The organism is Burkholderia sp. IMCC1007, assembly GCF_027257875.1.
Lineage (GTDB): Bacteria > Pseudomonadota > Gammaproteobacteria > Burkholderiales > Burkholderiaceae > Burkholderia.
Genome location: NZ_JAPVQY010000004.1, coordinates 172019 through 287361 on the forward strand (window position 1 = coordinate 172019; position 115343 = coordinate 287361).

The following is a 115343-nucleotide window of genomic DNA, read 5'->3' on the forward strand; positions in this document are numbered from 1 at the left end:
TCATCCGGTCGTTCGCGGACCTCTACCCGAACATCGAGGTCGTCATCGAGCAAGGCGGGTACGACGACGTCGCCGAATGGATCGTCAAGAGCCAGGTCGACCTCGGTTTCATCACGCTGCCGGCGGCGCCCGGGCTCGACGTGACGCCGCTCTACGCGGATCCGCTCGTCTGCATCGCACCGGCCGGCTTCGTGCCGAAGAGCCGGGCCTACATGACGGTCGCCGAGCTGGCCGAGCATCCGGTCGTGCTGCAGGGAGAAGGCTACGGCAAGGAAACGCAGCAATTGCTGGCGAGCCACAAGGTCTCGGTCAAGTCCCGCGCGCGCGCCATCGACGACGCGGCCATCATCGCGATCGTCGAAAGCGGGCTGGGAATCAGCGTGGTGCCCGAGCTCGCGCTGCTCAACTACCGGAGCGCCGTGCAGGCGTTTCCGTTCTACCCGGCGCAAAGCCGGGCGATCGCCGTCGCGTCGCTCGGCCGGGACGGCCTCGCCCCGGCCGCCAAGGCGATGCACGAACACATCGTCGAGGCCGTCGCGTCGTGGTCGAAGCACGACGACAGCGCTCGGCACTGAGCCGGTCGGCCCGCCGGCGCGCTCAGTTCGTCTTGATCGACTGAAACCAGCGGCCGGGCGTTTCGCCGGTGATCTGCTTGAACACGCGCGACAGATGGCTCTGGCTCGCGAACCCGCAGGCGTCCGCAATCTGCGCCAGCGGCAGCCGGTCCGCCCTGAGCAGTTCCATCGCGCGCTCCGTGCGACGCGCCATCAGCCATCGATGCGGCGTTTCGCCGACCTCCTCCCGGAACGCGCGGGAAAAGTGCCGGGCGCTGAGCCCCGCGGCAGCCGACAGCGCGGCGAGATCGATCTCCTCGTGCAGATGCGCTTCGACGAAGTCGACGATGCGCTTGAGCCGCCACGACGGGAGTGCGACGTGCTTCATCGGGCGCTCGACGGCGCCGGCCAGTTGCAGCAGATGCGTGACGAGCGTCGTCAACGCGCCGTCCGCGAGCAGGCGGTCCGTGACGTGAGCAGCCGCCGTTCCGTCCCACAGCCGCATCATCAGGTGCGGCAGGAACGCATCTTCCCAGGTCGCTTCCGCCAGCGCGGTTCCGGAAGCCGGCGCGCTCGTCGTCGTCGCGTTCCCGAAGGTGCGCGGCGCGACCGGTTTCCCGGCACGCGTGTTCGCGATCGCCCCGGCCTGATCGCGCCGCTTCGACGTTCAACCCGGCTCATCAGCCTTCGTGAAGGGAACCATCATGTCAACTGACTCGTTTGGCTACAAGCAAGAGCTGCAGCGCAGTCTGACGCTTGCGGATCTGGTGATCTACGGGATCGTGTTCATGATCCCGATCGCGCCGTTCGCCATCTACGGTTACGTGTCGGACGCGTCGGGCGGCATGGTGCCGCTCGCGTACATCATCGGGATGGTCGCGATGTTCTTCACCGCGCTCAGCTACAAGGTGCTGTCCGAGGACTTTCCGATCGCCGGCTCCGCGTATGCATACGCGCAACGCGGCATCGGCGACATGGCCGGATTCATCGCCGGCTGGATGCTCATCCTCGACTATCTGCTGATCCCTGCGCTCACCTACGTCGTCGCCGCAGCCGCGCTGTCGCAGCTGTTTCCCGTCATTCCTCGCTGGGTGTGGATCGCGATGTTTCTCGGCATCGGGACCGTGACGAACTACGTGGGCGTCCAGGCCACCGCGGCCGTCAACAGGTTCTTCATGTACACGCAGATGCTGGTGCTGATCGTGTTCTCGGCAGTCGGCCTCTACGCGCTCTATCACGGCGCGGGAGCCGGCCATCTCACGTACACGTCGGTCCGCTTGCTCAGGTTGTAGTCGGCGCCGACACTGACCATGTGATATTTCGCCGACGAGTCGCCGCCAGCATCGCGGTGGCATCGACGATGCTGCCTGCGCCGCTCGTGGCGAGCGTCTTGCCCTTCGCATATTGATACGCTTCGAGCAGATACCGTCCGGTGCGCTTCGACAACACGTAGTACTGCGACAGGTTGAACTGCTGATATTGCGCACTATCGGCGATGCCGTTCGCTTCGGTCGAACGCGTGTACGCATAGCCCGCACCGAAATCCCACACCGCCGCCGGCCTCCAGTGCAGCACCGCACGAGCGGATACACACGCCGCACGTCATGGCCGCACGGTAACGAAAACGCACGGCCGCCGTGCCGACGCGTGCGTCGAGGAAGCCGAGCCGTCGTTCCGAGGTGGGACGGCAGGCGGGACTTCCCTCCGCGCAACGCGACTATCACGGCGCGAGCGCCCCGCGCGAAGACACCGGCTCGAACGTGGCTTCGATGAACCGGATCACATCATCGAGCGACGACGTGCACGCGGCGCCCGGCGCGAGCTCCCGGAACGCGCCGTCCGGCCCGAAGCAAACGAGCGGCTTGCGCCAGCGCTGCGCCAGCGCGATCTCTTCGGCCGTCCCGTGGCCGCCGGGCAACGCGACGATCAGGTCGCTGCTCAGCACGTTCACGTAGTTGCGGTTGATCGTGTGCGGATCGGCACCCGGTTCGCGGCGCGGCAGCGGCGTGAGGATCGGGATCTCGACGAACGGATGCGGATAGCCGGCGAGCGGCACGAAGCCGGCGTGCAGATCGGCTTGCGTCGGCAGGATGCCGATCGAGCGCCCGATGCGCGTCGGCACGCCGGCGAACGCGCGCGCGACGGCGAGCATCACGCCCTGCCCGCCGCCCGTCAGCAGATTGAAGCCGGCCTGCGCGAGCCATGCGCCGAGCGGCTCCGAGTAGGCGAGCCACGGTTCCTTGCCCGAGCCCATCACGCCGATCGTCAGGTTGTCGCGTTGCATCGTGAATTCCGGTGGAGATGGTTGGTGAGTATTCGGCGGCGCCGGCGCGCTGCATCGCGCCCGGCTGCCGATGCCGCTATTCGAGTTCGACGCCCTTGAGCTCGGGAATCAGGAACAGCGTCGCGACCATGTCGAGCACGTAGAGGCCGGCGAGCAGCGCGATCGCCGTCTGGAACGAGTAGTGCGCGGCCAGCGCGCCGACCGCGACCGGCCCGAACCCGCCGATCGCGCGGCCGATGTTCCACAGCACGTTCTGCGCGGTCGCGCGCGCGGCTGTCGGATAACCTTCGGACATCAACGTTCCGTATCCGCCGACCATCCCGTTGACGAACATCCCCATCAGCGCGCCGGCCCACAGCATCGTCGTCGGGTCGGACAGGCGCGCATACGCGATGACCGTCACGACCGCGCCGAGCTGGTACAGCAGGAACGTCGGCTTGCGCCCGATGCGATCGGCGAACTGCCCGAACACCCACACGCCAATCATCATCCCGATCACGGTCACCGCCGTCCACAGCCCCGACTTCGTCAGCGAGAAGCCCATCTGCTTCGACAGGAAGGTCGGCAGCCAGATCATGATCCCGTAGTAGCCGAAGTTCTGGACCGCACAGAGAATCACGATGCCAACGCTCGTGCGCGTGGTGCGGCCGTCGGCGACCAGCATCCGGAACGTGTTGACGCGCGGCTGCGTCGCGCGCTGCACGAACACCTCGGGCTCGTGCAGCCGGTTGCGCAGCACCCATGCCAGCAGCGCGGGCAGCACGCCGACCACGAACATCCCGCGCCAGCCGATATGGAGCAGCAGAAACGGCGTCAACAGCGCGGCGAGCAGCACGCCGGCCTGCCAGCCGAGCGCGACGTAGCACGACACGCGCGCCCGCTTGGTCGCCGGCCACGCTTCCGCGGCGAGCGCCATGCCGATCCCGAACTCGCCGCCGAGGCCGATGCCGGCGATGGTCCGGTAGACGAGCAGATCGCGGAAGCCCTGCGCGAACGCGCACAGGCCGGTGAAGATCGCGAACAGCAGGATCGTCCAGGTCAGCACGCGCACGCGTCCGTACCGATCGCTCAGGGTGCCGAACAGAATGCCGCCGGCAACCGCGCCGATCAGCGTCCACGTAACCAGCGCGCCGCCCTGCCCGGGCGTCAGCTGCAGCGCCGCGGTGATCGCGGGCAGCATGAAGCCGAGAATCAGCAGGTCGAAGCCGTCCATCGCATAGCCGATCGCCGAGCCGGCCAGCGCCTTCCACGCGTACGACCCGACCTGTTCCCCGCGCGGCGCCGCCGGATCGCCGAGCGCCGAAGATTTCATGTTTGCTGCCATGGTGTTGTGCCGGAAATGTCCGGGCGACATTCTAAAGCCAGATACGGCGCATGACGGGCCGGTAAACGGGCGCGCGCGGAAAAGCACCGCGTCCCGCTTTCCGAAGCGGGACGCGGGACGCGAAAAGTAATCGGTTTGAAAAATGAAACGGGCGATGCCGCGCGGGGGCGGGACATCGAAAGGACGGGGCGGCGACGCGTGGCCGGCATTGCGCCGGCGCGTATCAAGCGGCGCCGTGCTGGATCAGCCCTGGTCGTCCCCGGGCCACCAGGTCTTGGCCTCGCGGTCGACGAGCAGCGTGTCGAGATCCTTGCCTTCGAGCCATTTCGGCCTCGGGCCGCGGCCCGACCACGAGCGCCCCGTCGTCGGGTCGTAGTACTTGGCCGGCGACTTGCGCTTTCGCTGAACGATGTAGCCGAGGGCACTCAGCACTTCCTGCTGCGAGATGCCCAATAGCTGGACCTGTTCCTTGAATGCCGCGAGCGCGGCCTGCTTCTCCTTCTGCTTCGCTTCCGACAGCTTGATGTTCAGGTCCCGAAGTTGTGCTTCGAGTTCCTGCAGGGCCTGGGTCATGTACTCATCCTCTTTGGGCATGTTTTTATTCAAAAAACGTCCGATGGCTGAACCTATCACGAAGTTCCGCCAATCAGTGTTGCAATATGTGAATCGTTTGCCTGAAATCCGCAAGGCTTTCGAAGATTGCCGAAGGCAAATGCGAGCATCGAAAGCCGCACCGATTCGGCACGCAACACCCGGTGCACCGCGCGCGAACGTGCGGCGAACCGTGGCGGCGACCTCCTCACCGCCGGGCGCCGCACCCTGCGCAGGCGCGGCATGGCGCGAATGATAGCAGCGCGCAAGCGCCGTGTTCGAAGACTTTTTCGATCGGCCCGCGCCCGTGCGGATGAACGGCAAGCGCCGACGCGCGCACGACGATTTACGTGCCCGGGCAGTGCGTGTCCCATATTATCCGATCGAACAGTGCCTGCAGCTTCGCGCCGCGCGCGGGGTTCAGCGCGGCGGCGTGCGCGACCCGCCCGGCCAGGTGGGCGCGGAAGTCCGCGTGGGCCGCACGATTCTGCGATGCGGGCCCGTGACGCATGCAATTGGTCAGGATAGCTTTCAGAAGATCGAACTCGTCGCGCGCGAGGTTCGGGTGACGGTTGACGACGACGCCGGCCAGCTGCTGCCGCATGCCACGCCGCATCACGCGCGTCTTGCGCAGCTGCAGCGAGAAGCCTTCGTCGAGCGCGATCGCGGCGACCCGCAGCGCCAGCCGTTCGGCGTCGCGCGCGAGCACGCCGCCGCCCGAGAACGCGAGATCGTCCGCATAGCGCGTATAGGTCGCGCCGAGCGAACGCGCGAGCGCCGCGAGCCGCATGTCGAGGCGAAACGCGCACAGGTTCGCCAGCGCCGGCGACGTGGGCGCGCCCTGCGGCAGATGCCGGTAACGGTAGCGCTGGCGCGCGGTCCAGTCGAGCCGGTCGCGCAGGTCGGGCGCGAGCAGCCGCGCCGACGGCACGCGGTTGGTGCACAGCGCGGTCAGCGTCCGCGCGACTTCGATCGGATAGCCGAGCGTGTCGAACAGCGCATGCACCCGCGCCGCCCGCACCGATACGAAGAAATCCGCGAGATCGAAACGCACGACGACGTCGCGATCCGCATGCGGGGCGGCGAACGACACGATCCCGCGCGCCTTGCGAAAACCGTGCGCCGCGTCGTGCGGCGGAATGCGATCGAGCAGCCCGTGCAGGATGCGCCGCTGCGCTTCGCGCAGCCGGCCCTTCGGTATTTCGATCAGCCGGCAGCCGCCGCTGCGCTTGTCGTAGCCCGTGTACGTGTAGTGATGCAGCGGCGTATCGGCGCTACGCGCGTCGACGCGCCAGCGGTCGGACAGCCAGTCGAGCTCGGCCGCGCTCACGCCGAGCCACGCCGCAAGATCGCCGCACGTCGGCCACGGCGGCACGTCGCATTCGGCAAGCCGACTCGGCAACTGCCGCTGCACCGGCGGGCGCCGCACCACGCGCATCACGACCGGCCGATGCGGGCCGTACCACGCGTTCAGGAACGCCGGCGCATCGGCCAGCATGTCGGCAAGCCGGTCGATATCGACGTCGGCCCATTGCGCGCCGAAGCGGGCCAGCGCGTCGCCCGCCACGTCGTGTGCCCAGGGCGGCGCGTCGCCGAGCACGGCCATGATCCGGTCGACGACGCCGCCGCGTTCCGGAGAACCGGCCAGCATCGCTTCGGCAAGCGTGCGCGCAGTGTCGAACAGGGACGTGTGCATGAGGAAGAAAGGGCGGAACGATGAGTCAACGTGACAGGTGCTGCGAGAGCTGTCTTGCGCAACGCGCAATCTGCGCTCTTGCGACGCTTCGGCGTGTCGGTCTCATCCACGGGGTAGCCCCGTAGTCCTGGAACATCGGCTGCCTGTTCCCGGGGTGTGCTTGACCCACCGCCCCGCGACGCGACTTTACTGGCCGCGCACGCGGGGTGTCAATGCGACGGACCGCGCGCCGCTCATGCGCGCCGGGAAAACAGCGCGCTGAACGCGATCGGCGTCACGCCGACGCCGGCCATGTTGTTCAGCATCGTCGCCCAGGTCGCGTCGTCGACGCGGACCGGAAACGATCGCACGCGATTCGCGAGCAGCCAGTAGGTGCGCGTCATGCCGTCGCTCATCGCGACTTCGTAGCCGCTGCCCTCGAGCCAGTAGCCGACCGGCGGCAACGTGACCGGCGTGAGGCGGCCGCCCCGGAACGCGGCGGCGGCCGTCGAGAACTTGCGATCGAGCGGCATGATCCGGCGCGGCACGCAATCCTGCGAATCGAGTCGGGGGAAGGCCGGGCTCGTGCCGAGCCATAGCGCATAGAACCGGTCGGCATCGATATGCACGACGTAGCGTTCCGTTTCGCCGGGCGTCGCGGCCAGATAGCAATCGGCCTGGCCGGGAACGGGCACGCGCCAGGTCGCACGCGTGGCGCTCAGGTCGATCAGCTCGCAGGCCTGCGGGCGCGGTTGAATGGGCGATGGTCGGCTGGCGTCGCGCAGGTCGCGCGCGCGATCGAGTCCGATACGAAGACGTGTCAGCATGGGCCCTCTCTTTCTCTCTTGATTTGTTCGAATGCGCCAGGACATCGTCGAACCAGCCGCGCCGGCCCGCGGCCCTGACGCTCCCCGTCAAGCGGAAACCAGCGCAGTGTATCGCCTTTCCGTGCACGCACGATGACCGGCGCGCCGTGCAGCGGCACCCCGCCGCGCCGGCTTTACGGCAGCGGCGGCGCGTCGCGCAGCACGGCTTGCAGCGCGGTGTCGAACGGCTTCGCCGGGTCGATTCCGAGCGCGCGCACGCGCGATGCATCCAGATGGCAGTCGTACGGGCGCGGCGTCGCGTCGGTCGGCTTGTCGATCGGCGTGAGCGCTGCATGGATGCCCAACGCGGCCGCGATCCGCCGCGCGATGTCGTACTTGGTCATCGGTTCTTCGGCGGACCAGTGGCGGATGCCCGTGACCGACGCGCCCGCGAGATGCCGCAGCGTCAGGTCGCGGATCACCTGCGCGACGTCGGGCGTGTAGGTCGGGTAGCGGATCGCCCACGCGTCCATGCCGACCGCGGTTGCGCCCGGCCGCGCGGACGCGACGATCGCCGGCACGAGGCTCGTGACGGCCGACTCGCTCCAGTCGACGATCGGGCCGTACAGCAACGGCAGGCGCAGCACGCAGGACAGCGGCGATGCGGCGAGCAATGCCGCTTCGCCTTCCAGCTTCGTGCGGCCGTAGATGTTCAACGGGTTCGGCGTCGCGTCTTCGCGGTAAGGCGCGGCCTTGCCGTCGAATACGTAGTCGGTGGAAATGCCGAGCGTCCATGCGCCGTATCGTGCGGCGAGCGCGCCGATGCGGGCCGGGGCGTCGACGTTGATTGCGCGGGCGCCCGCCGGGTCGCGCTCGCAGACGTCGGGGCGGCGTTCGGCCGCGCAGATGATCACGGCGGCCGGCCGGCGCGTGTCGAACAGATGTTCGAGCGCCGGCTGGTCGAGTGCGTCGAGCGTGACGATGTTGTCCGGCGGCAATGCGATGCGGGCAGCGCCTGCGCGTTGCGGGTTCCGGATCGTCGCGATCAGGTCGAGCGACGGTTCGCGCGACAGCGACGCGGCGACCGCGCGGCCAAGCAGGCCGGCGGCGCCGATGAGAACGATGGTCGGATGCGGCACGGTGGTCGGCGATGAACGGGAAACATTGGGATCCCGATCTATACGGGAACCGGCGGCCGCTGTCGAGTGCCGCCCGGACGTCGCCGATGCGCTCGCCATGAAAAAACCCGGTGCGCGATGGCGCGCACCGGGTCCGTGATGCCGCACGAACTGCCGTGCTATCTCACTTGCGGTCGAGCGAATACCGGCCCGGCCCGCTCACCGCGAGCAACAGCAGCCCGCCGATGATGCTGATGTTCTTGTAGAAGTTGATCATCGCCACGTACTGGTCCATCCCCTGCAATTGCCAGTAGCGATGCCCGATCAGCGCGGTCGCGAGCGTATAGACCGCGAACAACAGCGCGAGCGGACGCGTGTAGAAGCCGATCGCGATCAGCGCACCGCCGACCAGCTCGACCGCCACCGCGATCACCGCCGCCAGCTCCGGCGACGGCGAACCCGTCGACGCCATGTACGCGACCGTACCCGAGAAGCCGTTCAGCTTTTGCCAGCCGAACAGCACGAACAGCACCATCAGCAACACGCGGGCTGCCAGCAGCAGCTCGTCCTTCTTCGACTCCAGCGAAACGTAACGCATAGCACTCACCTTGAATTGACGGTTTGACGCATCCGCTGCCGACGTCCGCCGGGACGGCGAACCTACGGGTCGGCAACGAAACACTCCTCGCGCAGTCGGACCACGGGCCGATGGCCCGTCGCCGAAGAATCCGCCCGTGGCGCGCCGCGGTGGCGCGCTTGCGATCGGTTCTGGCGAAGCACGGGTGCAGTCTACTGTCCCGCCAGAAATCATCAATCCGTCAAAACAAGATTCGCTGTCACAAAACTGTGGACAATTGTCACGTAACAAACGGGTCATGATGAGCCGGCGCGCGTGCCGGCCCGTCATCCCGGCGCATCACATCATGTCTATCCGAAGCGTCTTGTCGAGATGGTCGTGCCATGCGCGAGTGGTCTTTTTCCGCGCCGGCGCGTTGGTGTAATAGCGCATCCGCACGTTGTCGTGCGCATCGCACACGAGCAGCCCGATCCACCGATCGGTGCCGCGACGCAGCCGGCTATCCGCGCGCGTCCAGCCGTTCCGCGAGAAACCCGATGAAGGTGCGCAGCGTGACGAACCCTTCCCGATGCTGCGGAAACACAGCGTTCAGCGTGATCGGCGACGGCGCATACGCGTCGAGCACCGGCACCAGCGCGCCGCTGTCGATCGCCGCGCCGACGATGAAATGCGGCAGCAGCGCGATGCCGAGCCCGGCGATCGCCGCGTCGCGGACGACTTCGCCGTTGTTCGCGATGAGCGGGCCCTGCACGTCGAACGTACGCGGCGCGCCATCGACCCGGAACTCCCAGCCGACGCGCCGTTCGCGCCCGTACATCAGGCACGTATGGCCCGCGAGCTCGGCGGGCGTCGCGGGCGTGCCCTGCCGCTTCAGGTATGCGGGACTCGCGCACGCGATCATCTTCCACGCGCCGAGCGCACGCGCGATCAGCGTCGAATCCTCGAGCGCGCCGATCCGCAGCACGAGATCGAAGCCTTCGCCGATCACGTCGACACGCCTGTCGGTCAGGTCGAGGTTCAGCCGCACGGCCGGATGCGCGGACAGGAATTCGGCGATCAGCGGCGACAGGTGCGTGATCCCGAACGACAGCGGCGCGCTGATCTTCAGCGAGCCATGCAGCTCGGTGCTGCGCACCGACATCGCCTGCTCGGCATCGGCGACCTCGGCGAGGATCCGCTGCGCGCGCGCATAGAACTCCTGCCCCGACTCCGTGACCGCGAGATTGCGCGTGTTGCGATGCAGTAAACGCACGCCGAGTGCGGCTTCGAGCGCCATCGTGCGCCGGCTCACGAACTGCTTGGACAGCATCAGCTGATCGGCCGCGGCCGTGAAGCTGCCCGCGTCGACCGTCGCGACGAAGATCCTCAGGTCGTTGAGTTCCATATTGTCCACCCCAAAGAGACAGTCATTATCTCTTCAGCCATTTATTTGTCAAATAGATTGACCTAAGATTCATCTCAACGAACGGCCGGGCCCACTTCCGAGGTCTGGCGGACATACAGGACAACATCATGATCGAGACTCGTGCAGCAAACCAACGTGGCCGTGCCGAGCATGGCTGGCTCAGCTCCCGTCACACGTTTTCTTTCGCCAACTACTATGATCCGAAGCAAGTCGGCTTCTCCGACCTGCTGGTGATCAACGACGACCGCGTCGCGCCGGGTGGCGGCTTCGGCACGCACCCGCACCGCGACATGGAAATCCTGTCGTACGTGCTCGAAGGTGCACTGGAGCACAAGGATTCGATGGGCACCGGGTCGGTGATCGTGCCGGGCGACGTCCAGCTGATGAGCGCGGGGACCGGCGTGCGTCACAGCGAGTTCAACCACTCGCAGAGCACGCCCGTCCACTTCCTGCAGATCTGGGTCGGGCCGGCCGAGAAGGGTGCCGAGCCGCGCTATCAGCAGACGAATATCGCGGCAGCCGACAAGCGCGGCAAGCTCGCGCCGATCGTGTCGCCCGACGGTAACGGCGGTTCGCTGACGATCCGGCAGGACACGCGAATCTACGCGGGCCTGTTCGACGGCGACGAGCGCGCCACGCTCGAGCTGGCACCGGACCGCTTCGCCTACGTGCATGTCGCACGCGGCAGCGTGACGGTCAACGGCGTGGCGTTCGGCGAAGGCGACGGCGCGCGCATCCGCGGCGAGCAGGCGCTGACGTTCGCCGACGGCAAGGATGCCGAAGTGCTGGTATTCGACCTGCGTCCGGTCGAAGTGACGGCCGACTGGGCATAACGCCCGTTCGGAAAACCAGGCCCCGCTGAATGCGGGGCCTTATTAATCGGAGATTCGCAACATGGCCAAGGTACTCGTCCTTTACTACTCGTCCTACGGGCACGTCGAAACGATGGCGCAGCACGTCGCGGAAGGCGCGAAGTCGGTGCCCGGCGTCGAGGTCACGCTCAAGCGCGTGCCGGAAACCATTCCCGTCGACCAGGCGAAGGCGATCGGCGTCAAGGTCGACCAGGCCGCGCCCGTCGCGACCGTCGACGAACTCCCGAACTACGACGCAATCATCTTCGGCACCCCGACCCGCTTCGGCAACATGGCCGGCCAGATGCGCACCTTCCTCGACCAGACCGGCGGCCTGTGGATGAAAGGCGCGCTCGTCGGCAAGATCGGCAGCGTGTTCGCGTCGACCGGCACGCAGCACGGCGGCCAGGAAACGACCATCACGTCGTTCCACACGACCCTGCTGCACCAGGGGATGGTGATCGTGGGCGTGCCCTACGCATGCAGCGGGCTCGTCAACATGAACGAAATCACGGGCGGCACGCCGTACGGCGCGACCACGCTCGCAGGCGCGGACGGCAGCCGTCAGCCGAGCGCGAACGAACTCGATATCGCGCGTTACCAGGGCAAGCACGTCGCGGAACTCGCGACCAAGCTCGCGTCGTAACACGGGTGCCGCGCGTCCCGGGAAGCCCGGGACCGCGGCGCGTGCCGCCTGCGCGGGACGCGGACGAACGAACGGCGCCGGTCGAAACCCGCGCCGTTTTTTTTTGCGCGAGCGTGAGCCGTTACTGCCCCGATGCCGGTGCGGCGGGCGCGGGCGCCGCCTTCGTCGCGGGCGCCTTCTCCACCGCGTTCTGCGGATAGTTGCTCTGATCGTTGGTCAGCCGATAGCCGCTGCCCGTGCCGATCGCCTTCAGGTCCGTCGCGTGGCGCGCGCGGGCCGCCTTGCGGGCCGCTTTCTTCTGCGCCTTGTCGAGCTGCTTCTGCGTCGGTGCGGACGCCGGATCCTGCGCGTATGCCGCCGGCGCGGCGGTCAACAGCAGACCGAACGACGCCGTTACTGCCACTGCCACCGAAACCACGCGAGACTTCGTCATGGCCGGATCTCCTTGTCGATTGTTGATTGTGGGTCGAACGCCGGCACGCATGCGACCGACGTCGGCGTGCGAACACAGCGCCGATGCAACGTTAGCCGATCGTTGCACAAATGTCCGTGCCCGTTCCTGAATTCTCCTGATAACGGCAGCGATACGTACGCGGCACGCGACCGGCCGGCCGGCGCGCGTCGCGCGGCCATCAGGGAAATCGATAGCATCGCGCGGTCGGTACCCCACGCGCGGGTTGGGGCTTGCGGCTCGCGTTTCGCGGCACCATTCAGATCCAGCGCGACAGTATCGGCAGCAGGATCGGCACGACGAACGCCGTCAGCACGCCGTTCAGCCCCATCCCGAGCCCGGCGAACGCGCCGGCCTCCTCGCTGACCTGGAACGCGCGCGCGGTGCCGATCCCGTGCGACGCGACGCCGAGCGCGAAGCCGCGCACGGCCGGCTCGTCGATGCGCAGCGCGTTGAGGATCCCGCGCGCGCACACCGCGCCGAAGATCCCGGTCGAGATCACCAGCACCGCGGTCAGCGACGGAATCCCGCCGATCTGCTGCGCGACGGCCATCGCGATCGGCGTGGTCGCGGATTTCGGCGCGAGCGACGCGATCGTCTGGTGCGACGCACCGAGCAGCGCGGCGATGCCGACCGCCGATCCGATCGCGGTCAGCGAGCCCGCGAGCAGGCCGACGAGCAGCGGCACCGCCGCGCGGCGCAGCTTCGCCCACTGGCGGTAGAGCGGCAACGCGAGCGCGACGGTCGCCGGCCCGAGCAGGAAATGCACGAACTGCGCGCCTTCGAAGTACGTCGGATAGGGCGTATGCGTGAGCGTCAGCAACACGACGATCAGCGCGACCGCGATCAGCACCGGATTCGCGAGCGGATTGAAGCGCGCGCGGGCATAGACGGCCTGCGCGACGAGGTATGCGATCAGCGTGATCGTCAGGCCGAGCAGCGGGGTCGCGGCGAGATAGACCCAGATCGCGCCGAGTTTCGGGAAGGCCGTCATTGCGTGCCCTCCGCAGCGGCATCCGCGCGCCGCTGGCGCCGCAGCAACGCGCGTGTGACGAGCGCCGTCACCGCGATCGCGAGCGTCGTGCTCACCGCCAGCGCGGCGACGACCGCGAGCGCATCGCCGCGCACGCGATCGGCCGACACCATGATGCCGACGCCGGCCGGCACGAACAGCAGCGACAGATGGCGCAGCAGTTCGAGCGCGGTCGGCTCGATCGCGTCGGCCACCTGCGGGCGCAGCATCACGAAACCGAACAGCAGCAGCATGCCGATGACGGGGCCCGGCACCGGCAGGCCGAACAGATAGGACACGCCTTCCCCGAGACACTGGAAGGTCAGCAAGACCGCGAACGCCTGCAACATGAACCGCTTCTCCCGAACGTGGCCGCGCCGACATGCGGCCGCGCGGCCGGCAGGCCGGCGGCAAGACGCCGGCGTGGACGATACGACGATACGCGCGATCGTACCAACAATGGCTGCGGGATGGGCTGTGGGCGCGGTGCGTCGCCCGGCCACCGGCCGCCCGCAGCCACTATCATCATGCACTTTCGGGTGCCGGCGCCACGGCCCCGCCCCACAGCCGGCCGCGAGCCAGGAGTCTGGGAATGCCAGCCGGGCGGCTGGCCGGTCGTCGACCGGCCCGATACGGAGTTCACGTATATCATCTCGGGCCGCGCGAACCTGACCGACGCTGCGAGCGGCGAGGTGATCGAAATCGGCGCCGGCGACCTGGTGATCCTGCCGCCCGGCTGGACCGGGCGGTGGGACGTCATCGAGCCGGTACGGAAGGTGTACGCGATTGATTGAATTGGCCGGAAGCAGGAACGGCGGGCATGCGCCCCGCGGGCGCGCCGGCGCGCCGAGCCGCCGCTACGGCTCATCCCGCATCAGAACCGTTTCTGAATCCCGACGCGCGCATACACCTGGTGATTCGTCGTCGACGGCGACAGGTTGTAGATCGACGCCACCGCATCGTGGCCGGTCGAATCGGTCCCGCCAGCCTTCTGGTAAACGCCGATCACGTAGAGCTGCGTGGTCTTGGACAGCGAATACGATGCACCGAGTGCCGCCTCGTTGTAGCTTGCACCGGTCCGGCCGCTCACGCCTGACGTTTTGGTGTACTGATAAGCGGCGCCGAGCAAAATTGCCGGCGTGGCCTGCCACGAGAAATTGAGCTCGCCCGTATTGAAGGTCGCCGTCCCGCCGATGCCGCCTGCCGGCACCGGTCCTGCCGATCGATCACCGAGCCCGCGGAACTGCGTATTCGAGTAGTTCGCGCCGAGTGTCGCGCGTCCCAGCTGGTATTGCGCGCCCACCGCGATCGCCTGAAGCGAATGCGCGGACGCGAATCCGGTCGTCACCGGCGACCCGCCGAAGTTCGCGCCTGGCACGCCGTTCGATACCGCTGCTGGCGCTCCCGAATCGCCCCAGAACGACGCGTTGGGCTGCCGCACGTTCAAATACCCCACACCCGCCGACAAAGGTCCGCGCCGGTAACCCGCGCCCACCGACACAACCTGGTTGCGCGAGAAGTCCCCCGGCATGCCGCTGATCCCGTATAGCCCGCCGACCGTGAAGCCGTGGAACTCCGGGCTCACGTACTTGATGGAACTGTTGACGCGATTGGTGTGCGCCATCTGGTCGACGTCGCCGGGATGCCCGAACGCCGGGCCGCCCCACGTGTTCGCCACGGCGAACGGATTGACGAACTCGACGATCGCATCGTACTGCCGGCCGAGCGTCACGGTGCCGTACGACCGGCTCGACAGGCCGACATACGCCTGCCGCCCGAACAGGAGTCCGCCCTGCCCCAGCTTGCCGTTGGCGATGTCGAAGCCGTTTTCCAGCCGGAATATCGCCGCCAGGCCGCCGCCCAGATCCTCCTTGCCGAGCAATCCGAACCGGTCGCCGTTGAGCATGCCGGACGTCATGTTGTAGAGCGACTTGCCGCCCGCGTTGCTTTGATAATTCACGCCGACGTCGAGCAACCCGTACAGCGTCACACTGCTTTGCGCAAGCGCCGTGCCAGCCATGCTCGTCCCGGCAGCCATCACGATCCATTTCCCTGCCTTCATCTCGTCTCCTCTGATAGTTCGTTCATGAAATCCGTACTACTGAATATTGTTGAAAGCTTTGGCGTGTCGAAAGCGAAGCACGTCGACCGGGTGTTCGTCAGCCGCGCACGTTACGGCGTTTGCGACACCGGCTCCGGTCGGTAGCCGGCTCCCGCTCGACCGGCGCGGCCAGCGTCGCGAACCGCAGCGAAAAGTCGATCGCCTTGACGTGCTTCGTGAGCGCGCCCACCGAAATGCGCTGAACCCCGGTCTGGGCAATCGCGCGCAGCGTATCCGGCGTGACGCCGCCGGATACTTCGAGCTCCGCGCGTCCGCCGGCGATGCGCACGGCGTCGCACATCTGTTCCAGCGAGAAATTGTCCAGCAGGATCGACACGGCGCCGGCTGCCAGTGCTTCGACCAGTTCGCCCTGCGTCTCGACCTCGACCTGCATCGGCACACCGGCACCGAGCGCGTGCGCGGCCCGGATCGTCGCTGTAATGCCGCCGCCGGCAGCCACGTGGTTTTCCTTGATCAGGATGCCGTCGTAAAGCCCGCGACGATGGTTCCTGCCGCCGCCGATGCGCACCGCGTACTTTTGTGCAAGGCGGAGCCCCGGCAGCGTCTTTCTCGTATCGAGAACCTGCGCGGCCGTGCCCTCGACGACGCACATCATCGCGTGCGTCGCGGTCGCCACGCCGGAAAGAAGCTGCAGGAAATTGAGCGCCGTCCGCTCAGCGGTCAGCACGCCGCGTGCCGGGCCTGCGATCCGGCAGACGGTCTGCCCTTCGCGCATCCGCTCGCCTTCGTCGACGCACCATTCGACCGCGATACGCGGGTCCACCTGCAGCAGCGTTTCATCGAACCATGGCCGGCCGCACAGTACGGCCGGTTCACGTACGGTGAGCAGCGCCTCGCACATCGTATCGGGATCGATCAGCTCCGACGTCCAGTCGACTTCACCGACATCTTCCGAGAGCGCATCTCGGACATTGCACACCATTGCCGCGCGGGTCGTTGCATCCATTCAGGGTTCCGTATCATCAGCCGGGAAAACGGCACGCAGATCGCTTGCAACTGCGCGCCGACACGGAACCCATATTATTAGAGATTTAATAAAACGACCACCCTGGGATTGACCTGAGTGCGGCGGTGCATGACCGCTGCTGCGTCACTCTTCCCCGCGCGTTGCGATGAGATTGCCTACTTCGCGCGTGGACGGAATGCGGCGCGCCGGATCGTCCGATTCGGCTTCATCGCGCGCCATGTTTTCGATGATCGTCAGCAGCACCTTGCGCGCCACGTTGATCTCCGTCGACTTCAACCCGTTGACGCTGATCTCGTTGACCTCTTCCGCCAGCGGCACGAGCTTGCCCTTGAGCGCCTTGCCCCGCGATGTGAGGAACACATGCGTGTTCTTGCGATTGTCGGGTGCATAGCGGCGCTCGACGTAGCCGAGCTTTTCCATCGCCGACACCGCGCTGAACGTGGTGGGCGTCGTCGTGCCGGTCTCGTCGCTGAGTTCCTTCTGCGTCAATCCGTCGGTTTCCCACAGCACGCGCAGATACGCCCAGTGACCGAATGAGACTTCATGCTGCGCCAGGCGCATCTGCAGCCCGCGAATCATCGCGCGGGCCGCGTCCTTCACCAGGTGGGCAAGACGATCGTCCGGCACCGCGTCGCGCCAGTGCCGAAGGATCGGGTTCGCGCCGGGATCCCCGCCCGTGCCCGAAGAACGTGTTGCTGCCATACCATCCTCGCCGTCGTTGTAACCGAAGTGCTGACAATCATATCGCTTTACCCGGCGGGCGAGCCACCGGCGTAGGCGCCGGGGCGAATGGTTTGGCCGCGCGCCGGCGTCAGATCTTGAAGCTTTCGAGGCTCGCCGGATGGAACAACTCGGCCGGCTGCAACCGGCGGCTCGACAGCCCTTCCGCATGGTGCTGCGCGAGGAACCGGTCGATCACGTGTTCGTTCTGCGCGAAGCCGTACGACCAGAAGTCCTCACCCATCAAGCGGCGCGCGTTGCGCAACTGGTCCTCGATGAACGGCAGCGTCACCTTGGTGGCCGAGGTGTCGCTCAACCGGGCGAGCGCGATCCGTTTCGACTGCTCGAACGCCTTCACGATCGCGCCCGGCAGCCACGGATGCTGGTCCGCCAGCGTCTTGCGAATACCGAGCGTATGCATGATCGGGAAGAGCTTCCTGCGCGCATACCAGTCGGCTGCGCTCCGTTGCGGATCGTCGAACAGATATTTGACCTGCGGATGGCCGCGCTCGAAGCACGATGGCGCGCGTGGCCCGATCACGCCGTCGATCTCGCCGTCCGCCAGCAGATTCGAGATCGTCCGTCCTTCCGGCGCGTTATCGAGCACGACGCCTTCGGGCAGCTTCAGCGCGATCTTTTCCACGCGCGTCGGGTCCTCGTAGCCGCCGCGCACCCAGCGGATATCCGACGCCTTCACGCCGTACTCTTCCTCGAGGAACAGCCGAGCCCACACGTTGGCCGTGAGTTGGTATTCCGGCACGCCGATGCGCTTGCCCTTCAGGTCTTCCGGCCCGTCGATGCCGCGATCCGCGCGCACGTAGATCGAGCTGTGCCGGAACGCGCGTGACGGAAACACCGGCACTGCAATGTACGACGACGTGCCCGCCGCGGTCTTCACCGAATAGCTGCTGAGCGACAACTCGCAGATGTCGTAGTCCGCGTGCCGGAATGCCCGAAAAAAGATCTCCTCCGGGTCCTGCAGCATGAATACGGGATCGACGCCGTCGATCTGCACGTCGCCGTCGATCAGCGGACGCATCCGGTCATAGTTGCCCACCGCGATGGAAAGTTGAAGCTTGCTCATTGCTGTTCCTGTCTGACTGTCGAAAAAAGGTGGGGCGTGTGCGGTCATGCGCCGGGCCGCGCTGCGCGTGGCGCGCGCGGAACACCGAAGAACACGACGATGCCGCCGATGAACACGAATGCGGCCACGAGCAGGATGCCCGCGGAAAAACTGCCGGTGACGCTCTTGACCCAGCCGAGGACGTTCGGTGCAAAGAACGCACCGACCTGCCCGAGGCTGCTGATCACACCGATGCCGCCCGCGGCCGCCTCGCCTTTCAGGTAGGTCGGCGGAATGGTCCAGATGATCGCGGCGGCCGCGAAATAGCTGATCGACACGAGGCTCAGGCAGATGATCGCGATCGGCCAGTCGTGTGTGATGAGCGTGAGCAGCACGGCCCCTGCCGCGCCTGCCGTCGTCGACAGCACGAAGTGCCAGCGCCGCTCGAGACGCAAGTCGGAACTGCGCGCGATCCACAGCATCGCCACGGCGCCGACGATATAAGGCAGCGCCGACAGCATGCCGATCTGCAGCAGGTTCGACACGCCCGTCTGCTTGATGATCGTGGGTGTCCAGTAGTTGAGGATGGTGCCGCACACGGGCACCGTGGCCCAGCCGGCCGCGATCACGTACACGCGCGGGTCGCGCAGCGCGACGAGCAGGCGGCTCGGCGCATCGTGCGGCTTTTGCCGGTTGTCGTCTTCCAGTGCACCGACGACGATCCGCTTCTGCTCGTCGGTCAGCCACGCCGCATCCTGCGGCCGGTCGGTCAGGTAGAACCACGCGACGATACCGGTGATCACGGCCGGCAGCCCTTCGAGAAAGAACAGCCACTGCCAGTTGCGAAAGCCCCAGACATCGACGAAGTTCTCCAGGATGAATCCCGACAGCGGGCCGCCGATGATCCCCGCGACCGCGATCGCAAGCAGAAACCGCGACGTGATGCGCGCCCGTCGTTTCGCCGGGTACCAGTACGACAAATAGAGAATGATCCCCGGCCAGAAGCCCGCCTCCGCCGCGCCCAGCAATGTGCGCGCCAGGTAGAACTGCCACGGCGCGGTCATGAACGCCATCGCGGTCGAGATCACGCCCCATAGCAGCATGATCCGCGTGACGGTGCGGCGCGCGCCGATTCTCCTGAGCAATAGCGTGCTCGGCACTTCCAGCAGGATGTAGCCGATGAAGAACAGGCTCACGCCGAGCCCGTACGCGGCATCGCTCAGGCCGAGGTCATGCTTCAGCTGCAGCTGCGCGAAGCTGACGTTCACGCGGTCCAGGTAGTTCAGCACCCAGCAAAGGAACAGGAAGGTCATCAACCGGAGGGTGACCTTGCGATAAGTCGCTTCCACGACTGCCGAATCGGCGACCGGCGGTCGGGTCGCGTCCTCGTAGCTCAACGTTGAATCTGCCATTTCTGCATGTCTCCAGGTGTCACTCATGGGGTCGGCGAACGCGAGCGCACTGGCTCGCCGAGCATCGGACGCCATGCATTGCGCTGCGTCCGCATCAATATAATTAGACCTCTAACTATAAGACTACGAAGCGTCGGGGCCGATGGCAAGAGCGGGTTTATACCGACGGTCGATACGTGCCGATTCGCTCGCCGCCCTCTTGCTTTATTAGATATCTAGTAATACTATGCGCTCATGGCGGGTACCGAACGAAACCGAATCGGACAGAAGGAGACGGACATGACCACCGACGACGACGGCTTTCTGCGTCTGAAGATTGCGGAAAAGGACAACATTGCGCGCGACATCTGGCGCTTCGAGCTGGTGGATCCGCAGGGCGCGCCGTTGCCGCCGTTCGAAGCCGGTGCGAACCTGACCGTCGTCGCGCCCAACGGCGCGCGACGCAGCTATTCGCTGTGCAACGATTCACAGGAACGCAACCGCTACGTGATCGCGGTGAAGCGCGACGGCAACGGTCGCGGCGGCTCGATGAGCGTCGTCGACGAAACGTGCGCGGGCGACACGATCGCCGTGTCGCTGCCGCGAAACGAATTTCCGCTCGACGAACGCGCCAGGGCATTCACGCTCGTCGCGGGCGGCATCGGCATTACGCCGATGCTGTCGATGGCGCGGCAACTGAGGGCGGAAGGCCTCAGGCCGTTTCGGCTGATCTACCTTGCACGCGACCCGGAGGGCGCCGCGTTTCTCGACGAACTCCGCGGCGACGACTGGCGCTCCGTGGTGACGATTCACCATGACTACGGCGACCCGTCGCGCGCATTCGACTTCTGGAAGCTGTTCGAGCGACCGAAGCCGGAACATGTGTACTGCTGCGGCCCGCAGCCTTTGATGGATGCGGTGCGCGACATGACCGGCCACTGGCCTTCCGGCACCGTCCACTTCGAAAGCTTCGGCGCGAGCGGCGCGGCTGCACGGGACAACACGCCGTTCACCGTCCGCCTGAAGCGCAGCGGCGCTTGTTTCGACATCCCGAACGATCGCTCGATCCTCGACGTGCTGCGTGCCGCCGATGTCCGCGTGCCGAGTTCGTGCGAAAGCGGCACCTGCGGATCGTGCCGGACCGGGCTCTGCTCCGGCGAGGCCGATCACCGGGACCTCGTGCTGCGCGACGACGAGAAAGGCACGCAGATCATGGTCTGCGTGTCGCGTGCGCGGTCCGCCGAGCTGGTGCTGGATCTCTAGACACCGTATCCCGACGGGGCCGGCCACGCTGGCCGGAACCCGGAGCCGCTTTGGAAACACCCATTGACAGAGGCGATGTATCGCCAGGAGACATCACATGTTGACCCACGAAGAAAACGAGCTGCTGTGCCGCGTCGAAGGCGATGCCCCGATGGGGCAACTGATGCGTCGGCACTGGACGCCGGTGTGCCTGATCGAGGAAATCAGCGAGCCCGACGGTGCGCCCGTGAAGGCGCGCGTATTCGGCGAGGACCTGGTCGTGTTTCGCGACACCGAAGGCAACGTCGGCGTGATGGACGAGTATTGCCCGCACCGTCGCGCGTCGCTGGTATATGGCAGGAACGAGGACTACGGGCTGCGCTGCCTGTACCACGGCTGGAAGTTCGACGTGAAGGGCAACGTGATCGAGATGGTGTCGGAGCCGGCATCCAGCTGCATGACCGACAAGGTCAAGCACAAGGCCTATCCGACGCATGAATGGGGCGGCATGGTGTGGGCGTACATGGGTCCGCAGGATGCGGTGCCCGAGTTCGTCGCACCTGCGTGGGCACCGACCGCCGACACCCGCGTGAGCATCGCGAAGGCGCTGCTGCCGTGCAACTGGGCGCAGATCCTCGAGGGCGCGATCGACTCCGCGCACAGCTCGAGCCTGCATTCGTCGGACTTCGTACCCGCACGCGTCGGTGGCGCGGAAGCCACGTCGAAGAACTGGCTGCGCCCGTCCACCGACAAGGCACCGCGCCTGCAGGTCGAGCGCACCGGCTACGGCTTCCGCTATGCCGCGCTGCGCCGGCCGATCGTCAACGCGACGACGCACGACTACGTTCGCTCGACGGTATTCGTCGCGCCGGCCACCGTGCTGATTCCGCCGAACAACCTGTACAACGTCGCGAACATCAACGTGCCGATGGACGACACGAACACCGCGTTCTATTTCATCGCGTGGGGCGATGCCGAGACCACGCCGGAAACCGAGACGTGGCGCAAGTTCCTGCGCCAGCAGGTCGGTGTCGATCTCGACGAGCGCTACCGTCCGCTGCGCAATCACGAGAACCGCTTCTGGCAGGACCGCGCGGCGATGGCAGCCGGCAATTTCACGGGAATCGCGGGTTTCCCGAACCAGGACATCGCGATGTGGGTGACGATGGGGCCGATCGCGAACCGCTCCGACGAGCGGCTCGGCGCGAGCGATCTCGCGATCGTCGAATTCCGGCGGCGCATGCTGGATGCGATCGCCGACTTCCAGCAAGGCAGCGATGCGATCGGCACCGGCGCGAACGTCATTCCACCGGAGATCTGCTCGTACCAGGCGATCGTGTCGAAGGACATCGACTGGCGCACGCATGCGGTCCGCCATGTCAGCACGAAGCATCCGCAGCCGGCCGACCAGCCGACGGTCGCCGCGACCGACTATCAGGTGTCGCAATAACCGGAGGGACAGGGCCATGACGCAACGCCGCTTGCGCATTGGAGTAGCAGGACTCGGACGGGCATTCTCGCTGATGCTGCCGACGTTCCTGCGGGATCCGCGGGTTCAGCTCGTCGCCGCGTGCGACCCGCGTGCCGACGCGCGCGACCGGTTCGCGGCCGACTTCGGCGCGCGCACGTATGCGGACGTGCCGGAACTGGCGGACGATCCGGACGTGGAGGTCATCTATGTCGCGAGTCCGCACCAGTTCCACGCGTTGCATACGGAAATGGCCGCGGCGAGAGGCAAGCACGTGCTCGTGGAAAAACCGATGGCGCTCGACGCGGCCGACTGCGACCGGATGATCGTCGCATGCCGCGCGGCCAACGTGCACCTGATCGTCGGCCATTGCCACAGCTTCGACACGCCGTACCTGCGCACGCGCGAGCTGATCGGCCTCGGCGATTTCGGTGCGGTGAAGATGATCCAGGCGTTCAACTACACCGATTACCTTTACCGTCCGCGCCGGCCCGAAGAACTGCTGACGGCCGAAGGCGGCGGCGCCGTCTTCAGCCAGGCGGCCCACCAGGTCGACATCGTGCGCCTGCTCGCCGGATCGCGCGCGGTCAGGCTGCGCGCGAGCGTCGGCCGGTGGGATCCGTCGCGGCCGACCGAAGGCGCGTATTCGGCGCTGATCTGGTTCGAGAACGGCGCGTATGCGTCACTGTCGTACAACGGCTATGGCCACTTCAACAGCGACGAGTGGACCGGCTGGATCGGCGAGATGGGGGATCGCACGCGGCCCGACGCCCATGGCGCCGCGCGCCGCCGCCTCGCGACGCTTGCGTCGTCGCAGGACGAAGCGAAGCTGAAGGCGGCCGGCACCTACGGCGGATCGGCATACAAGCCGCCATCGATCGACGACGATGAACCGCCGCGCCACCATCAGCATTTCGGCCCGGTGATCGTGTCGTGCGAACGCGCGGACTTGCGGCCGCTGCCCGATTCGATCGTCGTCTACGGCGACCAGCGGCGCGACACGCTGCCACTGCTCGCGCCCGCCGTGCCGCGCGCGGAAGTCATCGACGAGCTGTACGGCGCCGTCGTCGCCGGGCGTGCACCGCTTCACGACGGCGTATGGGCGAAGGGCACGCTGGAAATCTGTATCGCGATCCTGCGCTCGAGCGAGCGCGGTGAGGACGTGGTGCTCGGCTAGACGGAAGAAGCACACCATCGCCGCGAGCCGAGCGGCGATGGCCCCGCCTGCGCCGAGCCATCCTCTGCAGCATCGACGCCGCGCACGGAACGCGAAGCGCCATTCGAACGTCGCCCCCGCACTGCCGCTGCGGGCTCGCCCTCCCTTCACCCATCCCACGCGTCGCCGCCAGCCCGGCCGGTTCTCCGGCTGCACCGGACGTCCCTGCACGCGCGCACGGTTCAGCGCCCGTTTCGGCGTGTCTCCGGCCTCCTCCCGCGCCCGCAACCTGCCGGGTTGCGCCGCCAGCCCCTTCGGCGACCGGCAAGCAGCCAGATCGAATCGATGCGACACTCGCAGCCGAGCCGCGCGAAATCGACACGCCGAGCCGCCAATATCGCGCCGTTCACCAAACGTGCATGACCGGCCGGGCCAGCCACCTGCGCCGCACAAGGAGAGGTTGCAATGTTTTCGTGGTTTGAACGGCGCCTGCCGACATTCCCGCTCGAGGATCCCGCCACGCCGCCGAAGGGATTCTTCTCGTTCGTCTGGGCGTGCACGAAAGGCGCGCGCGGCTGGATCCTGCTGATCGCGCTGACGTCGGCCGCGCTCGCCGCGTACGAAGCCGCGCTGTTCGCGATGATGGGGCGCGTGGTCGACTGGCTGTCGTCGTCGACGCCGGCCGACTTCGGTGGCCGTCACTTCGGCACGCTCGCCGGCTTCGCGGCCATCCTCGCGGGCAGTGCATTGCTGATCGCGCTGCATACGATGGTCAAGCACCAGGTGCTCGCGATCAACTTCCCGATGCGGCTGCGCTGGCTGTTTCACCGGCTGATGCTCGACCAGAGCCTGTCGTTCTATGCGAACGAGTTCGCAGGCCGCGTGACGACCAAGATCATGCAGACCGCGCTCGCGGTGCGCGACGCGCTGTTCATGTCGGTCGACGTCGTGATCGGCGTCGCCGCGTACCTGATCGGCATCCTCGCGCTCGCGGCCAGTTTCGACTGGCGGCTGATGATTCCGCTCATGCTGTGGGCACTCGGCTATGGCGGCGCGTGCGCGTTCTTCGTGCCGCGGCTGGGCCGCGTCGGCAGCCAGCAGGCAGATGCGCGCGCGCTGATGACGGGCCGCATCACCGATGCGTATTCGAACATCACCACCGTCAAGCTGTTCTCGCACACGCGCCGCGAAGCCGATCATGCGCGCCGCGCGATGGAAGCGTTCAAGGTGACCGGCGACGCGCAGATGCGGCTCGTCAGCGCGTTCGAGGTCGTCAATCACCTGCTGTCGACGTTGCTGCTGGTCGGCTCGACCGGCCTTGCGCTGTATCTGTGGATGCACGGCGAGGCGAGCGCGGGCGTCGTCGCGGCCGTGGTCGCGATGGCGCTGCGCCTGTCGAGCTATTCGCACTGGATCATGTGGGAGATGACCGAACTGTTCGAGAACGTCGGCACGATCCAGGACGGCATCAACACGCTGACGAAGGTGCGCAGCGTGGTCGACGCGCCGGACGCGAGGCCGCTCGCCGTGCAGCGCGGCGGCATCGTGTTCGACAACGTGCGCTTCGCGCACGACGACAACGACACGCCGGTGTTCGACGGGCTGAACCTGACGATCCGGCCGGGCGAGCGGATCGGCCTGATCGGCCGCTCGGGCGCCGGCAAGTCGACGCTCGTGAACCTGCTGCTGCGCTTCTACGACGTCGACGGCGGCACGATCCGCATCGACGGGCAGGACATCGCGCACGTGACGCAGGACAGCCTGCGCGCGGCGATCGGGATGGTCACGCAGGATACGTCGCTGCTGCACCGGACGATGCGCGAGAACATTCTGTACGGCCGCCCCGATGCGACGGAGCGCGAGATGCACGACGCGGCCGTGCGCGCGGAAGCGTCCGAGTTCATCGAACGGCTGCGCGACCGGCACGGGCGCAGCGGCTACGACGTCGAAGTCGGCGAGCGCGGCGTGAAGCTGTCGGGCGGCCAGCGGCAACGCGTCGCGATCGCGCGCGTGATGCTCAAGGACGCGCCGATCCTCGTGCTCGATGAAGCGACGAGCGCGCTCGACTCCGAAGTCGAAGTCGCGATCCAGCGCAGTCTCGACAGCCTGATGAGCGGCAAGACGGTGATCGCGATCGCGCACCGGCTATCGACGATCGCCGCGCTCGACCGGCTGATCGTGCTCGACGAAGGGCGCATCGTCGAGGAAGGTACGCATCTCGAGCTGCTGCAGGCCGGCGGTATTTATGCAGCGCTGTGGGCGCATCAGAGCGGCGGGTTTCTCGGCGAGACGGCGGATGCCGTGCAGTAGCCGGGCGGCATCGGCCGCTGGCGTATCGCGCGAAACCGGATCGGCGGAACGCCTGTGACCGCTCGACCGGATATCACCCTGCACTGAACGCACCCGATTCGGCGCTCGCGGGAGACGAGCAACGTTTCGTCAATCGGATTCGCCGGCACGGGCAGTTCCGCACGGAAGTGCTCGCGGCATGGCACCGACGCATACCGGCAGACTATCGGCTGCATATGGTTGCGCACACACCCATCTGCGCGCCGCTCATAACGATTCGACGATTTATTGGTTCCGTCGACGATGCGCGTCCCTTATCGTTCTCCGACTCGTCAGACCACCGACCAACGGGGAATCCAACAATGAAACGAATCCGTTCATTCGCACTGCTCGCGCTGCCGGCCGCACTCTACGCCGCCGGCGCGCACGCGCAAAGCAGCGTCACGCTGTACGGCATCGCCGATGCGGGCATCGCGTACGTGCACAACGTACAGAACGCGAACGGCACCAACGCGTCGAACCTCGTGAAGTTCAGCAGCGGCAACCTGTCGGGCAGCCGCTGGGGCCTGCGCGGCATCGAGGATCTCGGCGGCGGCCTGTCCGCGCTGTTCCAGATCGAGAACGGCTTCAACATCGGCACCGGCGCGCTCGGTCAGGGCGGCCGCGAATTCGGCCGCAAGGCCATCGTCGGCCTCGGCAGCAGCACGTACGGCACCGTGACGCTCGGCCGCCAGTACGATCCGGTCGTCGATCTCGTGCAGGGCCTTACCGAGGACAACTATTTCGGCGGCGTATTCGCGACGCCGGGCGACCTCGACAACTACGACAACAGCCTGCGCGTGAGCAACTCGGTGAAGTACACGAGCCCGCTGATCTCCGGCTTCCAGTTCGCCGCGCTGTACGGCTTCGGCGGCGTCGCGGGCGCGACCGGCAACGGCCGCACGTACAGCTTCGGCCTGAGCTACGCGAACGGCCCGCTGTCGCTCGGCGCCGGCTACTTCTTCGCGAACGGCGGCACGACGGCGGCAGGCGGCGTGCGCACGTGGTCGAGCAGCTCGGACACGCTGTTCAACACCGTGATCAACCAGGGCTTCTCGAGCGCGAAGTCGATCCAGATCGTGCGCGTGGCCGGCCAGTACGTGGCCGGGCCGGCAACCTTCGGCCTCGCGTATTCGAACACGCAGTACGGCGCGGACACGCTGTCGGCCTTCACGCAGAACGCGAAGTTCAACAACGGCTCGGCGTTCTTCAACTGGCAGTTCACGCCGGCACTGCGTGCGGGCGTCGGCTACAACTACACGTCGCTGACGGGCCCGAGCTCCGCGCACTACAACCAGGTGAACCTCGGCGCCGACTACGCGCTGTCGAAGCGCACCGACGTGTACGCGCTGTTCGGCTACCAGAAGGCGAGCGGCAACACGCTGAACGCGAGCGGCGCGATCGTGAAGGCCGCGGCTTCGGTCGGCTCGTACGGCGTGAACTCGGGCGCCGATACGCAGGAACTCGCGATCGTCGGCATTCGCCACAAGTTCTGATCGCGTCGTCGCACGACGCAGGCCGACCGGCGCGCACCTCGGTGCGCGCCGGTGCCGTTTAGACTGTCTGCGTTCGCGTTCCACACCATCGCGACCACGCATCTGTACCGCCGGCTGCGCGTGCATCGAGCGTCGGCGACACTGGCGTTGCGGTCGCCATGAACCGCTGCATCGCGTCCGTGACTTACGAGGCGCACGTGACGTGCTATCTGTCTGCCGACCGATTGCTTCGCGTACCCAGGCTCGCGCCGTAATGAACGGCCGCGGCCGTGATCCCGAATACCAGATGGGCGATCAGCGTGATCCCGCCGCGCACCTGAGCGAACCACGGGAAAATCGCGGTGAATCCGTACAGATTGACACCGTACAGCACGAGTCCGAACACACCGCCCGCGACGAGCGCGGACCCGAGCGACAGGCCGCGGATCGCTTTCGCGAGCACGGCCGCATAAGCGAGCGACAGCGAGGCATGCACCAGCGTCGCAACACTCATGATGACCGGATCGAAGCCGCTGGACGAACCGAGGGCACGGCGGCCCATCACGATGGCGGCCGTCAGGCGCGCGTCGCGCAGCAGGTCATGAATGGCGTCGTCGCCGACGATCCGCCACAGCAGCAATTCGATGACGGTCGAGCCGACCGCCGCGCCGAACGCTGCCCACAGAATCGGAATCGGGCCGGTTGGCTTCAATTGCCCACCCCCGCGACGATAGCCCGCCGCGCGGGCTTACAACGGCCGGTCGCAATCCGTCCAGTATGCGAACGGATCGCGATGCTTCGGGTAGTGCTCGTCGAGCCACTTCAGCAACGTCGCGCGCGCATTGTCGAGATCGGCCTTCGACGACGACGTCCGCAGTTCGTGCACTTCGACGGACTTTTCCCGATCCATCACGTAGCAGTTCCAGTCGGGGCCATCCAGGTCCGGATCGTCGGTCGCCTTCGACGACTTGCTCCAGCCGAACCCTTTGCGCGCATCGATGTAGTAGCGCGGGTGCACCTTCAGATACGACAGTTCGCCGCCTTGCAGGCTGCTTTCCGCGCGCACGATATCGCGCCTGTCGACGATCTGCGTGACTTCCGGCAGGCGGCGCGAACGCCACCCCGCAGGCAGCGTCGCCATCGCCTGAACGCTGTCGTACGTGCCCCAGTCGAGGCCCCACGCTTCGGCCATGCGCTTCATGAACGCATCCGCACTCGGATAGCCGCGCAATTGGATTCGCGTGGACAGCTTGACTTCGTACCGGCCGTCGGCACCCGTCGCATCGTCAGCCGCTTCGAACGGATTGCCCGGGCGCGACGCGCGCTGCGCGTCTGCGGGCGCCATGCCCGAAAACAGCTGATCGAGCGCCGCACGCGCTTTCGACGACTTGTCTGGTCTATTCATTACTCATTTCCTGTGCATCCACACGGCTGCAAAAAATCTCGATTCTGGTTGATCTGTTGGATCCGCGAATTGGCTCGCGGATTTCCGCGAGCGCATTGTCGACGATCCGGCGGTCACGGTCGAGCGGCAACGCATCGGCGAACTCGCCGTACTACTCGGTAGCAGGCGTCATGCCGCCTGTCCCGCACTCCGCAGCGCGGCCCGCATCCGTTCCACCACCGCGAGCACTTCCGGCCGATTCTCGCCCTTCGCATGCACGAAGTGATACCGGGGCAACGAATCGACGTCGCGGCGACTGACCCGCGCCAGCGCGCTGCGCCCAAGATACCCGAGATACGCATCCGCGGGCGGCGGGCGCGCCGGCGCCACGCCGAGCCCTGCTTCGGCCGCCGCGAGCACGAGGTTGTAATCCTCGAAGCGGGGACCCTGCGCACGCGGCCTGAACGCGATGCCGAGCGCGTCGAACCACGTGCGCCATCCGGTCACGTCGGAGTCGTGCAGCAACGGCATCCCGAGCAGCGCGGCATCGCCGACCCGACGGCGCAGCGTGGCCAGTTGCGCGGCGAGCCTCGGATGCGCGACAGGGTACAGCGTCTCCGGCACGAACGGGCGCGTGTCGAGCTGACGCCAGTTGCCGCGCCCGTACCGGATCCACCGATCCCGCTTCGCAGCCGGCGATGTCCGCGTTTGCGCAAGCCGATATGCAGATCGATCTGCAACGCCGGCGGTCGCAACGATGTTGTCGATGGCGCTGACGGGCGAGCAACCCGGTGTGGCGACGGTTTGCGGCGGCCTGCTGGCGATTGCGGGCGTGATCTTCGTGGCCTTGCGCGGCCGGACGTAGGCGCGGGACTTCGCTGAATTGCCCGGGTAGCGATACCGGCGCGAACGATGCGCAGCGGAAGGCCGGTCACCCCCTCGCATCTGCGAAACGGAAATATACACGCTATACCGCGCGCACCCATTCACGGATGCGACGGAACTCGACCGTTAGTTGCATGAGCCGCACAACGATCACGCGGACAGTCGGGACTGTGCAGACAAATCGACCGAACAGTTCGCGATTGATTGCACCGTAGTGTGCATGGTCAGCGACATCGCCCCGATCGAATAATCGAAGCCATCACTGAGGAACTCGGCAGCGCGCGTGCGCAACGGACGACGAAACGGCCGCGCCATCGCATCACTATTTGCGCAGGGCTACGCAATTCGGCGACGCGCGCGGAAACAGGTTCGGATATATTCATACGAATTGCATGTCGTCTGACGAAGTGGCCCGCTCGCCCGGAGCAACGCTCGACATCGGCGTTCTCGTCGCATGCGACGCCCGGCGACATGCAAGCCGAACCCGTCATGGGTCATGGAGACTCGTCCGGCACACCGGCCACCTCACAAGGGTTTCCGGCTGGCCGGACGTCAATAGAAATAGCAATCAACGGAGATGGCAGATGGAACGAAGCACTGTCGGCATGCGCTGCAAACCCCTGATTACCGTCGCACTGGCTGCCGCCGCGTTCGCAGCCGCGTCGGGCGCGATGGCCGACCAGGTCGTGAAGATCGGCAGCGTCGAACCGACGACGGGCGGCATTTCGCACCTCGGCAAGGACAACGAGAACGGTGCGCGCCTCGCGGTCGAGGAGATCAACGCGAAGGGTCTCACGATCGGCGGCCAGAAGATCACGCTGCAACTGGACGCACAGGATGACGCGGCCGACCCGCGCCAGGCCACGCAGGTCGCGCAAAAGCTGGTCGACAACAAGGTCGTCGCGGTCATCGGCCATCTGAACTCGGGCACGTCGATCCCGGCCTCGAAGATCTACAGCGATGCGGGCATCGTGCAGATCTCGCCGTCGGCCACGAACCCGACCTACACGCAGCAAGGCTTCAAGACCACCTACCGGGTGGTCGCGACCGATGCGCAGCAGGGCCCGGCGCTCGCGAGCTACGCGCAGTCGAAGGGCGTGAAGAGCGTGGCGGTGATCGACGATTCGACCGCGTACGGCCAGGGCCTCGCGAACGAGTTCGAGAAGAAGGCGAAGGCGCTCGGCCTGAAGGTGCTGTCGCACGACGCGACCAACGACAAGGCCGTCGACTTCCGCGCGATTCTCACGAAGATCAAGGGCGAGAACCCCGACGCGATCATGTACGGCGGCATGGACGCCACCGGCGGCCCGCTCGCGAAGCAGGCGAAACAGCTGGGCCTGCGCGCGCGGATCCTGTCCGGCGACGGCGTATGCACCGACTCGCTGGCCGCCCTGGCCGGCCCGGCGGCCGACAACGTGCTGTGCTCGCAGGCCGGCGCGGCGCTCGAGAAGATGCCGGGCGGCGCGGCATTCCTCGCGAAGTACCAGAAGCGCTTCAACCAGGGCATCAAGTTCGATGCGCCGTTCGCGTACGACGCGGTCTACATCGCGGTCGACGCGATGAAGCGCGCGAATTCGACCGACCCGGCGAAGATCCTCGCCGCGATGCCGTCGACGAAGTACGACGGCGTGATCGGCACGACGACGTTCGACGCGAAGGGCGACCTGACGCACGGGATCATCTCGATCTACGGCTACAAGGCCGGCAAGAAGACCTTCCTCGACCAGGTGAAGATGTAACCCGCCGCGACGCCGGCACGACGGGAACGCCGCCCGTCGGCGCCGGCGCCGCGCGGGCCGATTCGAGTTTTGCGGAGACGATGCAACATGTGTGCAATGGCGTATGCGGAATTTCAACAGGAGCTGAAGAAGGCGCAGTTGACGGCGCGCGAGTTCGCCCGCCTGATCCGGATGAACGAAAGTTCCATCACCAACTATTCGAGCAAGGGCACCGTCCCTTCGCACCTCGCGGTCATCGCGACACTCATCGGCGCGCTCGCCGCGCACGAGATCGATTTCCGGCACGTAATCGGCAACACGGACATCGAGCCGAAACGGCCACGCGGCGTCGGCGCGTTTCCGGCGGTGGCCAAGCCGCGCGCCGCAAAACGCCGCAACAGTCAGTCATGACCGCCGCGGCCCGGCCGCGCCACCATCGCGCACGGCGCATCGCGCCGCTCCGCCCGCTTCGTCCAATCGATCCGCATTGCAGCTAACGGCGAGCCCGGCCTGAAACAAAACCGCGCCCGCCGTCGATGGCCGTCACGCGATTGCCACGGATCGCGCCGGCATCCGGTATGCGTCGAGCAGCCGCTCCCGCTTCTTCTCCGCCGCCGCAACGTTGCGCGCCTTCACGTGGCCGAAGCCGCGAATATCGTCGGGAAGGCTCGCGAGTTGCAGCGCGACCGGCAGGCGTTCCGCGTCGAGCGTCGCGCAAAACTCGTCGACGAGCGCGATGTAGTCGGCAATCAGCCGACGCTCGTCGCGCCGCTCGTCGGTGTGCCCGAATACGTCGAACGGCGTGCCGCGCAGCCCCTTCAGTTTCGCCAGCACCCGGAAGGCCGGCAGTATCCACGGGCCGAAGCGCTTCTTCTGCAGGTGCCCGTGCTCGTCGCGCTTCGCCAGCAACGGCGGCGCGAGATAGAAGTTCAGCGCGTAGTCCCGCCCCGGCACGCCGTCGAACTGCTGACGCAATTTCTCCAGATAGGCGGGATCGGCATACAGGCGCGCGACTTCGTATTCGTCCTTGTATGCCATCAGCTTCGCCAGGTTCGCCGCCACGGCGCGCGTCAGCGACAGGTGCGCAGTACCGGCGACCCTCGACTCCGCGGCCCGGATGCGGTCGACCACGTCACGATAGCGCCGCGCGTACGCATCGTTCTGGTACGCGGTGAGCAACGCCTCGCGCGCGCCGATCAGCGTATCGAGCGATTCGGGCGTCTGCTCGACGGTGCGCCGCGGCGCGGCAGCAGGCGCGATGATCGGCTGGACCGCAGCCGCGCCGTGATGCGCGATATAGCGCCCCAGCGTGAACGCGTGCTGATTCTTGTCGACCGACACGCCATTGAGTTCGATCGCACGTAGCAGGCTCGTGAGTTCCAGCGGCAGCCAGCCCTTCTGCCACGCAAAGCCGAGCAGCAGCGGATTGCTGTAGATCGAGTCGCCCAGCAGCGCAAGCGCGAGCTGGTTCGCGTCGATGAATGCACATCCGTCGCCGATGCTCTCGCGCAGTTCGGCCTCGGTCTGCGTGCCCGGAAAGACCCATTTCGGATTCTTGACGAATTCCGCGGTCGGGGTCGCGCCGCTGTTGATCGCGGCGACCGTCACGCCATGCCGGGTGCGCGACAGCACGTCGTTCGATGCCGACACGATCGCATCGCAGCCGATCACGAGCCGCGCTTCGCCCGTCGCGATGCGCGTCGCGTGCAGCGCGTCGGGCGTCGCCGCGATCTGCACGTGGCTGAGCACTGCGCCGCCCTTTTGCGCGAGACCGGCCATGTCGAGCACCGTCACGCCCTTGCGCTCGAGATGCGCGGCCATGCCGATCAGCCCGCCGATCGTCACGACGCCCGTGCCACCCACGCCCGTCACGAGAATCCCGTACGCGCCCGCCAGTGCCGGCAGCGACGGCATCGGCAACGCATCGAAGTCGAACGCGCCGGCGCTGCGGCCGCGCGCGGCCACAGGCTTGCGCAGCTGCGCGCCCTCGGCCATCACGAAGCTCGGGCAGAAGCCGTTCACGCAGGAGAAATCCTTGTTGCACGACGACTGGTTGATCTTGCGCTTCGTGCCGAGCGGCGTATCGAGCGGCTCGACGGACAGGCAGTTCGACTGCACCGAGCAGTCGCCGCATCCTTCGCACACCGCGTCGTTGATGAACGCGCGGCGCGCCGGATCGGGATACGCGCCGCGCTTGCGACGCCGCCGCTTTTCGGTCGCGCAGGTCTGGTCGTAGATCAGCACCGTCGTGCCCGCGACGTCGCGCAGCATTCGCTGAACCGAATCCAGCCGATCGCGATGATGCACGTCGACGCCCGCGGGCAGCGCGACGCCGGCATCGTACTTCTCAGGCTCGTCCGTCACGATCACGATGCGCTTCGCGCCTTCCGCACTCACCTGATGCGCGATCTGCGGCACGGTCAGCACGCCGTCGACCGGTTGGCCGCCCGTCATCGCGACCGCGTCGTTGTAGAGAATCTTGTACGTGATGTTCGCGTTCGACGCGATCGCCGCGCGAATCGCGAGCAGGCCCGAATGGAAGTAGGTGCCGTCGCCGAGATTCACGAACACATGCTTGTCGCCGGAGAAGTGCATCTGGCCGAGCCATGCGACGCCCTCGCCGCCCATCTGGCTGAACGTTTCCGTCTTGCGGTCCATCCACATCGACATGTAATGGCAGCCGATCCCGGCCAGCGCGCGCGAGCCTTCCGGCACACGCGTCGAGGTATTGTGCGGGCAGCCCGAGCAGAACCACGGCTTGCGCTCGACGGACACGCGCGGCTTCGCCGCGTCGCGCTCCTTCGCGTCGATGATCGCGACACGCGCGAGCATGCGCGCGCGCACGTCGTCGGGCAGGTCGGCACGCGCGACGCGCCGCGCGATCGCCTTCGCGATGAGGGCCGGCGACAGCTCGTAGTGCGCGGGCAGCAGCCAGTCGCCGCGCGGCACCGACCATTCGCCGCCTTCGTTGTCGCGCTCGTCGAACTTGCCGTAGATCTTCGGACGCACGTCCTCGCGCCAGTTGTACAACTCTTCCTTCAGCGCGTATTCGAGAATCTGGCGCTTTTCCTCGACGACGAGGATTTCCTCGAGGCCCGTCGCGAACGCGCGCGCGTCCTGCGCATCGAGCGGCCACACGCACCCGACCTTCAACACGCGCAGGCCGATCTTCGCGCAGGTCTCGTCGTCGAGGCCGAGGTCGCTCAGCGCCTGGCGCACGTCGAGATAGGCCTTGCCCGCCGTGATGATGCCGATGCGCGGCGTCGGCGAATCGATCACGATCCGGTTCAGCCGGTTCGCGCGCACATAGGCGAGCGCCGCGTACCACTTCTCGTCGAGCAGCCGCGCCTCCTGCGCGAGCGGCGCATCCGGCCAGCGGATATTGAGGCCGCCTTCCGGCATCGCATAATCGGTCGGCGTGACGATTTCCACGCGGTCCGGGTCGAGGTCGATCGAGGCCGTCGATTCGATCACGTCGGTCACGCACTTCATCGCGACCCACAGGCCCGAGTAGCGGCTCATCGCCCAGCCGTGCAGCCCGTAATCCAGGTATTCCTGCACGTTGGCCGGATAGAGCACCGGGATGCCCGCCGCGATGAACGCGTGCTCCGACTGGTGCGCGACCGACGACGACTTCGCCGCGTGATCATCGCCCGCGAGCACGAGCACGCCGCCGTGCGCATCGCTGCCGGCGGAGTTCGCGTGCTTGAAGACGTCGCCGGTACGATCCACGCCGGGGCCCTTGCCGTACCACATGCCGAACACGCCGTCGCGCGTCGCACCCGGCCACAGGTTGATCTGCTGCGTGCCCCACACTGCCGTCGCGGCGAGATCCTCGTTCACGCCGGATTGGAACACGATGTCGTTCGCCTGCAGGTGGCGCTTCGCCTTCCATAGCGACTGGTCGAGCGCGCCGAGCGGCGAGCCGCGATAGCCGGAGATGAAGCCCGCCGTGTTCAACCCGGCCTTCCGGTCGCGCGCCTTCTGCAGCATCGGCAGACGCACCAGTGCCTGCGTGCCGCTGATGTAGACGCGGCCCTTTTCGAGCGTGTATTTGTCGTCGAGCGACACGGCATCGGTATGCGGGGCGGCCGTTTCGGCCGGCGGTAGCGACGCAACAGCGGGTTCTGGCGCGTTCATGGCGGGACTGTCTCCGGGGTGATCGTGATTTTTCAGTCGAGTATAGGAAGCCGATTTGCTATCGTAAAATCACAAATAGACAATCCTGGTATCCGAAAATCAGATGGCATTCGATCTCACGCTCCGGCAGCTGCGCTACTTCGCGGCGGCCGCCCAGACCGGCCAGTTTTCGATGGCGGCGGCGAACGAACACGTGTCCCAATCGGCGATCACCAACGCGGTGCTGGCGCTCGAACACGGGCTCGGCACACGGCTCTTCGAGCGCTTGCCGCAGGGCGTCGCGCTCACGCCCGACGGCCAGGATTTCTACAACCATGCGCGCCGCGTGCTCGACGCCGCGCGCGATGCGGTGCACAAGCCGCCGTTCCGCTCGCACGACTTGCGCGGCACCGTGCGCATCGCCGCGTCGTACACGGTGCTCGGCTATTTCCTGCCGGAGTTGCTCGCACGCTTTCGCGCGACCTATCCGTTCATCGAGTTCGACCTGCGCGACATGGAGCGGGCCGACAGCGAACGGGCGGTGCTCGACGGCGACGTCGACATCGGCGTGGTGCTGCTGTCGAACGTCGACAAGCTGAGCCGGTTCGGCAGCCAGGTGCTGATCCGCTCGCGGCGCCAGCTGTGGGTCGCGCCGACGCATCCGCTCGCGCAGGTCGACGCGCCGTCGCTGAAGGACATCGCCGCGCATCCGTACATCCTGATCACGGTGGACGAGGGCGAGCAGTCGACGCTGCGCTACTGGAAGAAGAAAGGAATCGCGCCGAATATCGCGTTTCGCACCAGCTCGATGGAGGCGCTGCGCGGGCTGGTCGCACACGGCTTCGGCGTGACCGTGCTGTCCGACATGGTGTTCCGGCCGTGGTCGCTCGAGGGCAAGCGGATCGAAGCGCGGCCGATTCTGGACGCCGTGCCCCAAATGGACGCCGGCATGATCTGGGCGAAAGGCGCGCAGTTGAGCGGGCCGGCCGCCGCGCTGCAGCAGTTCCTGATCCACGCGTGCGGCACGTGAACCGTCGGGCGCGCAGCGGCCCGCGACTTCGGCCGCTGCGTGCGACAGCCGCCGGTCAGTGCGAAATGCGCTCGAGCGACTGGCCGAGCGTTTTCGGGCCCATCAGCCCGATCGCGAGCATGACGAGCGCCATTGCGCCGGCGATGAACACGAACACGCCGGTGATGCCGAATTCCTTCAGCGTGAACGCGATCGCGAACGCGCTGAACACCGCCGACAGCCGGCTCCACGAATAGACGAAGCCGACCGCGCGCGCGCGAATGGCCGTCGGATACAGCTCCTGCTGATACGCGTGGTACGTGAACGAAATGATGTTGCCGGCCAGTGTCAGCAGCACGCCCAGCGATACGATCGCAACCGCCGCCGACGCCTGGCTGAACAGCAGCCCGCTAACGATATTGAGCGCGGCCATGCATACGATCACGTGCTTGCGCTCGAAGCGGTCCGCGATCCAGTAGCCGAGCAGCGGCCCGAGCGGCGCGGCAAGGCCGATGATCGTCGTGTACAGCAGGCTCGACGTCACGGTGATCCCCTGCTTGACGAGCAGCGTCGGCACCCAGTTCGCGAAACCGTAGAAGCCGACCGTCTGGAAGATGTGGAAGACGACCAGCATCACCGTGCGCTTGCGGTACGGCGTCCTGAGCATGTCGGCGAACCCCGCGTTGCGCTGGACGGGGTCGGCCGGGCCCGGCTCGGGCAACGGCCCGCCGTACTGGCGCGCAACCTGCGCCTCCAGCCGCGCGAGCACTTCATCGGCCTCCTGAATACGGCCCTTGCCGGCGAGCCAGCGCGGGCTTTCCGGCAAATTGCGCCGGAAGTACCAGACGAACAGCGCGCTGATTCCGCCGAGCAGGACGACCCATCGCCAGCCGTCGACGCCGAACGGTGCGGCTGGCACCAGCAGATACGACAGAAACGCGACGACCGGCACGGCCGAGAAGCCGATCGTCTGACAGACCGCGAACGCGCGGCCGCGCAGATGCTTCGGCGCGAGTTCCGACATGTAGGTGCCGATCGTGACCAGCTCGACGCCGATGCCCAGGCCCGACACGAAGCGCCAGAAGTTCAGGCCGCTCGCGGTGTCCTGGAACGCCATCACCGTATTGGCCGCGACGTACCACAACAACGACCACGTGAAGATCGACCGGCGGCCGAAGCGGTCGGCGAGAAAGCCGCATGCGGCCGTGCCGACGAACAGCCCGCAGAACAGCGCGGCGATGAAGCTCGCGACGCCCGACGTGCCGAACAGCCCCGCCGTGGTCGGCGTGAGAATGCGGCTCTTGACGAGACCGGGTGCGATGTAGCCGGTAAAGAGCAGGTCGTACAGCTCGAAGAAGAAACCGAGGCTCAGCAGTGCGATCAGTTTCCAGACCGCGGGTGTCGCGGGAAGCCGGTCGAGTCGTGCCGAAATCGCGCCCACGCCGGCCGCCGATGCCGTGGATGCAGCCGCCGCGGCGGCTGCGGCTTCGGCGGCGCGCAGGGTCGATGCGCGCTCCACAATAGCCATGTCTGTCTCCTGTCTCGTCGTTGGAATAGATAGCGCCGCGCGTGCGGCGCCGAACCGCTTATGGGTACTGCGCCTGCAATTCGGCAAAGGACGCGATGCGGCCGGCCAGCGCGCTCGCGACGACGGTCGGCGGGCTCGCGAGCCACACCTGGCCGGGGCCGGACCGGCCGGGGAAGTTGCGGTTGATCGCGCTGATCGTCACTTGCGCAGCATCCGTCGACGAACCGGGCCCGCAGTTCGCGCATGCGCCGCATGACGGTTGCAGCAGCACCGCGCCCACGCGCTCGAAGGTGTCGAGATAACCGCGCCGCGCGCAGTAGTCGCGGACGTCCGACGTGCCGAACTGCAGATAGAGGCTCACGTCGGCCGGTACGCGCAGCCCGCGCGCCGCCGCCCACGCCAGCACTTCGTGGTAATGGTCGAAGTCTTCGCGCTTGCCCGCCGTGCACGAACCGCCATACGCGATATCGACACGCGGCCGTTCCGCGAGGTCGCGCAGCGCGATGCCGTTGCCCGGGTCGCCGGGCGCCGCCAGCATCGGCGTGATGCGTGTGCAGTCGATCTCGATCACGTCCGCGTACGGCGCCCCGGCGTCGCTGCGCATCCACGGCTCGATCACGAAGTCGATGCCGCGCCGCGCCTTCAGGAATCGCACGGTTTCCGCGTCGGGCGCGACGATGCCCGTGAAGCCGCCCAGCTCGGCCGTCATGTTCGTGAGCGTCGTGCGCTCGTCCGTCGTCAGTTGCGCCATGGCGGAGCCCGCGAACTCGAACACCTTGCCGACACCCGAGCCGGCGCGAATCTTCGGATCGGCGAGCAGGTGCAGCACCAGATCCTTGGCCGTCACGCCGCGCGGAATCGAACCGTTGTATTCGATCCGCAGCGACGGTGGCACGGTCATCCGCACCGCGCCCGTCACGAACGCGTTCGCCATGTCCGTGGTGCCGACGCCGAATGCGATGCAACCGAGCGCGCCGCTGTGCGGCGTGTGCGAATCGGTGCCGACCACGACCTGGCCCGGCAGCGCATAACGCTCCGCCATCATCGCGTGCGAAATGCCTTCCGATCCTTCATCGACGCGCGCGCCGCCACCACTGCCGGATTCCGCGAGATAGCCGTGATTCGTCAATCCGTAGTCCTTCGCGAATTGCCGGTGTGCGGCCGACAGCTCGCGCACGTCCGGAAGCAACCCGTTGCGCACGTGCAGCTCGCTGCGATGTGCATACGACAGGTGATCCTCGAACGCGACTATCGTCTCCGGTTGATGCAGCGACAGCGGCTTGCCGAACGCCGCATGCAGCATGTGCGCGGCCATCCCCGTGTAGTACTCGTGGATGAAGCGCCAGTCGGCGCGAACGAACACGCCCGCGCCGGGCACGAACGCGGTTCCGGTTCCGGCCGTGCGCAGCGCGTGGCGCTCGAGAATTTTCTGCGCGAGCGTGCGCGGCGCGGCATGCGTCGAATCGGCCGAATCGGCCGCCTCGCCCGCCGGCTCGATCTCGCGCATCTGTTGCGCACCGTAGCGCAGCAGGCCGCCGCTGCGCAGGATCGACGCGGCCAGGTCGTCGCGCGTCGCGACGAGTTCCTCGATGTCGATGGATTCGCCGCGCCGGATGCGTTCGATCAGGCCGAAATCCGTCGACGTGAAGAGGCCGAGGTTGTCCGCGTTCTGCCGGTAAATCCGCTCGAAGCTCTTCGCGATCACGAGCCGGATGCCCGCGCGGTATTCCGCGAGCGGACTATGCTCGCGCGACGACCCCTTGCCGTAGCGATTCCCCGCGACCGTCACGCGAAAGCCGCCGGCCAGCACGGCGCCCGGTCCGATCGGATTGCGGCCGCCGGTGCGAAAGCCGAGATACGGGAAGCGGCCAAGGCGCTCGTCGAAGCGCGTCAGCACGCTCATCGGCGTGATTTCATCGGTCGATATATCGTCCCGCAGCGGCCCCGCCTCCGCCTGCGTCAGGTCGGCGCCGCCGAGTTGCCGTTCGACGCGCTCCGGATCATCGCAAAGAAACAGGAGCCGGCCCGCCACATCCACTGTTGCCATCTGATTTCTCCTTGGATTGAAATCTAGACGGCTGCTATAGCGGAAACGAAGTGCTCGATCGGCAAGCGGGGCATCGCAAATCGCGATGTCCGCGTAAACCCTGCGGCCTCAGATGCCCGCGAGCGCGTCGATCAGCGCCTGGACGGCCCTCAGGCGCGACGATTTCCTCAGCGCATGGACATGCAGCGCGCGCTCGCGCGCCCACCGCTCGTCGAGCGGCCTGCGCACGAACCCGTTCGAGCCGGCGAACGCCGACGCCGCGCTGGTCGGAACGATGCCGATGCCGAGCCCCGCCTCGACCATCCGGCATTGCGCGTCGAAGCTGTTGACCGTCACCGACAGCGTCAGCGGCATGCGTGCGGCGTCGGCCCGTTCCTTGAGCGTCCGGTCGAGCGAGCCGCCGGCCTGCAATGCCACGAGCGGAAAGCGCAGCACGTCGCCGAACGCCAGTGCCGAAAGCGCGGCGAGTTCGTGATCGAGCGGCAGCACGACCATCAGCGGATCGTCGGCGAAGTGCCACGACTCCAGCCCGCCCGGCAGCTTGCCGCACGCCGAGATGCCAACGTCTGCGCGGTCGTCCACGCATGCGCGGACCACCTCGTCGCTGATCTCTTCCGTCAGCGCGATCTGCACGAGCGGGTAACGTGCCTGAAACGCCTTCAGCCGCTCCGGCAGGAAGCCGACGATCGCCGATGCGTTCGCATGCAGGCGCACGACGCCGGCGACCTCGCCGCTCAACGACTGAACCTCGCGCGCCAGCGACTGCAACTGGTCGTGAACCGATACGGCGCGCGAAAATGCGTGACGGCCGGCTTCGGTCAATTCGACACCGGACGGCGAGCGGATCAGCAACGGGACGCCCATCGCCGCTTCGAGATCGGCGATGCGCCGGCTGAGCGCCGACGGCGCGATATGGTTGCGGCTGGCGGCGCGAGAGATCGAGCCTTCCTGAACGACGGAAATGAACAGCTCCAGGCTGTACGGATCGATACGCATGCGGGCGGATCCTTGGGCGGCTTTCGTGATGTGACGTGTCGTGGAATGCGTGCGGACCGGTGCAGCGGTTCATCTCCAGCCATATTAGCAGCGGCGATCCGTCACGCATCGCACCGACGCCGCCACGGCCAGCGCACGTCGCGAAGCCGGTTCCGGATCCGCCGCGCGCGTCGACATCGCCGTCACGCGAGCTGATACGTCGTCTTCACCCGCGTAAAGAACTGCCGCGCATACGTCCCCTGCTCGCGCGGCCCCAGACTCGATCCGCGGTTGCCGCCGAACGGAACGTGATAGTCCACACCCGCCGTCGGCAGGTTCACCATCACCATGCCGGCCGACGAGCGGCGCTTGAAGTCCTCCGCATGCTTCAACGACGTCGTGACGATGCCTGCGGACAAGCCGAACGGCGTGTCTTCGGCCGCCGCCAGCGCCGCTTCGTAATCGGGCACCTTCAGCACGGCCAGTACCGGCCCGAAGATCTCCTCTCGGTAGATGCGCATGTGCGGCTGCACGTCGGTAAACAGCGCCGGCGAAAAATGATAGGCGTCCTTGTCGTTGTCCAGATGCTTGCCGCCGCACACCAGCGTCGCGCCTTCCTGCACGCCCGACTCGACGTACGACAGGTTCTGCCTGAGCTGGCTCGGGTCGACCACCGGGCCGATATCGGTGTCGGCACTCAGCGCATCGCCCACGCGCAACGCACGCGTACGCGCCGCGAGTTTCTCGACGAACGCATCATGGATGCCGGCCGTGACGATCACGCGCGAGCTGGCCGTGCAACGCTGGCCGGTCGAATAGAACGAGCCGTTCAGCGCGACCTCGACGGCAACATCGAGATCGGCGTCGTCCAGCACGACGAGCGGATTCTTGCCGCCCATCTCCAGTTGCACGCGCACCAGCCGCTCGGCCGCGATCCGCGCGACCTGCCGGCCCGTCGATTCGGATCCGGTGAACGTGATCGCATCAACCTGCGGCGAACGCAGGATCGCGTCGCCGACGGTGCGGCCCGGCCCGATCAGCAGGTTGAACACGCCGGCCGGCAAGCCGGAGCGGGAGATGATCTCCGCGAGCGCCCACGCGGATGACGGCACCAGTTCGGCCGGCTTGAACACGACCGCGTTGCCGAACGCGAGCGCCGGCGCAACCTTCCATGCGGGAATCGCGAGCGGGAAGTTCCACGGACTGATGATGCCGACCACGCCGACCGGCTGCGTGAACACGTCGACGCCGACACCCTCGCGCACCGAATCGTATTTCTCGCCGTTCGCGCGCAGCGCTTCCTGCGCGTAGAACTTGAACGAGTGGCCGGCGCGGTCCACTTCGCCCAGCGCTTCGCGCACGATCTTGCCTTCCTCGCGCGCCAGCAGCTCGGCCAGTTCCTGACGGCGTTCGAGAATCTCGCTGCCGATGCGATCGAGTATCGTCGCGCGCAGTTGCGGGTTGCTGCGGCGCCACGTGCGGCTCGCGTTCGCGGCCGCCTGGATCGCGCGCTCGGCGAGCGCGGCATCGGCACGCGCGAAGCGCTCGACGATCTCGGCCGGCGCCGACGGATTGCGGTTCTCGAGCAGATCGGCCCGGCTGTCCGGCTCGACGAAGCGGCCGTCGACGAAGCTGGTCTTGATGATGGAAGTCATGCGGTTACCTTCTGGATGGCAAATTGCGGCACGTCGCCGTTCGCGAATTCGACGATGTTGTTCAGCGCCTTGTCGATCAAGCCCTGCATCGCGTCGGCGCTGCTCCATGCAACGTGCGGATTGAGGATGAAGTTGTCGTGATCGATCAGCTGGAAGATCGGGTCGTCGACGTCGACCGGCTCGTTCACCAGCACGTCCAGCGCCGCGCCGCCGATCGTTTCGTCGAGCATGGCGTCGATCAGCGCCGCTTCGTTGACGATGCCGCCGCGCGCCGTGTTGATCAGGATCGCGTCGCGCTTCATCTGCGCGAGTTCCTTCGCACCGAGCATGTTGCACGTTTCGTCGGTGAGCGGCACGTTGATGGACAGCACGTCGCTGCTCGCAAGCAATTGTGCGAGCGGCACGAAGCCCGCACCGCGAAACTCGCCGCCCTTGTCGTAGAGCAGCACGTTCATGTCGAGGCCGCGCGCGAGCTCCGCGAGCCGGCGCGCGATCACGCCGTTGCCGATGATGCCGAGCGTCTTGCCGGCCACATCGCGAATCCGGAAATCGAAATAGATGTTGCGCGCCGGCACCTCGCCGCGATGGACCTTGCGCATCAGCCGGTGATAGCTGCTCGGCCGGCGCAGCAGTTCGAACATCATCGCGATCACGTGCTCGGCCACCGTGTTGGCCGCATAGCCTGGCACGTTCGTCACCACGATGCCGTGTTCGTGACAGTAGTCGAGATCGACGATATCGGTGCCGGTCAGCGCCAGCGAAATCATTTTGAGCTTCGGCAACTGGCGCAGATGTTGCGCCCGCAGCGGCACGCTGCAGGTCAGCGCAACGGTGGCGTCGTGCAGCCGCGCGACGAGGTCCTGCGACAACGTATAGCTGTAGCTGGTCCACGTATGCTCGAACGGCAGTTGGGGAACTTTCACCGAAGGCGCGATGCCTTCATGGTCGAGAAAAACGACGTGATGCGACATGATCATCCCTTGCTAACGACTTTCTTGGGCGCATAGCCGGCAGGCGCCAGCGACGTGAGGAAATTGGTGAGTGCGCCGGCATCGCGGTCGAGATCCTCGAGCGACTCCTTGCGCACCAGCGCGTTGCGCACCATGCGCGCGCCGATGAAACGGAACGGCTCGGGCGGCAGCAACTTCATGTGCTGGTTGACGAGGCCGCAATTGGCCCACTCGTCGTTGGCCTCCTCGACCAGCGACTTGATGATGCGGCTGGCAAACACCGTGGGGCCCACGCCCGCACCGGAGAAACCGATGCCGAACACGATGTCGCGATGGCCGCCGAGATAGCCGAAATTGGGCAGGCCCTTCATCGCGCGATCGAGCGGCCCCGTCCAACTGTTGACGATCGGCACGTCGGCCAGCTTCGGATAGAACGAGCGCATCTCGGCGGTCACGCCGTCGACCGCCGGGCACGGTTTGTCGTACAGCGCGCCGATCTTCGACGCGAAGGCGAACTGGCCCAGCGGCTTGCCGAACACGATGCGGCCGTCCGGCGTGTTGCGCCAGTAATTGAGCACGGTGCGCGAATCGCTCACGCACACGCCGGTCCTGAAGCCCGTCGCATCGAGCCGCGACTTCATCGGCGCGGTCGCGATCATGTCGCTCGACATGACCACGAACATCCGCTTGAGCTCGGGGAATTGCGCGCCCCATGCATTCATCGCGATGACCACCTTGCGCGCCGTGATCTTGCCGCGCGGGGTATACACCACCGGCGGCTTGCTGCGCTCGAGGCGCGTCATCGGCGTCTTCTCGTAGATGCGCACGCCGAGCTCGATCGCCACGCGGCGCAGGCCGCGCGCCAGCAGCGCCGGCTGCACGGTCGCCGCATTGGGATCGAAAATGCCCGACAGGATTCGCGGCGAGCCGGACTTGTCGCGCACCTCGTCCGGCGACAGCGCGCGGAACGGGTTCACACCGTACTTCTCCAGGCTCTCGGTCAGCACCAGCCACGAGTTGTGCTGACGCGGATTGCTCGCGGTCCACAGCCAGCCGTGCTTGCGGAACTGCGCATCGACGTCGTGCTCGCGGCAGAATTCGCCGATTTCATCGATGGCCGATTCCGCGGCCTCGCAGATGCGCCGCGCCTCGGCTTCGCCGCAGATGCTCATCAGCGACAGATATTTGGCCCACCAGTTGTTGACGAAGCCGCCATTGCGCCCGCTCGCGCCGGAACCGCAGCGGTCCTTTTCGATCACGACGATATCCAGGCCCGGTTTCGCCTTCTTCATCCGGATCGCCGACCACAGCGCCAGGTAACCGCCGCCGATGATGCACACGTCGGCCTGCGTCGATTCCTCGAGTGCGGGCGCCAATGCACATTCGCGATCCAGCGCCTGCGCATACCAGAAACCTCGGTACATAGTTTTTGCCCCGTTAGAGATCAATACATGGGGCAGATTTTCCGGTTGCCGAACCGGCGGGGCTATCACGGGAAGGACAATTCCTAGAATGCCGGGTATGTGGCCACCTAGGGCTTTCCCTAGCTCCGGCAGCGTATTTTTCGCTTCGAACGCGTGCGGCGACGGCCATACCCTCAGGCCCCTGTTTGCTGTCCTTCCCGTTATATTTTTCGGTGTTTTTGCCACATACAGGACATCGGCAAACTCGTACACTGCGGGCATACGGCGTGCCGGATTCTCATCTTTCTCGAGGATGAGCGATGAATACAGATAACGAAGACTACGGAGACGCAAGCCAGGATGCCGAAGAAGTGCTGCCCGGGCGGCCCGATTTGCGCGTCGGCTTCATCCTGCTGAATCAGTTCACGCTGGTCCCGGTGGCCGGGCTGGTCGATTCGTTGCGGTTCGCGGCGGATAAGTCGTTTCGCAGCCGCCAGATCTACTGCCAGTGGGACTGGATGACCTGCAACGACGAGCCGATCTCCGCGAGCTGCGGGATGCCGATCCTGCCGACCAAGCGGCTCGAGCTGCTCGAATCGTACGACTACATCGTGGTCGCCGGCGGCCTGCTCGCCGAAACGCGCAATCCGCCGGAATGGCTGCTGGATGCGCTGCGCAACGTCCATGCGGCCGGCATCCCGATCATCGCGCTGTGCTCCGCGTCGTTCGTGCTCGGCAAGGCAGGGCTGCTCGACGGCCGCCGCTGCGCGGTTCACTTCACGATCCGCGACGAGTTCAGTGAACGCTTTCCGCTCGCCACCGCATTGATCGACAAAAGCTACGTGGACGACGAAGGCATCATCACGTGCCCTGGCGGCACGGCGATCGATCTCGCCGCGAACATGATCCGGCGCCACTGCGGCGAGATTCGTGCGCAGAAAGGGCTCAAGTACCTGCTGGCGGACACCGCGCTCGAAACCGCGCCAGAACATGAACGCGACAGCGAACCGCACGTGTACCAGAACGAGATCGTGCGCAAGGCGATTGCATTCATGCGTGCCCATCTCGGCGCGTCGGCCACGCTGAAGGAAGTCGCGGAGCACGCAGGTACCAGCGCGCGGCAACTGCATCGCGCGTTTCTGAACAACACGAACGATGCGCCCGCGAACTACTGGAGAAAGCTCCGGCTCGAGCACGCCCGCAAGCAGCTGGCGGACACGAGCCTGAACGTCACGACGATCGCGATCGAGTGCGGGTTCTCGGATGCGTCGCACTTCATCCTGTGGTTCCGCAAGCAATACGGAGAGACGCCTTCCGTCTATCGCAAACGCCGACATGAGGTGGAACGGCTGCTGACCGCGCATTGACGCGTGGCGCGCGCAGGACTTCGATGTGCTGGCGCGCTGCTTCTTCCGCGCTTCCGTTGCGGGCCGGACGACGCTTCGGCAAAAACTGGAGCGGCTTGTGCAGGACGGGCGGCCGGATCCCCCCCGGCCACCGTCGCCACCCCATCGAACCGCATCGTCGGGGCATCAAGCCCTGACGTCGCTGCCGCTGCCGATCGCCGCGGCGAGTATTCGCTTCGTCGCAATCCTTGCGCTCGGCCCTTCTGGGGGCCAGCGCAAGCCCGTTATTAGCGTGAACAGGCCCTAAGCGTTATAGCGTTCCCGTCGCCTGAATCTCGATCAGATAGTCTTCATGTGCAAGCGGCGCACCGACGCAGGCGCGCGCCGGCTGATCGGCGTTGCCGACCCATGCGTCGTACACGCGATTCATCGCGTCGAAATCCTTCATGTCGGCCAGCCAGATCTGGATGCGCGTGACATGCTGCTTGCCGGCGCCTGCCTCACGCAACAGCCCTTCGAGTTGCTCCAGCACCGAACGCGTCTGCGCTTCGATGTCGGTCGCCGCGCCGGCCGCCGCGACGATACCCGACGTTTCGATCCGGTCGCCGGATACGACGATGCCGCTGGCACGCGGGCGAACGGCAAATCGTTTGATCTCGCTCATGTCCGGCTCCGCGTCAGAACAGCACGTACGTCTTGCGCAGCGTCTCGCGAATATCCCATACGCCTTCGCAGTTCGCGGGGAACAACACGGCGTCGCCCGCATGCAGCTCGACCGGCTCGCCGCCATCCGGCGTGAAGACGCACCAGCCGCTGACGATGTGGCTGAATTCGCGGCTTTTCAGATGACGGCGGAACTGGCCGGGCAAACTTTCCCACACGCCGATGCTCGCGCCGACGTCGGCGGCTTCCTGATGTTGGGCCGTGCCTTGCGCCGCGATGATGTCGCCGATCGGCAATTTGGGCGGCGCGGTTTCGCCGATCGTGGCCGCTTCTGCCTGTCGAACAACGGTTAGAACCCGGGTCATCACATCTTCCTCTTTTTCAGTTTTGACTAAACACTTTGCATCCCGAATTATATGGTGCGGTAAACCGTGGCCGTATCCGACTCGAAATGCCGCAGCTCTTCCTGCCGCCGAGCTTCTGACCAGCCGAGCACCGTCGCGGCGACGCGCGACAGTTCATCGACGCGGTCGCGCCCGAGCGCCGGGTTCAACCCGTCGGGCAAGCGGCGACGAATCAGGTCGGCCAGCCGCACGACGTGCTCCTGCTCGAGGATCTGCTCGACGGTTTGCGCATTCGCCTGCCGCCCCGGGCCGACCAGCATCCCCTTGGGCGGCGCGCGCCGTTTGCCCAGATGCCGCTCGACCGACTTCGCGGCCATGCGCCCGGCGTGACGGTGCATCATGATGTAGGAGCCCGTCATCGTGACGAGCCCCGGCAGGTTCGGATCCTCGATCGCGCGCACGGGCAGGCTGACCGTTTCGCCGTCCGTCGTCGACATCGGGCGCACGCCGCACCAGCAGTGCCGCACGTGCGCGCGCGTGAGCTTCAGTTCGGGGAACAGCAGGTTCGCCTCGCTGAGGATGTAGTCGACTTCGGCATCCAGCACGCGCACGGTGTCCGGATCCTCGGTGACGACGGTTTCGGTCGGGCCGATGAAGTGATAGTCGCCCCACGGGAAGACATAGAACGTCTCGCCCTTGCTCGAAAACGCTTCGAGCCCCTGGCCGCGCCACGCGTCCGGCAGGCGCACCATCACGTTCACGCCCTTGCGTCCGAGTACCCGCTTCACGTCGCCGCGGCCGCCGCCGGGCACGCGATCGACCCACGGCCCGGCCGCGTTCACGACCGCGCGGGTGCTGATGCGTACCTGCCCGGTCGCGTCGGGCGCCTGGTCATCCAGCGTGATGCTCCACGTCGCGCCGCGCCGCTCGAGCGCGCTCACTCTGGCATACGTGCGCAGCGTCGCGCCGCGCTGCTCGGCATCGAGCGCCGTATCGACGCAAATGCGCTCGGGCCACGCATACATGTATTCCTCGAACACGCCGACACCGGCCAGCGGGCCGCCCAGCGCCGCGACCATCGCGCTCTCGCGGGCCGCCTGCTCCGGCGAAAGCCGGCGAAACGCCAGCGGCACGTTGCGGCTCGCGACGGCCTCCATCAGCCGGAAGCCGAACCCGACCAGCCAGTGCGGATAGCGGTCGCCCGCGCGAAACGGGTAATGGAAGCGGTGGCGGGTCAGGCGCTGCGGCATGTCGGCGACCAGTTCGGCGCGACAGTGCATGATGTTGCGCGCATACAGAAACCGCTTCAGCACCGCGGCCGGCCGGAACGGGATTTGCCACAGCGGAAACTGCGGCGCCAGATAGCCGACGCCGGAATACAGCATCCGGCTCGAGCGCGACGACGTGCCCGTCGCGATATCGCCGCGGTCGACCAGCAGCGTCTTGAAGCCGCGCCCGGCCAATTCACGCGCGCTGGCGCAGCCCACCGCGCCGGCGCCGATCACCACCACGTCCCAGGTCTCGTCGGCAAGCTTGTTCAGTTGCGGTCGCATCGTTCGTCCATCGTCATATCGGTTGGGGAGTGACTGGCGTGCGACGGGCAACGCGCGCCATCCGCCGCGCGTGCCCGTTCGCCGCAATGCCGTTCAGTGATCGAGCGAAGCCGCCTGATGCAGGTCCAGCTTCTGCGTCTCGGGCGCCATCGCCCACGCGCACCACGCGCCGACGAACGAAACGCCGGCCGCCACGAGCATCGTGTTGCCGATGCCGATCGACGTCAGCGCGACCGGAACCAGATAGGTGCCCACCGCCGTGCCGATCCGCGACAGCGACGTGCCCAGGCCAACGGCCGTCGCGCGGATCTCGGTCGGGAACAGTTCGTTCGGGTAGACGAATTCCAGGATCTGCGCACCGCTGTTGAAGATCGCATACGCGCCGAACAGGATCACCACGATCATCGGGGACGCCGTCGGATTGAAGCCCAGCAGCGCCAGCGCGAGCCCGGACCACAGAAAGCTCTGGATCAGCATCTGCCGCCGCCCCATCACGTTGATCAGCTTCATCCCCGCCAGACAGCCGACGACGAACAGCATCGTGATCGCGACCGAACCCAGCGCGGCCCATTTCTCGGTCAGGCCGAGTGCCCCGAGCACGGTCGGCGCGAACGAGTAGATCGCGAACAGCGGTAGCACCGCGCAGGTCCAGAAAATCGTCACGAACCACATGCGCTTGCCGTAGCCTGAGTGGAACAGCGACCACACCGATACTTCACGCGTCTTCGGCGCCTCGGGTAGGTTTTTCGACGAGAACTGCGGGCCGTACACGTGCTTGATGACCTTGTCGGCTTCTGCGCGGCGCCCCTTGCTGAGCAGCCAGCGCGGCGACTCCGGCGTGCCGGCGCGCGCCACCATGAACAGTGTGCCCGGTACGAGTGCGCTGGCCAGCACGTATCGCCAGGCATCAGCGCCGCCGAACTCGAGGATCAGCGTGCCGGCAATATACGCGCAGGCCGCACCGGCGAACCACATCACCAGCATGCTCGCGAGCAGCGGGCCGCGATATTTGCGTGGCAGGAACTCCGCGAGAAACGCGGTCGCGATCGGATAGTCCGCACCCACCGCGACGCCGATCAGCAGGCGCCAGATGAACAGCGCCCACACCGACTCGACCCAGAACTGCGCGGCCGAAAAACCGATGATCGCGACCAGGTCGATCAGGTAGAGCACCTTGCGGCCGAAGCGATCGGTAAACCACCCGCCGAGGAAGCCGCCGAGAAAAATGCCGATCAGCGCCGATGCGGCGACCATCCCCTCCCAGAACGTATTCAGATGCAGTGCACCCGAGATCTGCATCATCACGACACCGATGATGCTCATCACATAACCGTCCAGAAACGGCCCGCCGGCCGAGTAGACCGTAAGCTTCTTGTGGAACCCGTTGAGGGGTGCATCCTCAAGGTTGTGAATCAGTGACATTTGTTCTCCTGAATTTTGTAGTAGGAATTTTCCGACATGGGTGATCGGCCCGGCTAACATGACGGCATGGCCGTCACAGTGCCGGATCGGTGGTGGTCGTGATCGAATCTCGTCCCGATCCGCTCAGCAGCGCATCGAATACGACTTCGCACGCGGCGTTCCATGCCGCATTGGCCTGATGCAGTGCCAGCATCTCGAGCCCCTGCTCGGTGAACGTGCCGGGGGTCGCGATCGAGCGGCCCAGGTCGCGAATCGGCTGCGCATCGCGATGCCGCGCGTAGGCCACGCAATCCTCGACGCTGCTGAGCACCAGCGCGCGCGCACGCTCGGACGGCATGCCCTTGTCTTCCAGCCAGTGCTGCAGGTCGTGCAACAGAAAGTAGAACCAGCCATTCATGCATGCGCTGACCGTCGCCAGTTCGAACTCGGTCTCGCTGGCGAGCACGATCAGATTACCGAGCACGTGCAGCAGCGCCTGCGCATCGGGATCGGCGGGATACAGGGCGACCGTCGAGCGATTGATCTCGGCCGCATAGGACAGCATCGCCCGCACGCAGCGGTCGATACCGAACAGGCGCTGCAGCTCCGCGACCGATACGCCGCTCACGACGGAGATCAGCTTCTGGCCCGGCCTGACCGTGACCTCCTGTGCGAGTGCCGTCAGTTGTGCCGGACGCACGCCGATCAGCACGATGTCGGCTGCATCCACAACGGCCTGGTTGTTGGCCATGACGCGGCATGCGCGTTCGCGGCCGAGCGCTTGCGCCTTCTCGCGCCCTCGCGGCGACAGCAGCACTTCCATCTCGCCGGCCTCGCGCAGCAGGCCTCGCACCAGCTTTTCGGTGAGGTCGCCCACGCCGAGAATACCCAGTTTGATCATGACGTCCTCTCTCATGACGAAAGCTCAGCTTTCCTTGCCCGCGCGACACTGTCCCCACATCAGGTTCAGACGAACACCGGCGGACAGCAGCGGTTCGGACGGGTTCGCATTCGGCCCGGGCGACGACAACAGGAACTCGATCAGTTCGTTGCGCTCCCCGGCGAGCCAGTCGGCCAGCAACGTGCCGGTAATCGTGCCGCGCGTGATGCCCAGGCCGCCGCAGCACAGCGCGCCGTAGACGTTCGGCGCGAGCTGGCCGAAATGCGCCATGTGATTGCGCGACAGGCACATCGCGCCGCCCCACGTGTATTCGAACGGCACGTTCGGCAGCATCGGGAAACGCCGCTCGAACGACGCGCGATGGCGCTGCGCGACGCGTTGCAGGAACGCTTCGCTGCTGCGGCCGTTCGGGTTGAAGCTGAAGCTGTTGCGCACCAGCAGACGGTTGTCCGGCGTGCGCCGCAACGTGCTGCCGAACGGATCGGCCGGGATGATGCCCCACACGGGCAACCCGCCCAGCCTCGCCTGCTCGTCGTCGGTCAGCACGCGCGTCATGCTGGCATACGTGAATACCGGCAGCAGTCGCCGCTTCAGGAAGCCGAAGCTCGATCCGAATGCATTGTTGGTCAGCAGCAGCTTGTCCGCGACGATTTCGCCGTGCCGATGCGCAAGCGTGATCCGGTCGCCGTAATCGACGGCCGTGATCGGCGTGTATTCGTGCAGCCTGACGTTTTCCGGCAGGCTGTCGGCGAGCCCTTTCACGAGCGCCGCCGGCTGCAGGAGGATCGTGCCAGGCGTGAACAGCCCCTTCTTGTAGAAGCGCGTGCCGATGCGCTTCGGCAGTTCGTCTTCCGGTACGACCTCGCAGTGTTCGCCGAGGTTTTCGAGCCCTTTCCGGTACGCGTCGAGCACCGCGATGCCGCGCGGTTCGACGGCAGCCTGGTACTTGCCGACCGCGCGCATGTCGCAATCGATCCCATGCTCGGCTACCAATTGCTTGATGATCTGCTGCGCGGCCTGATTGAGCTTCAGGTTCATGCGCGCCGTCGCGAGGTCGCCGATGTAATCGGGTGCGCCGATGTCGTGCGGCAGGTCGATCGCGAACCCGGAATTTCTGCCAGACGCCCCATATCCGACTTCCTGTGCGTCCAGCAGGACGACGGAATCATTCGGATGGTGCAGCGCGATGCGTCGCGCCGCCGCCAGACCCGTGAGCCCGGCCCCGACGACGACCCAGCGCGCGGAGGTCTTGCCCGTATGCGCGGCGGCTGGGCGCCGCGTCCGGCTCAGGTGAAACCAGCCGCAGGATCTGTCGTCGGCCGGCAAGTAGTTGACTCGTTTCATGTTCAGCACCAATGTGTGCCGCAAGTATCGAGTCTGCGCGCCAAGCGCGCATATAAGAAATGAGGCAATTGCTATGACGTCAATGCCATTCAGGGTATGCCCTTAAACGGCAACGCGCGCTTCACGCGGGCCGCGCCGCCCGTCACCCCGCCGCACGCACGTGATCGAGCAGCGCCTGCAACGGATGACGCAACTGCTTCGACGCCATGCGCTTCACCTGACTGCGGCACGAATACCCGGTCGCCAGCGCTTCACCCGCGTCGTCCCGCGCGTCGACGTGCGCGGCCCACGATTGCGCATAGATCGTGCGCGACGTGTCCAGGTTGCGCGCCTCGTGCCCGTACGTGCCCGACATCCCGCAGCATCCGGTGGCCTGCACCTGCAGGCGCAGCCCGCGCCGCGCGAACACCTGCGCCCACTGCTTGCCGCTGTCCGGTGCGTTCGTCTTCTCGGTGCAGTGCGGCAGCAGCCGGTACGATCGGGCCGACGCGCCGCACGCATCCGCTTCCGGCAGCGCGTGCAGCAGCCACTCCTGCGGCAGCGCGACCTTCGGCACGTCGGCGAGCCCCGTCACCTTCAGATACTCCTGACGATACGTGAGCGTCATCGCCGGATCGAGGCCGACGAGCGCGACGCCCGAGCGCGCCAGCGCGGCCAGTTGCGTCGCGTTGCGAATCGCCGCCCTCTCGAACGCGCGCAGGAAGCCCTGCACGTGCAGCGCCTTGCCGTTCGGCGCGAGCGGCGCGAGCCACACCTGGTAGCCCGCGCGCGCCGCCAGCTCGATCAGCGTCGCCAGCTGCTCGGTATCGAAGTAGCGCGTGAACGTGTCCTGCACGATGACGACGCTGCGTTCGCGCTGCGCGTCGGTCAGCGCCGCGAGCGCCCGCGGATCGGCGGGCCGCACGCGCCACTGGCGCATCGCGGCCGCGAGATCGAAGCGGCTCAGCAGCGGGCTGTCGACCATGCCGACGTGCCGCTCCAGCAGCGTGCGCACCCAGCCGGCCCGCATCAGCCCGTTGTACAGCGCGGGTACGCGCGCCATCCACGGCATCGTGTATTCGAGCGAGCCGATCAGGTAGTCGCGCACCGGCCGCAGATATCGCTGGTGATACAGCTCGAGAAAGCGCGAGCGGAACTCGGGCACGTTGACCTTGACCGGGCACTGCCCCGCGCACGACTTGCATGCGAGGCAGCCGGCCATCGCGTCATACACCTCGTGCGAGAAATCGGCTTCGCCGTTGCGCGCGGCGCGGCTGTTGCGCCAGCGAGTCGCGAGGCCGCTCAGCAGCGGCTGCCGTGCGCGGGCTGCCGCGATCACATCCACGCCGGCCTGTCCTTGCAGACGCAACCATTCGCGCATCAGCGACGCGCGCCCCTTAGGCGAATGCACGCGTTCGCGCGTCGCCTTCCACGACGGGCACATCGCGTCGTCCGGATCGAAGTTGTAGCACGCGCCGTTGCCGTTGCAGTGCATCGCCGTGCCGTAGCTCTGCCACACGCGCTCGTCGATCTGCCGGTCGTGGTCGCCGCGCGTGGGCACCTCGTCGATCTTCAGCAGCCGCATCGTGTGGTCCGGCGGCGTCGCGATCTTGCCCGGGTTGAACTGGTTGTGCGGATCGAATGCGGCCTTCAGTTGCTGCAGCGACGGATACAGCTCGCCGAAGAACGCCGGCGCGTATTCGGAGCGCACGCCCTTGCCGTGCTCGCCCCATAACAGGCCACCATGCCGCTGCGTGAGTTCCGCCACCGCATCCGAGACCGGGCGCACCAGCGCCGCCTGCTTCGGGTCCTTCATGTCGAGCGCGGGGCGCACGTGCAGCACGCCCGCGTCGACGTGACCGAACATCCCGTACTGCAACCCGTGGCCATCGAGCAACGCGCGGAATTCGGCGATGTACGCGGCCAGGTTTTCGGGCGGCACCGCGGTGTCCTCGACGAACGGCTGCGGCCGTGCCTCGCCCTGCACGTTGCCGAGCAAGCCGACCGCGCGCTTGCGCATCGCATACACGCGCTTCACCGCGTCGTCGCCGCTCGCGAGCGTATGGCCGAGCCGCTCGACGCTCGTATCGGTGCGCAGGTGGTCGACGAACGCGCGCACCCGCGCATCGACGTCCTGCGCGTCGTCGCCGCTGAATTCGATCAGGTTGATGCCGAGGGTCGGACGCTGGTCGTCCTGCGGAAAATACTCGGCGACGCTGCTCCACACGAAGTCTTTCATCGCGAGCATCAGCACCTTCGAGTCGACCGTCTCGATCGACAGCGGCTTGAGTTCGAGCAGTGCGCGCGCGTCGCGCAGCGCGTCCATGAAGCCGGCGTAGCGCACGTTGACCAGCACCGAATATTTCGGGATCGGCAGCACGTTCAGCTTCGCCTCGACGACGAAGCCGAGCGAGCCTTCGGCGCCGCACAGCACGCTGTTCAGGTTGAAGCGGCCGTCCGGCTCGCGCAGGTGCGCGAGATCGTAGCCGGTCAGGCAGCGATTGAGCTTCGGAAATTTCGCGTCGATCAGCGCGGCCTTCTCGTCGGCGATGCGGCGCGCGGCGCGATACACCTTGCCGATCCGGTCCTGGCGCGCACAGCGGCGCGCCAGTTCGTCGTCCGCGAGCGCGTCGCTGTGCAGCTGCTCGCCGCCCATCAGCACGAAGTCGAGCGCGAGCACGTGGTCGCGCGTCTTGCCGTACGTGCAGCTGCCCTGCCCGCTCGCGTCGGTGTTGATCATCCCGCCGACCGTCGCGCGGTTCGACGTCGACAGCTCCGGCGCGAAAAAGAGGCCGTGCGGCTTCAGCGCGGCATTGAGCTGATCCTTGACGACGCCCGCCTGCACGCGCACCCAGCGCTCGGCCACGTTGATTTCGAGGATCCGGTTCATGTTGCGCGACAGGTCCACGACCACGCCGTCGGTCAGCGACTGCCCGTTGGTGCCGGTGCCGCCGCCGCGCGCCGCCACCGCGACGTCGCGATGCGCGGGCTCGGCGAGCAGCCGCGCGACGAGCCGCACGTCGTCCGCATGCGCGGGACAGATCACCGCCTGCGGCAGCCGCTGGTAGATCGAGTTGTCGGTGGCCTGCACGGTCCGGTTCGCGTGATCGGCGCGGATTTCCCCGGCGAAGCCGGCGGCCTGAAGGGCCGCGAGAAAATCGCGGTAACGGCTTTCGGGCTGGCTGGCGGGACGGGGCAACGGGGCGATCGACATGGGATAAACGCGAAAGGTGAGCGGAGCCGGTGTGCGGTCAGGTCGGAAACATGAGTTTTGAGCAAGGTTCCGTGCACGCCGGAAATCCAGTATCTTGCTAATCGGCACGAGAAACAAACGAATTCTCCCCCGGCAAAACTTGCATAAAACTCATGAATTACCGTCGCTTGACCCCGTCGATGTCGCTGCTGCTCGTATTCGAGGCCGCCGCCCGCCACGAGAGCTACACCCGCGCGGCCGATGAGCTGTCGCTGAGCCAGAGCGCGATCAGCCGGCAGGTCCAGACGCTCGAGGATCAGCTCGGCGTGCCGCTGTTCCGGCGCGAGGGCCGCTCCGTGAAGCTGACCGAGGTCGGACGCCGCTACTTCGTCGAGCTGAGCGGCGCACTGGGGCGCATTCGCGGCGCGACGCTGCAGGCCATGTCGCACCAGGCCGGGGCCGGCACGCTGCGGCTTGCCACGTTGCCGACCTTCGGCTCGAAATGGCTGCTGCCGCACCTGCACGACTTCTATGCCACGCATCCGGGTATGACCGTGCACCTGCATTCGCGGATCGGCGGCATCGATTTCCATACCGACGATCTCGACGCGGCCATTACCGTCGGCGCCGGCGACTGGCCCGGCCTGCACGCGCACCGGCTGTACAACGAATTCCTGATCGCGATCGCGAGCCCCGATGCGGGCGGCGGCCGCGGGGCCGGCGCGCATGCGCCTGCGTGGGCGGCCGGGCAAACGCTGCTCGGCGTGACGAGCAATCAGCATGCGTGGGCGGAATGGTTCTCGCATTTCGGGCTCGATCATCGCGAGATGCGGATCGGCCCGAGCTTCGAGCTGACGTCGCACCTGATCCAGGCCGTGCGCGCGGGGATGGGGATCGGCCTCGTGCCGAAGGTGCTGGTGGAAGACGAGCTGAGCCGCAACGAGCTCGTGTCGATCGGCGATGCGATCACGAGCCAGCGCAGCTACTACCTCGTGTATCCGCCGGAAAACGATACGTTGCCGTCGCTGGTCGCATTCAGGGAATGGCTGCTGAAGTCGTGCTGAGCAGCGGCGCGGCCGCGCCTGCGCGCGGCCCAGTCATGCACGCCACTCGTTGAGAATCTGCTCGGCGAGGTAATCGCACGGCGGGCGCGCCGAGTGCGCGCTGCGCGCCAGCACGACTTCGAGTTCACCCAGCGGCGGCAGCCCTTCGTTCTGCGACAGCTGGACGAGATGCGCGGGAATGCTGCAGCGCGCGAGCGGCGCGACCGCGAGGCCGGCCTCGACCATGCTCAGCAGGCCGAGAAAGCTCGGGCTTTCGTACGACATCCGGTACGGAATGTTCTGCCGGTTCAGCGCCTTGACCGCATGATCGCGCGCCATGCTGCCGCCATACGTGAAGAACGCGACCGGCAACGGCCGCTCCTCCCACACGTTGCGTTTCACCGAGCCCGTCCACACGAGCGGCTCGAGCCGCACGAGTTCGCCCCTCACGCCCTTGATGCGCGTGAGGCAGGCGAGATCGACGGTGTTGTCCTTGAGCATCGGCACGAGCGCGCTGCTCGGCTGGCCGATCACGCGCACTTCCACGCGCGGATGCATCGCGGCGAATTTCCCCAGCACCTGCGGCAGCAGCGACGAGATGTAGTCGTCGGGCACGCCGATCGTCACGCGGCCGCTGATCTCCGGGCGCACGACCGACGCCCACGCCTCGTCGCGCATCGCCAGCATCCGGCGGCCGTACTCGGCGAGCATGCGGCCGTCGTCGGTCGCCGTGACGTTGCGCGTGTCGCGGATGAACAGCGGCTTGCCGAGCGCGTCTTCCAGCGCCTTGATCTGCATGCTCACCGCCGACGGCGAGCGGTGCACCGCCTGCGCGCCCTGCGCGAACGAACCGGACTCCGTCACGGCCACCACCATCGCCAGCACATCGAGATCGAGCTTTTTCATGTTCTTCAGAAAATCTGATCAATCGATTCAGTTTATCCCGTTTTACTGTGCGTCTGCACGGTCGGACAATGAATGCCATCGACGTTCATCGCAGGAAACGGCAACCAATGCATACCTCCGGCTCGCTTTACGGATTTCTGGTCATCGGCGGGATGCTCGCGGTCACGCCGGGGCCGAACATGGTCTACGTGATGTCGCGCTCGATCGCGCAGGGGCGCACCGCCGGGCTGATTTCGCTGGCGGGCGTGATGGTGGGCTACCTGTTCTACATGTTCGGCGCGGCGTTCGGGATCACCACGCTGTTCCTGAGCGTGCCGTATGCGGGCACCGTGCTCGGCGTGGTCGGCGCCGCGTATTTGCTGTACCTCGCGTGGCAGGCCGTGCGGCCCGGCGGCCGTTCGCCGTTCGAGGTGAAGGCGCTGCCGAGCGAGCAGCCGCTGCGGCTGCTCGCGATGGGCGCGACGACCAGCGTGCTCAATCCGAAGCTCGCGATGCTGTTCGTGTCGCTGCTGCCGCAGTTCATCGACTACCGGCAAGGCAGCGTGTTCGGCCAGTCGCTCTTTCTCGGCTCGCTGCTGATCGCCGCGTTCGCGTCGGCCAACGGGATGGTCGCGCTCTGCTCGAGCGGCATCGCGAAGTTCCTGCACGGGCGTCCGGCGCTGCTGCTCGCGCAGCGCTGGGCGATGGGGATGGTATTGGGCGGGCTCGGGGTCGAGATGCTCGTCGATGCATCGCGGATGGCGGGCGCGGGGTGATGTGCGCAGCGAGTGCGCGATGATGGGTGGCAGCGCGTGGATGACGTGCGTAAGTCAAGACCTGATCAGTCAGTCAGCGTCGGATCAGGTCTGAGATTGCTTCGCCGTCACTTCATCAAGACCGTGATCGGCAGAACGAGTCGTCGCAACCAGCGAATGATGCGGCGCCGTCCGCGCGAGCCGCGCGTCTCGCGCACCGGCTCGGCGCGCGTGCGGCGCCCTCACCGTCGATGCGCGGCCGCTTCAGCCGCGGTGTCGTGGTACTCGGTAAACTTCGTGATCTTTCCGTTTTCGATCGTGAACACGTGCACCCACTCGTCCTCGTACGTGCACCCGGTCGAATGGACATGCCAGCGCTGCGCGCCGAGCACGACGACTTTGTCGCCACTGGCGATGAACTCGAGCGGCTCGAACCGTGCCGCGGTCTGCGTCGACGCAAGGCTCTCGAAGAACGCCGCGACCTCCTGCGGCCCGTGTCTTCTGCCGACGAACGGAACGATGTCGGTTGGCCCCGGTATGAACCAGTCGACGTCTTCGGAGAGCGTCTGCAGCACGCCGCCGATATCGGCCCTGCCGAAGGCCGCGTACGCCTGTTGCACCAGTTGTGCATTGCTTTGCTCGCTCATCGCCTCCTCCCGTCATCGCCGGTTCGCGACCTTGCGCTGTGGAGTTGGGGCCGCAGACAATTCATCATAGTCGAACTGCCAGGCGACACGCGATAGATTCGCGGGCGATCGAGCGAGCGATCAACGCTGATTCGATATGAGCAATCCGAGACTCCACTATCCTGCGGCCACGATCACATGCGCCTGAATTTTGCCGGCCACCGGCCCTTCGCCATGGCGCTTGGCAACCGCTTCCGTCGCTCGATCCGTAGCGAGCTGAAGCAAGCCGGCGTCGCGCGCCTCGATTTCGTTGCGCAGCGGCGTTCCCAGGCAATAGGCAGTGGCGGCGGCGCGTGCGGACGTCGCGCAACTCACCTTTTCGCGCGTCTCGATTTCGATGCCGGCGAATCCTGCGCGGCTCAGTTCCTCCCGGATCAGCGCGATATCGTGATAGCCGTGCGGCGTGCGAGCGAGGAATCGCGGCGGGTCATCCGGAAACACCGTTGCGACAGCGTTGGTGACTTCTTCGGCAAAGGTGTTCTCTTCGATTCGGTCCCAGACATTGAAGACAAAGCGCCCACTCGGCTTCAGCACGCGACGCGCCTCGGCGTAGCCGACGACCCGGTTGGGGAAAAACATCGCGCCGAACTGGCAGCAAACGACGTCGAACGAGGCATCTTCGAACGGCAGGTCGAGCGCGTCCGCCCGCCGCCATTCGATACGGCTATCGGCCCCCTGCCTGGCGGCCGCATAGTCGAGCATGGGCTGATTGAGATCGGTCACCACGTAGCGCGCGTCAGCGCAGAGTTTTGGCGCAAGCGAGCGCGTGACCACGCCGCTGCCGGCCGCCGTTTCAAGCACCGAGTGGGGCGAGGAGGCTGCGACAAGCTCCGCCAGGTCGGCGGCATAGGCCTCGAAGATCAGGGGGACCATCAGCGTGTCGTAGAACTTCGGGATTGAGCCCGCAAACACCTTATCTCGCTCAGTCATGATATCCCCCTTGAAGACGCTTGATGCCACCGTTGACCATCCATTCCAGCGCGCGCGAAGCCACGCCAATGTTCAACGGGCTGCCTCGCCCGCACGATGCCTCAGCAATCTGTAAGACTCTCGTGCTTCACGTACCCCGCCCCGCATTGGAAACCGTGCTTGGAGCTCACCCGGCTTACTGGCGGAATTTTGGCTTGTTGATGGCGCAAAAAATCCGGATCTCCTTTGAGAACAACGAAGCCATGATACTGTTGCCCGCCGCTCAGCGCCTGGCAAGTCGCTTATTGCTGATCGCTGGTGGCTACGGAGGGATCAATGCGGAACAGAGCAGGATAAAGCTCTCGCAAGACACCCTGGCTCCAATGGTTTCGCTTACTCGGCAGACGACGAACCCGCTACTCAAGAACCTTGAGAGTCAGGGTATCGTCGATCTGAAGTTCGGGGAAATCGTTATTCTCGCTTTGATCGCCTGCGCGCTGCCAGTGTCGAAGATTCCGGTCCCCGAGGCGCCAATCCGGCTGCCTAGACCGGGCGGTTTCCAGCGCGTCACGTCGAACCGCGAACGACGAAAGCATGACAGAGGCTGTTCAGCCAACCGAGGGCCCCTCGTGGCCGAGTGGAGGCGGCCAGGGCAATTCGCTCGCCGGAAACCGGCCATTGAGCGACGGCAAACCAGACCTTGGCGGTTCAAACTGGATGTCGCCCTCCACCGGCGGCTCCCGGCCGAGCTGAATCAGGCGATCTGACGCTGTCTGTTTGGTCTAGTCAACCCTCATACAGATGACGTGACGCGCGGGCCGCGCCTCCCGTCGCGAACGCCGCCTTCATCAAGGCCGGCGACATGCATCGCCGGCCACCGCGTTCACCCGATCATGCGATCGATCGCGATCGCATCGGATTCCGAACCGTCATCCGCGATCCGTCACGCATCAAGCAGCCACCGCCTGCTGCTGCGCCTCGAGTTCGCGCACGAGCGGCAGCACGCGCTTGCCGAAGTACTCGACTTCCTCGATGAAATGCAGGAAACCGGTCAGCACGAGATCGACGCCGATCGCCTTCAGCGCGACGATCCGCTCGGCGATCTGTTGCGGCGTGCCGATCAGGTTCGTGCGGAATCCGTCGTTGTATTGCACCAGATCCTCGAACGTCGATTTCGCCCAGTTGCCCTCGCCTTCCGGCGACGCGTTGCCTGCCTGCTTCACCGCATCGCCGAACGCGTGAACGGCCTCGACGTGCGCGTGCCGGATGATGTCGTCGAGCACCGCGCGCGCCTCTTCCTCGGTGTCGCGCGCGATCACGAACGCGTTGACGCCGATCCGCACGCGATGGTTGTTCGCCGCCGCCTTCGCGCGGATGTCGTCGATCTGCGCCTTCAGGTTCTCCGGCGTATTGCCGTTCGTGAAGTACCAGTCCGACACGCTCGCCGCGTTGTCGCGCGCCGCACGCGAGCTGCCGCCCTGGAAGATCTCCGGATGCGGCTTCTGCACGGGCTTCGGGCTCAGCGTGTAATCGTTGAAGCGGTAGAAGTCGCCCTTGAACGTGAAGTTGTCCTGCGTCCAGATGCCCTTGAGCGCCTGGATGAATTCCTTCGAACGCCGATAGCGTTCGTCGTGCTCGAGCCACGGCTCGCCGATCGCGGTGAACTCGCCCTTGAACCAGCCGCTGACGGGGAAAAACGAACGGCGTTACGCCGCGACGGCGGACAGCGCACGCGGGCGCAGTTGCGGCACCGCGCGGTCCACCGCGAGCGCGATGCGTGCGCGCAGCGCGGGATTCGCGATTTCGTGGCCGTCGAAATCGCTTTCGGACGCATACACGCCGATCGGCAGCGTGCGCGCCTGAAAGAAGCTGAACAGCGGCCGGAGCTGGTGATCGATCACGAGCGCATGACGCTCGCTGCCGCCGGTGGCCGCGAGCAGCACCGGCACATCAATCAGCGACTCGTGATGCACGAGGTCGAACAGGTGCTTGAAGATGCCCGTGTACGACGCGCGATACACGGGGCTCGCGACGACGAGCGCATCGGCCGTCTCGATCGCGCGAATCAGCGCTTCGAGATCCGGCGGCACCTGCGCGCGCTTCAGCGCGCCGGCCAGCCGGTTGCCGATCTCGCCGAGTTCGATCCGTTGCGTGTCGATCGGCAGTGCGTCGCCGAGCGCGCCGACGATTGCATCGGTCAGCGCCAGCGTGCGGGACGGCCGTTGCAGGCCGCCCGATATGGCGACTACGTTGATTGTGTTGCTCATTCCATGCGTTCCCGTCGTCGAGCCGCGCGTTGCCGCGCCATTAGCGTTTCGGGTTTGCAAGGACCGTGCCACTTCCAATGCGTGCAGCGATGCAAAATCATCTGCTCGACGAATCTTCGGTCAATCGCCCGCGTGGCGGGCCGCTCGGGCAAAACGCACGGCCGTGGCAAGCGTTCCCGAAAGCCCATCACATCGATATTCCGCAACGAGATGAACCGGAGCAAACAGCGCTGCTGATGCGGTGCTGCTCAATCAGCAGCATTGCCGCGCGGCTTGCCCGATCGCGACGGCAGCATGGCGCCGCATCGATCGCGATGACGTCGCATCCGCCGTCGTGGCGCCACTACCCGGCGCCGCCGCACGCTGCGCAGCAATCCCGCTTTGGTTATCAGAAATCGATGTTTCCCGCGCGACGCAAAACGCTGAACACTCTGCTGATCACGCAGCACCCGGAACGCGCCGCCCGTCGGCGCGCGTCCGCTCCCGTTCGACCGATCCATGCCTTCATCGCCATGACATCCGTTAATGCCTCGTCGCGTCCGGTCAGTCTTCATGTCGTCGCCGCGTCCGCGGACGAACGGCGCGCGCAGTCGCGCGGCACCGCTGCCGAGCCCGTCGCGCCGGTGCTCGCGCGGCCCGAACGCGAGGCGGCGGCACGCGCGCGCGCCCACGTGTTCGTCGATCCGCGTTCGCTCGCGCTGCTCGAACGCGTGCGGCTCGTCGCACCGAGCGACGCGAACGTCCTGATCGCCGGCGAGACAGGCACCGGCAAGGAACTGATCGCGCGCCGCGTTCACGACCTCAGCCGCCGCGGCGACGGCCCGTTCGTCGCAGTGAACTGCGGCGCGCTGTCCGACACGCTCGTCGACAGCGAACTGTTCGGTCATGAGAAAGGGGCGTTTACAGGTGCGCTGTGCGCGAAGCCGGGCTGGTTCGAGGCCGCGAACGGCGGCACGTTGTTTCTCGACGAGATCGGCGATCTGCCGCTGTCGATGCAGGTGAAGCTGCTGCGCGTGCTGCAGGAGCGTGAAGTCGTGCGGCTCGGCTCACGCACCGGCACGCCGGTCGACGTGCGCGTGGTGGCCGCGACCAACGTCGATCTGCGGCAGGCCGTGGCGGACGGGCGATTTCGCGGCGACCTGTTCTACCGGCTCAACGTCGTGCAGCTCGACGTGCCGACGCTGCGCGAACGGCCGGCCGACATCCTGCCGCTCGCGCGCCACTTCGTCGACGACTATCGGAACCGTCTCGGCCACGGGCCGCACAGCATCGATCCGCGCGCGGCACGCAGGCTCGAAGCGCATGCGTGGCCCGGCAATATCCGCGAGCTGGAGAACGTGATTCATCATGCGCTGCTGGTAAGCCGCCACGACATGCTGCAGGAAACCGACCTGAACCTGTCGTCGTCATGCGCGCCCGTGGCCGTCGCGCGCGTGACGGAGCCGGCGAACCGGGTGCCGGCCCATGAAGCGCTCGAACACGCGCTGCGGGCGCTGTTCGACGACGAACACGAGCACCTGTTCGAACGAATCGAGGACACCGTGATGCGCGTCGCGTTCGAGTTCAGTCACCGCAATCAGATCCAGGCCGCGCGGCTGCTCGGGATCAGCCGCAATGTGCTGCGGGCGCGGTTGATTCGCGCGAAGGCGATCGCGGCGATCAAGTAGCCACACACGCACACGCACGCACGCGCTTGCGCGATGCGGGCAGCGGCGATACGCGCGTCGCCGGGATTCGCTTCCGCCGTGGCGTGAAACGCCTGGAACGCCTGAAACCAATCAATCGCGAAAGGAAAGCCAATCCCGCGCGATGCGCAAAGCGTTCGGCGGCAAGCGGCTTGCCGCCGACGCTCGCCGCGCCGTGCACGCTTATTTCGCGACGCCGCCCGACACGCCGCCGAGCAGCGACGTCACCGGCGCGAGCGGATTTGCCGCAGCCCCCGATCCCGCGCCGCCCGCTACACCGCCCAGCGTGCCGGTCAGCGTCGACACGAGGCTCGTCACCGGCGCAAGCGGGCTCACCGCGCCGGCGCCCGCGCCCGCGGCGCCGCCAAGCGCGCCGGTCACCGAACCGAGCGGTGTCGAACCGGGCCCCGGCACCAAGCCACCGAGCAGCCCCGACGCACCCGAATTGCTCCCCGCGCCGGGCGACGGACCGTTCTTCACGGTCGTCACCGACGCGCCCGCGACGCTCACGATCAGGCCGGGAATCGGCGCGACGCCGTTCGGGCCGTTGGGGTCGAACAGCCCGGCCGCGTTGCTCACGGTATTGCCGACCACGCCGACGAGCCCGCCCGTCGTGCCGACGAACTGGCTCGCCGGGCCGACCGCCGGTTGCGACGCGACCGTCCCGGTGCGCCAGCCCACCGTCGACAGCGCACTGCCGACCTGCCCGAGCAAGTTGGCCGCCGGTTGCCCGACGCCGGTCGCCGTGCCGATCTGCTGCGTGGCCTGCCCGGCCGACAGCACGAGCGGCGTCACGATCGCGCTGAGCGGTTGCGTGACCTGCCACACGGCATTCGACGACAGCGTCGCGCCGACCGTGCTGCCCGCCGCGCCGAGGCCGCCGGCTACCGTATCGAGCGCCGTGCCGACGGGCGTCGTGACCGGCGCGAGCGGCGCCAGCGGCCCCGTGCCCAGCGCGCGGACCGTCTGCGCGAGGCCCGTGACCGGATTCGCGGTGGCGCCGACGACATTGCCAACGCTCGCGACCGTCGTGCCGACCGGATTGGCGGTCGTGCCGATCCGGCCGAGCCCGTCGCTGAGCGCATCGGCGGTCGCGCGCGTGATCGTGCTGACGCTGGAAATCGTGTCGCCGGCGCTGCGCGTCGCCGCGTTGCCGAGTCCGGGCACCGTCACGCCGCCGACGGTCGAGCCGGTGGCAGTCGCGAACTGGCCGGCCGTGCTGACGACCCCGTTCGTGCCGGGTGCGCCGCTCGTGCCGAAGCCGCCGTCATCGGTCAGGCCAGGGCCGGATGGTTTGTTGTCGGCGACGATCGCGCCGCCGGTACCGGCCGTCGCCGCGGTCATGTCGCTGCCGCCGCAGGCGCTCAGCACGCCGGCGGCGGCCAGCAACGCGGCCGGTGTGAAAATGTGGAATCGGTGCATGATGGTCTCCTCGCGGTCCGGGCGATGGCATGTTCTGAACAGGACCGGAGACCAATCAGCACGTTCCATGCCATTGCCACGCGAGAACCGGCCTCTCTCTCGCCAGGCAAGCGTCCGCGCTTTCCCACGGGTGCTTGCCCGCCGTTCGAGCGGCGTTTTTCGGGCCCAGGAGCGTCACGGTTTTCGTTACATTCGTGCTACGAATGCCCGGATGTTACGTAACGCCGACTGTGCGGCGTGCCGTTCCCGGGCCACGCCGCCTGCCATCCACAGTCCGTCGCGCGGCCGCGCCGCCGTCTCACCGTCAGGAAAACCGCTGCCATGAAAAAGCTTGTGAACCGCCCATCCGATGTCGTGCGCGAAATGCTGGAAGGCATCGCGCGGCAGTCGCCGCATCTCGCGATCCTCGGCGACGAGCACGTGCTCGTCCGTCAGCCGCTGCCCGATCCGGCAGCGCGCCCCGTCGCGATCCTGTCCGGCGGCGGCAGCGGCCACGAACCCGCGCACGGCGGCTATGTCGGCGAAGGCATGCTGAGCGCGGCCGTCTGCGGCGAAGTCTTCACGTCGCCGCCGACCGACGCGGTGCTCGCCGCGATCCGCGCGAGCGCCGGCCCGAACGGCGCGCTGCTCGTCGTGAAGAACTACACCGGCGACCGCCTCAATTTCGGGCTGGCCGCCGAGCTCGCGCGCGCGGAAGGCATTCCGGTCGAGACGGTGATCGTCGCCGACGACGTGTCGCTGCGCGGCCGCGTCGAGCGCGGGCAACGGCGCGGGATCGCCGGCACCGTGCTGATCCACAAGCTGGCCGGCGCCGCTGCCGCGCGCGGGCTGTCGCTGGCCCGCGTCGCGGCGATCGCGCGCGACGCCGCGGCCGACCTCGGCACGATGGGCGTCGCGCTCGACGGCTGCACGATTCCCGGCGCCGACAAGGCGGGCTTCAGCTTGGCCGATCACGAGATCGAGCTCGGTCTCGGCATCCACGGCGAGAAAGGCGTCGAACGCACCGCGCCGCAGCCCGCCGACGCGCTCGTCGACACGCTGCTGTCGAGCATCGTCGCCGACCTCGTGCTCGATCGCGACGAACGCGTCGCGCTGTTCGTCAACGGCCTCGGCGCGACGCCCGACATGGAACTGGCGATCGTGCTGCGCGCCGCGCACGACAACCTGACCCGGCGCGGCATCACGGTCGCGCGCGCGTGGGCCGGCACGTTCCTGTCGGCGCTGAACATGCCCGGGTGCTCGATCTCGTTGCTGCGGCTGAACGAAGAGCGCGCCGCACTGCTCGACGCGCCGACGCAGGCACGCGCGTGGCCCGGCGGCGGCGCGGTCAACACGCAGATTCGCGCGGCAGCGGCCGCCGTGCCCGAGCAGCCGCTGCCGCCGCTCGACGCGGCCGGCCGCGCGTGGGCGGCGCGGCTGCAACCGGCACTGCAGGCGGTCGCGCAAGCGTTGATCGACAACGAAGCGACGCTGACCGAACTCGATACGGCCGCCGGCGACGGCGATCTCGGCGCGAGCATGCAGCGCGCCGCGCAGGCGATCCTAGACTTGCCGGAAGCCGCATACGGCACGCCGGCCGGTACGCTCGCGGCGCTGGCCGCCGCGTTGCGCCGCGCGATCGCGGGCAGTTCGGGGCCGTTCTATGCGACCGCGTTGCTGCGTGCATCGCGGCGTCTCGCCGAGGCCGCCGACGTCGCCGCGCCGTCCGCGCGCGACTGGTCCGCCGCATTCCGCAACGCGGTGGATGCGATCAGCGAACTGGGCGGCGCGCACGCCGGCGACCGCACGATGCTCGATGCGCTGGTGCCGGCCTCCGCCGCGTTCGACCGCGCCCTCGATGACGATCGCGATCATGCCGACGCGTGGGCGGCAGCCGTCGAAGCCGCGGCACACGGCGCGCAGCAAACGGCCGGCATGACGCCGCGCGCGGGCCGGGCGCGCTATCTCGGCGAGCGCGCGATCGGCACGCCGGATGGCGGCGCGGTGGCGGTCGCGTACTGGCTGCGCGCGTTGTTGCCGCACGTGCGCTGAGCGGCGGTTCACGGCGGCGCGGGATCGAACCGGCGCCGCCGCATTACTACGAAGTGTCGAGCGATGCCGTCCGGCGCGACCGCCTACACCGCACGCGCGACCTCCGCCGCCGCGCGCTCGCGCTTGCGCGGATGCGTCTCGGGCATCCGCCAGTACACGATCAGCGAAATCGCCGCGCAGGCCGCGACGTACCAGAAGAACATCGACTCGTTGCCGGCCGCCTTGAACCGCAACGCGACGAATTCGGTCGTGCCGCCGAGGATCGCCGTCGTCAGCGCATAAGGCAGCCCGACCGCCAGCGCGCGGATCTGCGGCGGAAACAGCTCGGCCTTCACGAGCATGTGCACCGACGTGAATCCGCTCAGCACGACGAGCCCCGCGAACACCAGCGCGAATGCGGCGAGCGGCTCGTGCACGTGGCCGAGGGCCGTGAAGATCGGCACCGACAGCAGCGCGCCGCCGATCCCGAACCACAGCAGCACCGACCGGCGCCCGACGAGATCCGACACGAGGCCGAACAACGGCTGCAGCGGCATGTAGAGCAGCAGCGCGATCGTGCAGATCCAGGTCGCCGTTTCCTTATGCAGTCCGGCGGAATTGACGAGATATTTCTGCATGTAGACGGTGTACGTGTAGAACGCGACGGTGCCGCCGATCGTGATGCCGATCGCGAGCAGCGGCTCGCGCCAATGGGCCGCGAGATCGGCCGACACGCGCGTCTTCGCCGCACGCGCACGGCTCGCGATGAACGCATCGCTCTCGACGACGTTGCGGCGCATGTAGAGCGCGAACAGCGCGAGCACGCCGCCGACGAAGAACGGAATCCGCCAGCCCCAGCGCTCGATGTCGTGCGTGCCGGCGAAGATCCGCTGCATCGCGAGCATCAGGCCGAGCGCGACGAGCTGGCCGGCCACCACGCTCACCTGCAGGAAGCCGACGTAGAAACCGCGCCGGTTCGGCGGCGCGATCTCGCTCAGGTAGGTCGCGCTGGTGCCGTATTCGCCGCCCATGCTGAGCCCCTGCAGCAGCCGCGCGGCGACCAGCAACGCCGGTGCGAGCACGCCGATCGTCGCGTAGCCGGGCGTGACGGCGATCAGCATCGAGCCCGCGCACATCGCAAGCACGGATTTCGTCAGCGCGGCCTTGCGGCCGCGCCGGTCCGCATACACTCCGACGAGCCAGCTGCCCGCCGGCCGCGCGACATAGCCGACCGCCGCGATCGCCGCCGTATTCATCAGTTGCACGGTCGGCCGGTCGGCGGGAAAGAACGACGGCGCGAAATAGATCGAGAAGATGCTGTACGCGAGGAAGTCGTACCACTCGATCAGGTTGCCGGCCAGTCCGCCCACGATCGAGCCGATGCGCGGATTCGATGCGCGTACGCCGCGACACCCGAATGTCCCGCACGGCGAAGGCCGCCGGCTGCGATTCACGGCGGCCGGACCGGTATGGCCATCGCCCAATCGACCGCGATGCCGCGGCGCTGCGCCGCCGTACTGCTGCGGTGCATCACGCCGTGCCGCCCGCCCCAACCTTACAGATTGACCATCCCCGGCACCCCGCCTACATTGCTCGTTGCAGGTCGGCAGCCGGGCGTACCGCATGACATCCGGATGACAAGAAAAACGATAGTTTGCTATCGAATAATTTTGCCCCTATCATTCCGCCCATGACCAATCTGCACGACCTCCGCCTCGCCGTCAGCAGCCTGCTCGTGCTCACTGCCCGCAAGTGGCGCCGCACGAGCGACGAGGTGCTGACCGCCTACAACGTGTCCGAAGCCTGCGCGACGCCGCTGCTGATCGCCGGCCGCCTCGGCGAAGGCGTGCGCCAGGGCACGCTCGCCGAACACGTCGGCATCGAGGGGCCGTCGCTCGTGCGCCTGCTCGATCAGCTGTGCGCGGCCGGCCTCGCGCGCCGCGACGAGGATCCGCACGATCGCCGCGCGAAAACGATCTCGCTCACCGCGGCCGGCCGTGCGGTCACCGCCGGGATGGAAGAAGACCTGCGCGTGCTGCGCGCCCAGGTGCTCAAGGGCATTACGCGCGCCGATCTCGAAGCGACGCTGCGCGTGCTCAACGCATTCAACGCGGCCGATGCGCACCATCCGGCGTCGCGCCAGCCCCACCCTGCCGATTCCGCGTCATGACCTATCCGAGCCTTCGCGACTGGCTGTTCTCGGGCAAGACCTTCGCCGCGTCGATGCTGGCGCTGTACCTCGGCCTGTATTTCCAGCTGCCGCGCCCGTACTGGGCGATGGCGAGCGTCTATATCGTGTCGAACCCGTTCGTCGGCGCGACGCGCTCGAAGGCGCTGTATCGCGCGCTCGGCACCGCGCTCGGCGCGTCCGCCGCGATCCTGTTCGTGCCGCCGTTCGTCGAGACGCCGCTCCTGTTCAGCATCATCGTCGCGACGTGGTGCGGCACGCTGCTCTACCTCGCGATCTCCGACCGCACCGCGCGCAGCTACGTGTTCATGCTCGCCGGCTATACGATGCCGCTCGTCGCGCTGCCGACCGTCACCGATCCGTCGACGATCTTCGACGTCGCGATCGCGCGAACCGAGGAAATCGTGCTCGGCATCGTGTGCGCGAGCGTGGTCGGCAGCGCCGTGTTCCCGAACCGGCTCGCGCCGACGCTGATCGAGCGCACCGACGCGTGGTTCCGCGACGCCGCGTTCTACGGTCGCGAGACGCTGTCCGGGCATCTCGCGGGCAAGGCGCTGTCCGCGTGCCGGCAACGCCTCGCCGCGACCATCACGGGCCTCGAATTCCTGCTGAGCCAGCTCAGCTACGACCACGCGCACCCGCGCGTGCTCGCGCGCGCGCAGGCGCTCGCGGGCCGGATGCAGCTGTTCCTGCCGCTGATGTCGTCGCTCGCCGATCCGCTGATCGCGCTGATGCGCGACCTGCACGTGCGCCCCGCCGCGCTCGACGCGCTGCTCGCCGACGCCGCGAAGTGGTTCGACGCCCCGCTGCCGGCCGTCACCGACGGCACCGACGGCGAGATGGCCAACGATCCGGTCGCGGACAACCTGCGCGCGCGCATCGCCGCGCTGCAGCCGCCCGACGCCGCATTGACGAGCTGGGACGGCGCGCTGCTGTCGAACGCGCTGTGGCGGCTGCGTCAGGTCGTCGACATCTGGCAGGACTGCCGCTCGCTGCGCGCGCTGATCGCGAACGAGTCGGGCGTCTGGCAGCCGCGCTACCGGCACTGGCGGCTCGGCGGCACCGAGCGCTTCTTCGATCGCGGGATGATGCTGTTCTCGACGCTGACCGTGGTCGGCGCGATCGTGTTCGCGTGCTGGCTGTGGATCGAGTCCGGCTGGCACGACGGCGCGGGCGCCGTCACGCTCGTGGCCGTCGCCTGCAGCTTCTTCGCCGCGCTCGACGAGCCTGCGCCGCTGGTGTTCAAGTTCTTCCTCGCGACTACCGCGAGCGTCGTGTTCGCGGGCCTGTACCTGTTCGTCGTGCTGCCGCACGTGCACGACTTCCCGATGCTCGTGCTGATGTTCGCGGGGCCGTTCATCCTGATCGGCACGTTGCTGCCGCGCCCGCAGTTCAATATGGTCACGATGCTCGTCGCGGTGAACACCGCCACCTTCATCAGCATCCAGAGCGCATACGAAGCCGATTTCTTCGTGTTCCTGAACAGCAATCTCGCGGGCGTCGCCGGGCTGTTGTTTGCGTACGTGTGGACCCGCGCGACGCGCCCGTTCGGCGCGGAACTCGCGGTGCGGCGCCTGCAGCGCTCGGGCTGGGAAGACGTCGCGCGTTCCGCGTCGACGCAGCCGCTCGACGACCAGCGCAACCACGCATCGCGGATGCTCGATCGCGTCACGCAGTTGCTGCCGCGGCTGGGTGCGTCCGACGATCACCGCCACCCGTCGATCGAAAGCTTCCGCGACCTGCGCATCGCACTGAACGCGCTCGACTTGCGCCGCACGCGCCGCAAGCTGTCGGGCGAGCTGCCCGACGCGATCGATCGCGTGCTGGCAGGCGTGACCGATCACTACACGCGCTGCGTGGCCGCGAACGCGCGCCAGCCCGCGCCGCCGGCGCTGCTCGCATCGATCGACGACGCGCTGCAGCGCGTGGCCGGCCGCAACCTGCCGGGCGCCGTCACGCCGGACGACGGCACGACGCCGCTTCCGGCAGCGCCGGCCTCGCCGGCAACGCATCGCTGGCTGCGCGACACGCTGCACGCGCTCGTCGGCCTGCGCCTGTCGCTGTATCCGGCCGCGTCCGCGCAGCCTCCGCATGCAACGCCGGACGGAGCACGCGCATGATCCCGCTTTCCAACCTGTCTTTCCGACCGCGACCATGATCGGCGAAATCGACATCTTCGGCGTATTCGTGCCGGCTCCGCTCGTGCTGATGCTGATCGCCTATCTGATCAACATCGTCGTGCGCGCGGTGCTCGAACGCGTCGGCTTTTACCGCCTCGTCTGGCACCGTTCGATCTTCGACCTCGGCATCTACGTGTTCGTGTTTGCTGCAGTCGTGATCGTGTCTCACCATCTCGTGGCTACCTAATCGTGAAAAAAACCTGGCTCTCGGCAGGGCAGATCCTGCTCACCCTGATCGTCGTCGTCGTGGCTGCCCTCGTGCTGTGGCGCATCATCAACTACTACATGTTCTCGCCGTGGACGCGCGACGGGCACGTGCGCGCCGACGTGATCCAGGTCGCGCCCGACGTGTCCGGGCTCATCACCGCCGTGCACGTCGTGGACAACCAGGAAGTCCGGCGCGGCCAGGTGCTGTTCGTGATCGACCAGGCACGCTACACGCTCGCGGAGCGGCTCGCCGAGGCGACGCTCGCGCAACGCACCGCGACGCTCGCGCAGGCCAAGCGCGAATACGCGCGCAACCTGCAGCTCGGCAACCTCGTGGCAAGCGAGCAGGTCGAGGAAAGCCGCACGCGTGTCGAGCAGGGCGAAGCCGCCGTCGCCGATGCGCGGGTGTCGCTCGACACCGCGAAGTTGAATCTGCAGCGCACGACGATCGTGAGCCCCGTCGACGGCTACCTGAACGACCGCGCGCCGCGCGTCGGCGAATACGTGCCGGCCGGCCGCGCGCTGCTGTCGGTCGTCGATCGCAATTCGTTCCGTGTCGACGGCTACTTCGAGGAAACCAAGCTGCGCGGCATCCATATCGGCCAGCCCGTCGACATCGTCGTGATGGGCGAACCGCATCCGCTGCGCGGCCACGTGCAGAGCATCGTCGCCGCGATCGAGGATCGCGACCGGACGCAGGGCGCGAACCTGCTGCCGAACGTGAACCCCGCATTCAGCTGGGTGCGGCTCGCGCAGCGCGTGCCGGTGCGTGTCGCGCTCGACGAGGTGCCCGACGATTTCCGGATGATTGCCGGGCGCACCGCGACCGTCGCGATGCGCGCCGATACGCGCCGTGACGACCGCCGTGGCGACACCACGAAGCCGGCCGTCGGCGCTTCGACCGCCGCAGCGGCGTCGTCGCCCGCGCCCGCAAGCGCAGCGGGGGCCTCGCAATGAAGCGACACGGCCTGCGCCTCGCGGCGGCGCTTACGCCGCTCGCGCTCGCACTCGGCGCGTGCAAATCCGTCGGCCCCGACTACACGCTGCCGCAGCAGGCGTACGTGAACGCGCCGCTCGCGAACCATGCGCTCGACGACGCGGACGGCAAGCTCGTATCGCGCGACGCGGTGCCCGGCAACTGGTGGCAGCTGTACGACGATCCCGTCCTCGACGATCTCGTGCGCAGCGCGCTGAAATCCAACACCGACCTGCGCGTGGCCGCGGCCAACCTCGCGCGCTCGCGGGCGGCGCTGGAAGTCGCGAACCAGCAGGGCGGCTTCTCCGGCAAAGCGGAAGCAGCCGTGCAGCGCGCGCAGGAATCGGCCGAGCAATATCTGCTCGAAAACAAGCTGCCGGTCGTCAACGAAGGCACGGTCGGCATCAGCGTGTCGTACGAGCTCGACCTGTTCGGCAAGTTGCGGCGCGGCGTCGAGGCCGCGCGCGCCGACAGCGACGCCGTCAAGGCGGCCGCCGATCTGGCGCGCATCACCGTCGTCGCCGATGTCGTGCGCGCGTACGTCGAATCGTGCTCCGCCGGCGACGAGCTCGCGATCGCGAAGCAGTCGCTCGCGCTGCAGCAGCAGCGCGTGACGCTGTCGCAGCGGCTGCGCGATGCCGGACGCGGCAACCAGACCGACGTGACGCGCGGCGTCACGCAGGTGCGCACGCTGTCGGCCGACATCCCGCGTTTCGAAGGCCGTCGCAAGATCGCGCAATACCAGCTCGCCGCGCTGCTCGCGCGTTCGCCGGCCGATCTGCCGAAGGCGGTCGCCGAATGCGAGCGCCTGCCGCAGTTGCGCCAGCCGATCCCGATCGGCGACGGCGCCGCGCTGCTGCGCCGCCGCCCGGATGTTCGCGAAGCCGAGCGCCAGCTCGCCGCCGCGACCGCGCGCATCGGCGTCGCGACCGCCGCGCTGTATCCGTCGATCAGCATCGGCGCGTCGGCCGGGTCGGTCGGTGTCGCCGGCGATCTCTTCTCGTCGACCACCAACCGCTGGTCGTTCGGACCGCTGATCAGCTGGTCGTTTCCGATCAACGGCCAGCGTGCGCGCGTGCAGGAAGCCGAAGCCGCGACGGGCGGTGCGCTCGCGCACTTCGACGGCGTCGTGCTGAACGCACTGCGCGAAACGCAGTCGAGCCTCGCGACTTACGCGGCCGACGTGCAGCGCACCGACGCACTGCGCACCGCGTACGAATCGGCGCGCAGTTCCGCCGACGAAACGCACCGGCTCTATCGGGCAGGCCGCGAATCGTTCATCTCCGATCTCGATGCGACGCGCACGCTGACCAGCGTGCACGCGCAGGTCGCCGCGGCCGAAGGGCAGGTCGCAGCCGACCAGGTGCGGCTGTTCCTCGCGCTCGGCGGCGGATGGGAGGGCGACGCGGCGGCCGCTGCCGCGCCGCAGACGTCGGCGGCCGGCGCGCCGGTCGCCGCGTCGGCCAGCGCCAAGTAATCGTGCGGCGCGGCGCCTAGAAGCGCGTCTGCACGCCGACGCGCGCCAGCAGCTGGTTCGGGCCGCTGGACGCGCCATCCGGCTCGACGATGCCGCTGATCAATGCCTGCGCGCCGGCGTTCGTCCGCTGGTAGACGGCGGCCGCGTAGACCGTGGTTCGCTTCGACAGGAAGTAATCGACCGACGCACTCAGCTGATGTGCGTGATTGTTGTCGAGGAACGCGTTGCCCTTCATGTACAGGTAGCTCCCGCCGAGTTGCAGCGCCGGCGTGACGAGATACGTCGCGCCCAGTTCGCCCTGCGCGATCGCGCCGCCGTTCGCGCCGTTGCGCACGGTCGTGACGAGCGCGCTTGTCGACAGCTTGCCGAAATCGTAGCGTGCGCCGACACCCCAGTTTCGAATGCCGACCTGCGGGCCGCCGGGTTGCAGATACTTGACTTCGGTGTACGCGGCGGCTGCGCCGAACGCGCCGTGATCGTAGTTCAGCCCTGCGCTGACACTGCTACCGCTTCCGATGGACCCCGGCACGCCGCCGAACCCGTACATCGCGCCCATCCGGAATCCGAGGATGGAGGGCGACTGATACTTGACCGAATTCGCAATCGTCTGGCCGGACATCCGGTCCCAGTCGAACTGCGCCGCGTACGGCGGGTTGTACGGGAGTGCGATCTTCTGGAACGGGCCCGCACGAAAGTCGTACAACCCCGCTACCGCGAACGCCGCATCGGTGCGCCCGAAGAACAGCGCATCGATCATGAAGTCGTACTGGTTCCCCAACCTGATCGAGCCGAACCGGTTGTTCGTCAGCCCGACCCATGCATTGCGCGCGAAGATACCCTTCCCCGGCGGCTGGATCGCACCGGTTCCCATCGAAATCTGGCTCGCGAGATCGAATACCGCGTGCGTGCCGCCGCCCAGATCCTCGTCGCCCTTGAAGCCCAGCAGATTGGGCGCCATGATGCCGTCATCGAACTTCAGGTTGCCGTGTCCGCCCGAATTGCTGACGTAAGTGACGCCCGCATCCACAAGACCGTACAAGGTAACGCTGCTGTCCGGTGCGGCCTGCGCGCCGGTCGCACCCGCCGCAACGCCGGCGGCAACACTCCACGAGATCACCCTTTTCATTGCTCGTCTCCATTGACCTGACTTCCGGTTTATTTAGTTATGTTGATTGTTATGCCTATGCACGACACAGCGAAGCATCGTGTGCCGGCACACCTGGAATGAACCCTTCGGTGCCGGTCGTCTACCGCATGCCGCAAGCGGCCGCCGCGCGGCCGATCATGCTATCGGGCCGGCGAGCCCGTATCGAGAAGATCCAGCGCGACGTCGACGATCATGTCCTCCTGACCGCCGACCATCCCGCGCTTGCCGAGTTCGACCAGAATGTCGACCGTCTTCAGCCCGTACTTCGCTGCCGCCGCCTCCGAGTGGCGCAGGAAACTCGAATAAACGCCCGCATACCCGAGCGCGAGCGTCTCGCGGTCGACACGTACCGGACGATCCTGCAACGGCCGCACGATGTCGTCGGCCGCGTCCATCAGCGTGTAGAGATCCGTGCCGTGGTGCCAGCCCATGCGCTCGGCCGCCGCGATGAACACCTCGAGCGGCGCGTTGCCGGCGCCGGCCCCCATGCCGGCGAGACTCGCATCGATCCGGTCGCAACCCTCCTCGACGGCCACGATCGAGTTCGCGACGCCGAGGCTCAGGTTGTGGTGCGCATGAATGCCCGTCTGCGTGCCGGGTTTCAGCACGGCCTTGAGTGCCCGGAAGCGATCGCGCACGTCGTTCATGCCGAGCGCGCCGCCCGAATCGACCACGTAGATGCAGGTCGCGCCGTAGCTCTCCATTTTTTTCGCCTCGACAGCCAGGCGCTCCGGCGTCGTCATATGGCTCATCATCAGGAAGCCGACCGTATCCATCCCGAGCGAGCGCGCACATTCGATATGCTGCTTCGAGATATCCGCCTCGGTACAGTGCGTCGCGACGCGTACGACGCGCGCGCCCGCCGCGTGGGCGGCCTTCAGGTCGTGGATCGTGCCGATGCCCGGCAACAGCAGCGTCGCGATCCGCGCGTGCGTGACCACGTCCGCCACCGCCTCGATCCATTCGAGATCGCTGTGCGCGCCGAATCCGTAGTTGAAGCTCGATCCCTGCAGGCCGTCGCCGTGCGCGACTTCGATGCTGTCGACCTTCGCGGCATCGAGTGCGCGGGCGATCGCCTGCACGTTGTCGATCGAGTATTGATGGCGGATCGCGTGGCTGCCGTCGCGCAGCGTGACGTCCGAGATGTAGAGCTTGTTGCTCATGGTGAAGGCTCCGTTACGCGTTCGCGCGTTGCAGCGACTGCGCCATGCGCTCGGCGGTCGCGAGCGCGGCGGACGTCATGATGTCAAGGTTGCCGGCATACGCGGGCAAATAGTGCGCGGCGCCCTCGACCTCGATGAAGATCGACGTCTTCAGTCCGCTCACGCGGCCGAGGCCCGGGATATTCAACGGCGCGGACGCGGGAATCGTGTCGAACTGCACGGTCTGCTTCAGACGATAGCCCGGCACGTACACCTGTACCGCGCGCGCCATCTCGTCGACCGAGGCGGCAATCGCCGCCGCGTCGGCCGGTTCCGACAGCACGTAGACGGTGTCGCGCATCATCACCGGCGGCTCGGCCGGATTCAGCACGATGATCGCCTTGCCGTGCGCCGCACCGCCCACTGCCTCGATCGCCTTGGACGTCGTCTCGGTGAATTCGTCGATGTTCGCACGCGTGCCCGGCCCTGCCGACTTGCTGCTGATCGACGCGACGATCTCCGCGTAGTGCGCCTTCGCGACGCGCGATACCGCCGCGACCATCGGGATCGTCGCCTGCCCGCCGCAGGTCACCATGTTCACGTTCGGCGCGTCGAGATGTTCGTCGAGATTGACGACCGGCACGCAGTACGGGCCGATCGCGGCAGGTGTCAGGTCGATGCAGCGAATGCCCGGCTTCAGCGCACGCAGGAATGCGTCGTTCTTCACGTGCGCGCCGGCCGACGTCGCATCGAATACGAAGTCGATATCGTCGAACACCGGCAGCCGCGCCAGTCCTTCGACACCTTCGTGCGTCGTCGCGACGCCGAGGCGCGCCGCGCGCGCGAGCCCGTCGGAAGCCGGATCGATGCCGACCATCGCGGCCACGTCGAGATGCCGCGCGTGCCGCATGATCTTGATCATCAGGTCGGTGCCGATGTTGCCCGAACCGATGATCGCGGCCTTGAGTTTTGGAATGCCCATGGAAATCCTCAATCGATAAAAGCCGCGCGCACGCCGCCGAGGCCGGCGATCTGCGCGGTGAACGTGCCGGGCGACGTAACGGCGACCATCGGTCCGAGTGCGCCGGTCAGGATCATGTCGCCGGCACGCAGCGGCGTGCCGAGCTGCACCATCCGGTCGGCCAGCCATGCGGCCGCATTCAACGGATGGCCGAGGCAGGCCGCGCCGGTGCCGCGCGACAGCACGGTCTCGCCCGACGACAGCGTCATCTCGCAGCCCGCGAGATCGAGATCCTTCAACGGCACGGGCCGGCCGCCGAGCACGAACAGCGCGCTCGACGCGTTGTCGGCGACCGTGTCGACGAAACGGATGTCCCAGTCGGTGATGCGGCTGTCGACGACTTCGATTGCCGCAAGCGCATAGGCGGTCGCGCGCTGCAGGTCGGCGAACGTGTGCTTCTCGTGCACGAGATCGTGATCGAGCACGAGCGCGATCTCCGCTTCCACCTTCGGCTGGATCAGTCGCGACAGACGCATCGGTTCCGCATCGCCGTAAGCCATCGCCGCGAACAGCGTGCCGAAATCGGGCTGATCGACGCCGAGCTGCCGCTGGACCGCGAGCGACGTCAGGCCGATCTTGCGGCCGACGATGCGCTCGCCATTGCTGACCCGCAAGTCGACGTTGGCTTGCTGCACCGCATACGCGGTTGCAACGTCGTCCACCGCGATCTCGCCGCGCACGGGCGGTGTGACCGAGCATTGCACCTCCGCATGACGAAGGCGCGCGGCAAGCGCATTGACTGCGTCCAAATCATTCATCTTCAGTAATCCTCTTTACTCGATCGTCGATGAATTGAAAAAAATCGCCGACCCGTCACGCATTCGCGATGAAATCGCCGACCAGCCGGTTGAACTCGTCCGGATGTTCGATCATGGCCCAGTGCCCGCAGCGGTTGAGCAGCACGAGCCGCGAATCCGGAATGTTCGCGAGCAGGTACAGCGACGTCTCGAACGACACGACCCGGTCGTCGCGGCCGTGGATCAGCAGCGTCGGCGTCTTGATCGCGGGCAGCAGTTCGGGTTTCACCCACTTCGGCAACGGCGCGCCGGCCGGCAGTCCCGCCACATAGTTCTGCAGATGTTCGGGGCGCAGCAGCGCGGCCTCGGAACGCGCCTGGCACAACTCGGGCGTCGCGAACCGCGCCTTGTCGTACACCATGATCTCCACCAGCCGGCGCATGTTCTCCGGCGACGGATCGCGATACGCGTGGATCAGCACCTTGAGCCCCTCGGACGGGCCGTCGCCCGCGCCGAACAGCGTCGGCATGCGCCCGATCGGCGGCCCCATCGTCACCAGATGCGTGATGCGATCCGGATGCTCGGTCGCAAGGCGCAGCGACGTCTGGCCGCCCATCGAATTGCCGACGAAGGCGGCGCGCTCGATGCCGAGCGTGTCCATGAACTGGATCGCGGCGTCGACGTGATCGAGCTGCCCGACGGTCGCCGCATCCGACTGCCCCCAGCCGGGCATGTCGACCGCGTAGACGTGAAACCGCCGCGCCAGCGCATCGATGTTGCCGCTGAAGTTGCTCCATCCCGTCGCACCGGGGCCGCTGCCGTGCAGCAGGATCACGGGATGACCGCTGCCGGCCTCGTGGTAGTGAAGTTGCCAGTCCTGCGTCTTGACGGTGCGGCTGGTCTGAGCCTGAGTAAGCGCCATGATGTGTCCCTTCCGGAAAATGGGTTGAGGTGTAACGCTGCGACGTTCGCAGCCGTGCACGCGGTGTCAGCCCTGAAGCAGATTCGCGATCACGTGCGGAGGGCGATGCCCCCAGGTACTGAGCCGATCGAGGTGCTGAACCTGCCAGCTGGATGCGTCGATCACGAGCCCGCCCCAGCCGAATTCGACGTTGAAGCCCGATGGCGTGCGGACGTAGAAACTGAACATCCGATCGTTGGGATGCATGCCGAGGCTCATCTCGAGCGGCTGCTTCGCCGCCAGGCAGCGATCGTGCGCGCGTCCCACGTCGTCGAGGTCGGCCGCCTCGATCATGAAGTGATGCATGCGTTTGCCGAACGGCATGTTGGCGAACGCAACCGTGTGGTGACGCGGGTTGCAGTGCAGGAACGTCACGCTGGCGACGACGCCCGGCATCACTTCCTCGTCGATGATGTCTGTCGTACGGAAGCCGAGCAGCCCGTACCAGTCGACGAGCACGCGGCGATCCGCGCCGTTCTCGATCAGCACCTGATGACCGGCGCCGAATCCGCCGGTCACGAAGCGCGACACGCGTTGCGGGGACCGAAACGGCGCCTGCGCGGCGGCGAGCCCGACATAGAGTTCGACGCGGTTGCCCAGCGGATCGGCCGTGAACGCGAGCCGGCGCACATGCCGTTGCGCGCACAACGTCTTGTCGCCCTCGACGACGTCGTTGCCTGCCGCGCGCAGCCGCTCGACGATCGCATCGAGATCGGCGTCGGTCGCGCAGCCGAACCCGGTGAAGGCCAGGTCGTCGGCGCTGCCCGCGACGACGATCCAGCGATGCACCGCTTCGTCCATCCGCAGGGTCAGCATGTCGTCGGTGCGACGACCGACCTGCATGCCGAGCAGATCGGTCGCGAAGCGTTCCCATGCGGCAAGATCGCTTGCCTCGATACCGATGTAGCCGAGTTCCGTCACTGTACTCATCCCGCTCTCCTTCATTGATTCAACCCGCTTCATCCGACGGCGCGCTCGGGCACGGCGAGACCGCTGACGTCGGCGGCCGCGACGAACCGATCCGGTCGCAGTGCGACCGCGCGCGCGCCGAACTTGCGCAACCACGGCTGCAGCACGCCGTCGAGATCGACGAATTCGTCGGGGCCCTCCGTGTGCTGATGTTGCTGACGAACGGCGATGTATCGCGCACCGAGCGCGTCCCATCCCGCCTTTTCATCCGGGCTGAGCAGGCTGGCCGGATCGACGTTGTCGCCGAGCAGGACGAAGCCGTCGCCCAGCAGATCATCCAGGCGCGCCATCGCGCCGCGGTTGTCGCCGACCACCGGTTGCGGCACCATCCGCCCGACGATGCTCTCGTCGGCAAGCGGGCCACGCAGCCATCCCGCCGCGAGGACGGGCGGCGCGATCAACGGCGGTTCCGGTGCGTGCGGGTCGCGCGGTGCATTCAGCGCGGCCTGCTCGTCGGGCGACAGTTCCTGCTTGATGACGCGGCCGAGCTGAACGGCGAGCTGCGTGTAGAACGTCGCGTTCGGACGACGCTCCACCTCGTATGTGTCGAGGAAAGATTCGGGTAACGAACCATTCAGCACGCCGGCCAGTTTCCAGCCGAGATCGAATGCATCGCGCATGCCCGTCTGCATGCCGGCACCGGCCCAGGGCGGCATCAGGTGTGCCGCGTCACCGGCCAGAAACGCGCGGCCCATGCGCCACGTGTCGGCCATGCGCGTGTGGTGCCGATAGAACGCGTACTGATGGATCTCGACGTCGTCCTCGCTCACGCCGAGCGCCTTCAGCAGCGGCCAGACCTGCTCGTGCGTCGCGAAATCGGCCTCGCTCTCGCCCGGCTTCAGCGGCAGTTCCCAGCGATGATTGCCGCCGGACAGCGCGATATCGACCACCGGCCGCTCCTTGTCGGACCAGAACGTCAGCAGATTGCGATCCGGCCACCAGCGTTTGACGCGGCAGTCAATCACGATCCACTGCACGTCGAGCGTGTCGCCGAGCAGCTTCACACCCAGCATGCCGCGCGTCGCGCTGCTCCCGCCGTCGCAGCCGATCACGTAGCGCACCCGCGTATCGGTCGTTTCGCCGGTGGCGACGTTCTTCGTGCGTACGGTGACGCCGGTGTCGTCCTGCGTCAGCGACACGACCTCGGCGCCGTAGCGCACGTCGATCTCGCGCGCGTACTGCGCCGCGCACTCGCGCAATGCCGCTTCCATCGTGGGCTGGTAGATGTTGAAGAAGCGCGGTTTGATGCCGAGCGTCGACGGCGGATGCTCGATGCGCATGATCTCGGTGCCGTCGTAGCGCATCCAGCGCAGCGCGCGCTGCGGATCGATGTGCTTCAGCACCGCTTCATCGACGCCGAGATTCTGGAAGATCCGCATCGTCCAGTCGTTGACCGTCACCGCCCGCGCCCGCGGATAGATCTCGCGGTGCCGTTCGAATGCCACGCAGGAAATGCCGCGCCTGGCGAGTGTGAGCGCGGCGATGACGCCGGTCGGACCATAGCCGACGATGGCAACGTCGGCGTCGTACTCGTGAGTCATGAAGTGTCTCCTTCTCCGGTAGTTCGTACACCGCGCGATGTGACGGCCCGCGCTTGCGATGACAGGATTGTACCGATAGGTCCAAAACTAAAGATCTAGGGGAAAACGATTATTGGACCGATCGGTACAATCTTTCGGAAGCGTATACTTTCGGGATGGACAATCCACAACAAATCGGCAACCGGCGCGGTCAGAAATCGCGCCAGGAAATCCTCGACGCGGCGGCCCGCGTCATGTCTGCCTATGGCTATGCGGGAACGTCGATGTCGGCACTGGTCGAGGCGACCGGCATCCCGAAGAGCGCGATCTATCATCACTTCGGCTCCAAGGCGGGATTGCTCGCCGAGGTCATGGCGCAGGGCGCGCACGGCTTCTTCGACGCCATGCGAAGCGCGCACGAGAATCCGCCCGACGGCACGCCGCGCGAACGTCTTGGCTGGTATCTGCAGAAAACGGGTGAAGTCTTCCTGCACCGCGAGAATTTCCTGCGCCTGTTGTTCGTGATGGTCATGAGCAACGAGGCCGCGGAACCGGAGGCGATGCAGACCGTCATCAACGTACGCAACGAAGGCCGCGACTACATGCGGAACATGATTCGCAACGCATTCGCCACGAATGGCGGACGCCTCACCGCCGCCGCCGCGGACGATCTCGCGTACTTCGGCATGATGGGTTTTGACGGCGCGTTCGTGTCGCTGCAGTCCGGCGATCCGCGATCGATGGAAAAACACATGGCACAACTGACGGAAGCGCTCGTTGCGCTGGGCGAGGCGCGCGCAGCACCGGCCCGGAAGACGACTTCGCGCCCAGGCCAGGCCGCGGCGAAACGCAGCTAGGTTGTCGGCCGCGCACGCAGAACGCTGACGCCCGCGCCAGCATTGCAACATGCCATGCGCGCGATTGCCTGCCGTCCCGCAAGACCGTTCGCGATCTCGCATGTCCGGTATGTCCGCGCCGGCGTCGCGCGTCGCTGCCGTTGCCGGTACACTCGTCCGCAGTTTCCATCATTCGCTCGCCGCCCGCCGCGCGGCCCACTTCCCCGGAGAGTCATCATGCGAACCAGCGCCCGCAATCAATTCGTCGGCCAGATCGGCGTCGTCACGCCCGGTGCCGTCAACGACGAAATCACGCTGCGCACGCAGGACGGCCTCGACATCGTCGCCGTGATCACGCACGGCAGCGCCGCAGCGCTGGGGCTCGCCGCCGGCACGAAGGCGTTCGCGCTCGTGAAGGCGTCGTCGGTCATCGTGATGGTCGACGTCGACAGCAGCAAGGTATCGGCCCGCAACTGCGTCGCGGGCATCGTGGCGTCGGTCGCGAAAGGCGCGGTCAATTCGGAAGTCGTGATCAAGGCCACGGGCGGCGCGGAAATCGTCGCGATCGTCACCAACGACAGCGTCGAGCGTCTCGGCCTCGCGAGCGGCAAGCCCGCGTCCGCGATGTTCAAGGCGTCGAGCGTGATCGTCGGCGTCGAGTAACTGTGCCATCCGGTGGCAATGACGATCCGTCGTTCGTCGCGTCTTCACGCGAACCGCCGCGTTCGTCGAACGTGCGGGCGCGCACGGTGACGTCCGCGCGCGCTACTCGCCGCCAGCATTCCGCAGCAACCAACCTGGCGGCCGCGCGCGCATCGGTCGAAACGCGGAGCATAGGGTGATACCGCCGCCGCACTGATCGATCCGCACGGTTCGCTGATTCGGCGGATCCAGACCGACGACTGAAGCTGCCGAAGCCGGCTGCCGATCACCCGCGACATACAAGGTTCGACGCCCCCATAAACGGTTACCTTTCTGCCGTTCTCCGTTCGTGGCGCGATCAGTGTCGATGGCGGTGATGAATGTCCGGGAAATGCGCGTGACTGTGCGTGATCGGCAGATGCACATGCGGATGCGTGTGCGGTTCGTCCCCGTCGTACGGAAAGTCGTGCGCATGCTGGTGATGTTCGTCGTGCCGATGTCGGTGCGTGTGCTCGAGCCGCTCATGAGCATGCACGTGTTCGTGCCGTTCGCGCACATGCAGCCAGATGCCGAGCGCCATCAGCGCGGCCGCGATCCAGAACGTGGCCGACGGCAGGGCCGGCCAGATCAGCAGCGACAGCACGACGCCGAACAGCGGCGCGACGGAAAAATACGCGCCCGTTCGCGCACTGCCCAGATGACGCAACGCGACGACGAACAACACGAGGCTGATCCCGTAGCCGCCGAGGCCGGTCAGCATCGCGGCGGCCGTGGCCGGAACAGCGGGAAGCGCCGCGCCGGTCGCGAGCGCGATGCCGATGTTCACGGGTCCGGCGATCAGGCCTTTCGCGCACGCGATGACCATCGCGTCGTTCGCGGCGACCTTGCGGGTCAGGTTGTTGTCAATCGCCCAGCACAGGCACGCGCCGGCGATCAGCAGTGCGCCGACCGGCACGGCCGCGCGCCCCGGCGCCCACGACAGCAGCGTGCCGCCCGCGACGATCGCCACCATGCCGAGAAACACCTGGACATCCACGTTCTCGCGAAACACGACCCACGCGATCACGGCCGTCAGCACGCCTTCAAGATTGAGCAGCAGCGCACTCGTCGCGGCAGGCGTATTCGACAGTCCGAGCATCAGCAGCGCCGGGCCCGCCACACCGCCGGCCGCGATCGCGCCGGCCAGCCACGGCAGGTCGGTTCGTTGCAACGGCGCGGCGTCCACGGCCGGCATGCGGCGGCTGCGCAGTCGGCGCAGCAGGATTCCGATGCCCAGGCCGATCCCGCTGCCGAGATAGAACAAGCCGGCGACCATGAACGGCGACATCGCGCCGATCAATGCCTTGGCGAGCGGCGTCGCGGCGCCGAACAGCGCGGCGGCGGCGAGCGCGACGAGAATCGCTGAGTGTCTCGGATTCATGATGCAGGCGTTGTGTCCGTGTTGGGAAGCGGTGGGTGCCGTGTGACGTCGTGGCAGGTCCGGCTTGCCGAATGCTTTCGGTTTCGCGGAACGCGGGGCTGGCCATACAGGCTTTCAGGTTCCTGTCGTGTCGGGCGTTCTCGGCAATGTGCGTCGAGACCGCAGATTATCGCGGTTGCTTCGCGGCTCGCCAACTGACCGGCGATCGATGACGACAACGTGCCGGCCCCTCTCGTCTCGTCGGCTCTGCGACGAAGTCGGCGTTTCGTGCGGGGCACGCGTGGACAAATACGAATCCACGACCTTCTTCACGATTGATCGAAGGAATCTACAACCTGCTCATTCGTATCTTAGGAACCCGAATCATTTGCGTGAAGTGTCCGCGAATTCATCATACACAGCGCTCGAAATCGATATCCGGTCTCGATGCTCACGCGATATGGGCGACGCTGTGCGCAAGCGACATCCATTGACGAGCTTTCGTCGTGCGGTCGGTTGGCGGTTCAGTGGCGGAGGGGTGATGAGCGGCGAACGGGCAGTCCTTCCGGCGGAGACAGCGCCGACCTGCCCGGACAAGGGCCGGTCGGTCCGTCATGTGATTCGCTGCATGCGGGACATGCAGGTCGTCGCCGCGCAATCGCACGGCGACGCATCGCGTGTTACTCGCTCGCGGTGGTTTGCTGCTCGGCCTGCGGTGCTGCGTCGGCCGGTGCCTCGGTGTTGGCCGGTTGCGGCGCGGCGGCGTCAGCCTGTGCTTCGGCCTGCTGCGGCTGCGGTGCGCCCTTCGCCGCTTGTCCGGCGCCCTTGCCCGGGCGGCGTGACTTCAGGCGGCGCGCGCGCGCTGCGTCGTCGCGCGTCACGCGTCCTGCTTCGGCGCCCTGCAGATCGACGCGCACTGCGTCTTCGACGAGGCACGACCAGTAGCGGTTGCCGCGGCACCACGTGGACATCGCATCGCGCAGCTCGCCTTCGCTCAGGCCAAGGGCTTCCGCTTCACGGGCGAGGTCTTCCCAAATGCCAACCTTCAGCGGCACTTTCGGGGCCGGGTTCTTCGGGAATGCGCGCGGGAACCGGCGCTGCAGTTTGCCGATTGCGACGATGACCGGATCGACCGGCGTCGACGGTTTCGCCGGAGCGGGCTTCTTCGCGCCGGTTGCCGCTTTGGCCCCGGCGCCGGGGCCCGATTTGGCCCCACGAGCCGGCCGATCGCCGGACTTCGGCTTCGCGCCGGCGTCCGCCTGCGTGGCCGGACGCTTCGCGTTGCGCTCCTGCTTGGCCTTTGCTGCGAGCTGCGCCCGCAATTCGGCAAGTTGTTCAAAACCCATAAATTCAATCCACCAGGAATATATAAGGTGTGGTTCGTGCAGCCGTTCCGCTCATCGGCGTTTCGCCGCATTGCCTGCGGCCCCTCTGCCGCCGACGCGGAACATACACTGCGGGGCCGCATCGCACCCACCACTGTTTCAGGCACCCGGCCACGATGCCGGAGAAGGCAGGAGTGGAAGTATACCGGTACGCGCGGCTGTCGGTTGACTCACCGGTTTGCATTCGACGGATTCCGGCAGCGGGCAATGTGTCCATGCGGTCGTGGTGCGCATTATGGCCGCGTTTTTGCGCGCCATCGATACATGCGTTACGTAGCTGTCACTTTCAGCTCGTCCGGGGTTCGACATTCGGGATGCGCCGCGCACGTGTCATTCCACATGCGCGCTGCACGCGTGGCACGGCAGAACGAAGACGCTCGCGGCTGCCCCCGCGCTATCCGGGGAGATCGAGTCTCAGGATGCGATGAATGCAACGCACCGGTGTGCGCAATAATCGTTCCCGGCGTCGGATTAGTTGCGGCCGCATCGATCGTCGATCGTACGACCGCGCTGGAAACTGCGTAGTATGGCCGGATCGACGTCGGCCGCGGCCTGTCACCGACGGTTTCGCCATGGCACCGGCAGCCGACGACATCGCTATCGAATGCAAAGCGGCCCCGGTCGTACGAAACGGAGCGAATACATGGATTCCCGACACGACATACCCCACGACGGCATTGCCCGAGAAGAAATTCACCATCGACGGATCGACATGCGCGGCTGCCGGCGCAGCGACGGCCTGTTCGAAGTGACGGCGTGTCTCGCCGACCGCAAGACGAGCGACTTCACCCCACCGGGCGGCACGCGCACCGTCGCGGCGCTGGCCCCGATTCACGATCTCGGCGTCACGCTGGTTTTCGACGTCGACATGACCGTGCGCGCGGTATCCACTTTCATCAGGTCGCATCCCTATGCGCAATGTCCGGGTGGCGGCGACTCGCTACAGGCGCTCGTCGGATTGCGTATCGGTGCTGGCTGGAACAGCGAGATCCGCAAACGTCTGCCGTCTTGCGACACGTGCACGCATCTGAAGGAAATTCTCGGCCCGGTCGCCACGACGGCCTATCAGACGATGGTCGGTATGCGTACGTCCCCGCTCGATGATCGCGACAGCGAAGGAAAACCGCGGAAGATCGACAGTTGCTATGCGTATGGCGCGTCGCGCGACCTCGTGAAAAACCTTTGGCCTGAATATCATCAGCCGGCGGTGTCGGTCAAAGAGGACTGACGCGTCGGGAATGCGAACTGGAATACGGTTCGCGGGATCGGTGTCGGCGGGGTCGGCGGGGTCGGCGGGGTCGGCGGGTCGGCGGGTCGGCGGGTCGGCGGGTCGGCGGGTCGGCGGGTCGGCTCTCGCAAGCGGCATCGGTGACACCGCTTCAGCGGGTTCGATCGCTGTCGATCAGAACACGCCGAGCGCCAACCCTGCGGCAAGACCCGCGCCGATTTCGGCGCAGCGTGCGAGATCCTCGCTGCCAATCGTCTTGGGGGAGAGGATGCGCTCGGGCGTTTGCGCGTGGGTGCAGATGATCAGGCCCGGCGCCACATTCCTGAGCCGCCATCCGGTCGCGATCCGGTCGATCTGGCGCAGTGCGTTCTGTCCGTCGCTGCCCGCGCAAATCATCGCCGCATACGGGCGGCCATTCACGCGATCGAGCGCAGCGTAGTAGCAGCGATCGAAGAAATCCTTCATCAAACCGGACATCGCAGCCAGATTTTCCGGTGTCGCGAACAGGTAGGCGTCGGCGGCCAGCACATCGTCCGCGCTCGTCGCGTCGGCTCGCTGCAACTTCACCTCCACGCCGGATTGCTCGCGCGCAGCGCTCGCTGCCGCTTCAGCCATTTGTTGCGTGCCGCCAGTCATCGTGTGATAGACGATCAACAGCGTCTTCATGTGGGTTCACTCTCGTTCAGCTGTATATGCGCCGGTCTCGTTCGGGACAGGTTACGTCGACATGTGCGTCCGGTGCTGCATTCGTCGGCGTTCGGCACTTACGGATTACCGCTTCTTCAATACTAGTGAAGCGCGCGTTGAGTCGGTCAACGGGCGGTCAGTCACGCAGCATCGCCGTCCTCGCGCGCGTAGTACGCAAGAAACATATCGGCAGCGGATTCGGCAAGTTTCTGCTGCTCCTGCATGCCAAGCGGTGGCTGGCCCAGCGTTACTTGAGGCCAGAACGCAAAAGCTTTCACGATGCCGTGCAGTTGATGGGCCGCAAATACGGGATCGGTGGTTGACAGGCGGCCGGCCGCCGCCGCCGCACGAATCCAGACCGTCAGATCTTCCTCGCGTTCGCCCAGGCGTTCGACCATGTCACGCGCGCGCTCCGGAGAGTGAATGGCGGCGCCGATGGCGACGCGTGCGAGCGCAAGAAACGCTTCGTCGTTCAGCAAGCGCAATTTGCGGTTCAGCAGCGCGAGCAACTGTTCGCGCAGCGGGACGTCCGCACAGTAGGCGGGCGGGCTGGCGGTCCGTATCGCCTCCCATAGTTGATGCAGAATCGCGGCGAACAGAGCTTCCTTGCTCGGAAAGTGGTTGTAGACGGTGCGTTTCGACACGTCCGCCCGCGCGGCGATGCGATCCATGCTGGTTGCGTCGTAGCCTGCGGCGAGGAATTCCTCGATCGCCGCGTCGATGATCGCCGCGCGTTTTCGATCGGTGAGGCGCGGAGGAGAAGTGCTCGTATCCATACAAAAATTTTACACCGGCGAGTTTACTTTTCCCAGGGATAAACTACACTGATCGGTGTACTTTTATTTCCGGACGAATCGACATGGCTTCGCCTCTCATTTTCCTTCATCGCGTTCTGGGTTTCGCCGCCGCCAAGCGTGGCCGCGCGTTGTCCAGCCAGTCGCCGCAACACACTGGCGAGCGCTTCAGCAACGTTGCACCACGGCCGGCCGAAGGTTTTGGCAAGACGCTCGGGATCGCATGGAACATGCTGGTCAACAAACCGCGCGACACCGCGCCGTTTGGCGCTCTGCCGATCGATTCACTGACTCGGCAACAGCTCGACGCAGCCCCTGACCGGAGCCTGTACCGACTTGGACACTCGACGCTGCTGCTGAAGCTGCGTGGCGAGTTCTGGTTGACTGATCCGGTGTTTGCGGAACGTGCATCGCCATTCCGGCACCTCGGCCCGAAGCGCTTTCATGCCCCTCCAATTGCACTCGAAGATCTTCCGCCATTGCGTGGCGTGATCCTGTCGCACGATCACTACGATCACCTCGACCGCGACACGGTGGTCGCGCTCGCGGCCACCACCGACATGTTCATCACGACGTTGGGTGTCGGTGATCGGCTGATCGACTGGGGCATCGACACGAAGAAGGTACGCCAGCTCGACTGGTGGCAAAGCATCGACATCGGAGGGTTGATGCTGACCGCGACACCGGCGCAGCACTTCTCCGGGCGTAGCCTGTTCGATGGCAACAGCACGCTATGGGCGTCGTGGGTTATCGTCGACGACGATATGCGTGTGTTCTTCAGCGGCGACACCGGATACTTCAACGGCTTCCGGGCCATCGGCGAACGTTTGGGGCCGTTCGACGTGACGCTGATCGAAACCGGCGCGTACGACGCTCAATGGCCATACGTGCACATGCAGCCGGAAGAGACCGTGCAGGCACACATCGACCTGCGCGGCCGCACGCTGATACCGATTCACAACGGCACGTTCGATCTCGCGATGCACCGATGGCAGGAGCCGTTCGAGCGGGTCACCGCATTAGCCATGGTGCGCGGCGTCGGACTGTCGACGCCGCGGATCGGCGAGCGACTCGATTTGAACGAACCGCATCGCGGCGAGCAGTGGTGGCGGACGGCTGAAGAACATGCGGAGAAGCCGGCGACGAAATCGCGTCGTTGGCAGCTGTGCCCAACGCAAGTGACGAAGTAGGTTTGTCGGTCGCCGCGCTTTCCGTCCGGGAAAAGCGCGGCGGTGATGTATGCGGCGCCACATAACGCACGCAAACGCAGCGGGCGCGCCGTCAACGACGACCGGCCCGACAAAAAAGCGGTGAACCCACCCACCCGAAATTCAGCCCACCAGGCCAGTATCGTCGTCCGAATCCGGCGGTCAATGCGGGCCGCCGCAGCACTTGCCCTACAGTTGCCATCGATCAAGCGCTTCAAAGCCGATCCCGCGCCGACCGGACAAATGCGCTGTTCGCTTCAAAAACTGGCGCGCTCATCCAAAGTTGGTCGGAGACGCATCCCATCGATCCAATATCAGATTGACGCACTTCGCTCGCACGAAGGATGGTCGTTTCGAAATCCTGGGGGGTGAAGAAACGCGTTGTCACGTGACAACTCGCCATGGACGAGCCCGCGCTGATCCTGCTGGGATTCACTTTCGGCAAGTCGCAAGCATCCAGCTAAACAGATAACCCAGCACACGACCGCACGAATATGTATCAAACACAACAAAACACGTTCGTTTAGACACATTTTCGTCTGAACCGCCTTCATCCGGTGCCAATTTCTCGCATCAACTCCATGCGCCCCCATTTACAGGGCAAATCTGGTGCATTTTGCGTGAAACAACATGAAGAAAGTGCCGCAACTCGTTGCCTGACAAGGGTTTACCGGGGCGCCCCATTTTTCAGGATTGTTTCACGAACATGCGCCGCGACGCTGCCGCTCGCCTCTGCTTGGGGCGAATCGACATGCAGCATAGGCACCGTGCGCCTCCCACGACAAACCCCCACAATCATCGCGCCGCTCAACGACGACAGGGTGCGGCGAACACAACGCTATCCTGCCTCGGAGAGTACTGCAGCAACGGGTACACATTCCGCTTAAATGGGGACATATCAAACGCCGTGAAATCCGCCGATGTATCCTCTAAGGCTTCTGGCGGACGGCTTGCAGTCGCTGCCCGACGCATGTCTATGATGGAGCCAGCCACCGAGATCGGGCCACCCGTTTCGCTCCCATTACGCAAGCCATCGGGGCTTATGAGTCGACTCTTCCGTTTCGGAGCAGGTTCTCCGGATCACCAGGCTGCTGTCGTTGTCACGTGACAACTCGGATCCGCATCTACGACGACAGTCCAGCTCGAATTCCGGCGATTGAGCAATCTCTCTCCGTGCACCGCCGGTAAATTGCCAGTCCCATTACCACCGTAACGATTGCGTCTAAATCAATCATCTCGAATCCGCATCTCCCATAACAGTCCACCTCGAATTCCGGCGATCCGAGCGATCTCTGTTCGTGGATCGCTGGTAAATTGCCAGCCCTATCGCCGTCGTTACGATTGCGTCCAAGTGGACCCTTCCACGCCTTGATAGCCGTGTCCCGTGCCGGTTGTCACGTGACAATCGCTCGTCACGGCGTTGCTTGCATCCGGCCGGCACACCGCTGTCCCGGAATAGCGAACGAACCCGGAATATCCTGGTCACAAGCCCAACCGGTATGTCGGGGATGGGCACGCATTGGTGCCTCGAAACCCACACGAAGAGCGTGCTCGCACGGTGCACGGCCGCAGCATCGCGGGCCGCATGGGCGCGTCGCCGTGCTCCCGCCCGGTGCGCGGCCGATAGCCGCGGGCCGACACCGACTTGTCACGTGACAACTGCGCGAGGCGCAGTCGCGCTATGTCGAATGGTTATACGGCCGCAGCAAAATCCCTGAACCGACACCGAGGTAATTTACGAAATGCGAGAGTTAGGATTTTTCGCGCAGAACTGAGCGGTCCATTTAACCGGAAGATTTTGTTAGTCGTTCCGAAAACAACGTTTCTTCTATTCTTCCAAGCATCGAACCGCGAGATCGATGATCGGCCATTCGGCCCACTTGTCACGTGACAACCGCCTCGATCTGCAAATTCATCTAGTCATCGAACACTTTTTCTGGACATTTCGACAACAACTACATATATTTACGCAAAACTCCGTGGAGGAATTTAATGGCTTTCAAGATCGCCGTTAGCAATCAAAAAGGTGGTACTGGAAAGACCACCATCTCCGTCAATATCGCGGCAGCTTTCGAGGCCGGCGGCAACAAGGTCGCATTGATCGATGCCGATCCCCAGGGCACGTCGGTCAGATGGGTCACGAGCGGAGAAAATACGCTCCCGATGACGGTACTGTCGCTGGCCCCAGCCGGCCGCGGCATCGGCGGCGAGATCAAGAAGCAGGATGCGAACTTCGACGTCATCGTCGTCGACTGTCCGGGCAACCTCGAGGACCCTCGCATCGCGTCCGTACTCGAAGTCGCCGATTTCTGCCTCGTGCCGCTATCCCCATCGCCGGCCGATCTGTACAGTACCGTCGCGATGATCCGCATGATCGAGTCGATGCGCGCCGTTCGTAACCCAACTCTTTCTTCTGCGCTGATGCTGAATAGCGTCAATGGAAAAACTAAAATGCGTGAAGAAATTTTAAAAATTCTAAGAGCTGAAGAAATAGGGGAGCATCTGCTCGACAGCCAGATCGCGCAGCGCGAGGTCTACCGTCAGACGTTCGCGCTCGGCACCACGATCCATCATCACAACCGGTACCTGAAGGGGCTGAAGGAAGCTCGCGCGGAGATCGAAAGGCTCGTCACCGAAATGGCCCAATACATCGCATCGACGCGCGCTACCGGAGCCGCTCATGGCTAAAGACACCTCGAAAGAAAAGAAGCCGACCGGCAACCTGCATCTTGCCGCCGGCCTGCTGCGCGGCCTCGCGCAGGAAAACGCGGCACTGGAGACGCGGCTGCCCGACCCGGTATCGCCCGCATCGGATATCGCAGTCGCAATCGCGACCACCGCCGCGCCGAGCGCACCGGCACCCGCCGATGCCGCGGATCTCGGTGCGCCGCAAAGGGTCGCGGTCAAGGACTGCATCCCGAACCCGTTCAACCCGCGCGTGTTCTATTCAGAATCGAGCCTGCACGAGCTCGCGCTGACGTTGAAGCGAGAAGGGCAGATCGAACCGATCAAGGTCACGCGGCTCCCCGAATTCCCCGGCAAGCTCGTCGTGATCGACGGCCAGCGCCGGCTCCGCGCGACAAGCATCAACGGCGACGAAACGATCAACGCGACGTTCCGTACGGATCACACGCCCGAGCAGCTCTATACGATCGCGTATCGCGCCAACCACGACCACGAACGCCAGACGATCTTCGACGATGCGGTCGCGTGGAAGCGTCTGCTCGACGAAAAAGTCTTCCCGGACCAGAACACGCTCGCGGAGAAGATCGGCAAGGACAAGGCATCGATCAGCAAGACGCTGTCGCTGAACGCACTGCCGAACACGCTGCTCGAGCGAATGGCCAGCGCGAACGACGTGGTCGGCCTGCAGGCAGCGTATTTCCTGAAGCTGATTTTCGAGCGCCTGGGCGAACCGGCGGCCGACCGTCTGCTCACGGCCGTGATCGAGCGCAAGAAGTCGGTGCGCGATCTCGAGAACTTCCTGCGCGCGCAAAGTGACGGCAACAAGAAGACGGGGCGCACGCGCTACAGCGTTCGCCACGATTTCGCGCTCGAATCGCGCGCGATCGGTCAGCTGAAGACGTATCCGGACGGGCGTCTGGATCTGCAGCTCAAGGGCGTGGATGCGTCCCACCAGGAGGCGCTTGCCGATCGGCTCAAGACCGTCATCGACGCATACGTCGCCGAACTGGCTTCAGCAGCACAAAACTGAGCGTCCAAAGCAAAGGCCTCGCTCCGGCATTGCGCGGCGCGGCGGGGATGATACCCGGCGCACCATGCATCCTGGCTGCGAGGCCTTGATCAGTTGGTCGCGAGACTGCTTTTCAGCAGGAATTCCAGCAGGTCGTCCGAGGTCGGTTCACCCCACGTGTCGATTGCCAGCCACCGGAAGAAGCTGGTCTGGGCCAGCTTGCTGGCCTTCTTCTTCGGCGACAGCGTGAGATCTTTCGAACCGGCAACCGTCTCGTTGTAGCGCTCGATCAGCTTGGTCTGGTCGTCGATCTCCAGTTCGCGGAAATACGCACCGGCTTCGTCGACCTTCGCGGCCAGGTATTTGTCGCGGATCTGTTCCTGCTTGCTCTGCGCGGATTCCTTTGCCGGCGCTGCCGCCTCCGAGCCCTGCCCGTCGGCCAGCGTATAGCCGTGCGTCAGCGCCTTGCGGAAATACGCGGCGACGTTGTCGACGGGTGCCGCGTTCTTCTTCGTAGTCCGATTGAGCGTATAGGCGATCGCCGCCTTGATGCGCTGCACGCCGTACTGCGTGATCAACCGGCGCGCCTCCGAACGCGGAATGCCGAACTTCGCGACTTCCTCGACCAGTGCTTCGTTTTTGACGTCGCCTTCCTCGACCGTATCCGCGCTCGGCTTGCGCGTCACCTTGAACTGAACGGCTTCCACACTGCGCCCCGACTTGTGTTCGATCAGCTCGAGCGTATGGTCGGAAACTTCGTTCACCTCCTGAATGCACGGCACCAGGACCTTGCTCTTGAAGAGCTTGTACTCCTTGTACGACTGGGATGCCTTGTCCTGGCCGAGGATGAGATCGCGAAACTTCGGCAGAGGAATCTTCGCGGTGATGCCGATCCCCTCGTAGCGCACCGTGTTCTCCCACAGCGCGAGCGAGTGCGATCGCCGAAACTCGCGCGCGATCCGCATATCGATCAGTGCGTAGATCTCAGGATTGAGCAGTTCGCTGCGAATCTGGTCGGAGAAACTGTACTTCAGCACCGATTGCTCGAGCTCGGCGCCGGCGAGCAGGCCCGACGCCTTCCATACCGTCGAGCGATCCGCGGCCAGATAGTCCCAGTTGACGACTGTACTGATCAGCGAGTTGACCGTGTCCTTCACATACTTCGTATTGTTGCTGTTCAGCCCGCTCTCGTGCGACAGCGCGGCGATCGAGATCGAGAAGCTCGTCCGGCCCGGCTCGAACGCTTCCTGGCGAAGCGCATTCTTGATCAGCGAGCTGAACATCTTGCGCTGCTGCAAGCCGATCTTTCCGGACTTCGGAGCGATATGGATTGCCTGCACCGCCTTGCGCAACAGATCGGGAGGCTCGGGTGTCTGAAATAGCGAAACCTGCTTGTCGGAGCCTTTGATTGCGGGCTTGCGCGGCATCGTGATGTCCGGATAAGGTGACCTTGGTGGGGGCTGACTTTATACCTTTTCCCGCTGGCGAGCAATGTTTCTTTTCTCCAGTATCACTTTCGATTTCTCATATAACTATTTGTTAACAAATGGAAAACGCTTATTTTTCGCCCGTTGTAGCTACCCCATATCCATATACCTTTCTGCCAAAAACCCTCCCAAAACCAGCTACCTATCGGGTCCGGCGCCCCGATCCGGCACGGGATTTGCCAGACTGAAGGTAGCCATTCATGGGAAGCAACCGGTCGAAAATGGATTGGCAAGTGCGATTCATGGTGCCTTGCAACACGATCCGCTTTTCCTCCCATAACAAGCTACCTTTAGGGCTTCCCATGAATGGGTACCTGTGAAGAGGCTTCGGCTTCGCTTTTTGTCTTCATGGGCGCCCCAAAGACCGAAATCGCTCCCATAAACGGTTACCTTGGAATTTCCCCATAGATGGTTACCTGTGAGCGGTAGCGATACTGTTTATGGGACGCCGCCACGGAATCGGTGCTCGATACCGAGCCAGCAGGCCCGAAACAAGCCCCATATCTGGTTACCTATGCGCGTCCCCATAACAGGCAACCCACATAAAACGCTGTGCCCGCGGTCCTCGGCCGGGGACGAAAAAGCGACCCATAGATGGCTACCCAAATATTTCCCCATAGAGTGCTACCTGAAGCACTTTCACGACAAAATCCCATAACCTTCTACGTGCGCCCCATATCCACAACCCCGATTTCCCACAGAACGGTACCCAACTCCCCAAATCCACAGACCTGAACCCCCAGACCCTTCCACCTGTGCCCCCATAAATGGGTACCGAACACCGGTCAAACCCTTGTCAGATAAGGCTGTGAGCCGTCTAAAGGTAGTTAAAGTAGTAAACGTCGTTTACCAAAGATGTAAACACACGTGTGCCTGTGCAGAAAAACAACCCCCATAAACCGCTACCAAAGCAATCGGACCACGGTGTGCGAGCACCGCAATGAACGTCCAAACGCTACCGAGCACCGGCTATTCCACGCTGTATCAAGCGCTGCAAGGCTTCCAGAGGATGTGAGTACCTACTCACAGACCCCCAAACGTAGAAACTTATGGGAGGAAATCGACGTTTCCTGGACAAAGGTACCCACCTATGGGACCAAAAACAGGGCGGATCTGGCAGCCCCACCCGCCGAGAATCGCCATGAACCGCGGCCGTCGCACCCGACCCTCGAGTCACGCTGCTGCCGTCACAGCAGTAGGAAATCGCTCGAATCTGGCGGGGAGCGATTTTTTCCGCGCGTGCGCGAGTCGTTCCGCGGATATGTCTCCACCAGATACATAAACCAAATCTGTGACTGCGACCTGTGGATCGCGCGGCGACGAACGTTGCCGAGGTCGAGTGATCTCTCATCGGGCCTCATGACTTTCTACCTTTGGATCTGTACCGAAATCGGTGCGCTATCGCGAGCGGCAGATGAGGATTCGCAGTCACCACATCAGTCGCCAGAAAAACCAGACCTTTCACCTGTGATCATCCATCCGAGTTTCCGGCATCGTCCGGAACGTGAGGTTCCAGCCGCCAACGCAGCTCACCGTAATCGCATCGATGCCCGGATCCCGAACACTCTCACCGTGGAAAGTCGCCGAGTCCCGTAAAGGCTCACCGATAAAGTGACCGGACCGTTTCCATGCATAGTCGGCGCGGACACCACCGACTCAATGGAAAAGCTGTGAAGAATCCGGACGGCAGCACACATGTTGGCGCCGTTGCACACAGCCATAAGACTGGTCGCGACGCAGGCGGGGCATGAAATCACAGCACCTGAATATGCGAAGACTCGAGCGGCCCATGCGCATGCGTGAGCAGCGAGCGTCGATCGATGCGGTGACGCTACGCCGGGATATCACGTCACCACGCGCACGTCGCATCAATCGAACCGTGAGAAACGGCCGCGAACAGGTAGCCACGCACGTATCGAGCGGCTACCCGATCGATCGTTCGCGTCGAATACCATCGCCGTACAAGAAGCGCGCAGGAATTCGACACGGAGAGATTCGTGGTCGTTTATGGGAGCGCGCGCCACGGCCGGTATCGAACAGGACGTTGGTTCACAGGCAAGCGCCTCCTGTAGTGGGCCGCTTGCGAAGCGACGATTACTTCGTACGAATAGCGCACGCCGCAGTCGAAACAACCACGACATGCGCGTGCACAGTGCATCGAAACGGAACGCAGCCCTGTCGACGACCTGTGCCGTATTGCCGGAGCGCTCCGGTCCAGTCGCATGGTTACCATGGACCATGGGTACCGCACACGTAGTGCCGAACGATGCACCGTTGCTACCTTTGCCAGCCGCTGAATCGCGGGACGCACAGCGAGCCACTTCGATGCGGTGTTTTCCCATACACGTCTACCCTCGAACGACGGTTACGATGGCTCCACTTTTCTTGCAACCCGGTTATGATGCAAAAGCCCTGATCGTGACCTGATGGCCGGTCGGGGGCAGGGGTGGTATCTCGAAGTGCTTTCAATCCGTGATCAATCAGAAAAGAGAGTTCAGCGATGCGAATCCAGATCAGAAAACTCACGCTGGCTGCTACGGCAGCAGCTTTCCTCTTCGGCTCGGCAGCTCCGGTGTTCGCGCAGACCGACGCTAGCGCACCGGCCGCCCAGGATGCCAAGGCCGCAAAGCGTGAGGCGCGCAAGGCCGCCCGGGCACAGCGCAAAGCCGAACACAAGGCAGCGCGCGCGAAGAACACCGCCGAACTGAAGAAACTCGAAGACGCCGGTTACAAGCCGGCGGCCAACGATCCGAACTATCCGCAGAATCTGCAGAACGCTGAGAAGAAAGCTGCCGGCGCAAGCCAGTAAGCGCGACTCGCGCGCCAGGCCTCGGCTCGATCCGCGGTCTGGCGCGTGTCCCACGAAAACGCGCTGCGTTTCCGTGAAAAATCCAGACCGAACGTCCAGACCAATTGATTGGTGATCCTATGTTTCCAGCGCGCGTGCGGACGCTGCGTCTGCAGAATCTTCACCGTCTGTCGCGCCCGCCGATGTAAATCGGACGCTCTGCCAAAGCAGCATCCTCCGGATCAACGCGCAGCTCATCCGATTCAGCGGCGTACCGCCGCCGCCGCGCTGCCCGTCACCTTCAGCCAGTCCTTGAACGCGCGCACGGCTTCGTCGTCCGCACGTGCAGCTGCCACATAAGTGAAATACCGCCACGGCGGCAACGCCGGTTCGCTGAACGGTTGCACGAGCCTGCCTTCGGCAATGTCGTCGGCGACGAGCGCGATCGGCCCCATGGCGACGCCGAGCCCGTCGAGCGCGCCTTGCAACGTCAGGTAGAAGTGCTCGAGCGTCAGCGAGTGCCGCGGCACGAGGTTCGGGTAACCGGCTGCCGCGAGCCATTCAGGCCACATGCCAGGATAAGTCGCCGCATGCAGCAGCGTGAAGCCGGCGAGATCGGCCGGCGTGCGCAACGGTCGCCCGTCGAGCAGCTTCGGCGCACACACGGGCAACCGGACTTCGGACAGGAATTCGTCGGCGACGTAGCCGTCGATCGTCTGCGGACCGCCGCGGACGATCAGGTCGACCTTGTCGCGCAACTTCTCGATCGGCTCGTTCGACGTCGACAGCCGCACCTCGATCGCCGGATGGGCGACCTGGAACGACGACAGCTTCGGCACGAGCCAGCGCAGCGAAAACGTCGCGGGCGCGCTCACGCGCAGCACACGCTGCTGCGCATGGCCGAAATGCTGCGCGGTGGCGAGCGCGATCCGGTCGAACGATGCGCCGACTTCGGCGAGATACGCGCGGCCGGCATCCGTCAGCTCGACGCGCCGGTTATGCCGTTCGAAGAGGGGCCGGCCGAGCCATGTCTCGAGCTGCTGTACGTGCCGGCTGATTGCGCCGTGTGTGACGCACAACTCGTCGGCGGCATGCGTGAAGCTGCCGAGCCGGGCCGCGGCTTCGAACGCGCGCAGCGAATTCAACGGAGGGAGGCGTCGGGCCATTTCATTGTTTCGCGTGATATTTACTCACACTAATTCTCAGATTTAATCGTTTGATCATGCAGCCAAGCTCCGACAATATGGCACACAAACGGCCGAAACGGGCCTCAATACGTGTCTGGATTTCTCACATGGAGTATGGAACATGCCGAACGTGGTCGTGGTGGGCGCCCAATGGGGTGACGAAGGCAAGGGGCGCGTCGTGGACTGGCTGGCGGCGCAGGCCGACCTGGTCGCACGCTACAACGGCGGCCACAACGCGGGCCATACGCTGGTCGTCGGCGGAAAGACGTACAAGCTGGCGCTGCTGCCGAGCGGCATCGTGCGCGGCAAGCGCGGCGTGATCGGCAACGGCGTGGCGCTCGATCCCGAGGCGCTGCTCGCGGAAATCGCGCGGATGGCCGAGCTCGGGCTGTCGGTCACGCCGGACAATCTGTCGATCGCCGAAAACGCGACGCTGGTGCTGCCGATCCACCGCGCGATCGACGAGGCACAGGAGCGTCAGCGCCGCGAGCCGATCGGTACCACGCTGCGCGGGATCGGGCCGGCCTACGAGGACAAGGTCGGGCGCCGCGGGCTGCGCGTCGGCGATCTGGCGGAACCGGGCCGGCTTGCCGACAAGCTCGACGTGCTGGTCGATCATCACAACGCGTGGTTCCGCGGGCTGGGGCTCGAGCCGTATTCGCGTGACGCGCTGCTCGCGACCCTCGTCGACATCGCGCCGAAGATCCTCCCGTTCGTGCGCCCCGTGTGGGCCGACCTCAATGGTGCGACCGATCGCGGCGAGCGCATCCTGTTCGAAGGCTCGCAGGCCGTGATGCTGGACATCGACTGGGGCACGTATCCGTTCGTGACGTCGTCCGGCACCGTTGCGTCGGCAGCCGCCGCCGGCACGGGGCTCGGTGCGTCCCGGCTCGGCCACGTGCTGGGCGTGACGAAGGCATACGCGACGCGTGTCGGTGGCGGCCCGTTCCTCACCGAGCTGACCGACGCAACCGGCGAAATGCTGCGCGCGCGCGGCCAGGAATTCGGCGTCAACACCGGCCGGCCGCGCCGCTGCGGATGGCTCGATGCCGCGCAGTTGCGTCAGGCCGTCCGGATCTCGGGAATCGATTCGCTCGCGCTCACCAAGCTCGACGTGCTCGACGGCTTCGAGACGATCGAACTGTGCGTCGGCTACGAGCTCGACGGCGCACGCGTCGAGCACCTGCCGGCCAGCCTCGATGCGCAAGCGCGCGCGAAGCCGGTCTACGAACGGTTCGACGGCTGGCGCGGGACCGTGAAAGGCGTGCGCGAACGGGCGGCGTTGCCGCGTGCCGCGCAGGATTTCATCGCACGCGTCGAGGCGGTGGCGGGCGCGCCCGTATCGATGATCACGACCGGCGCCGAGCGTGACGACACGATCGTCCTGAGCAATCCTTTCGAGCTGGCGTAAGCACGATGCGGCCCGCGCAATGCGGGCGCGGCAGGTCGGCGCCCGGCGGCCTGCATCGGTCCGGCTCGGGCGCCCCTCCGGCATGCGCCGCCGCGTGAACGATCGTCCGCCGCCCCGCACACGGCAAACTGGACATGCCTGCATCGCTGCGGTACTGTTCCGCACAATTCGCGCCAGACCGGCCTGTGCCGGGGCTGGCGCTGCTGCGAAGCGATTTCAATCCCGGGGACATGTCGATGGACACGTTACAGATGATGCGCATTTTCGTCCGGGTGGCGGAGGAGGGCAGCTTCACGAGCGCGGCCCAGCGCCTGGACATCACCACGGCTTACGCATCGCGTTCGGTCGCCCAACTCGAAACTCACCTGCGCACACGCCTGCTCAACCGCAGCACGCGCCGCATCGCGTTGACCGATGCCGGACAGCGCTACCTCGACCGTTGCCAGCGCATCCTCGGCTATATCGACGAAGCGGAAGCCGAGGCGGCCGACGCGCAGGCGAAGCCGTCCGGGCGGCTCCATGTCCACGCGACGACCAGTTTCGGCCAGGCGTATCTGGTGCCCGCGGTCGTGCGATACCGGCAGCGCTATCCGTCCGTCGCGGTCGAGCTCACGCTGTCGCAGCACGTGCCCGACATCATTGACGAAGGCTACGACGTGTCGCTGCAACTGAGCTCGACGGAGTTGCCCGATTCGGGGCTGGTATCGCAGCGGCTCGGCGAGGTGCACAGCGTGCTGTGCGCGTCGCCCGCCTATCTGAAGGAGCGCGGCACGCCGCGTACCGTGCGCGATCTCGAAGCGCATGCGTGCCTGCAGATCGTCACGCCCGTGTTTCCGCGCGACCGCTGGCATCTCGACGGCCCCAATGGCCGCGAGACGTTCGAACTGCCGCCGCCGGACTTTCAGGTCAACATTGCCGATGCGCTCGGCGGTGCGTTGCGCGCCGGCCTCGGGATCGGCTCGCTGCCGATGTCGAGCGCGGTTCCGTCGCTGGCAAGTGGCGCGCTCGTTCGCGTGTTGCCCGAGTACCGGTTGCAGAAGCTGACGGTCTATACGCTGTATGCGTCGCGCCAGTATCTCGACGCGAAGATCCGCACCTTCGTCGATTTCCTGCGCGAATGCGTGCCCGAAATGCTGTCCGCCGACGAAGCCGCGTTGTGCGTGCCGAGCGAGTCCTGAGTGAAAGGTAACGACGTATGCCGTGTCCGATGACGCGGCTCGTCGCATTGACTAGCATGGGTCGATTTTCGCTCGCTCAATATGATTGGCATAACGAATTGATAAATGCGAGCGAGGCGGTGCGATCTCTCGGATCAGCCGCGTCGTGGGCCGCGCGGGGTTATGAAACCCCCTGCTTTCGATATCGGTCATCGTTGGCCAGCAGACGCCGGGTGCGCGCATCGTCGCGGACGGCTCGGGGCTCGTCGAGAATCGCAGCTACTACTTCGCGCCGCGCACTTATGCGCAGCGCAATGCCGACGTGCTCGGCGTGGTCGTGTCGGAGCTGACGGCGGTCCAGCGATGGCTCGACGCGAATCGCGCGCAGGGCGCGGCCGAGTTTTCGACGCTATGGGGCATTCCGGAGCCGGCGGTGGCGCTCGCATTCAGCCGCGCGCGGTTCGGCGTCGAACCCGTGACGCGCGACACGCTTGCATATCAGCAGCGCATCGCGGACGTGTTCTACCAGGCAGGGATCCTGCCGAAGCGTGTCGACGTGAGCCAGGCAGCGCCGCCCGCGCTCGCGTGACGAATCCTTTCCGGTAAACGACAACGCCACGGACGTCACTCCGTGGCGTTTCGCTTCATGTGTCCCGCTGCACGGAAGTCGTGTGCACCGGAGCGCGCCGCATCAGCGTGGCTGGTCCCACAGCGTGCGCCCGAAGAACGTGAGCGTGCGATCCCATGCGAACTGCGACCACACCGGATCGAACTGTGTGCCGCCGATGCGGCCCGGCCCGACGGCCGTTTCGTTCGCGAACGCGTGATGCGCGAGATAGCGGTGGAACTCGATGTCGACCTTGGCATCGGTCAGCTTTTTCTCCAGCGCATCGACCTGATCGATCGCGAAGAACGCATCCTGCGTGCCCCAGTGTCCCATCAGCGGCACCTTGATCTTCGACGGATCGAGGTAGTCGAGCGGAGGGAAGCCGTACCACGTGACGCCGGCGTCCGCATCTGCGAACTGCAGCGACAGCAGCGTGAGTGCGCCGCCCATGCAGAAACCGGTGACGGCAACGCGCGACGCGCGCGTCTTCAGGTATTGCACCGCGCCGGGGATGTCCTGCGACGCGGCGTCGCCGAAATCGAGGCCGGTCATCAGATGGTGCGCTTCTTCCTCCTCGACCGTCGACTTGCCGCGATACAGGTCGGGCACGAGCGCGAGGTAGCCGCAGCGGGCGAGCCGGTCAGCGACGCCGCGGATCTGGTCGTTCAAACCCCACCATTCCTGGATGACCACGACTGCGGGCGCGCCTTCGGTTTTTTCCGGCGTGGCGAGGTAGCCCTGCAGTTCCTGGCCGTCCGGGCGGCGGAACTTGATCATGGAACCGGATGTTTGAGACATGAAACCGCTCCTTTTCGAAAATGCGATGAGTGCGGCATCGGGTCGGCCAGCGAGTGCGGTATGCCCGGTGACTCAGGGCTTCGCTCGCATTCGCTTCGGCCGGCGCCGACCACGCGGCCATTCTATGCGCAAACGCCGGCAGTTTGCGTGAACGGTGTCGTCGAGTCGATCGCCCGTCGGGCAGCGGCGGTTTCATGCACCGAAAACGAAACACCCCGCCCCGATGAACGGGAGCGGGGTGTTTCGTCGGCAGCGGGCGTAACCGGCTATTCGTCGGGATACGCGTCGCGTGCGTGGGTCTTAATGACCGAAATAGACCGAGTCGCGAGCGTCCTGCTTGACCGCGATCACGCGGCCGGCACGCACGGTGGCCGTAGCCTGTGCGCCGTAACCCGTTGCGTCGTTGTTCGTCACGCGCGCTTGCGCGGTGTGCAGCGCGGTCGGGTAGTGGACGTCGGAAACTTCCGGCTTGTACCCCGCCTGTTCGAGCTGAACCAGTTCCGCACGAACCTGGGCGCGTGTGAGTTCGCCCGACGGATTCGATTGGGCGAATGCGCCAAACGATGCGGTAAGGGCGGTGGCAGCGGCGACTGCGTAGATGAACGACTTCATGATGACCTCCGGTTTAGTAGATTTCGCGCTTCGCTTGTTGCGTTCAGCGGTTGATTGCATCGTAGCGATCGCGTTACCGGTCGGAAATAGGCGTTCCAGCGAATGATTATTGCAACTGGGTAAAAGATTCGGCTGGAGTGCGGAATTTCATCTGATGATTGGAGGGCCGAAGAGCCATCGGGCGTGGGAGTCGCATGCCTGCATGCACGATTGATTACCGACGCGCGACGTAATTCGCTTTTCACGATCGGTGGCGAAGCATACGGATGGCGCGTTGGCGATCTGCGGTTGCGATTCGGGGCAGAGACGAATTCAGGTCACATGGCGAGTACGGTCGACGTAACGATAAATTGAATCGGATAACGAAGTATTGTGGAGGGGGCGCGGAAATGCGCCGACGCAATCGCATTGCCACAGGGCTGCCTCCACCTCCCTGCGGGATTCACACAGGAATCGCAACGTTCATACGATCTCGATGCTTCATGCCGGATCACGCCTCGACGACCGCCTGGCGTTTCCGGTATTCGGCCGGCGTGATCCCGACATGCCGGACGAACGCTCGTCGGAGCGTGTCGACATTCGCGAAGCCGCATTTCGCGGCGACTTGCTTCGGCGTGTCATGTCCGTTTTCGAGCAACTGGCGAGCGGCCGTGATGCGAGTCGTTTCGACCCAGGCCGCGGGTGTCATCCCGACTTCCGCGCGAAAGAGCCGCGCGAAGTGGCGCGGGCTCATCCCCGCATGCTTCGCGAGTTCGGCCACCGAGTGTTCCAATTCCGGATGGCCGGCGATCCAGCGCTGGACTTCCTGCAGGATCGAGCGCCCGGCCGGGCGCGCCTCGCCGCTGCGGCTGAACTGAAGCTGCCCGCCCGGGCGTTTGAAGAACATGACCAGTTGTGCGGCGACGCGCCGCGCGATTTCGCGGCCGAGGTCCTCCTCGACCAGCGCGAGCGCGAGATCGAGGCCGGCCGTGACGCCGGCGCCGGTACGCAGCTTGCCGTCCCGCACGTACAGCGCGTCTGCTTCGACAGCGAGCGACGGATAGGCTTCGGCGAGCGCGTCGGCGGCGGCCCAGTGCGTCGTCAGGCGTCGTCCCTTCAGCAGCCCGGTCGCAGCGAGGATGAATGCGCCCGTGCAGATCGACCCGTAGCGTTTGCTTCGCACGGCGGCCGATCGCAGCCATGCGAGAACATCGGTTCGCAGCGCGATGCGGGTCGCGCCGGGCGCACCGGCGACGAGCAGCGTGTCGATGCGATCGGGGATGTCCGGCGCGATCCAGTCGGCGAGCAATTGCGCGCCCGACGAACTGCAGATCGGACCGGACTCGGTCGCGATGATCCGCGTCGTGTAGAACGGCTTGCCGCATTCGGCGTTGGCCTGTGCGAATACGTCGAGTGGCGCGGAGACGTCGAGCAGTTGTACGCCCGGTACCGCGAGAATACCAACGACCTTCGGCATGATCGGTTGCGGGTTGTGTCGATGTGTCGAACGTGACGCGTAGCAGTATAGACGCGCGACGCTTCGCGACGCGCTGTCGTCCGCGCGCTTTGCGGGTGCATTTTCACGGTTTCGGCAGCCATGGCCGTCGCACGAACGAAATGGCAGGAATTGGCGTACCACGCCGATTGATGCCACATCACGGACTCCGCAGAATCGATGCTGTCTTCAATGGAGGTCGATCATGACTATGAACGTTGCCGGCATCGCCATTCCCGATAGCCGACTGGCTCGCGAGATCACCGAACTCGTCCGCGATACCGAGTCCGAATTGCTGTTTCATCACTCCAGCCGTGTCTATTACTTCGGTGCGCTGGCTGGCCAGCGCCGCGGGCTCGAGTACGATCCGGAGCTGCTCTATTGCGGCTGCATGTTTCACGACATGGGGCTCACGCATCGGCACAGCAGCGCGTGCGAGCGATTCGAAGTGGATGGCGCCAACGCCGCGCGCGAGTTCCTCGCGAGCAGGGGCATTTCACAGCAGGACATCGACGTCGTATGGACCTCGATCGCGCTGCACACCACACCGGGCATTCCGCAGCACATGCATCCGGTCGTCGCGCTCGTGACCGCCGGGGTGGAGATGGATGTGCTCGGGCTGACCTATGCGGAGTACAGCGACGTCGAGCGCGACGCCGTCGTCCGTGCGCATCCGCGGCCGCCGCGTTTCAAGGAAGACATCATCCAGGCGTTCTACGACGGCATCCGTCACAAACCCGATACGACGTTCGGCAATGTGAAGGCCGACGTGCTGGCCGACAAGGATCCGCGTTTCCACGCGGGCAACTTCTGCAGCGTGATCCGATCATCGGCCTGGGCAGGTTGACGATGGTCGGGCGGGCCAACGGAAGCGTTTACCAGTAGGAAAAGTTGTTACGTGACAACGGCGTGACGCTGGCATCGACTTTATATACTGAATTTCGGATGCCACCCTCCGAGGCGAATCTCGGATTCGCGCACACGCGGCGAAACGTTACCGGGAGCGATCTGCCAGCACCGGCAGGCAGCGGCTTGGCGATGCTACCGTTCCCCGGCCCGGACAAATCCTCGCCCCTGTGGCAAAACGCCTATAATGATTGGGCAAATTGCCGGAGAGAGTCATGAGCACCATTGCGTTCCATCCGTCGGGCGTCGCGCATCCGCGTCAGGCCGAATTCACGATACTCGAGCAGCTGCTCGCGATTCGCGTCCGCTCGGGCGCCGATCTTGCCGAGCTGGCGAGCGCACGGGTCGATGTCGCGGTGATCGACCGGCTGTCGGAGCATGGCCTGAAGTCGGACGAACTCGCGTTCATCATCCCGCGGCGCACGCTGAGTCATCGCCGTCAGGCGCACGAGCGTCTGTCGCCGGAGGAGTCCGACAAGGCGATTCGTCTTGCACGTATCGTCGCGCAGGCGACGGCCACGTTCGGCGACCAGGACAAGGCGATGGCGTGGCTGCGCAACGGGCTCCAGCGCTTCGGCGGCCGCACGTCGCTCGACATGTCGAGCACCGAGCATGGCGCGCGACTCGTCGAAGAGGTCCTCACCCAGGTCGACGAGGGGTACTTCGCTTGACGACGTTGTGGCGGATCAGCAATTACGCCGACCTGAAAGGCGTCGGCGGATTGCGTGCCGGCGGGCGCTGGCATTTCGCCGGGCAGCCCGTCGTCTATCTCGCCGAGCACCCGGCGCTCGCGCTGCTCGAGACGCTCGTGCACTTCGAAATCACCACGGTTGCGCAATTGCCGAGCGGCTACCAGTTGCTTCGCATCGAGGCGCCCGAATCGGTGGACGTCGCCGAGATCGTCGAAGGCGATGCGCCGGCCGACTGGCCAACCAACATCGACTGGACCCGCAGCGCCGGCACCGAATGGCTGCAGACGCAGCCGAGCGCACTGCTGCGCGTGCCGAGCGTCGTGGTGCCGCATGCGCACAATTTCCTGCTGAATCCGCTGCACCCGGCCGCATCCGCCGTCCGTATCGCCGAAGTCATGCAGTCGCCGTACGACGCCCGGATCCTGCGGCTCGTTCAGTCGAACACGGGCGAATAGGCGCCGCTACGCGTCGTGGTATGGGCGAGCCCGATCAGCGTTCGCGCGCGGCGCGGTCCGCGGCCGCATCGGGCGCCAGCGTCTGACGGATCCGCGTGACCGTTCGCGAGCTGGCCAGGCCGAGCATCGCGCTGACGGCGGCATGCGGATGACCATCGAGCAACTGGCGGCGCGCATACGTATTGCGCAGCACGCGCGGGCTCATGTCCGCCGCCTGGAAACCGATCGCGGTCAGCGCATCGCGCACGACGAGCAGCAGAAACATGTCGTTCATTGCGCCGCCGCCGCGCGGGGCCGGAAACAGTCGCGCCGATGCGGGCGCATCGGGCGACATCGATCGCCATGCGGCGAGCGGCGCCCACGCGAATGAAGCGAGGGCGATCGTTCGCGCAGGCCGCGCGCGATGGCGCGGCACCGTGACGGATGGCGGCCGCGCGTCGAGATCGAGCGCGTCGTACGTCACCGCACGAATCTCGGCCGACGTGATCCCGCTCGCGAGCAGCAGCGCGACGATCGCGCGATCCCGGCACGCGGTCGGCGAGTCCGCCGGCTGTGGCTGCACATGGCGCTGCAGCGCGGCGTCGGCAGCGGACGACAGGCAGCACGGTTCCGGTTCGCCATCCGGCCACGCAAGATCGCGCGTCGTCCGGCCGGCAGGGTGGTGCGTCCGCACGCCGGCTTCGACCAGATGCCGGCTCAACCGGTCGATCAGCTTCGCGTAGCGAACGCGTGTAGACGTGCCGGGCGCGCAGGCGCGTTCGAGTTCCGCGAGAAATGCCGCGACGTGCTCGGGGCCGAAGGTGGCCAGCGATACGCGGTGCGCGATCAGGTGACGCAGGAACCGGTCGAACATCGCCACGTGCTGCACGACCGAGCGCGGCGCGAATGGCCGGCGGCCGGCGCCGGTCGCGGCCGTTTCCTGCCACGTGCGGAATGCGCCGACGGGATCGTGAGTCCAGCGATTCGTGTCCATTCACGATTTATATCCGGAACGCGGTGGCGTCGGCAATCGCCGCGATGTTCGATGCGCCTGCCGGCGCGATGAAATCGATGGTTCAACGCGCAGTGCGGGCCGCGTCAGTCCCGTCGACCCCGTCGTTGTTCATCGTCAGATAGACGAGCACGAGCAGCAGCGTGATGAAGAAGCGAAACGCGTCCGGCACGCCGTTCCGTTGCTTCGACATCCACATGCCGAACCATTCGCCGCCGACCGACATGAATCCGACCTGCCACGTCAGGAAGGCCAGCGTCAGCCCGCCGATCGCGCATGATTTGGCGGCGCGGAATGCCGCGTCGTTCGCGCATCGCGCGCGAAGCAGCCGGATGCCGCCGACCCAGCACAGGACGGCCGTCAGCGTTTCCATAGAGATGATCGCGACATAGCCGGTGTGATGGGCCCACGGTGTGTCGGTGGCGCGGTACATGATGCGGTTGCCGGGAAAGGTCGTGTCCATCAGAAAGACGCGGTACACGAACGCGAAATGCGTCGTGTAATCGGCCACGTTGCCGAACGCGACGAGCGATGCGAAGAAAGCCATTGCTTTGGAATGCAAATCGAAATGGCCGCTTCGCGTGCTGACCGGTTCTTCGCGCCTGCGGCGCCGATGCGTGCCATCGCTCGATTCGCAATCCAGGCCGCGCGACATGATTGTCAAACAGTGTGAGCCAATCGTCAGCATTTGCAACTGAAGTAACAGTCCCCGCAATTTGGTGGTTTCGGGCGTTGGCGCCGCTACATTAGCTCCACCTGCCGCACGTCGCGGCAAGGCATGCGACAAGCCGCACGAACGCGGCCCGCAGCAACAACGTCTCTGGGGAGAATGACCATGAACAAGATTCGCACGATCCTGGTTGGTGCCGCGCTGACGGCAATCGCATCGGCTGCTTTCGCACAAACGGCGCAGACGGGCGCGGAAGGTTCCGCCGGCGTCGGCGCACAGGTGCAGACGCCGCTGCTCGGCGGCGGCGTGGGTGTGCAGGGCGGCGCAGGCGCGAATGCAGCGGGCTCGGGTTCGGGCGCGGGCAGCCTCGTCGGTGGCGCGCTGCACGGCGTCGGCCAGACGGTCGGTGGCGTCGGCTCGGCTGCCGGCAATGCCGTCGGCGATGCGACGCACGCGGTCGGCTCGGCCGCTGGCTCGGCGAAGGATGCGGCGGCGTCGGCTGCGCACGCAACGAAGTCGCACGTGAAGCACGTCGCGGCTTCGGCGAAGAGCCACGCGCAAGGCGCGATGTCGACGGCGGGCAACGTCGCCGGCGGCGCCAAGGCGAAGGCCGGTGAAGCGCTCGAGGGCGCGACGAACGCGGTGCAGGGCGGCGCATCGGTCGGCGTGAAGGGCTCGGCGTCGGCACAAGGCGGCGCGCTGTAAGCGATCCGCTCCGAGCCAAGGCCCGGCCCGCTTCGATGCGGGCCGGGCTTTTTGTTGGCGCGCCGCATGTCGTGACCGGATGCATCACCGCGATACGCATTCGAACGGAGCATCTTTCGACGCTGTCATCCCACGCATCCCTGGACAACGATCGGCAGTCGACGACAGCCTGTCCGGCCACGACGCATTCCTGCGTCGCGGCTTCGTGCGTTTCCGCGCTGTCGTGGCACGGCGAAATGCGTTATCCGAACGTGATGAACTGCGCGGAAGACCACACCTTGCTGTCGTTGCGCTGCCGCCCGAAGAAATAGACCGGACGAAACCCGAACGGCGCGTTGCCGGGTGCTACGTCGATGCTGCCTGCGAGATCGATCGGCAGCGCTCGATCCGTCATCCGCTCGATCGCGACGAACAGCTCCGTGCCGCCGAGTTCGTGCGTCGCGGTTCCGCGCGCGAGCAGTTCCGCGCCGCTGATTTCGAAGCGAAACGCGGGCGCGTGCACGAACGGATTGCGCTGCAGCGGATCGCCGACCTTCGCGAAGCTGTCGATCGTGCCTTCGACCACGATCGTCGCGGCCGCGAGATTGCCGATGTCGAGCTCGATGCTGTCGGCATCGCCGTAGGTGTCGCTGCGGAATTCGACGTCGGTCGCGCCGGTGCGCCACGCCGATTCCTCGACATGCTCGAACCCGTTCGACCCGAAACGGTGGATCGTGCTGTTGACGATCCGGATTCGGCCGCGCCACGCGGCCCACCGGTAACGGTCGCGGATGCGTGCGCCACCCCAGCGCACGCGGATCAGGCGATCCGCATAACCGAGCTCCTCATGCAGGTTGCGTTCCCATAGCAAACCGTCGTGATCGTACGCGGCCACGTATTCCCAGCCCGACTCGCCGAGCAGCCGGTAGTCGAGCCGCGCCGGCCCGTCGTGCGCAAACGCGTCGCCTTGCCAGTGATCGCCGCAGCGCACCAGCAGCGCACTGTGCTCGCCGGTGGTCGCCCACGTGCGGCGCGCGCGCAGTGCTTCGCCGACGCGCTTTCGATCGAGCGCTGGCGCGAGCACGCCCGTCAGTCCGCCATGGACGCCGAACACCTGCACACCGGGTGCGCCGCCGCCCGGCCGGCCACGATGCTCGTCACCGCTGGCCGCGACGCCGAGCTGATAGCCGCGCGCGATCACGTCCTGGTACAGCCAGCCGAAATGGCCCCACGACGACGCGATCTCGACGAGCCGTTCGAGCTCGGGATGGTGCCAGTCGGGGATGTAGCGGCGGCCGCCGACGTGCGGCATCACCAGGTGCTGCGCGGCATCGCCCACGTACGCATCCCACAGTTCCTCGACGGGCCAGCGGCCGAGTTCGACCGCATTGCCCTTCATGTCCTCGTTCCATACCAGCGTGCGGTTGTGCTCGCCGCGCGCGTTGTACGGAAAATCCGGCTGCGCGTCGCCGAGGAACACGACGTTGTGATCGCCGCCCGCGGTCGAGCTGCCGCACCATTCCTGCACCGGATAGACGACGAAGCGGCCCGGTTCGTTGAAGCGCTCGACGGCGTCGACGCCGAGCTGCCAGTTCTCGTCGGTGATCTGGAAATCGTTCGCGGTGTAGCCAAGCACGTCGATGCCGCCGATGTCGCGGGCATAGCGCGCGTTGTACTCGGGGCTGTTGGTGCCGACCGTGTCGTGCGCGTGCACATGGAGATCGGCATACAGCGCGCGCGGCGCGGGCAGCGACGGGTCGACCGTGAGCCATGCTTGCGCTGCGCGCACGTCCGGCCGCGCGGGTACGTCGGCCACGATCCGCAGCGTGCCCGGGTCGATGGGCAGGTCGTCCACCGCGCAGCTCGCAAAACCCGAATCGGGCAGCGCATGATCGCGCCGGTAGACGGCTTCGCCGCGCGCGTCGTAGGCGACGATACGTGCGTGAGCGCCGACATCGCGGCACGCGTTGCCCCAGCGGTCCTGCAGCGACAGCCGGAACGGCGCCTGCGTGCCCGGCTGCACGAAGCGCGGGCCGTTCAGCAGCACGTCGGATGGCGCGCCGGCACGGATGTCGATCGACACGTCGCCGGGCACCGCGACGAAGCGCGACGTGCCGAGCGGGTCGACATAGAGCCGGAACCGGAAGTTGTCCTCGGCGAAGGTCTGCACGCGCGTCCCCGGGCCGCGCCGGCGGTCGCCGAGGCGGATCACGATCCGGTCGCCCGCATTCACGTAGCCGTCGACGACGTCGACGATCACGGCCTTCTGGAACGGCCGCTCGTGCCCCTTCTGGTCGAAGCGCACATTCAGCGCCTGCACGGTGGCCGGGCTCTGGCCCGGCACGAGCGGCGCCGCATGGTATTCGGCGCTGATGTAGTTCGCGGCGCTCGGGTCGCTCGTCTGGAACAACGCCCAGTCGGAATAGAACTTGAAGGTGGCCTTCAGCCAGCCGCCGTCGGCGATGCCCGACGAGCCGACTTCATACTCGAGCACGATCTCGCTCCACTCGCCGGCTTCAAGACGCGTGACGTTGCATTGCACGCGCCCCGCAAATGGCAGGTGCTTGTGGCGTTCGTACAGTCCGGCAGGTGCGACGTGCGGGCCGAGGCGCTCACGCAGCGCGGCGGCACGGGCATCGAGCGGATCGACGGGGTGGTTGGCTTCGTTCATGCGGAATCCGAAAAGTGTCGATGGAAAGCGGCGCGCTTCAATGCGCGAACGGCCAGGGCGCGCTCGCGTCCCACACGGGGATGCCCATGTACGCGTACCACGGCGCGATGACGCAGAGCCCGTAGACGATCGCGATCAGCACCGACACCGCGCCGACCTTCGCGTAGTCGGTCGTCGAGAACGCACCGCTGCTGTACGCGATGACGCCGGCGGTGATCTGCGTGGGCAGCAGGTAAGCAAAGCTGTCGGTGTCGCTGACGAGCATCGTGAACGCGACCGGATGCAGCCCGAGACGCGGTGCCAGCGCGAGTGCGATGGGCGCGATCATCGTGACGGCCGCGACGTTGGACAGCATGCCGATGCGGATCACGTGCGTGCCGAGCATCACGATTGCAATCGCGAGCCACCAGCCGTGCCCGCGTGCGGCGACGTAGATGTGATCGGCGGCCCAGCTTGCGAGCCCCGATGCGCTGATCGCCGAAGACAATGACAGCGCGCCGGCCAGGAGGAACAGCGTGCCCCAGATCGTCCGCTGTTCGACCTCGGCCCAGCCGAAGCGAAGCACGCCTGGCGCGAACAGGAGCGCCAATGCGATCAGCGCGACGATTTCCGACGGCAGGTGATGCAGCGGCTCGGTAGCCCACAACACGGCGACGGCCGCAAACAGCGCAAGGACGGCCCAGTCGTTGCGCGCCGCGGGCGGCTGCGCACGGCGCATCGCCGCGATCGCGCCGAGGCCGCCGGGAATCGCGACGGCACGCGAGCGGAAATAAAACTGCACCCAGCACTGCGTGATCGCGAACATCCCGAGATACGGCCACTGCAGCTTCAGCCACGTCAGATACGAGATCCGGATACCGAGCTGTTTCTCGAGCAAGCCGGATACGACCATGTTCGGCAGATGCGCCGTGAGAATGCACATGCCGCTGATCATGGCGCCATACACGAGCGTCTGGATCACGATCGCCTTGCGCGCGGCCCGTTCGCGCGGCGATTCGCCGAACAGCCGGACGATGCCGTTCGTGACGGGCAGCAGCGTGGCGGCCCGTGCGTTCGCGGCCGGCACGACGAGCGCCATCACGCAGTTCACGGCGAACATTGCCCAGATCACGCCGTTGGCCGTGCGCACTTTCAGTCGATCGAGGAGCAGCAGCGCGATGCGGCGATCGAGTCCGCTCGCCTGCATGATCGCGGAGAACAGGAAGGCGGCGAGGCAGAGGAACACGACCGGCGCGGCGAAACCGCTGGCCGCCTTCGGAAAGGACGGACTCGCGTGCGACAGCACGAGCAGCATCGGCAGCAGGATGCCGCTGACGCCGACGGGAATCGCATCGGTGATCCATACGATTGCAACCCACGCGACGACTGCGAGCGTCGCCTTGCCTTCGGCTGACAGATGCGCGGGCGCAGGCAACCACCAGGCGATTGCGAAGAATGCCAGCCACGCGGCGACGAAGCCGGCCGCGGCACGCTGCTTCGCACCGCGCGACCGGCCTGTCGAGCGCGGATCGGCACGCAGCGGCGCTGCCGGTTCGGCCCGTGTCGGTCGGGTGGCCTGCGCGCCGTCGAGCGGCGGCGTGCCGATTGCGTTTTCAGTCACTGGTATGCTCCCCGGGCGTCAGGGCCTCGAATCGCGGCCCCGACCGTCAGTCGAGATGTGATAATACGTATTAATACAAGTTGAGCGATCCAATTGCTTTTCATATCGATATCGAAAACTGCGCATAGCGCGCGCCGAGCAGGGAAAGGGGCGACCGATGACGCTGGTGCGTGACGACACGACATCGCTTTACGAGCAGATCGCGACGACGCTGCGCGACGAGATCGAACAGGGCGTGTACGAGCCGACCGGCAAGCTGCCGTCCGAGGCACAGCTGAGCGAGCGGTTTCAGGTAAGCCGCGTGACGGTCAGGCTCGCGCTCGATCGTCTGACCGATGCGCGCATCGTCGAGCGCAAGCAGGGCAAGGGCACGTTTGCCGTGAAACAGCGGCTGCGGCATCGGCTCGACGTGCTGCGCGGGCTCCACGATTCGATCGCGGAGCAGGGTGCGCGGGCGAGGATGGAATTGCTGCGCATGGAAGCGTGCGACGTACCGCCGGGCTTGCGCCACGTATTCGTCGCCGACGTCACGCGCTGCATCTATCTGGAGCGCCTGCACTGGGTCGACGACGAACCGATCGCACTCGCGCAGACGTGCCTGCTGCCCGATGCCGGAACCGTCACTTTCGAGCAGGCCGAGCGCATGTCGACTTACGAGGTGCTGGAAGGCTTGCTCGGCTGGCGCATCGTGGACGCCGACCTGTCTGTCACGGCCGTCGGTTCGCCGGCGGACGTCGCCGAGCGCCTCCGGGTCGCGCCGTGCGTGCCGCTGCTCGTCCTGCGACGCACGTCGCGCGTCGCGGATGGCCGCACGTGCGAATCCACGGTGTTCCATATCCGCCCGGAACGGTTCGATCTCGTCGTGCGCAGCGGCGTGGAGGCGAAATTCGTCGGCTGAGAGATCGGTGCAGTCCCGCGTCCTTCGTCCGGGCACATGCATCGTGCCGGCGGCCACGGTTCACGGGGCCGGTAGTGCACGAAAAGCGTCTCGTGGAAATGCAGCGGGCGCTGCGCGCGATGGAAGCCGCCGCGAAGCCGTGCTTGCGCTCGGCGCGTGCGCCACGCTGATCGAGTCGGATCGTTTCAGGTACCATCGCGACCCGTCGATGACGGGCGGTACCATTGGCGTGTTGCCGCATCGCGACCGCGCACCCTGCAGCCGGCCGAAATGCACTCGGCGACGATGGCCGCGCTCGCCGTTCGACGGCGCACAATGCGGATCGACATCGCCCTTTCGTCATCACACAGAGGAATCTTCGTGAAGTTCATCCACGCGGCAGACATTCACCTTGACAGCCCGTTGCACGGCCTGAGTGCGTACCCAGACGCGCCGGCCGCGCAGTTGCGCAACGCGTCGCGCGAGGCGCTGCGGCAACTCGTGGATCGTGCGATCGAAGAGGAGGTTGCGTTCCTCGTGATCGCCGGCGACCTGTACGACGGCGACTGGAAGGACCACAACACCGGCATTTT

General features: G+C 66.1%; 100 protein-coding genes and 5 pseudogenes (2 of these 105 running past the window's edge). 41 read left to right on the forward strand and 64 right to left on the reverse strand.

Annotation, left to right across the window (positions count from 1 at the left end):
• Positions 1-575, forward strand: partial view of a LysR family transcriptional regulator gene (locus O1Q03_RS06305; RefSeq protein WP_269502242.1) — the 3' portion only. 325 nt of this gene lie to the left of the window's left edge; the window shows 575 of its 900 coding nt (coding positions 326-900); the start codon falls outside the window, past its left edge; the stop codon is at positions 573-575.
• A gap of 22 nt (positions 576-597) precedes the next feature.
• On the opposite strand, the gene O1Q03_RS06310 is transcribed toward O1Q03_RS06305, so the two are convergent.
• A complete protein-coding gene (locus O1Q03_RS06310; protein WP_269502243.1) occupies positions 598-1062 on the reverse strand; it encodes a helix-turn-helix transcriptional regulator in 465 nt (154 codons plus the stop codon).
• Between the two features lie 280 nt (positions 1063-1342).
• Here O1Q03_RS06310 and O1Q03_RS06315 point away from each other — a divergent pair, with 280 nt between their 5' ends.
• A complete protein-coding gene (locus tag O1Q03_RS06315) occupies positions 1343-1846 on the forward strand; it encodes an APC family permease (protein WP_269502367.1) in 504 nt (167 codons plus the stop codon).
• 46 nt (positions 1847-1892) lie between these two features.
• Here O1Q03_RS06315 and O1Q03_RS06320 read toward each other — a convergent pair.
• The 10 genes and pseudogenes from O1Q03_RS06320 to O1Q03_RS06360 all read right to left on the reverse strand — a co-directional run.
• Positions 1893-2141: pseudogene (locus O1Q03_RS06320) on the reverse strand (porin); the annotation flags it as partial.
• 133 nt (positions 2142-2274) lie between these two features.
• On the reverse strand, positions 2275-2838 hold the full coding sequence (locus tag O1Q03_RS06325) for a DNA-binding protein (protein WP_269502245.1): 564 nt from the start codon (positions 2836-2838) through the stop codon (positions 2275-2277).
• 76 nt (positions 2839-2914) lie between these two features.
• A complete protein-coding gene (locus O1Q03_RS06330; RefSeq protein ID WP_269502247.1) occupies positions 2915-4162 on the reverse strand; it encodes an MFS transporter in 1248 nt (415 codons plus the stop codon).
• Between the two features lie 243 nt (positions 4163-4405).
• A complete protein-coding gene (locus tag O1Q03_RS06335) occupies positions 4406-4735 on the reverse strand; it encodes an H-NS histone family protein (RefSeq protein WP_269502248.1) in 330 nt (109 codons plus the stop codon).
• A 364-nt stretch (positions 4736-5099) separates the two neighbouring features.
• The gene (locus O1Q03_RS06340; RefSeq protein ID WP_269502249.1) at positions 5100-6449 is read right to left on the reverse strand and encodes a reverse transcriptase family protein; all 1350 of its coding nucleotides are present in this window, start codon (positions 6447-6449) and stop codon (positions 5100-5102) included.
• A gap of 233 nt (positions 6450-6682) precedes the next feature.
• Positions 6683-7255 carry a plasmid fertility inhibition factor family protein gene (locus O1Q03_RS06345; RefSeq protein ID WP_269502250.1) on the reverse strand — a complete coding sequence of 191 codons (573 nt, stop codon included), beginning with the start codon at positions 7253-7255 and terminating at the stop codon, positions 6683-6685.
• Positions 7256-7428: 173 nt separating this feature from the next.
• A complete protein-coding gene (locus tag O1Q03_RS06350; protein WP_269502251.1) occupies positions 7429-8373 on the reverse strand; it encodes a dTDP-4-dehydrorhamnose reductase family protein in 945 nt (314 codons plus the stop codon).
• Between the two features lie 163 nt (positions 8374-8536).
• Positions 8537-8950 carry a DoxX family protein gene (locus O1Q03_RS06355; RefSeq protein WP_269502252.1) on the reverse strand — a complete coding sequence of 138 codons (414 nt, stop codon included), beginning with the start codon at positions 8948-8950 and terminating at the stop codon, positions 8537-8539.
• Between the two features lie 318 nt (positions 8951-9268).
• A pseudogene (locus O1Q03_RS40120) lies at positions 9269-9421 on the reverse strand (lysozyme inhibitor LprI family protein); the annotation flags it as partial.
• 7 nt (positions 9422-9428) lie between these two features.
• A complete protein-coding gene (locus O1Q03_RS06360) occupies positions 9429-10313 on the reverse strand; it encodes a LysR family transcriptional regulator (protein ID WP_269502254.1) in 885 nt (294 codons plus the stop codon).
• A 128-nt stretch (positions 10314-10441) separates the two neighbouring features.
• Between O1Q03_RS06360 and O1Q03_RS06365 the strand changes: the two genes are divergently transcribed.
• Both O1Q03_RS06365 and wrbA read left to right on the forward strand, forming a co-directional pair.
• Complete coding sequence (locus O1Q03_RS06365; protein ID WP_269502255.1) at positions 10442-11167, forward strand: pirin family protein; 726 nt, start codon at positions 10442-10444, stop codon at positions 11165-11167.
• A 61-nt stretch (positions 11168-11228) separates the two neighbouring features.
• Positions 11229-11831, forward strand: a complete 603-nt coding sequence (gene wrbA, locus O1Q03_RS06370) for an NAD(P)H:quinone oxidoreductase (protein ID WP_269502256.1) — start codon at positions 11229-11231, stop codon at positions 11829-11831.
• Between the two features lie 121 nt (positions 11832-11952).
• Here wrbA and O1Q03_RS06375 read toward each other — a convergent pair whose 3' ends face one another.
• The 3 genes from O1Q03_RS06375 to O1Q03_RS06385 form a co-directional block, all read right to left on the reverse strand.
• On the reverse strand, positions 11953-12264 hold the full coding sequence (locus O1Q03_RS06375; RefSeq protein WP_269502257.1) for a hypothetical protein: 312 nt from the start codon (positions 12262-12264) through the stop codon (positions 11953-11955).
• 277 nt (positions 12265-12541) lie between these two features.
• The gene (locus O1Q03_RS06380; protein ID WP_269502258.1) at positions 12542-13276 is read right to left on the reverse strand and encodes an LrgB family protein; all 735 of its coding nucleotides are present in this window, start codon (positions 13274-13276) and stop codon (positions 12542-12544) included.
• A complete protein-coding gene (locus tag O1Q03_RS06385) occupies positions 13273-13644 on the reverse strand; it encodes a CidA/LrgA family protein (RefSeq protein WP_269502259.1) in 372 nt (123 codons plus the stop codon). Before O1Q03_RS06385 ends, O1Q03_RS06380 begins: the two co-directional genes overlap by 4 nt.
• A 177-nt stretch (positions 13645-13821) precedes the next feature.
• Here O1Q03_RS06385 and O1Q03_RS06390 point away from each other — a divergent pair, with 177 nt between their 5' ends.
• Positions 13822-14088, forward strand: a complete 267-nt coding sequence (locus tag O1Q03_RS06390) for a cupin domain-containing protein (RefSeq protein WP_269502261.1) — start codon at positions 13822-13824, stop codon at positions 14086-14088.
• Between the two features lie 80 nt (positions 14089-14168).
• On the opposite strand, the gene O1Q03_RS06395 is transcribed toward O1Q03_RS06390, so the two are convergent.
• From O1Q03_RS06395 to O1Q03_RS06415, 5 genes are all read right to left on the reverse strand, one after another.
• Complete coding sequence (locus O1Q03_RS06395) at positions 14169-15356, reverse strand: porin (RefSeq protein WP_269502262.1); 1188 nt, start codon at positions 15354-15356, stop codon at positions 14169-14171.
• 97 nt (positions 15357-15453) lie between these two features.
• The gene (gene nadC, locus O1Q03_RS06400; RefSeq protein ID WP_269502263.1) at positions 15454-16362 is read right to left on the reverse strand and encodes a carboxylating nicotinate-nucleotide diphosphorylase; all 909 of its coding nucleotides are present in this window, start codon (positions 16360-16362) and stop codon (positions 15454-15456) included.
• A gap of 144 nt (positions 16363-16506) precedes the next feature.
• The gene (locus tag O1Q03_RS06405) at positions 16507-17085 is read right to left on the reverse strand and encodes a MarR family winged helix-turn-helix transcriptional regulator (RefSeq protein ID WP_269502264.1); all 579 of its coding nucleotides are present in this window, start codon (positions 17083-17085) and stop codon (positions 16507-16509) included.
• 109 nt (positions 17086-17194) lie between these two features.
• Positions 17195-18187: a PhnD/SsuA/transferrin family substrate-binding protein gene (locus tag O1Q03_RS06410; RefSeq protein ID WP_269502266.1), complete on the reverse strand. Its 993-nt coding sequence runs from the start codon at positions 18185-18187 to the stop codon at positions 17195-17197.
• Between the two features lie 44 nt (positions 18188-18231).
• On the reverse strand, positions 18232-19578 hold the full coding sequence (locus O1Q03_RS06415) for an MFS transporter (RefSeq protein WP_269502267.1): 1347 nt from the start codon (positions 19576-19578) through the stop codon (positions 18232-18234).
• Positions 19579-19857: 279 nt separating this feature from the next.
• Between O1Q03_RS06415 and O1Q03_RS06420 the strand changes: the two genes are divergently transcribed.
• From O1Q03_RS06420 to O1Q03_RS06440, 5 genes are all read left to right on the forward strand, one after another.
• The gene (locus O1Q03_RS06420; protein ID WP_269502268.1) at positions 19858-20820 is read left to right on the forward strand and encodes a PDR/VanB family oxidoreductase; all 963 of its coding nucleotides are present in this window, start codon (positions 19858-19860) and stop codon (positions 20818-20820) included.
• Positions 20821-20917: 97 nt separating this feature from the next.
• Complete coding sequence (locus O1Q03_RS06425; protein WP_269502269.1) at positions 20918-22249, forward strand: Rieske 2Fe-2S domain-containing protein; 1332 nt, start codon at positions 20918-20920, stop codon at positions 22247-22249.
• Positions 22250-22265: 16 nt separating this feature from the next.
• Positions 22266-23444, forward strand: a complete 1179-nt coding sequence (locus tag O1Q03_RS06430; protein WP_269502270.1) for a Gfo/Idh/MocA family protein — start codon at positions 22266-22268, stop codon at positions 23442-23444.
• 444 nt (positions 23445-23888) lie between these two features.
• Entirely contained in the window at positions 23889-25733 is a 1845-nt protein-coding gene (locus tag O1Q03_RS06435; protein WP_269502271.1) for an ABC transporter ATP-binding protein, read from the forward strand.
• 341 nt (positions 25734-26074) lie between these two features.
• Positions 26075-27247, forward strand: a complete 1173-nt coding sequence (locus O1Q03_RS06440; RefSeq protein WP_269502272.1) for a porin — start codon at positions 26075-26077, stop codon at positions 27245-27247.
• Positions 27248-27452: 205 nt separating this feature from the next.
• Here O1Q03_RS06440 and O1Q03_RS06445 read toward each other — a convergent pair whose 3' ends face one another.
• From O1Q03_RS06445 to O1Q03_RS06455, 3 genes and pseudogenes are all read right to left on the reverse strand, one after another.
• On the reverse strand, positions 27453-27938 hold the full coding sequence (locus O1Q03_RS06445) for a sodium:proline symporter (protein WP_269502273.1): 486 nt from the start codon (positions 27936-27938) through the stop codon (positions 27453-27455).
• A 36-nt stretch (positions 27939-27974) separates the two neighbouring features.
• A complete protein-coding gene (locus O1Q03_RS06450; protein WP_269502275.1) occupies positions 27975-28631 on the reverse strand; it encodes a nitroreductase in 657 nt (218 codons plus the stop codon).
• Between the two features lie 168 nt (positions 28632-28799).
• A pseudogene (locus O1Q03_RS06455) lies at positions 28800-29356 on the reverse strand (LysR substrate-binding domain-containing protein); the annotation flags it as partial.
• On the opposite strand from O1Q03_RS06455, the pseudogene O1Q03_RS06460 reads away from it, so the two are divergent.
• From O1Q03_RS06460 to O1Q03_RS06470, 3 genes and pseudogenes are all read left to right on the forward strand, one after another.
• Positions 29350-29475, forward strand: a pseudogene (locus O1Q03_RS06460) (DMT family transporter); the annotation flags it as partial. The pseudogenes O1Q03_RS06455 and O1Q03_RS06460 sit on opposite strands and share 7 nt — an antisense overlap.
• Positions 29476-30079: 604 nt before the next feature.
• Positions 30080-31234 carry a branched-chain amino acid ABC transporter substrate-binding protein gene (locus O1Q03_RS06465; RefSeq protein WP_269502276.1) on the forward strand — a complete coding sequence of 385 codons (1155 nt, stop codon included), beginning with the start codon at positions 30080-30082 and terminating at the stop codon, positions 31232-31234.
• 87 nt (positions 31235-31321) lie between these two features.
• Positions 31322-31624 carry an XRE family transcriptional regulator gene (locus O1Q03_RS06470; protein WP_269502277.1) on the forward strand — a complete coding sequence of 101 codons (303 nt, stop codon included), beginning with the start codon at positions 31322-31324 and terminating at the stop codon, positions 31622-31624.
• A 132-nt stretch (positions 31625-31756) separates the two neighbouring features.
• On the opposite strand, the gene O1Q03_RS06475 is transcribed toward O1Q03_RS06470, so the two are convergent.
• Positions 31757-35353, reverse strand: coding sequence for an indolepyruvate ferredoxin oxidoreductase family protein (locus tag O1Q03_RS06475; protein WP_269502278.1), 3597 nt, complete (start codon positions 35351-35353; stop codon positions 31757-31759).
• A 103-nt stretch (positions 35354-35456) separates the two neighbouring features.
• Here O1Q03_RS06475 and O1Q03_RS06480 point away from each other — a divergent pair, with 103 nt between their 5' ends.
• Positions 35457-36362, forward strand: a complete 906-nt coding sequence (locus O1Q03_RS06480) for a LysR family transcriptional regulator (RefSeq protein ID WP_269502280.1) — start codon at positions 35457-35459, stop codon at positions 36360-36362.
• 55 nt (positions 36363-36417) lie between these two features.
• Here the strand turns inward: O1Q03_RS06480 and O1Q03_RS06485 are convergent, their stop codons facing one another.
• From O1Q03_RS06485 to O1Q03_RS06510, 6 genes are all read right to left on the reverse strand, one after another.
• Positions 36418-37869, reverse strand: coding sequence for an MFS transporter (locus O1Q03_RS06485; RefSeq protein ID WP_269502282.1), 1452 nt, complete (start codon positions 37867-37869; stop codon positions 36418-36420).
• Positions 37870-37927: 58 nt separating this feature from the next.
• The gene (locus tag O1Q03_RS06490; protein ID WP_269502283.1) at positions 37928-39916 is read right to left on the reverse strand and encodes an aconitase family protein; all 1989 of its coding nucleotides are present in this window, start codon (positions 39914-39916) and stop codon (positions 37928-37930) included.
• A gap of 108 nt (positions 39917-40024) precedes the next feature.
• A complete protein-coding gene (locus O1Q03_RS06495) occupies positions 40025-40912 on the reverse strand; it encodes a LysR family transcriptional regulator (protein ID WP_269502284.1) in 888 nt (295 codons plus the stop codon).
• Positions 40913-41094: 182 nt separating this feature from the next.
• Positions 41095-42534 carry an aldehyde dehydrogenase family protein gene (locus O1Q03_RS06500; RefSeq protein ID WP_269502368.1) on the reverse strand — a complete coding sequence of 480 codons (1440 nt, stop codon included), beginning with the start codon at positions 42532-42534 and terminating at the stop codon, positions 41095-41097.
• An 8-nt stretch (positions 42535-42542) separates the two neighbouring features.
• On the reverse strand, positions 42543-43469 hold the full coding sequence (locus tag O1Q03_RS06505; protein WP_269502285.1) for an NAD(P)-dependent oxidoreductase: 927 nt from the start codon (positions 43467-43469) through the stop codon (positions 42543-42545).
• Positions 43470-43519: 50 nt separating this feature from the next.
• Positions 43520-45181, reverse strand: coding sequence for an NAD(P)/FAD-dependent oxidoreductase (locus tag O1Q03_RS06510; RefSeq protein WP_269502286.1), 1662 nt, complete (start codon positions 45179-45181; stop codon positions 43520-43522).
• 38 nt (positions 45182-45219) lie between these two features.
• Between O1Q03_RS06510 and O1Q03_RS06515 the strand changes: the two genes are divergently transcribed.
• Positions 45220-46266 (forward strand): GlxA family transcriptional regulator, encoded by a 1047-nt coding sequence (locus O1Q03_RS06515; protein WP_269502287.1) that lies wholly within the window; start codon positions 45220-45222, stop codon positions 46264-46266.
• A 289-nt stretch (positions 46267-46555) separates the two neighbouring features.
• Here the strand turns inward: O1Q03_RS06515 and O1Q03_RS06520 are convergent, their stop codons facing one another.
• The 7 genes from O1Q03_RS06520 to ydiJ all read right to left on the reverse strand — a co-directional run bounded on the left by O1Q03_RS06520 (position 46556) and on the right by ydiJ (position 55644).
• Positions 46556-46909 carry a RidA family protein gene (locus tag O1Q03_RS06520; RefSeq protein WP_269502289.1) on the reverse strand — a complete coding sequence of 118 codons (354 nt, stop codon included), beginning with the start codon at positions 46907-46909 and terminating at the stop codon, positions 46556-46558.
• A 13-nt stretch (positions 46910-46922) separates the two neighbouring features.
• Positions 46923-47273, reverse strand: a complete 351-nt coding sequence (locus O1Q03_RS06525; protein ID WP_269502290.1) for a cupin domain-containing protein — start codon at positions 47271-47273, stop codon at positions 46923-46925.
• A gap of 47 nt (positions 47274-47320) precedes the next feature.
• Positions 47321-48805, reverse strand: coding sequence for an FAD-dependent oxidoreductase (locus tag O1Q03_RS06530; protein ID WP_269502291.1), 1485 nt, complete (start codon positions 48803-48805; stop codon positions 47321-47323).
• 93 nt (positions 48806-48898) lie between these two features.
• Positions 48899-50227 (reverse strand): MFS transporter, encoded by a 1329-nt coding sequence (locus O1Q03_RS06535; RefSeq protein ID WP_269502292.1) that lies wholly within the window; start codon positions 50225-50227, stop codon positions 48899-48901.
• A 73-nt stretch (positions 50228-50300) separates the two neighbouring features.
• Positions 50301-51107, reverse strand: a complete 807-nt coding sequence (locus O1Q03_RS06540; RefSeq protein ID WP_269502293.1) for an NAD(P)-binding domain-containing protein — start codon at positions 51105-51107, stop codon at positions 50301-50303.
• A gap of 24 nt (positions 51108-51131) precedes the next feature.
• The gene (locus tag O1Q03_RS06545; protein WP_269502294.1) at positions 51132-52451 is read right to left on the reverse strand and encodes an NAD(P)/FAD-dependent oxidoreductase; all 1320 of its coding nucleotides are present in this window, start codon (positions 52449-52451) and stop codon (positions 51132-51134) included.
• A gap of 142 nt (positions 52452-52593) precedes the next feature.
• Positions 52594-55644 carry a D-2-hydroxyglutarate dehydrogenase YdiJ gene (gene ydiJ / locus O1Q03_RS06550; RefSeq protein WP_269502295.1) on the reverse strand — a complete coding sequence of 1017 codons (3051 nt, stop codon included), beginning with the start codon at positions 55642-55644 and terminating at the stop codon, positions 52594-52596.
• Positions 55645-55796: 152 nt separating this feature from the next.
• Between ydiJ and O1Q03_RS06555 the strand changes: the two genes are divergently transcribed.
• Positions 55797-56687 (forward strand): LysR substrate-binding domain-containing protein, encoded by an 891-nt coding sequence (locus O1Q03_RS06555; RefSeq protein WP_269502296.1) that lies wholly within the window; start codon positions 55797-55799, stop codon positions 56685-56687.
• A gap of 33 nt (positions 56688-56720) precedes the next feature.
• Here the strand turns inward: O1Q03_RS06555 and O1Q03_RS06560 are convergent, their stop codons facing one another.
• Positions 56721-57572 carry a LysR substrate-binding domain-containing protein gene (locus tag O1Q03_RS06560; protein WP_269502297.1) on the reverse strand — a complete coding sequence of 284 codons (852 nt, stop codon included), beginning with the start codon at positions 57570-57572 and terminating at the stop codon, positions 56721-56723.
• Positions 57573-57679: 107 nt separating this feature from the next.
• Here O1Q03_RS06560 and O1Q03_RS06565 point away from each other — a divergent pair, with 107 nt between their 5' ends.
• The gene (locus O1Q03_RS06565; RefSeq protein WP_269502298.1) at positions 57680-58327 is read left to right on the forward strand and encodes a LysE family translocator; all 648 of its coding nucleotides are present in this window, start codon (positions 57680-57682) and stop codon (positions 58325-58327) included.
• A 221-nt stretch (positions 58328-58548) separates the two neighbouring features.
• Here O1Q03_RS06565 and O1Q03_RS06570 read toward each other — a convergent pair whose 3' ends face one another.
• Both O1Q03_RS06570 and O1Q03_RS06575 read right to left on the reverse strand, forming a co-directional pair.
• Positions 58549-58953, reverse strand: a complete 405-nt coding sequence (locus O1Q03_RS06570) for a nuclear transport factor 2 family protein (RefSeq protein WP_269502299.1) — start codon at positions 58951-58953, stop codon at positions 58549-58551.
• A gap of 156 nt (positions 58954-59109) precedes the next feature.
• Positions 59110-59922, reverse strand: coding sequence for a class I SAM-dependent methyltransferase (locus tag O1Q03_RS06575; RefSeq protein ID WP_269502301.1), 813 nt, complete (start codon positions 59920-59922; stop codon positions 59110-59112).
• 23 nt (positions 59923-59945) lie between these two features.
• Here O1Q03_RS06575 and O1Q03_RS06580 point away from each other — a divergent pair, with 23 nt between their 5' ends.
• The gene (locus O1Q03_RS06580) at positions 59946-60668 is read left to right on the forward strand and encodes a Crp/Fnr family transcriptional regulator (protein ID WP_269502302.1); all 723 of its coding nucleotides are present in this window, start codon (positions 59946-59948) and stop codon (positions 60666-60668) included.
• Between the two features lie 183 nt (positions 60669-60851).
• Here O1Q03_RS06580 and sfnG read toward each other — a convergent pair.
• From sfnG to O1Q03_RS06595, 3 genes and pseudogenes are all read right to left on the reverse strand, one after another.
• Positions 60852-61589 (reverse strand): annotated as a pseudogene (gene sfnG / locus O1Q03_RS06585) (dimethylsulfone monooxygenase SfnG); the annotation flags it as partial.
• Positions 61590-61607: 18 nt separating this feature from the next.
• Positions 61608-62168, reverse strand: a complete 561-nt coding sequence (gene msuE / locus O1Q03_RS06590) for an FMN reductase (RefSeq protein WP_269502303.1) — start codon at positions 62166-62168, stop codon at positions 61608-61610.
• 248 nt (positions 62169-62416) lie between these two features.
• On the reverse strand, positions 62417-62668 hold the full coding sequence (locus O1Q03_RS06595; protein ID WP_269502304.1) for a hypothetical protein: 252 nt from the start codon (positions 62666-62668) through the stop codon (positions 62417-62419).
• Positions 62669-62680: 12 nt separating this feature from the next.
• Here O1Q03_RS06595 and O1Q03_RS06600 point away from each other — a divergent pair, with 12 nt between their 5' ends.
• A complete protein-coding gene (locus O1Q03_RS06600) occupies positions 62681-63835 on the forward strand; it encodes a sigma-54 interaction domain-containing protein (RefSeq protein ID WP_269502306.1) in 1155 nt (384 codons plus the stop codon).
• Between the two features lie 201 nt (positions 63836-64036).
• Here the strand turns inward: O1Q03_RS06600 and O1Q03_RS06605 are convergent, their stop codons facing one another.
• Positions 64037-65275 carry a collagen-like triple helix repeat-containing protein gene (locus O1Q03_RS06605; RefSeq protein ID WP_269502307.1) on the reverse strand — a complete coding sequence of 413 codons (1239 nt, stop codon included), beginning with the start codon at positions 65273-65275 and terminating at the stop codon, positions 64037-64039.
• 321 nt (positions 65276-65596) lie between these two features.
• Here O1Q03_RS06605 and O1Q03_RS06610 point away from each other — a divergent pair, with 321 nt between their 5' ends.
• Positions 65597-67306 carry a dihydroxyacetone kinase family protein gene (locus O1Q03_RS06610; RefSeq protein ID WP_269502308.1) on the forward strand — a complete coding sequence of 570 codons (1710 nt, stop codon included), beginning with the start codon at positions 65597-65599 and terminating at the stop codon, positions 67304-67306.
• Between the two features lie 83 nt (positions 67307-67389).
• Here O1Q03_RS06610 and O1Q03_RS06615 read toward each other — a convergent pair whose 3' ends face one another.
• On the reverse strand, positions 67390-68655 hold the full coding sequence (locus O1Q03_RS06615) for an MFS transporter (protein WP_269502309.1): 1266 nt from the start codon (positions 68653-68655) through the stop codon (positions 67390-67392).
• A gap of 320 nt (positions 68656-68975) precedes the next feature.
• On the opposite strand from O1Q03_RS06615, the gene O1Q03_RS06620 reads away from it, so the two are divergent.
• From O1Q03_RS06620 to O1Q03_RS06640, 5 genes are read left to right on the forward strand one after another with little or no spacing between them, the layout of a single operon-like run.
• Positions 68976-69455 carry a MarR family winged helix-turn-helix transcriptional regulator gene (locus O1Q03_RS06620; protein ID WP_269502310.1) on the forward strand — a complete coding sequence of 160 codons (480 nt, stop codon included), beginning with the start codon at positions 68976-68978 and terminating at the stop codon, positions 69453-69455.
• Positions 69452-71593 (forward strand): FUSC family protein, encoded by a 2142-nt coding sequence (locus O1Q03_RS06625; protein WP_269502311.1) that lies wholly within the window; start codon positions 69452-69454, stop codon positions 71591-71593. Before O1Q03_RS06620 ends, O1Q03_RS06625 begins: the two co-directional genes overlap by 4 nt.
• Positions 71594-71627: 34 nt before the next feature.
• On the forward strand, positions 71628-71840 hold the full coding sequence (locus O1Q03_RS06630) for a DUF1656 domain-containing protein (protein WP_011350409.1): 213 nt from the start codon (positions 71628-71630) through the stop codon (positions 71838-71840).
• A 2-nt stretch (positions 71841-71842) separates the two neighbouring features.
• The gene (locus O1Q03_RS06635; protein WP_269502314.1) at positions 71843-72817 is read left to right on the forward strand and encodes an efflux RND transporter periplasmic adaptor subunit; all 975 of its coding nucleotides are present in this window, start codon (positions 71843-71845) and stop codon (positions 72815-72817) included.
• The gene (locus tag O1Q03_RS06640) at positions 72814-74313 is read left to right on the forward strand and encodes an efflux transporter outer membrane subunit (RefSeq protein WP_269502315.1); all 1500 of its coding nucleotides are present in this window, start codon (positions 72814-72816) and stop codon (positions 74311-74313) included. The genes O1Q03_RS06635 and O1Q03_RS06640 overlap by 4 nt, the downstream gene beginning before the upstream one ends.
• 16 nt (positions 74314-74329) lie before the next feature.
• Here O1Q03_RS06640 and O1Q03_RS06645 read toward each other — a convergent pair whose 3' ends face one another.
• From O1Q03_RS06645 to O1Q03_RS06675, 7 genes are all read right to left on the reverse strand, one after another.
• A complete protein-coding gene (locus tag O1Q03_RS06645) occupies positions 74330-75439 on the reverse strand; it encodes a porin (protein ID WP_269502316.1) in 1110 nt (369 codons plus the stop codon).
• A gap of 161 nt (positions 75440-75600) precedes the next feature.
• Positions 75601-76623 carry a 4-hydroxy-2-oxovalerate aldolase gene (gene dmpG, locus O1Q03_RS06650; protein WP_269502318.1) on the reverse strand — a complete coding sequence of 341 codons (1023 nt, stop codon included), beginning with the start codon at positions 76621-76623 and terminating at the stop codon, positions 75601-75603.
• A 13-nt stretch (positions 76624-76636) separates the two neighbouring features.
• On the reverse strand, positions 76637-77584 hold the full coding sequence (locus tag O1Q03_RS06655) for an acetaldehyde dehydrogenase (acetylating) (RefSeq protein WP_269502319.1): 948 nt from the start codon (positions 77582-77584) through the stop codon (positions 76637-76639).
• An 8-nt stretch (positions 77585-77592) separates the two neighbouring features.
• Positions 77593-78381 carry a fumarylacetoacetate hydrolase family protein gene (locus O1Q03_RS06660; RefSeq protein ID WP_269502320.1) on the reverse strand — a complete coding sequence of 263 codons (789 nt, stop codon included), beginning with the start codon at positions 78379-78381 and terminating at the stop codon, positions 77593-77595.
• Between the two features lie 55 nt (positions 78382-78436).
• The gene (locus O1Q03_RS06665) at positions 78437-79282 is read right to left on the reverse strand and encodes an alpha/beta fold hydrolase (RefSeq protein ID WP_269502321.1); all 846 of its coding nucleotides are present in this window, start codon (positions 79280-79282) and stop codon (positions 78437-78439) included.
• Positions 79283-79348: 66 nt separating this feature from the next.
• Entirely contained in the window at positions 79349-80251 is a 903-nt protein-coding gene (locus O1Q03_RS06670; protein ID WP_269502322.1) for a VOC family protein, read from the reverse strand.
• A 29-nt stretch (positions 80252-80280) separates the two neighbouring features.
• The gene (locus O1Q03_RS06675; RefSeq protein ID WP_269502323.1) at positions 80281-81831 is read right to left on the reverse strand and encodes a bifunctional 3-(3-hydroxy-phenyl)propionate/3-hydroxycinnamic acid hydroxylase; all 1551 of its coding nucleotides are present in this window, start codon (positions 81829-81831) and stop codon (positions 80281-80283) included.
• Positions 81832-81986: 155 nt separating this feature from the next.
• Here O1Q03_RS06675 and O1Q03_RS06680 point away from each other — a divergent pair, with 155 nt between their 5' ends.
• Both O1Q03_RS06680 and O1Q03_RS06685 read left to right on the forward strand, forming a co-directional pair.
• Positions 81987-82667: a TetR/AcrR family transcriptional regulator gene (locus O1Q03_RS06680; protein WP_269502324.1), complete on the forward strand. Its 681-nt coding sequence runs from the start codon at positions 81987-81989 to the stop codon at positions 82665-82667.
• A gap of 216 nt (positions 82668-82883) precedes the next feature.
• On the forward strand, positions 82884-83309 hold the full coding sequence (locus O1Q03_RS06685; protein ID WP_269502326.1) for a TOBE domain-containing protein: 426 nt from the start codon (positions 82884-82886) through the stop codon (positions 83307-83309).
• Positions 83310-83646: 337 nt separating this feature from the next.
• Here O1Q03_RS06685 and O1Q03_RS06690 read toward each other — a convergent pair whose 3' ends face one another.
• Together O1Q03_RS06690 and O1Q03_RS06695 are read right to left on the reverse strand one after the other, a co-directional pair.
• Positions 83647-84708 carry a DMT family transporter gene (locus tag O1Q03_RS06690; protein ID WP_269502327.1) on the reverse strand — a complete coding sequence of 354 codons (1062 nt, stop codon included), beginning with the start codon at positions 84706-84708 and terminating at the stop codon, positions 83647-83649.
• A gap of 659 nt (positions 84709-85367) precedes the next feature.
• Positions 85368-86033, reverse strand: coding sequence for a ProQ/FinO family protein (locus tag O1Q03_RS06695; protein ID WP_269502329.1), 666 nt, complete (start codon positions 86031-86033; stop codon positions 85368-85370).
• A gap of 682 nt (positions 86034-86715) precedes the next feature.
• On the opposite strand from O1Q03_RS06695, the gene O1Q03_RS06700 reads away from it, so the two are divergent.
• Positions 86716-87300, forward strand: coding sequence for a DUF2889 domain-containing protein (locus O1Q03_RS06700; protein WP_269502330.1), 585 nt, complete (start codon positions 86716-86718; stop codon positions 87298-87300).
• A 174-nt stretch (positions 87301-87474) separates the two neighbouring features.
• Here the strand turns inward: O1Q03_RS06700 and O1Q03_RS06705 are convergent, their stop codons facing one another.
• Positions 87475-87966, reverse strand: coding sequence for a flavodoxin family protein (locus O1Q03_RS06705; protein ID WP_269502331.1), 492 nt, complete (start codon positions 87964-87966; stop codon positions 87475-87477).
• 161 nt (positions 87967-88127) lie between these two features.
• Positions 88128-88763, reverse strand: coding sequence for a TetR/AcrR family transcriptional regulator (locus O1Q03_RS06710; protein WP_269502332.1), 636 nt, complete (start codon positions 88761-88763; stop codon positions 88128-88130).
• 83 nt (positions 88764-88846) lie between these two features.
• On the opposite strand from O1Q03_RS06710, the gene O1Q03_RS06715 reads away from it, so the two are divergent.
• The 3 genes from O1Q03_RS06715 to O1Q03_RS06725 all read left to right on the forward strand — a co-directional run bounded on the left by O1Q03_RS06715 (position 88847) and on the right by O1Q03_RS06725 (position 93704).
• Positions 88847-89971 (forward strand): MBL fold metallo-hydrolase, encoded by a 1125-nt coding sequence (locus O1Q03_RS06715; protein ID WP_269502334.1) that lies wholly within the window; start codon positions 88847-88849, stop codon positions 89969-89971.
• A 2010-nt stretch (positions 89972-91981) separates the two neighbouring features.
• Positions 91982-92677: a ParA family protein gene (locus O1Q03_RS06720; protein WP_124497112.1), complete on the forward strand. Its 696-nt coding sequence runs from the start codon at positions 91982-91984 to the stop codon at positions 92675-92677.
• On the forward strand, positions 92670-93704 hold the full coding sequence (locus O1Q03_RS06725; protein WP_269502338.1) for a ParB/RepB/Spo0J family partition protein: 1035 nt from the start codon (positions 92670-92672) through the stop codon (positions 93702-93704). Before O1Q03_RS06720 ends, O1Q03_RS06725 begins: the two co-directional genes overlap by 8 nt.
• A gap of 89 nt (positions 93705-93793) precedes the next feature.
• On the opposite strand, the gene O1Q03_RS06730 is transcribed toward O1Q03_RS06725, so the two are convergent.
• Complete coding sequence (locus O1Q03_RS06730) at positions 93794-95110, reverse strand: replication initiation protein (RefSeq protein ID WP_269502339.1); 1317 nt, start codon at positions 95108-95110, stop codon at positions 93794-93796.
• Between the two features lie 2560 nt (positions 95111-97670).
• Between O1Q03_RS06730 and O1Q03_RS06735 the strand changes: the two genes are divergently transcribed.
• Positions 97671-97979 (forward strand): DUF4148 domain-containing protein, encoded by a 309-nt coding sequence (locus O1Q03_RS06735; RefSeq protein WP_269502341.1) that lies wholly within the window; start codon positions 97671-97673, stop codon positions 97977-97979.
• 242 nt (positions 97980-98221) lie between these two features.
• On the opposite strand, the gene gcvA is transcribed toward O1Q03_RS06735, so the two are convergent.
• On the reverse strand, positions 98222-99124 hold the full coding sequence (gene gcvA / locus O1Q03_RS06740) for a transcriptional regulator GcvA (RefSeq protein ID WP_269502342.1): 903 nt from the start codon (positions 99122-99124) through the stop codon (positions 98222-98224).
• A gap of 142 nt (positions 99125-99266) precedes the next feature.
• Here gcvA and O1Q03_RS06745 point away from each other — a divergent pair, with 142 nt between their 5' ends.
• From O1Q03_RS06745 to O1Q03_RS06755, 3 genes are all read left to right on the forward strand, one after another.
• Positions 99267-100556 carry an adenylosuccinate synthase gene (locus O1Q03_RS06745; RefSeq protein WP_269502343.1) on the forward strand — a complete coding sequence of 430 codons (1290 nt, stop codon included), beginning with the start codon at positions 99267-99269 and terminating at the stop codon, positions 100554-100556.
• A 236-nt stretch (positions 100557-100792) separates the two neighbouring features.
• Complete coding sequence (locus O1Q03_RS06750; protein WP_269502344.1) at positions 100793-101734, forward strand: LysR family transcriptional regulator; 942 nt, start codon at positions 100793-100795, stop codon at positions 101732-101734.
• Between the two features lie 301 nt (positions 101735-102035).
• The gene (locus O1Q03_RS06755) at positions 102036-102302 is read left to right on the forward strand and encodes a hypothetical protein (RefSeq protein WP_269502346.1); all 267 of its coding nucleotides are present in this window, start codon (positions 102036-102038) and stop codon (positions 102300-102302) included.
• A 102-nt stretch (positions 102303-102404) separates the two neighbouring features.
• Here the strand turns inward: O1Q03_RS06755 and O1Q03_RS06760 are convergent, their stop codons facing one another.
• The 3 genes from O1Q03_RS06760 to O1Q03_RS06770 all read right to left on the reverse strand — a co-directional run bounded on the left by O1Q03_RS06760 (position 102405) and on the right by O1Q03_RS06770 (position 105186).
• Entirely contained in the window at positions 102405-103118 is a 714-nt protein-coding gene (locus O1Q03_RS06760; protein WP_269502347.1) for a dienelactone hydrolase family protein, read from the reverse strand.
• Positions 103119-103418: 300 nt separating this feature from the next.
• A complete protein-coding gene (locus O1Q03_RS06765) occupies positions 103419-103730 on the reverse strand; it encodes a DUF4148 domain-containing protein (RefSeq protein ID WP_269502348.1) in 312 nt (103 codons plus the stop codon).
• Positions 103731-104220: 490 nt separating this feature from the next.
• Positions 104221-105186 (reverse strand): GlxA family transcriptional regulator, encoded by a 966-nt coding sequence (locus tag O1Q03_RS06770; RefSeq protein WP_269502349.1) that lies wholly within the window; start codon positions 105184-105186, stop codon positions 104221-104223.
• A gap of 223 nt (positions 105187-105409) precedes the next feature.
• Here O1Q03_RS06770 and O1Q03_RS06775 point away from each other — a divergent pair, with 223 nt between their 5' ends.
• The 3 genes from O1Q03_RS06775 to O1Q03_RS06785 all read left to right on the forward strand — a co-directional run bounded on the left by O1Q03_RS06775 (position 105410) and on the right by O1Q03_RS06785 (position 107257).
• Positions 105410-106051, forward strand: a complete 642-nt coding sequence (locus tag O1Q03_RS06775; protein WP_269502350.1) for an HD domain-containing protein — start codon at positions 105410-105412, stop codon at positions 106049-106051.
• Between the two features lie 274 nt (positions 106052-106325).
• Positions 106326-106781 (forward strand): type II RES/Xre toxin-antitoxin system antitoxin, encoded by a 456-nt coding sequence (gene parS, locus O1Q03_RS06780; protein WP_175720921.1) that lies wholly within the window; start codon positions 106326-106328, stop codon positions 106779-106781.
• Positions 106778-107257, forward strand: a complete 480-nt coding sequence (locus O1Q03_RS06785; RefSeq protein WP_269502351.1) for an RES family NAD+ phosphorylase — start codon at positions 106778-106780, stop codon at positions 107255-107257. The genes parS and O1Q03_RS06785 overlap by 4 nt, the downstream gene beginning before the upstream one ends.
• 34 nt (positions 107258-107291) lie before the next feature.
• Here O1Q03_RS06785 and O1Q03_RS06790 read toward each other — a convergent pair whose 3' ends face one another.
• Positions 107292-108230 (reverse strand): tyrosine-type recombinase/integrase, encoded by a 939-nt coding sequence (locus O1Q03_RS06790; protein WP_269502352.1) that lies wholly within the window; start codon positions 108228-108230, stop codon positions 107292-107294.
• Between the two features lie 82 nt (positions 108231-108312).
• Complete coding sequence (locus O1Q03_RS06795; protein ID WP_269502370.1) at positions 108313-108795, reverse strand: DUF2165 family protein; 483 nt, start codon at positions 108793-108795, stop codon at positions 108313-108315.
• A gap of 288 nt (positions 108796-109083) precedes the next feature.
• Here O1Q03_RS06795 and O1Q03_RS06800 point away from each other — a divergent pair, with 288 nt between their 5' ends.
• Positions 109084-109623: a hypothetical protein gene (locus tag O1Q03_RS06800; protein ID WP_269502353.1), complete on the forward strand. Its 540-nt coding sequence runs from the start codon at positions 109084-109086 to the stop codon at positions 109621-109623.
• Positions 109624-109864: 241 nt separating this feature from the next.
• On the opposite strand, the gene O1Q03_RS06805 is transcribed toward O1Q03_RS06800, so the two are convergent.
• On the reverse strand, positions 109865-112273 hold the full coding sequence (locus O1Q03_RS06805) for a hypothetical protein (protein ID WP_269502354.1): 2409 nt from the start codon (positions 112271-112273) through the stop codon (positions 109865-109867).
• Between the two features lie 37 nt (positions 112274-112310).
• On the reverse strand, positions 112311-113873 hold the full coding sequence (locus tag O1Q03_RS06810; RefSeq protein ID WP_269502355.1) for an SLC13 family permease: 1563 nt from the start codon (positions 113871-113873) through the stop codon (positions 112311-112313).
• A gap of 157 nt (positions 113874-114030) precedes the next feature.
• Here O1Q03_RS06810 and O1Q03_RS06815 point away from each other — a divergent pair, with 157 nt between their 5' ends.
• Entirely contained in the window at positions 114031-114771 is a 741-nt protein-coding gene (locus O1Q03_RS06815) for a GntR family transcriptional regulator (RefSeq protein ID WP_269502356.1), read from the forward strand.
• Positions 114772-115131: 360 nt separating this feature from the next.
• A protein-coding gene (locus O1Q03_RS06820; RefSeq protein WP_269502357.1) for a metallophosphoesterase family protein crosses the window boundary here: on the forward strand, positions 115132-115343 show its 5' portion. Its footprint extends 1039 nt past the window's final position; 212 of the gene's 1251 nt are visible here — the first part of the coding sequence; the start codon lies at positions 115132-115134; its stop codon lies off the right edge, out of view.

Bases quoted from the DNA above. Each gene is read 5' to 3' on its own strand.
- O1Q03_RS06440 (WP_269502272.1), top strand. From the start codon at position 26,075: ATGAAACGAATCCGTTCATTCGCACTGCTCGCGCTGCCGGCCGCACTC.
- O1Q03_RS06705 (WP_269502331.1), bottom strand. From the start codon at position 87,966: ATGAAGACGCTGTTGATCGTCTATCACACGATGACTGGCGGCACGCAA.
- O1Q03_RS06600 (WP_269502306.1), top strand. From the start codon at position 62,681: ATGACATCCGTTAATGCCTCGTCGCGTCCGGTCAGTCTTCATGTCGTC.
- O1Q03_RS06430 (WP_269502270.1), top strand. From the start codon at position 22,266: ATGACGCAACGCCGCTTGCGCATTGGAGTAGCAGGACTCGGACGGGCA.
- O1Q03_RS06565 (WP_269502298.1), top strand. From the start codon at position 57,680: ATGCATACCTCCGGCTCGCTTTACGGATTTCTGGTCATCGGCGGGATG.
- O1Q03_RS06545 (WP_269502294.1), bottom strand. From the start codon at position 52,451: ATGAAACGAGTCAACTACTTGCCGGCCGACGACAGATCCTGCGGCTGG.
- O1Q03_RS06420 (WP_269502268.1), top strand. From the start codon at position 19,858: ATGACCACCGACGACGACGGCTTTCTGCGTCTGAAGATTGCGGAAAAG.
- O1Q03_RS06315 (WP_269502367.1), top strand. From the start codon at position 1,343: ATGATCCCGATCGCGCCGTTCGCCATCTACGGTTACGTGTCGGACGCG.
- O1Q03_RS06485 (WP_269502282.1), bottom strand. From the start codon at position 37,869: ATGGCTATTGTGGAGCGCGCATCGACCCTGCGCGCCGCCGAAGCCGCA.
- O1Q03_RS06575 (WP_269502301.1), bottom strand. From the start codon at position 59,922: ATGACTGAGCGAGATAAGGTGTTTGCGGGCTCAATCCCGAAGTTCTAC.
- msuE (WP_269502303.1), bottom strand. From the start codon at position 62,168: ATGAGCAACACAATCAACGTAGTCGCCATATCGGGCGGCCTGCAACGG.
- O1Q03_RS06410 (WP_269502266.1), bottom strand. From the start codon at position 18,187: ATGAGCAAGCTTCAACTTTCCATCGCGGTGGGCAACTATGACCGGATG.
- O1Q03_RS06595 (WP_269502304.1), bottom strand. From the start codon at position 62,668: ATGGATCGGTCGAACGGGAGCGGACGCGCGCCGACGGGCGGCGCGTTC.
- O1Q03_RS06480 (WP_269502280.1), top strand. From the start codon at position 35,457: ATGGCATTCGATCTCACGCTCCGGCAGCTGCGCTACTTCGCGGCGGCC.
- O1Q03_RS06695 (WP_269502329.1), bottom strand. From the start codon at position 86,033: ATGGGTTTTGAACAACTTGCCGAATTGCGGGCGCAGCTCGCAGCAAAG.
- O1Q03_RS06660 (WP_269502320.1), bottom strand. From the start codon at position 78,381: ATGAATGATTTGGACGCAGTCAATGCGCTTGCCGCGCGCCTTCGTCAT.
- O1Q03_RS06760 (WP_269502347.1), bottom strand. From the start codon at position 103,118: ATGTCTCAAACATCCGGTTCCATGATCAAGTTCCGCCGCCCGGACGGC.
- O1Q03_RS06535 (WP_269502292.1), bottom strand. From the start codon at position 50,227: ATGTCACTGATTCACAACCTTGAGGATGCACCCCTCAACGGGTTCCAC.
- O1Q03_RS06700 (WP_269502330.1), top strand. From the start codon at position 86,716: ATGGATTCCCGACACGACATACCCCACGACGGCATTGCCCGAGAAGAA.
- O1Q03_RS06710 (WP_269502332.1), bottom strand. From the start codon at position 88,763: ATGGATACGAGCACTTCTCCTCCGCGCCTCACCGATCGAAAACGCGCG.
- gcvA (WP_269502342.1), bottom strand. From the start codon at position 99,124: ATGGCCCGACGCCTCCCTCCGTTGAATTCGCTGCGCGCGTTCGAAGCC.
- O1Q03_RS06390 (WP_269502261.1), top strand. From the start codon at position 13,822: ATGCACTTTCGGGTGCCGGCGCCACGGCCCCGCCCCACAGCCGGCCGC.
- O1Q03_RS06510 (WP_269502286.1), bottom strand. From the start codon at position 45,181: ATGCCCGCAGTGTACGAGTTTGCCGATGTCCTGTATGTGGCAAAAACA.
- O1Q03_RS06790 (WP_269502352.1), bottom strand. From the start codon at position 108,230: ATGGACACGAATCGCTGGACTCACGATCCCGTCGGCGCATTCCGCACG.
- O1Q03_RS06735 (WP_269502341.1), top strand. From the start codon at position 97,671: ATGCGAATCCAGATCAGAAAACTCACGCTGGCTGCTACGGCAGCAGCT.
- O1Q03_RS06335 (WP_269502248.1), bottom strand. From the start codon at position 4,735: ATGACCCAGGCCCTGCAGGAACTCGAAGCACAACTTCGGGACCTGAAC.
- O1Q03_RS06625 (WP_269502311.1), top strand. From the start codon at position 69,452: ATGACCTATCCGAGCCTTCGCGACTGGCTGTTCTCGGGCAAGACCTTC.
- O1Q03_RS06340 (WP_269502249.1), bottom strand. From the start codon at position 6,449: ATGCACACGTCCCTGTTCGACACTGCGCGCACGCTTGCCGAAGCGATG.
- O1Q03_RS06395 (WP_269502262.1), bottom strand. From the start codon at position 15,356: ATGAAGGCAGGGAAATGGATCGTGATGGCTGCCGGGACGAGCATGGCT.
- O1Q03_RS06450 (WP_269502275.1), bottom strand. From the start codon at position 28,631: ATGAATAGACCAGACAAGTCGTCGAAAGCGCGTGCGGCGCTCGATCAG.
- O1Q03_RS06645 (WP_269502316.1), bottom strand. From the start codon at position 75,439: ATGAAAAGGGTGATCTCGTGGAGTGTTGCCGCCGGCGTTGCGGCGGGT.
- O1Q03_RS06730 (WP_269502339.1), bottom strand. From the start codon at position 95,110: ATGCCGCGCAAGCCCGCAATCAAAGGCTCCGACAAGCAGGTTTCGCTA.
- O1Q03_RS06560 (WP_269502297.1), bottom strand. From the start codon at position 57,572: ATGAAAAAGCTCGATCTCGATGTGCTGGCGATGGTGGTGGCCGTGACG.
- O1Q03_RS06720 (WP_124497112.1), top strand. From the start codon at position 91,982: ATGGCTTTCAAGATCGCCGTTAGCAATCAAAAAGGTGGTACTGGAAAG.
- O1Q03_RS06525 (WP_269502290.1), bottom strand. From the start codon at position 47,273: ATGACCCGGGTTCTAACCGTTGTTCGACAGGCAGAAGCGGCCACGATC.
- O1Q03_RS06310 (WP_269502243.1), bottom strand. From the start codon at position 1,062: ATGATGCGGCTGTGGGACGGAACGGCGGCTGCTCACGTCACGGACCGC.
- O1Q03_RS06750 (WP_269502344.1), top strand. From the start codon at position 100,793: ATGGACACGTTACAGATGATGCGCATTTTCGTCCGGGTGGCGGAGGAG.
- O1Q03_RS06345 (WP_269502250.1), bottom strand. From the start codon at position 7,255: ATGCTGACACGTCTTCGTATCGGACTCGATCGCGCGCGCGACCTGCGC.
- O1Q03_RS06355 (WP_269502252.1), bottom strand. From the start codon at position 8,950: ATGCGTTACGTTTCGCTGGAGTCGAAGAAGGACGAGCTGCTGCTGGCA.
- O1Q03_RS06520 (WP_269502289.1), bottom strand. From the start codon at position 46,909: ATGAGCGAGATCAAACGATTTGCCGTTCGCCCGCGTGCCAGCGGCATC.
- O1Q03_RS06385 (WP_269502259.1), bottom strand. From the start codon at position 13,644: ATGTTGCAGGCGTTCGCGGTCTTGCTGACCTTCCAGTGTCTCGGGGAA.
- O1Q03_RS06330 (WP_269502247.1), bottom strand. From the start codon at position 4,162: ATGGCAGCAAACATGAAATCTTCGGCGCTCGGCGATCCGGCGGCGCCG.
- O1Q03_RS06675 (WP_269502323.1), bottom strand. From the start codon at position 81,831: ATGACTCACGAGTACGACGCCGACGTTGCCATCGTCGGCTATGGTCCG.
- O1Q03_RS06415 (WP_269502267.1), bottom strand. From the start codon at position 19,578: ATGGCAGATTCAACGTTGAGCTACGAGGACGCGACCCGACCGCCGGTC.
- O1Q03_RS06325 (WP_269502245.1), bottom strand. From the start codon at position 2,838: ATGCAACGCGACAACCTGACGATCGGCGTGATGGGCTCGGGCAAGGAA.
- O1Q03_RS06630 (WP_011350409.1), top strand. From the start codon at position 71,628: ATGATCGGCGAAATCGACATCTTCGGCGTATTCGTGCCGGCTCCGCTC.
- O1Q03_RS06470 (WP_269502277.1), top strand. From the start codon at position 31,322: ATGTGTGCAATGGCGTATGCGGAATTTCAACAGGAGCTGAAGAAGGCG.
- O1Q03_RS06795 (WP_269502370.1), bottom strand. From the start codon at position 108,795: ATGGCTTTCTTCGCATCGCTCGTCGCGTTCGGCAACGTGGCCGATTAC.
- O1Q03_RS06555 (WP_269502296.1), top strand. From the start codon at position 55,797: ATGAATTACCGTCGCTTGACCCCGTCGATGTCGCTGCTGCTCGTATTC.
- O1Q03_RS06610 (WP_269502308.1), top strand. From the start codon at position 65,597: ATGAAAAAGCTTGTGAACCGCCCATCCGATGTCGTGCGCGAAATGCTG.
- O1Q03_RS06530 (WP_269502291.1), bottom strand. From the start codon at position 48,805: ATGCGACCGCAACTGAACAAGCTTGCCGACGAGACCTGGGACGTGGTG.
- O1Q03_RS06540 (WP_269502293.1), bottom strand. From the start codon at position 51,107: ATGATCAAACTGGGTATTCTCGGCGTGGGCGACCTCACCGAAAAGCTG.
- O1Q03_RS06670 (WP_269502322.1), bottom strand. From the start codon at position 80,251: ATGAGTACAGTGACGGAACTCGGCTACATCGGTATCGAGGCAAGCGAT.
- O1Q03_RS06515 (WP_269502287.1), top strand. From the start codon at position 45,220: ATGAATACAGATAACGAAGACTACGGAGACGCAAGCCAGGATGCCGAA.
- O1Q03_RS06690 (WP_269502327.1), bottom strand. From the start codon at position 84,708: ATGAATCCGAGACACTCAGCGATTCTCGTCGCGCTCGCCGCCGCCGCG.
- O1Q03_RS06800 (WP_269502353.1), top strand. From the start codon at position 109,084: ATGAACAAGATTCGCACGATCCTGGTTGGTGCCGCGCTGACGGCAATC.
- O1Q03_RS06775 (WP_269502350.1), top strand. From the start codon at position 105,410: ATGACTATGAACGTTGCCGGCATCGCCATTCCCGATAGCCGACTGGCT.
- O1Q03_RS06765 (WP_269502348.1), bottom strand. From the start codon at position 103,730: ATGAAGTCGTTCATCTACGCAGTCGCCGCTGCCACCGCCCTTACCGCA.
- O1Q03_RS06745 (WP_269502343.1), top strand. From the start codon at position 99,267: ATGCCGAACGTGGTCGTGGTGGGCGCCCAATGGGGTGACGAAGGCAAG.
- O1Q03_RS06425 (WP_269502269.1), top strand. From the start codon at position 20,918: ATGTTGACCCACGAAGAAAACGAGCTGCTGTGCCGCGTCGAAGGCGAT.
- O1Q03_RS06620 (WP_269502310.1), top strand. From the start codon at position 68,976: ATGACCAATCTGCACGACCTCCGCCTCGCCGTCAGCAGCCTGCTCGTG.
- ydiJ (WP_269502295.1), bottom strand. From the start codon at position 55,644: ATGTCGATCGCCCCGTTGCCCCGTCCCGCCAGCCAGCCCGAAAGCCGT.
- O1Q03_RS06725 (WP_269502338.1), top strand. From the start codon at position 92,670: ATGGCTAAAGACACCTCGAAAGAAAAGAAGCCGACCGGCAACCTGCAT.
- wrbA (WP_269502256.1), top strand. From the start codon at position 11,229: ATGGCCAAGGTACTCGTCCTTTACTACTCGTCCTACGGGCACGTCGAA.
- O1Q03_RS06770 (WP_269502349.1), bottom strand. From the start codon at position 105,186: ATGCCGAAGGTCGTTGGTATTCTCGCGGTACCGGGCGTACAACTGCTC.
- O1Q03_RS06815 (WP_269502356.1), top strand. From the start codon at position 114,031: ATGACGCTGGTGCGTGACGACACGACATCGCTTTACGAGCAGATCGCG.
- O1Q03_RS06715 (WP_269502334.1), top strand. From the start codon at position 88,847: ATGGCTTCGCCTCTCATTTTCCTTCATCGCGTTCTGGGTTTCGCCGCC.
- O1Q03_RS06465 (WP_269502276.1), top strand. From the start codon at position 30,080: ATGGAACGAAGCACTGTCGGCATGCGCTGCAAACCCCTGATTACCGTC.
- O1Q03_RS06680 (WP_269502324.1), top strand. From the start codon at position 81,987: ATGGACAATCCACAACAAATCGGCAACCGGCGCGGTCAGAAATCGCGC.
- nadC (WP_269502263.1), bottom strand. From the start codon at position 16,362: ATGGATGCAACGACCCGCGCGGCAATGGTGTGCAATGTCCGAGATGCG.
- O1Q03_RS06580 (WP_269502302.1), top strand. From the start codon at position 59,946: ATGCCACCGTTGACCATCCATTCCAGCGCGCGCGAAGCCACGCCAATG.
- O1Q03_RS06475 (WP_269502278.1), bottom strand. From the start codon at position 35,353: ATGAACGCGCCAGAACCCGCTGTTGCGTCGCTACCGCCGGCCGAAACG.
- O1Q03_RS06495 (WP_269502284.1), bottom strand. From the start codon at position 40,912: ATGCGTATCGATCCGTACAGCCTGGAGCTGTTCATTTCCGTCGTTCAG.
- O1Q03_RS06655 (WP_269502319.1), bottom strand. From the start codon at position 77,584: ATGGGCATTCCAAAACTCAAGGCCGCGATCATCGGTTCGGGCAACATC.
- O1Q03_RS06360 (WP_269502254.1), bottom strand. From the start codon at position 10,313: ATGGAACTCAACGACCTGAGGATCTTCGTCGCGACGGTCGACGCGGGC.
- O1Q03_RS06570 (WP_269502299.1), bottom strand. From the start codon at position 58,953: ATGAGCGAGCAAAGCAATGCACAACTGGTGCAACAGGCGTACGCGGCC.
- O1Q03_RS06435 (WP_269502271.1), top strand. From the start codon at position 23,889: ATGTTTTCGTGGTTTGAACGGCGCCTGCCGACATTCCCGCTCGAGGAT.
- O1Q03_RS06605 (WP_269502307.1), bottom strand. From the start codon at position 65,275: ATGCACCGATTCCACATTTTCACACCGGCCGCGTTGCTGGCCGCCGCC.
- O1Q03_RS06375 (WP_269502257.1), bottom strand. From the start codon at position 12,264: ATGACGAAGTCTCGCGTGGTTTCGGTGGCAGTGGCAGTAACGGCGTCG.
- O1Q03_RS06665 (WP_269502321.1), bottom strand. From the start codon at position 79,282: ATGGCGCTTACTCAGGCTCAGACCAGCCGCACCGTCAAGACGCAGGAC.
- O1Q03_RS06640 (WP_269502315.1), top strand. From the start codon at position 72,814: ATGAAGCGACACGGCCTGCGCCTCGCGGCGGCGCTTACGCCGCTCGCG.
- O1Q03_RS06490 (WP_269502283.1), bottom strand. From the start codon at position 39,916: ATGGCAACAGTGGATGTGGCGGGCCGGCTCCTGTTTCTTTGCGATGAT.
- O1Q03_RS06365 (WP_269502255.1), top strand. From the start codon at position 10,442: ATGATCGAGACTCGTGCAGCAAACCAACGTGGCCGTGCCGAGCATGGC.
- parS (WP_175720921.1), top strand. From the start codon at position 106,326: ATGAGCACCATTGCGTTCCATCCGTCGGGCGTCGCGCATCCGCGTCAG.
- O1Q03_RS06805 (WP_269502354.1), bottom strand. From the start codon at position 112,273: ATGAACGAAGCCAACCACCCCGTCGATCCGCTCGATGCCCGTGCCGCC.
- O1Q03_RS06405 (WP_269502264.1), bottom strand. From the start codon at position 17,085: ATGGCAGCAACACGTTCTTCGGGCACGGGCGGGGATCCCGGCGCGAAC.
- O1Q03_RS06685 (WP_269502326.1), top strand. From the start codon at position 82,884: ATGCGAACCAGCGCCCGCAATCAATTCGTCGGCCAGATCGGCGTCGTC.
- O1Q03_RS06380 (WP_269502258.1), bottom strand. From the start codon at position 13,276: ATGACGGCCTTCCCGAAACTCGGCGCGATCTGGGTCTATCTCGCCGCG.
- dmpG (WP_269502318.1), bottom strand. From the start codon at position 76,623: ATGAGCAACAAGCTCTACATCTCGGACGTCACGCTGCGCGACGGCAGC.